The sequence below is a fragment of the Anaeromyxobacter sp. Red801 genome, from assembly GCF_049201065.2.
Lineage (GTDB): Bacteria > Myxococcota > Myxococcia > Myxococcales > Anaeromyxobacteraceae > Anaeromyxobacter.
Map to the genome: position 1 here is coordinate 4,824,613 of NZ_CM181236.1, position 111,550 is coordinate 4,936,162.

The 111,550-nt window shown below is 75.2% G+C and carries 104 protein-coding genes and 5 pseudogenes (2 of these 109 running past the window's edge); 76 read left to right on the forward strand and 33 right to left on the reverse strand.

All coding sequences use genetic code 11. The annotated features are described in order from the left end of the window. The 4 genes in view from ACOQFB_RS22200 to ACOQFB_RS22215 are tightly spaced (at most 4 nt apart) and all read left to right on the forward strand, a layout consistent with a single transcriptional unit that may run on beyond the window. A protein-coding gene (locus ACOQFB_RS22200) for a sensor histidine kinase (protein ID WP_421609546.1) crosses the window boundary here: on the forward strand, positions 1-734 show its 3' portion. The gene continues 4 nt to the left of window position 1, outside the view; only the last 734 of its 738 coding nucleotides appear in the window; its start codon lies beyond the left edge, outside the window; it ends in the stop codon at positions 732-734. Beyond that, positions 731-1,345: a hypothetical protein gene (locus ACOQFB_RS22205; protein WP_421609547.1), complete on the forward strand. Its 615-nt coding sequence runs from the start codon at positions 731-733 to the stop codon at positions 1,343-1,345. The genes ACOQFB_RS22200 and ACOQFB_RS22205 overlap by 4 nt, the downstream gene beginning before the upstream one ends. 4 nt (positions 1,346-1,349) lie before the next feature. Then, a complete protein-coding gene (locus ACOQFB_RS22210) occupies positions 1,350-3,317 on the forward strand; it encodes a hypothetical protein (RefSeq protein ID WP_421609548.1) in 1,968 nt (655 codons plus the stop codon). Next, entirely contained in the window at positions 3,281-5,197 is a 1,917-nt protein-coding gene (locus tag ACOQFB_RS22215) for a hybrid sensor histidine kinase/response regulator (protein WP_082100347.1), read from the forward strand. The genes ACOQFB_RS22210 and ACOQFB_RS22215 overlap by 37 nt, the downstream gene beginning before the upstream one ends. Positions 5,198-5,402: 205 nt before the next feature. On the opposite strand, the gene ACOQFB_RS22220 is transcribed toward ACOQFB_RS22215, so the two are convergent. Beyond that, positions 5,403-5,807: an HPF/RaiA family ribosome-associated protein gene (locus tag ACOQFB_RS22220; RefSeq protein ID WP_421609549.1), complete on the reverse strand. Its 405-nt coding sequence runs from the start codon at positions 5,805-5,807 to the stop codon at positions 5,403-5,405. A gap of 110 nt (positions 5,808-5,917) precedes the next feature. Between ACOQFB_RS22220 and ACOQFB_RS22225 the strand changes: the two genes are divergently transcribed. Further along, a complete protein-coding gene (locus ACOQFB_RS22225) occupies positions 5,918-7,129 on the forward strand; it encodes an alanyl-tRNA editing protein (protein WP_421609550.1) in 1,212 nt (403 codons plus the stop codon). 1 nt (position 7,130) lies between these two features. Here the strand turns inward: ACOQFB_RS22225 and ACOQFB_RS22230 are convergent, their stop codons facing one another. Further along, positions 7,131-7,445 carry a Smr/MutS family protein gene (locus tag ACOQFB_RS22230; protein WP_421609551.1) on the reverse strand — a complete coding sequence of 105 codons (315 nt, stop codon included), beginning with the start codon at positions 7,443-7,445 and terminating at the stop codon, positions 7,131-7,133. A gap of 25 nt (positions 7,446-7,470) precedes the next feature. Between ACOQFB_RS22230 and ACOQFB_RS22235 the strand changes: the two genes are divergently transcribed. Further along, on the forward strand, positions 7,471-8,304 hold the full coding sequence (locus ACOQFB_RS22235) for a phosphatase PAP2 family protein (RefSeq protein ID WP_421609552.1): 834 nt from the start codon (positions 7,471-7,473) through the stop codon (positions 8,302-8,304). Positions 8,305-8,311: 7 nt separating this feature from the next. Here the strand turns inward: ACOQFB_RS22235 and ACOQFB_RS22240 are convergent, their stop codons facing one another. Both ACOQFB_RS22240 and ACOQFB_RS22245 read right to left on the reverse strand, forming a co-directional pair. Then, positions 8,312-10,342, reverse strand: a complete 2,031-nt coding sequence (locus ACOQFB_RS22240) for a hybrid sensor histidine kinase/response regulator (protein ID WP_421609553.1) — start codon at positions 10,340-10,342, stop codon at positions 8,312-8,314. A gap of 145 nt (positions 10,343-10,487) precedes the next feature. Beyond that, positions 10,488-10,847, reverse strand: a complete 360-nt coding sequence (locus ACOQFB_RS22245) for an ArsC/Spx/MgsR family protein (RefSeq protein WP_421609554.1) — start codon at positions 10,845-10,847, stop codon at positions 10,488-10,490. Positions 10,848-10,871: 24 nt separating this feature from the next. Between ACOQFB_RS22245 and ACOQFB_RS22250 the strand changes: the two genes are divergently transcribed. From ACOQFB_RS22250 to ACOQFB_RS22265, 4 genes are all read left to right on the forward strand, one after another. Continuing rightward, entirely contained in the window at positions 10,872-12,731 is a 1,860-nt protein-coding gene (locus tag ACOQFB_RS22250; RefSeq protein WP_421609555.1) for an AAA domain-containing protein, read from the forward strand. A 52-nt stretch (positions 12,732-12,783) separates the two neighbouring features. Beyond that, on the forward strand, positions 12,784-13,587 hold the full coding sequence (locus tag ACOQFB_RS22255; RefSeq protein ID WP_421609556.1) for a ribonuclease H-like domain-containing protein: 804 nt from the start codon (positions 12,784-12,786) through the stop codon (positions 13,585-13,587). Positions 13,588-13,727: 140 nt separating this feature from the next. After that, a complete protein-coding gene (gene purL, locus ACOQFB_RS22260; RefSeq protein ID WP_059439139.1) occupies positions 13,728-16,007 on the forward strand; it encodes a phosphoribosylformylglycinamidine synthase subunit PurL in 2,280 nt (759 codons plus the stop codon). 86 nt (positions 16,008-16,093) lie between these two features. After that, a complete protein-coding gene (locus ACOQFB_RS22265; RefSeq protein ID WP_421609557.1) occupies positions 16,094-17,557 on the forward strand; it encodes a response regulator in 1,464 nt (487 codons plus the stop codon). On the opposite strand, the gene ACOQFB_RS22270 is transcribed toward ACOQFB_RS22265, so the two are convergent. Then, positions 17,551-19,416, reverse strand: coding sequence for a hypothetical protein (locus ACOQFB_RS22270; protein ID WP_421609558.1), 1,866 nt, complete (start codon positions 19,414-19,416; stop codon positions 17,551-17,553). The two genes, ACOQFB_RS22265 and ACOQFB_RS22270, sit on opposite strands and share 7 nt — an antisense overlap. Positions 19,417-19,737: 321 nt before the next feature. Between ACOQFB_RS22270 and ACOQFB_RS22275 the strand changes: the two genes are divergently transcribed. The 4 genes from ACOQFB_RS22275 (at position 19,738) to ACOQFB_RS22290 (ending at position 24,259) form a co-directional block, all read left to right on the forward strand. Continuing rightward, positions 19,738-20,391 carry a hypothetical protein gene (locus ACOQFB_RS22275; RefSeq protein ID WP_421609559.1) on the forward strand — a complete coding sequence of 218 codons (654 nt, stop codon included), beginning with the start codon at positions 19,738-19,740 and terminating at the stop codon, positions 20,389-20,391. Between the two features lie 10 nt (positions 20,392-20,401). Then, the gene (locus tag ACOQFB_RS22280) at positions 20,402-21,955 is read left to right on the forward strand and encodes an outer membrane protein assembly factor BamB family protein (protein ID WP_421609560.1); all 1,554 of its coding nucleotides are present in this window, start codon (positions 20,402-20,404) and stop codon (positions 21,953-21,955) included. Next, positions 21,952-23,712: a PEGA domain-containing protein gene (locus ACOQFB_RS22285; protein ID WP_494492373.1), complete on the forward strand. Its 1,761-nt coding sequence runs from the start codon at positions 21,952-21,954 to the stop codon at positions 23,710-23,712. The genes ACOQFB_RS22280 and ACOQFB_RS22285 overlap by 4 nt, the downstream gene beginning before the upstream one ends. Positions 23,713-23,806: 94 nt before the next feature. Continuing rightward, positions 23,807-24,259 (forward strand): acyl-CoA thioesterase, encoded by a 453-nt coding sequence (locus ACOQFB_RS22290; RefSeq protein ID WP_011423254.1) that lies wholly within the window; start codon positions 23,807-23,809, stop codon positions 24,257-24,259. Between the two features lie 6 nt (positions 24,260-24,265). Here ACOQFB_RS22290 and ACOQFB_RS22295 read toward each other — a convergent pair whose 3' ends face one another. After that, positions 24,266-25,498 (reverse strand): neutral/alkaline non-lysosomal ceramidase N-terminal domain-containing protein, encoded by a 1,233-nt coding sequence (locus ACOQFB_RS22295; RefSeq protein ID WP_421610469.1) that lies wholly within the window; start codon positions 25,496-25,498, stop codon positions 24,266-24,268. Positions 25,499-25,648: 150 nt separating this feature from the next. On the opposite strand from ACOQFB_RS22295, the gene purF reads away from it, so the two are divergent. Next, the gene (gene purF / locus ACOQFB_RS22300) at positions 25,649-27,106 is read left to right on the forward strand and encodes an amidophosphoribosyltransferase (RefSeq protein WP_059438942.1); all 1,458 of its coding nucleotides are present in this window, start codon (positions 25,649-25,651) and stop codon (positions 27,104-27,106) included. Positions 27,107-27,290: 184 nt separating this feature from the next. Here the strand turns inward: purF and ACOQFB_RS22305 are convergent, their stop codons facing one another. Then, positions 27,291-28,091: a PilZ domain-containing protein gene (locus ACOQFB_RS22305; RefSeq protein ID WP_237758141.1), complete on the reverse strand. Its 801-nt coding sequence runs from the start codon at positions 28,089-28,091 to the stop codon at positions 27,291-27,293. Between the two features lie 163 nt (positions 28,092-28,254). On the opposite strand from ACOQFB_RS22305, the gene ACOQFB_RS22310 reads away from it, so the two are divergent. The 3 genes from ACOQFB_RS22310 to ACOQFB_RS22320 all read left to right on the forward strand — a co-directional run bounded on the left by ACOQFB_RS22310 (position 28,255) and on the right by ACOQFB_RS22320 (position 30,376). After that, entirely contained in the window at positions 28,255-29,373 is a 1,119-nt protein-coding gene (locus ACOQFB_RS22310) for a hypothetical protein (protein ID WP_059438944.1), read from the forward strand. Between the two features lie 184 nt (positions 29,374-29,557). Further along, positions 29,558-29,845 carry an HU family DNA-binding protein gene (locus ACOQFB_RS22315; protein ID WP_011423249.1) on the forward strand — a complete coding sequence of 96 codons (288 nt, stop codon included), beginning with the start codon at positions 29,558-29,560 and terminating at the stop codon, positions 29,843-29,845. A gap of 99 nt (positions 29,846-29,944) precedes the next feature. Further along, positions 29,945-30,376 (forward strand): GNAT family N-acetyltransferase, encoded by a 432-nt coding sequence (locus tag ACOQFB_RS22320; protein WP_421610470.1) that lies wholly within the window; start codon positions 29,945-29,947, stop codon positions 30,374-30,376. Positions 30,377-30,530: 154 nt separating this feature from the next. On the opposite strand, the gene ACOQFB_RS22325 is transcribed toward ACOQFB_RS22320, so the two are convergent. After that, positions 30,531-31,277, reverse strand: a complete 747-nt coding sequence (locus tag ACOQFB_RS22325) for a TIGR02266 family protein (RefSeq protein WP_059438946.1) — start codon at positions 31,275-31,277, stop codon at positions 30,531-30,533. A 217-nt stretch (positions 31,278-31,494) separates the two neighbouring features. On the opposite strand from ACOQFB_RS22325, the gene ACOQFB_RS22330 reads away from it, so the two are divergent. The 7 genes from ACOQFB_RS22330 to plsY are packed head-to-tail and all read left to right on the forward strand — an operon-like array spanning position 31,495 to position 36,161. Continuing rightward, complete coding sequence (locus ACOQFB_RS22330; RefSeq protein WP_237758142.1) at positions 31,495-31,890, forward strand: complex I 24 kDa subunit family protein; 396 nt, start codon at positions 31,495-31,497, stop codon at positions 31,888-31,890. Further along, positions 31,887-33,212 carry an NADH-quinone oxidoreductase subunit NuoF gene (gene nuoF / locus ACOQFB_RS22335; RefSeq protein ID WP_059438948.1) on the forward strand — a complete coding sequence of 442 codons (1,326 nt, stop codon included), beginning with the start codon at positions 31,887-31,889 and terminating at the stop codon, positions 33,210-33,212. Before ACOQFB_RS22330 ends, nuoF begins: the two co-directional genes overlap by 4 nt. 3 nt (positions 33,213-33,215) lie before the next feature. After that, on the forward strand, positions 33,216-33,722 hold the full coding sequence (locus ACOQFB_RS22340) for an NADH-quinone oxidoreductase subunit J family protein (protein WP_059438949.1): 507 nt from the start codon (positions 33,216-33,218) through the stop codon (positions 33,720-33,722). Further along, positions 33,722-34,021 (forward strand): NADH-quinone oxidoreductase subunit NuoK, encoded by a 300-nt coding sequence (gene nuoK, locus ACOQFB_RS22345; protein WP_012528283.1) that lies wholly within the window; start codon positions 33,722-33,724, stop codon positions 34,019-34,021. Before ACOQFB_RS22340 ends, nuoK begins: the two co-directional genes overlap by 1 nt. A gap of 48 nt (positions 34,022-34,069) precedes the next feature. Continuing rightward, positions 34,070-35,149, forward strand: a complete 1,080-nt coding sequence (locus ACOQFB_RS22350) for a YIP1 family protein (protein WP_421610471.1) — start codon at positions 34,070-34,072, stop codon at positions 35,147-35,149. An 8-nt stretch (positions 35,150-35,157) separates the two neighbouring features. Next, positions 35,158-35,559, forward strand: a complete 402-nt coding sequence (locus ACOQFB_RS22355) for a DUF2752 domain-containing protein (protein WP_059439305.1) — start codon at positions 35,158-35,160, stop codon at positions 35,557-35,559. Next, entirely contained in the window at positions 35,556-36,161 is a 606-nt protein-coding gene (gene plsY, locus ACOQFB_RS22360; RefSeq protein ID WP_421610472.1) for a glycerol-3-phosphate 1-O-acyltransferase PlsY, read from the forward strand. Before ACOQFB_RS22355 ends, plsY begins: the two co-directional genes overlap by 4 nt. A 391-nt stretch (positions 36,162-36,552) precedes the next feature. On the opposite strand, the gene ACOQFB_RS22365 is transcribed toward plsY, so the two are convergent. Together ACOQFB_RS22365 and ACOQFB_RS22370 are read right to left on the reverse strand one after the other, a co-directional pair. Then, positions 36,553-37,173, reverse strand: a complete 621-nt coding sequence (locus ACOQFB_RS22365) for a YiaD family glycine zipper/OmpA-like lipoprotein (RefSeq protein WP_059439307.1) — start codon at positions 37,171-37,173, stop codon at positions 36,553-36,555. A 247-nt stretch (positions 37,174-37,420) separates the two neighbouring features. After that, the gene (locus ACOQFB_RS22370; protein WP_421610473.1) at positions 37,421-40,216 is read right to left on the reverse strand and encodes a DNA translocase FtsK; all 2,796 of its coding nucleotides are present in this window, start codon (positions 40,214-40,216) and stop codon (positions 37,421-37,423) included. 157 nt (positions 40,217-40,373) lie between these two features. Between ACOQFB_RS22370 and ACOQFB_RS22375 the strand changes: the two are divergent. Further along, positions 40,374-40,433: pseudogene (locus ACOQFB_RS22375) on the forward strand (zinc-ribbon domain-containing protein); the annotation flags it as partial. A 17-nt stretch (positions 40,434-40,450) separates the two neighbouring features. Here the strand turns inward: ACOQFB_RS22375 and ACOQFB_RS22380 are convergent. After that, complete coding sequence (locus tag ACOQFB_RS22380) at positions 40,451-40,726, reverse strand: hypothetical protein (RefSeq protein ID WP_494492374.1); 276 nt, start codon at positions 40,724-40,726, stop codon at positions 40,451-40,453. Between the two features lie 71 nt (positions 40,727-40,797). Here ACOQFB_RS22380 and ACOQFB_RS22385 point away from each other — a divergent pair, with 71 nt between their 5' ends. The 9 genes from ACOQFB_RS22385 (at position 40,798) to ACOQFB_RS22425 (ending at position 47,820) form a co-directional block, all read left to right on the forward strand. Continuing rightward, a complete protein-coding gene (locus ACOQFB_RS22385) occupies positions 40,798-41,508 on the forward strand; it encodes a tetratricopeptide repeat protein (protein WP_494492375.1) in 711 nt (236 codons plus the stop codon). A gap of 2 nt (positions 41,509-41,510) precedes the next feature. Then, positions 41,511-41,846: a TFIIB-type zinc ribbon-containing protein gene (locus tag ACOQFB_RS22390; RefSeq protein WP_059437338.1), complete on the forward strand. Its 336-nt coding sequence runs from the start codon at positions 41,511-41,513 to the stop codon at positions 41,844-41,846. Positions 41,847-41,853: 7 nt separating this feature from the next. Further along, entirely contained in the window at positions 41,854-42,147 is a 294-nt protein-coding gene (gene gatC / locus ACOQFB_RS22395; RefSeq protein ID WP_421610475.1) for an Asp-tRNA(Asn)/Glu-tRNA(Gln) amidotransferase subunit GatC, read from the forward strand. Beyond that, entirely contained in the window at positions 42,144-43,622 is a 1,479-nt protein-coding gene (gatA, locus tag ACOQFB_RS22400) for an Asp-tRNA(Asn)/Glu-tRNA(Gln) amidotransferase subunit GatA (protein ID WP_421610476.1), read from the forward strand. Before gatC ends, gatA begins: the two co-directional genes overlap by 4 nt. A 1-nt stretch (position 43,623) precedes the next feature. Further along, the gene (gene gatB, locus ACOQFB_RS22405) at positions 43,624-45,078 is read left to right on the forward strand and encodes an Asp-tRNA(Asn)/Glu-tRNA(Gln) amidotransferase subunit GatB (RefSeq protein WP_421610477.1); all 1,455 of its coding nucleotides are present in this window, start codon (positions 43,624-43,626) and stop codon (positions 45,076-45,078) included. A gap of 2 nt (positions 45,079-45,080) precedes the next feature. Further along, a complete protein-coding gene (locus ACOQFB_RS22410) occupies positions 45,081-45,296 on the forward strand; it encodes a hypothetical protein (RefSeq protein WP_421610478.1) in 216 nt (71 codons plus the stop codon). Further along, positions 45,293-46,312: an S-methyl-5-thioribose-1-phosphate isomerase gene (gene mtnA, locus ACOQFB_RS22415; protein ID WP_059437343.1), complete on the forward strand. Its 1,020-nt coding sequence runs from the start codon at positions 45,293-45,295 to the stop codon at positions 46,310-46,312. Before ACOQFB_RS22410 ends, mtnA begins: the two co-directional genes overlap by 4 nt. A 64-nt stretch (positions 46,313-46,376) precedes the next feature. Beyond that, complete coding sequence (locus ACOQFB_RS22420) at positions 46,377-47,294, forward strand: potassium transporter (RefSeq protein WP_421610479.1); 918 nt, start codon at positions 46,377-46,379, stop codon at positions 47,292-47,294. 61 nt (positions 47,295-47,355) lie between these two features. Further along, positions 47,356-47,820: a YkvA family protein gene (locus ACOQFB_RS22425; RefSeq protein ID WP_059437345.1), complete on the forward strand. Its 465-nt coding sequence runs from the start codon at positions 47,356-47,358 to the stop codon at positions 47,818-47,820. 80 nt (positions 47,821-47,900) lie between these two features. Here ACOQFB_RS22425 and ACOQFB_RS22430 read toward each other — a convergent pair whose 3' ends face one another. Further along, entirely contained in the window at positions 47,901-48,323 is a 423-nt protein-coding gene (locus tag ACOQFB_RS22430) for a hypothetical protein (protein WP_421610480.1), read from the reverse strand. 221 nt (positions 48,324-48,544) lie between these two features. Between ACOQFB_RS22430 and rplU the strand changes: the two genes are divergently transcribed. From rplU to ACOQFB_RS22450, 4 genes are all read left to right on the forward strand, one after another. Further along, positions 48,545-48,850, forward strand: coding sequence for a 50S ribosomal protein L21 (gene rplU, locus ACOQFB_RS22435; RefSeq protein ID WP_011423228.1), 306 nt, complete (start codon positions 48,545-48,547; stop codon positions 48,848-48,850). 24 nt (positions 48,851-48,874) lie between these two features. Then, entirely contained in the window at positions 48,875-49,132 is a 258-nt protein-coding gene (gene rpmA, locus ACOQFB_RS22440; protein WP_011423227.1) for a 50S ribosomal protein L27, read from the forward strand. Between the two features lie 93 nt (positions 49,133-49,225). Then, a complete protein-coding gene (obgE, locus tag ACOQFB_RS22445) occupies positions 49,226-50,290 on the forward strand; it encodes a GTPase ObgE (protein WP_059437347.1) in 1,065 nt (354 codons plus the stop codon). Continuing rightward, positions 50,287-50,964, forward strand: a complete 678-nt coding sequence (locus ACOQFB_RS22450; protein ID WP_059437348.1) for a TrmH family RNA methyltransferase — start codon at positions 50,287-50,289, stop codon at positions 50,962-50,964. The genes obgE and ACOQFB_RS22450 overlap by 4 nt, the downstream gene beginning before the upstream one ends. Here the strand turns inward: ACOQFB_RS22450 and ACOQFB_RS22455 are convergent. From ACOQFB_RS22455 to wecB, 3 genes are read right to left on the reverse strand one after another with little or no spacing between them, the layout of a single operon-like run. Continuing rightward, a complete protein-coding gene (locus ACOQFB_RS22455) occupies positions 50,961-51,323 on the reverse strand; it encodes a hypothetical protein (RefSeq protein WP_421610481.1) in 363 nt (120 codons plus the stop codon). The two genes, ACOQFB_RS22450 and ACOQFB_RS22455, sit on opposite strands and share 4 nt — an antisense overlap. After that, on the reverse strand, positions 51,320-52,291 hold the full coding sequence (locus tag ACOQFB_RS22460; protein ID WP_059437350.1) for an RluA family pseudouridine synthase: 972 nt from the start codon (positions 52,289-52,291) through the stop codon (positions 51,320-51,322). Before ACOQFB_RS22460 ends, ACOQFB_RS22455 begins: the two co-directional genes overlap by 4 nt. Positions 52,292-52,329: 38 nt before the next feature. Continuing rightward, a complete protein-coding gene (gene wecB / locus ACOQFB_RS22465) occupies positions 52,330-53,427 on the reverse strand; it encodes a non-hydrolyzing UDP-N-acetylglucosamine 2-epimerase (RefSeq protein ID WP_421610482.1) in 1,098 nt (365 codons plus the stop codon). A gap of 172 nt (positions 53,428-53,599) precedes the next feature. On the opposite strand from wecB, the gene kdsB reads away from it, so the two are divergent. The 16 genes and pseudogenes from kdsB to ACOQFB_RS22545 all read left to right on the forward strand — a co-directional run bounded on the left by kdsB (position 53,600) and on the right by ACOQFB_RS22545 (position 70,774). Beyond that, positions 53,600-54,328, forward strand: a complete 729-nt coding sequence (gene kdsB / locus ACOQFB_RS22470; RefSeq protein WP_421610483.1) for a 3-deoxy-manno-octulosonate cytidylyltransferase — start codon at positions 53,600-53,602, stop codon at positions 54,326-54,328. Between the two features lie 14 nt (positions 54,329-54,342). Next, a pseudogene (gene pyrG / locus ACOQFB_RS22475) lies at positions 54,343-56,009 on the forward strand (CTP synthase). Between the two features lie 3 nt (positions 56,010-56,012). Then, positions 56,013-56,843, forward strand: a complete 831-nt coding sequence (gene kdsA / locus ACOQFB_RS22480) for a 3-deoxy-8-phosphooctulonate synthase (protein ID WP_059437354.1) — start codon at positions 56,013-56,015, stop codon at positions 56,841-56,843. Beyond that, positions 56,840-57,334 (forward strand): KdsC family phosphatase, encoded by a 495-nt coding sequence (locus ACOQFB_RS22485; RefSeq protein WP_059437355.1) that lies wholly within the window; start codon positions 56,840-56,842, stop codon positions 57,332-57,334. Before kdsA ends, ACOQFB_RS22485 begins: the two co-directional genes overlap by 4 nt. A gap of 60 nt (positions 57,335-57,394) precedes the next feature. Continuing rightward, positions 57,395-58,372: a lysophospholipid acyltransferase family protein gene (locus ACOQFB_RS22490; protein WP_421610484.1), complete on the forward strand. Its 978-nt coding sequence runs from the start codon at positions 57,395-57,397 to the stop codon at positions 58,370-58,372. A gap of 594 nt (positions 58,373-58,966) precedes the next feature. Further along, positions 58,967-59,494: an LptA/OstA family protein gene (locus tag ACOQFB_RS22495; protein ID WP_421610485.1), complete on the forward strand. Its 528-nt coding sequence runs from the start codon at positions 58,967-58,969 to the stop codon at positions 59,492-59,494. Further along, positions 59,491-60,258 (forward strand): LPS export ABC transporter ATP-binding protein, encoded by a 768-nt coding sequence (gene lptB, locus ACOQFB_RS22500; RefSeq protein ID WP_421610486.1) that lies wholly within the window; start codon positions 59,491-59,493, stop codon positions 60,256-60,258. The genes ACOQFB_RS22495 and lptB overlap by 4 nt, the downstream gene beginning before the upstream one ends. Continuing rightward, positions 60,255-61,760, forward strand: coding sequence for an RNA polymerase factor sigma-54 (rpoN, locus tag ACOQFB_RS22505; RefSeq protein ID WP_059437360.1), 1,506 nt, complete (start codon positions 60,255-60,257; stop codon positions 61,758-61,760). The genes lptB and rpoN overlap by 4 nt, the downstream gene beginning before the upstream one ends. 262 nt (positions 61,761-62,022) lie before the next feature. Continuing rightward, positions 62,023-62,577, forward strand: coding sequence for a ribosome hibernation-promoting factor, HPF/YfiA family (gene hpf, locus ACOQFB_RS22510; protein WP_059437361.1), 555 nt, complete (start codon positions 62,023-62,025; stop codon positions 62,575-62,577). 127 nt (positions 62,578-62,704) lie between these two features. Next, entirely contained in the window at positions 62,705-63,163 is a 459-nt protein-coding gene (locus ACOQFB_RS22515) for a PTS sugar transporter subunit IIA (protein WP_059437362.1), read from the forward strand. Positions 63,164-63,424: 261 nt separating this feature from the next. After that, positions 63,425-63,637, forward strand: coding sequence for a sulfurtransferase TusA family protein (locus ACOQFB_RS22520; protein ID WP_232287372.1), 213 nt, complete (start codon positions 63,425-63,427; stop codon positions 63,635-63,637). Positions 63,638-63,761: 124 nt separating this feature from the next. Further along, positions 63,762-65,660 (forward strand): 4Fe-4S dicluster domain-containing protein, encoded by a 1,899-nt coding sequence (locus ACOQFB_RS22525; RefSeq protein ID WP_421610487.1) that lies wholly within the window; start codon positions 63,762-63,764, stop codon positions 65,658-65,660. A 5-nt stretch (positions 65,661-65,665) separates the two neighbouring features. Next, positions 65,666-67,138, forward strand: coding sequence for a hydrogenase iron-sulfur subunit (locus ACOQFB_RS22530; RefSeq protein ID WP_421610488.1), 1,473 nt, complete (start codon positions 65,666-65,668; stop codon positions 67,136-67,138). After that, positions 67,135-68,628: a Ni/Fe hydrogenase subunit alpha gene (locus ACOQFB_RS22535; RefSeq protein WP_421610489.1), complete on the forward strand. Its 1,494-nt coding sequence runs from the start codon at positions 67,135-67,137 to the stop codon at positions 68,626-68,628. The genes ACOQFB_RS22530 and ACOQFB_RS22535 overlap by 4 nt, the downstream gene beginning before the upstream one ends. Positions 68,629-68,751: 123 nt before the next feature. Continuing rightward, positions 68,752-69,222: a hydrogenase maturation protease gene (locus ACOQFB_RS22540; protein ID WP_421610490.1), complete on the forward strand. Its 471-nt coding sequence runs from the start codon at positions 68,752-68,754 to the stop codon at positions 69,220-69,222. Between the two features lie 10 nt (positions 69,223-69,232). Further along, positions 69,233-70,774: an ATP-dependent DNA ligase gene (locus tag ACOQFB_RS22545; protein ID WP_421610491.1), complete on the forward strand. Its 1,542-nt coding sequence runs from the start codon at positions 69,233-69,235 to the stop codon at positions 70,772-70,774. Between the two features lie 303 nt (positions 70,775-71,077). Here ACOQFB_RS22545 and lepB read toward each other — a convergent pair whose 3' ends face one another. The 8 genes from lepB to ACOQFB_RS22585 form a co-directional block, all read right to left on the reverse strand. Continuing rightward, on the reverse strand, positions 71,078-71,767 hold the full coding sequence (gene lepB / locus ACOQFB_RS22550; protein ID WP_494492376.1) for a signal peptidase I: 690 nt from the start codon (positions 71,765-71,767) through the stop codon (positions 71,078-71,080). Between the two features lie 14 nt (positions 71,768-71,781). Beyond that, the gene (locus tag ACOQFB_RS22555; protein ID WP_059438982.1) at positions 71,782-73,020 is read right to left on the reverse strand and encodes an ABC transporter permease; all 1,239 of its coding nucleotides are present in this window, start codon (positions 73,018-73,020) and stop codon (positions 71,782-71,784) included. Next, complete coding sequence (locus tag ACOQFB_RS22560) at positions 73,017-74,279, reverse strand: ABC transporter permease (RefSeq protein WP_059438983.1); 1,263 nt, start codon at positions 74,277-74,279, stop codon at positions 73,017-73,019. The genes ACOQFB_RS22555 and ACOQFB_RS22560 overlap by 4 nt, the downstream gene beginning before the upstream one ends. After that, complete coding sequence (locus ACOQFB_RS22565) at positions 74,276-75,004, reverse strand: ABC transporter ATP-binding protein (protein ID WP_059438984.1); 729 nt, start codon at positions 75,002-75,004, stop codon at positions 74,276-74,278. Before ACOQFB_RS22565 ends, ACOQFB_RS22560 begins: the two co-directional genes overlap by 4 nt. Before the next feature lie 2 nt (positions 75,005-75,006). Beyond that, positions 75,007-76,383, reverse strand: coding sequence for an efflux RND transporter periplasmic adaptor subunit (locus tag ACOQFB_RS22570; protein WP_421610492.1), 1,377 nt, complete (start codon positions 76,381-76,383; stop codon positions 75,007-75,009). After that, a complete protein-coding gene (locus ACOQFB_RS22575; protein ID WP_421610493.1) occupies positions 76,384-77,727 on the reverse strand; it encodes a TolC family protein in 1,344 nt (447 codons plus the stop codon). A 20-nt stretch (positions 77,728-77,747) separates the two neighbouring features. Further along, positions 77,748-78,479, reverse strand: coding sequence for a YIP1 family protein (locus ACOQFB_RS22580; RefSeq protein ID WP_059438987.1), 732 nt, complete (start codon positions 78,477-78,479; stop codon positions 77,748-77,750). A gap of 209 nt (positions 78,480-78,688) precedes the next feature. After that, positions 78,689-79,192, reverse strand: a complete 504-nt coding sequence (locus tag ACOQFB_RS22585) for a DoxX family protein (protein WP_421610494.1) — start codon at positions 79,190-79,192, stop codon at positions 78,689-78,691. Between the two features lie 121 nt (positions 79,193-79,313). On the opposite strand from ACOQFB_RS22585, the gene ACOQFB_RS22590 reads away from it, so the two are divergent. From ACOQFB_RS22590 to ACOQFB_RS22625, 8 genes are all read left to right on the forward strand, one after another. Then, a complete protein-coding gene (locus tag ACOQFB_RS22590; RefSeq protein WP_421610495.1) occupies positions 79,314-80,441 on the forward strand; it encodes a winged helix DNA-binding domain-containing protein in 1,128 nt (375 codons plus the stop codon). 179 nt (positions 80,442-80,620) lie between these two features. Continuing rightward, positions 80,621-81,928, forward strand: coding sequence for an inositol-3-phosphate synthase (locus ACOQFB_RS22595; RefSeq protein WP_059439467.1), 1,308 nt, complete (start codon positions 80,621-80,623; stop codon positions 81,926-81,928). 6 nt (positions 81,929-81,934) lie between these two features. Further along, the gene (locus tag ACOQFB_RS22600) at positions 81,935-82,714 is read left to right on the forward strand and encodes a CDP-alcohol phosphatidyltransferase family protein (RefSeq protein WP_059439466.1); all 780 of its coding nucleotides are present in this window, start codon (positions 81,935-81,937) and stop codon (positions 82,712-82,714) included. 10 nt (positions 82,715-82,724) lie between these two features. Next, on the forward strand, positions 82,725-83,864 hold the full coding sequence (locus ACOQFB_RS22605; protein WP_421610496.1) for a glycosyltransferase family 4 protein: 1,140 nt from the start codon (positions 82,725-82,727) through the stop codon (positions 83,862-83,864). Positions 83,865-83,882: 18 nt separating this feature from the next. Next, the gene (locus ACOQFB_RS22610; RefSeq protein ID WP_421610497.1) at positions 83,883-84,587 is read left to right on the forward strand and encodes a 1-acyl-sn-glycerol-3-phosphate acyltransferase; all 705 of its coding nucleotides are present in this window, start codon (positions 83,883-83,885) and stop codon (positions 84,585-84,587) included. Beyond that, a complete protein-coding gene (locus tag ACOQFB_RS22615) occupies positions 84,584-85,330 on the forward strand; it encodes a lysophospholipid acyltransferase family protein (protein WP_421610498.1) in 747 nt (248 codons plus the stop codon). Before ACOQFB_RS22610 ends, ACOQFB_RS22615 begins: the two co-directional genes overlap by 4 nt. Further along, positions 85,327-86,022 carry a metallophosphoesterase gene (locus tag ACOQFB_RS22620; RefSeq protein WP_059439268.1) on the forward strand — a complete coding sequence of 232 codons (696 nt, stop codon included), beginning with the start codon at positions 85,327-85,329 and terminating at the stop codon, positions 86,020-86,022. The genes ACOQFB_RS22615 and ACOQFB_RS22620 overlap by 4 nt, the downstream gene beginning before the upstream one ends. A 48-nt stretch (positions 86,023-86,070) precedes the next feature. After that, positions 86,071-88,581, forward strand: a complete 2,511-nt coding sequence (locus ACOQFB_RS22625; RefSeq protein WP_059439267.1) for an efflux RND transporter permease subunit — start codon at positions 86,071-86,073, stop codon at positions 88,579-88,581. A 39-nt stretch (positions 88,582-88,620) separates the two neighbouring features. On the opposite strand, the gene ACOQFB_RS22630 is transcribed toward ACOQFB_RS22625, so the two are convergent. After that, on the reverse strand, positions 88,621-88,995 hold the full coding sequence (locus ACOQFB_RS22630; protein ID WP_059439266.1) for a response regulator: 375 nt from the start codon (positions 88,993-88,995) through the stop codon (positions 88,621-88,623). A 72-nt stretch (positions 88,996-89,067) separates the two neighbouring features. Beyond that, positions 89,068-89,718 carry a DedA family protein gene (locus tag ACOQFB_RS22635; RefSeq protein WP_237758177.1) on the reverse strand — a complete coding sequence of 217 codons (651 nt, stop codon included), beginning with the start codon at positions 89,716-89,718 and terminating at the stop codon, positions 89,068-89,070. 92 nt (positions 89,719-89,810) lie between these two features. On the opposite strand from ACOQFB_RS22635, the gene ACOQFB_RS22640 reads away from it, so the two are divergent. The 12 genes and pseudogenes from ACOQFB_RS22640 (at position 89,811) to ACOQFB_RS22695 (ending at position 101,653) form a co-directional block, all read left to right on the forward strand. Next, on the forward strand, positions 89,811-90,170 hold the full coding sequence (locus tag ACOQFB_RS22640) for an encapsulin-associated ferritin-like protein (RefSeq protein WP_059439270.1): 360 nt from the start codon (positions 89,811-89,813) through the stop codon (positions 90,168-90,170). Further along, positions 90,167-90,984: pseudogene (locus ACOQFB_RS22645) on the forward strand (family 1 encapsulin nanocompartment shell protein). The gene ACOQFB_RS22640 and the pseudogene ACOQFB_RS22645 overlap by 4 nt, the downstream one beginning before the upstream one ends. A gap of 65 nt (positions 90,985-91,049) precedes the next feature. After that, on the forward strand, positions 91,050-92,639 hold the full coding sequence (locus ACOQFB_RS22650) for an alpha-amylase family glycosyl hydrolase (protein WP_421610500.1): 1,590 nt from the start codon (positions 91,050-91,052) through the stop codon (positions 92,637-92,639). A gap of 137 nt (positions 92,640-92,776) precedes the next feature. Then, positions 92,777-93,865 carry an ABC transporter ATP-binding protein gene (locus ACOQFB_RS22655; protein ID WP_059437750.1) on the forward strand — a complete coding sequence of 363 codons (1,089 nt, stop codon included), beginning with the start codon at positions 92,777-92,779 and terminating at the stop codon, positions 93,863-93,865. Between the two features lie 22 nt (positions 93,866-93,887). Continuing rightward, positions 93,888-95,090, forward strand: a complete 1,203-nt coding sequence (locus tag ACOQFB_RS22660) for an extracellular solute-binding protein (RefSeq protein ID WP_421610501.1) — start codon at positions 93,888-93,890, stop codon at positions 95,088-95,090. After that, positions 95,087-96,793 carry an ABC transporter permease subunit gene (locus ACOQFB_RS22665; RefSeq protein WP_494492377.1) on the forward strand — a complete coding sequence of 569 codons (1,707 nt, stop codon included), beginning with the start codon at positions 95,087-95,089 and terminating at the stop codon, positions 96,791-96,793. Before ACOQFB_RS22660 ends, ACOQFB_RS22665 begins: the two co-directional genes overlap by 4 nt. Further along, positions 96,793-97,674, forward strand: a complete 882-nt coding sequence (locus ACOQFB_RS22670; RefSeq protein ID WP_059437753.1) for a sugar ABC transporter permease — start codon at positions 96,793-96,795, stop codon at positions 97,672-97,674. The genes ACOQFB_RS22665 and ACOQFB_RS22670 overlap by 1 nt, the downstream gene beginning before the upstream one ends. A 38-nt stretch (positions 97,675-97,712) precedes the next feature. After that, positions 97,713-98,514 (forward strand): annotated as a pseudogene (locus tag ACOQFB_RS22675) (glucodextranase DOMON-like domain-containing protein). Between the two features lie 88 nt (positions 98,515-98,602). Next, positions 98,603-99,778: a carbohydrate porin gene (locus ACOQFB_RS22680; RefSeq protein ID WP_494492378.1), complete on the forward strand. Its 1,176-nt coding sequence runs from the start codon at positions 98,603-98,605 to the stop codon at positions 99,776-99,778. Then, positions 99,775-99,930 (forward strand): hypothetical protein, encoded by a 156-nt coding sequence (locus tag ACOQFB_RS22685; RefSeq protein ID WP_494492379.1) that lies wholly within the window; start codon positions 99,775-99,777, stop codon positions 99,928-99,930. The genes ACOQFB_RS22680 and ACOQFB_RS22685 overlap by 4 nt, the downstream gene beginning before the upstream one ends. Before the next feature lie 88 nt (positions 99,931-100,018). Next, complete coding sequence (locus ACOQFB_RS22690; RefSeq protein ID WP_059437756.1) at positions 100,019-100,501, forward strand: pullulanase-associated domain-containing protein; 483 nt, start codon at positions 100,019-100,021, stop codon at positions 100,499-100,501. 126 nt (positions 100,502-100,627) lie between these two features. After that, a complete protein-coding gene (locus tag ACOQFB_RS22695; RefSeq protein WP_421610502.1) occupies positions 100,628-101,653 on the forward strand; it encodes a hypothetical protein in 1,026 nt (341 codons plus the stop codon). Between the two features lie 12 nt (positions 101,654-101,665). Here the strand turns inward: ACOQFB_RS22695 and ACOQFB_RS22700 are convergent, their stop codons facing one another. From ACOQFB_RS22700 to ACOQFB_RS22715, 4 genes are all read right to left on the reverse strand, one after another. Then, complete coding sequence (locus ACOQFB_RS22700; protein ID WP_237757929.1) at positions 101,666-101,902, reverse strand: hypothetical protein; 237 nt, start codon at positions 101,900-101,902, stop codon at positions 101,666-101,668. A 57-nt stretch (positions 101,903-101,959) separates the two neighbouring features. Further along, a complete protein-coding gene (locus ACOQFB_RS22705) occupies positions 101,960-103,000 on the reverse strand; it encodes an HNH endonuclease (RefSeq protein WP_421610503.1) in 1,041 nt (346 codons plus the stop codon). Between the two features lie 453 nt (positions 103,001-103,453). After that, positions 103,454-105,076 carry an alpha-amylase family glycosyl hydrolase gene (locus ACOQFB_RS22710; protein WP_421610504.1) on the reverse strand — a complete coding sequence of 541 codons (1,623 nt, stop codon included), beginning with the start codon at positions 105,074-105,076 and terminating at the stop codon, positions 103,454-103,456. Positions 105,077-105,535: 459 nt separating this feature from the next. After that, positions 105,536-105,667, reverse strand: coding sequence for a hypothetical protein (locus ACOQFB_RS22715; RefSeq protein WP_494492380.1), 132 nt, complete (start codon positions 105,665-105,667; stop codon positions 105,536-105,538). Between the two features lie 86 nt (positions 105,668-105,753). On the opposite strand from ACOQFB_RS22715, the gene ACOQFB_RS22720 reads away from it, so the two are divergent. Continuing rightward, positions 105,754-105,912: a hypothetical protein gene (locus tag ACOQFB_RS22720; protein WP_494492381.1), complete on the forward strand. Its 159-nt coding sequence runs from the start codon at positions 105,754-105,756 to the stop codon at positions 105,910-105,912. A 1-nt stretch (position 105,913) separates the two neighbouring features. On the opposite strand, the gene ACOQFB_RS22725 is transcribed toward ACOQFB_RS22720, so the two are convergent. The 4 genes and pseudogenes from ACOQFB_RS22725 to ACOQFB_RS22740 all read right to left on the reverse strand — a co-directional run. Further along, complete coding sequence (locus ACOQFB_RS22725) at positions 105,914-106,702, reverse strand: hypothetical protein (protein ID WP_059437762.1); 789 nt, start codon at positions 106,700-106,702, stop codon at positions 105,914-105,916. A 41-nt stretch (positions 106,703-106,743) separates the two neighbouring features. Further along, on the reverse strand, positions 106,744-107,847 hold the full coding sequence (locus tag ACOQFB_RS22730) for a baeRF3 domain-containing protein (RefSeq protein WP_059437763.1): 1,104 nt from the start codon (positions 107,845-107,847) through the stop codon (positions 106,744-106,746). Positions 107,848-108,184: 337 nt separating this feature from the next. Further along, entirely contained in the window at positions 108,185-109,456 is a 1,272-nt protein-coding gene (locus tag ACOQFB_RS22735; RefSeq protein ID WP_059437764.1) for a saccharopine dehydrogenase family protein, read from the reverse strand. 274 nt (positions 109,457-109,730) lie between these two features. Beyond that, positions 109,731-111,550: pseudogene (locus ACOQFB_RS22740) on the reverse strand (HAMP domain-containing protein) (it continues 3,738 nt past the right edge of the window).

Here is a 111,550-nt window from a genome sequence, read left to right on the forward strand (position 1 = left end):
AGAGGAAGCACGAAGACCCGCCCGGACTGGCGCTGCTCGACGCCGAGCTGCTCGCGCCCGCGCTGCTCCACGAGCTGCGGCAGCCGCTCATGGGCGCCGACGCGGCCGCCACGCTGCTCGAGCGCGCCGCCGGCCCGGGGCTGGCGCAGCAGGAGGCGTGGCGGATCCTGCGCAGCCAGCTGGCGCGCATGGGCGAGGTCGTGAACGGCTACGACGAGCTGTTCCGCGCCGGGGACGGCGAGCCGGTGCGCTTCGCGGTGACGCCGGTGGTGGCGCGCGCGGTGGACCTGCTCGCGCTCCGCGTCCGCCCGCTCGGGCCCCGGTTCGCGTTCACCCCCGCGGCGCACCTGCCCGACGGCTTCGGGGCGCCGGGCGCGCTGGTGCACGCGGCGACGAACCTCATCGCCAACGCGCTCGATGCGGTGGATGGTGTCGCCGCGGGGCGGGTGGAGGTGCGGGTGCTCGAGGCGGCCGGCGACGGGATCGAGGTGCGCGTGTCCGACGCGGGCACGGGCATCCCGGCCGAGATCCGCGCGCACGTCTTCGAGCCGCGCTTCACCACCAAGCCGCCCGGGCACGGCACCGGCCTCGGGCTCCACATCTCGCGCCGGCTGATGAGCCGCTTCGGCGGCGAGGTGACGCTGGTGGACGCCGACGATCCGGCCCGGCTCGCCTGGGCGGTGACCGAGTTCTGCATCTCCATCCCGGCCGCGCCGGCGGAGGCGAGGCCGTGATCCGCGCCGCGCGCCTCGCCGCCTGGGTGGCGCTCGCCGCCGGGGTGGCCGCCGCCATCGCGGGCGCGTTCCTGTCCGCGCGCCGGCACCCGCCGGCGCCGCCGCCGGCGGCCGAGGTCGCCGCGCCGGCGGTGACCCCGGCCGTCCTCACCGTCTCCGCGCCCGCCACGCCGACCGCGTCCGCGCCGGCCGCCGCCGCGCGCCGTCCGCCGCTCCCGGCCCCGGCCCCGGCCGCCCGCGCCGCTGCCCCTGCGCCCGCCGCCGCGCCCGGGCCGGCCGCTCCTCCCGCCGCGGTCTCCGCACCGTCCGCCGCCGCGGTCCCTGCCTCCGCGCCCGCGGCACCCGGGGCCGCCGCGCCGAAGGCGGCGCCCGCGGCCGCCACCGCCGAGGCGTTCCGGGCCAGGGCGCGCCCGTCCGCCGAGGTGGCGCCCGGCGTCCTCGCCCGCGCCGCCGCGCGCCGCGCCCAGGAGCGGCCCGAGCCGGCCCCTGCGCCCGAGTGCCAGCCCGGCGCCGGCCCCGCGCCCGCCGGCCGCTGCCCGCCCGCCAAGGCCGGGGCCGGCACCATCGAGTCCCTCGAGATGGACTGGAATGCATCGCCGACGCCGCCCTAGCCCGATGCGCGCCCTCGCGGTGCTGGCCGTGCTGGCGGCGCTCGCGCCGGCCGGCGGCGCCGCGCTCGACGAGCCGCCGCCCGGCTCGGGCGGCGCGCTGCGCATCGTCGCCGAGCCGCCGCGCCTGCTGCTCGGGCGCGACGGCGCCGCCGAGCTGCGCATCCACGCGCCCGCCGAGGTGGAGGAGCTCTCCATCTCCACCAACGCCGGCCGCGTCGAGGGGCTGCGGCGCCTCGCCGGCGGCGGCTTCGCCGCGCGCTACCGCCCGCCCGCCGAGCGCTACCCGCAGGTCGCGATCGTCGCCGCCACCGGCCGGACCGCGCGCGGGCCGGTGGACGGGTGGGTGGCGCTGCCGCTCTCCGGCCAGGGCGACGCGCGGGTGCGCTCGCAGCCCGGCGAGGAGATCGTGCTGCGCATCGGCGACCGGACCTTCGGGCCCCGGCGCGCCGGGCCGGACGGCCTGGCGGTCATCCCGGTGGTGGTCCCGCCCGGCGTGCGCGAGGCGCACCACGGCTTCCGCCCGGTGGACCTGCACGTCCCGGAGACCTCGCTCGTGCACGCGGTGGCGGACCACGCCGCGGTGCACGCCGACCAGCCCGAGCACGTGCGCGTGCTCGCGTACGTGGTCGCGCCCCACGGGGCGGCGCGCCGCGGCGACGTGCCGGCGTTCGAGGCCTCGCGCGGCAGCGTGAGCGCGGTGGCGCGCGAGCCCGGCGCGTTCGAGGCGATCTGGACGCTGCCGCCGGGCGCGGTGGGCGAGGACCGCCTGGTGGTGCGCCTGCCCGGCTCGCCCGCCTCGCGCGCGGTGATCCGGCTCGACGCCATCGCCGGGCCGCCCGCCACGGTGGCGGTGGCGTTCGACCGCGAGGCGGTGGTGGCGGGCTCGGTCGAGGAGGTGGGCGTCACCGCCCGCGTGCTCGACGCCGCCGGCAACGCGGTGGACGCGCCGGTGGAGCTGGCGGCCGAGGGCGGCACGCTCTCCGCGCCGGCGCCGGCCGGCGTGGGCGCGGTCGCGGCGCGGCTGCGGGTCCGGCCCGGCTTCGGCGGACGCGGCGAGGTGGTCATCACCGCGCGCGCCCCGGCGGCCGGGATCTCCGGGTCGCGCGCGCTGCCGCTGCAGCCCGGCCCGCCCGCCCAGGCGCGCTTCTCGCCCCAGGACGCGGTGCTGCTCGCCGACGGCAGCCACGACGCGGCGCTCCGGGTCACGGTGCTCGATCGCTTCGACAACCCGGTGCGCGCGGCGCCGGCCGTCTCGGCGCGGCGCGGGTCGATCCTGGGCGTGGAGCCGGACGGCGACGGGAGCTGGCGCGTGCGCTACCGCGCGCCGTCCGTCCCGGCGCGGACCGGCGAGACCGTGCTGGCCCAGGTGGGCCAGGCGCGGGCCACCGCGGAGCTCCTGCTGGTCCCGCCCCACGGGCCGGCGCTCCTCCCCACCGCGGGCGTCCTTTGGGACCTGCGCGGGCGCTTCACCGCCATGAGCGCGGGGCTCGCGACGGAGCTGCCGGTCCGGGGCCTGTTGCCCCCCACGTACGTCCTCGCCTGGCGCCTGGAGGCCGGCGCGCTCGGCTACGGCGAGCACCGCGACCTCGCCGTCCCCGGCGGCCGGGGCGACCCGCTGCTGGTGCGGACGGACGCGCCGGCGCGGGGGCTGACGCTCCTCGGCGGCGCCACCGTGCGGCGCGAGCTGCGCCGCGGGCCGGAGCTGTGGGGGAGCCTGGCGGCGGGCGCGCTCTTCGGCCGCGTCGATCCCGATGGTGCCCCCGCCGACTCGGGCACCGCCCCTGCGCTCCGCGCCACCCTGGGCGTGGGCTGGCCGTTCCGCTTCGCGACCCCATTCTTGGAGGCGTCGCTGCTGGCCGCCGGGCGCTCGCCGCTCGGCGCGCTCGCGGCGGCGGGCCTCTCGGCCGGGGTCCGCTTCGATCTCCCGGAGGCAACATGGCGACGATCCTCATCGTCGACGACGAGCCCGTGATCCTCGACGTGTTCCGGCGGTTCCTGGAGGGCGAGGGGCGCACCCTGCTCCTCGCCGGCTCGGCGCGCGAGGCGCTGGCGCGCGCGGCGGAGCCCGGCGACATCGACGTGGCGCTGGTGGACAAGAACCTGGGCGACGGCTCCGGCCTGGACGTGGCCCGGCAGCTCAAGGCGGCCAAGCCCGACGTCGAGGTGATCCTGGTCACCGGCTACGCCTCCCTCGACTCCGCCATCCAGGCGGTGCAGATCGGCGCGTTCGACTACGTGACCAAGCCCGTCTCCGACTACGACGCGCTCAACCTCAAGGTCGAGAACGCGGTCGAGAAGGTGCGGATGAAGCGCTCGCAGCGCGAGCTGGTGGCGCGCCTGGTGGAGAGCGAGGCCTTGCACCGCGGCGTGTTCGAGACCTCCTCCGACGCCATCCTGCTGGTGGACGCGGAGTCGGGCCGGCTGGAGGACGCGAACCCGGCCGCCGAGCGGCTCTACGGCCGCGAGCGCGACGCGCTCCGGGACCTGCGCTTCTCGGACCTGCTCGAGGAGGGCGGGGGCGAGGGCGGCCCGGCCGCGGGCATCCACGCCGCCCCGGGGCGGCACCGGCGCGCCGACGGGACCGCGTTCCCGGTGGAGGTGACGGTGGACGCCCTGCGCCTGCACGACCGCGGGCTGCGCGTGGTGTCGGTGCGCGACATGTCGGAGCGCGAGCGGGCCGAGGCGGAGCGCCGCGAGCTCGAGCAGAACCTGCGCCAGGCGCAGAAGATGGAGGCGGTGGGCCGGCTCGCCGGCGGCGTCGCCCACGACTTCTCCAACGTGCTCGCGGTGGTGCTCGGCTACTCCGAGCTGCTGGTCCGCGACCTCCCCGCCACCGACCCGCGCCTGCGCGAGTGCGCCGACGGGATCATCGAGGCGGCGCACCGCGCCGTGGGCGTGACCCGGCAGCTCCTCACGCTCTCCCGCAAGAAGCTGCTCCGGCCCGAGGTGCTCTCGCTCAACAAGGTGGTGCAGGACCTGGGCAAGCTCCTCGGCCGCGCCATCGGCGAGCGGATCGAGGTCACCACCACGCTGCAGGAGCACCCGTGGCCGGTGCTCGCCGACGCCGACCAGCTCGCGCAGGTGCTGCTCAACCTGGCGGTGAACGCGCGCGACGCCATGCCCGACGGCGGGCCGCTCCACATCGCCACCGCGAACGTGGAGGTCCCGCAGGCGCTGCGCGAGCTGTCGCTGCCGGCCGGCCGCTACGTGACGCTCACCGTCCGCGACGCCGGCGTGGGCATGACCGAGGAGGTGCGGGCGCGCATCTTCGAGCCGTTCTTCACCACCAAGGAGACCGGCACCGGGCTCGGGCTCGCCACGGTCTACGGCATCGTGCGGCAGGCCGGCGGCGCCATCCGGGTGGAGTCGCGCCCGGGCGCGGGCACGTCCTTCACCGTGTACCTGCCGGCCGCCGACGAGGCCGCGGCGCGGGTGGCGGTCGCCGTGCCCATGGCGGCGCCGCGCGGGCTGGGCGAGACGGTGGTGCTGGCCGAGGACGAGGACGCGCTCCGGACCCTGCTCGGGCGCGTGCTCTCCGGCAGCGGCTACCAGGTCATCTCCGGGCGGAACGGCGCCGAGGCGCTGGAGGCGGCGCGCGCGCGCGGCGGCCGGGTGGACGTGCTGCTCACCGACCTCGTCATGCCGCGCATGACCGGCGCCGAGCTGGCCGAGGCGCTCTCGCCGGGGCAGCCGGGGATGAAGGTGCTGTTCATGACCGGCCACACCGACGACGTGCTGGTGCAGGACCGGCTGGTGGACGGCGACGTGGAGCTCATCCAGAAGCCGTTCACCAGCGAGGCCTTGCTCGCGCACCTGCGCCGGCTGCTCGGCCCGCCGCGCGTGGCGGCCTGATCCCTTCGGCTCCGGCCGCTCATCCCGACCCTTCGACTCCGTCCGCTCATCCCGACCCTGCGACTCCGTCCGCTCATCCCGACCCTGCGACTCCGTCCGCTCATCCCGACCCTTCGGCTCCGGCGAGCCTCCGGCTCGCCTACGCTCAGGGTGAGCGCTACATCCCGCTCATCCGGCGCGGAGTCGAGGGACGCGGACCGAGGGACTACAACCCCGCCGGCTCCCCGTCCGGCGTGACGCCGCGGCGGCTCGCGCGCAGGCGGTAGCTGCGGCCCAGGGGCCGGTGCATCGGGTGGCCGCTCCGCGAGCGCATCTTCTCCAGCTCGCGCTTCACCAGGCGCTTCAGCCGCTCCGCGGCGTCGAGCAGGGCGGTGTGCAGGTCGTCCTGCACGCTCTCGACGTGCAGCGTCCGCGACCCGGGCATCCGGAAGGAGAGCCGGCACTCCTGATCCACGCCGCCCCTCCGGCGCCGCGCGTCGCCGAGGTGGACGGACAGCTCCGCCGCGGAGTCGTCCTGGAGCCGGGCGAGCGGGCGGGTCACGTGCTTGCGGAGGAACGCGCCCAGGTCGGGCGGGAGGGTGAGGTGATGGGCGTGGATGACGAGCTTCATGTCCTTCACGATGGGGCGCGCCGCGCGGGAGGGCACGCCGCCCGGCGGGCCGCGGGGATATGCTCGCCCGCCCCGGCGGCCGGCGCGCCGGCGGGGCACCGGGAGCGACCATGACCGAGCGGCTCTACCTCGACGATCCGGACCGGCTCACCTTCGAGGCGCGCGTGGTGGGCGTGCGCACGCTGGCCGGGCGCCCCGCCGTCGTGCTCGACCGGACCGCGTTCTACCCGGAGGGCGGCGGCCAGCCCGCCGACCGCGGGCGGCTGGGCGGCGCCGCGGTGGTGGACGTGCAGGAGGTGGACGGCGAGCTCCTGCACGCGCTCGAGGGCGCGCCGCCGGAGGCGGGCGCCCCGGTGCCGGGCGAGGTGGACGCGGTCCGCCGGCGCGACCACCTCCAGCAGCACCACGGCCAGCACCTGCTCTCGGCCGCGTTCGAGGCCACCGCCGGCGCGCACACCGTCTCGTTCCACCTGGGCGCCGAGACCTGCAGCATCGACCTCGACGCGCCGGCCGCCAGCCTGGGCGAGGAGCGGCTGCGCGCCGCCGAGGCGCGGGCCAACGACCTCGTGTTCCGCGACCTGCCGGTGACCGCGCGCGACTTCGAGCCCGCGGAGCTGGCCGCGCTGCCGCTGCGCAAGGCGCCGGAGAAGGGCGCGCGCATCGTGGTCGTCGGCGACCTCGCCCGCGGCGAGGTGGTGGACGCGTCGCCCTGCGGCGGCACGCACCCGCGCCGCACCGGCGCGGTGGGCGCCGTGGCCGTGCTCGGGGCGCAGAGGTGGGGCGCGGGCACCCGCGTCGAGTTCGTGTGCGGCGCGCGGGCGGTGCGGGCGCTCGCCGAGGCGCGCGGGCGGCTCGCCGCCGCGGCCGCGGCGCTCCGCTGCGCGCCGGCGGAGGTGCCGGCCGCGACCGCGCGGCTCGCCGCCGAGTCGGCGCAGCGCCGCAAGGACCTCGACCGGCTCGCCGCCGCGCTCGCCGAGGGCGAGGCGGACCGGCTCGCGGCGGCGCAGCCCGCCGGCGCGGTGCGCGCGGTGCTGGCGCCGCCCGCGCCGGGCGCGGCCGGCTACCTGCGCGCGGTGGCCTCCGGGCTGGCCGCGCGCGGCCGGGTGGCGTTCCTCGGCGCGGTGGAGGAGGGGCGCGCGTCCCTCGCGTTCGCGCGCCCGCGCGGCGCCGGGCCGGGCCTGCCCGACATGGGCGCGCGGGTCCGCGAGGCCGCGGCGCGGCTCGGCGGCAAGGGCGGCGGCGCGCCGGACCTGGCGCAGGGCAGCGGCCCCGACGCGGCGGCGCTGGAGGAGGCGCTCGCCGCCGCGGCCCGGGGCGCGTGACTCAAGGCGCGTGCAGCGTCACCAGCGTCGCGCCCCAGCCGCCCGCGTCCTCGCCGGCGGCGCGGAACGCCTTCACCCGCGGGTCGCGCGCCAGCAAGGCCTCCACCGCGCGCCGCAGCGCCCCGATGCCCTTGCCGTGCACGATGCGCAGCTCCGTCAGCCCCGCCTCGCGGCAGGCCCCGATCCACTCCGGCACGAGCGTCCCCACCTCGCCGGGCGCGAACGCGTGCAGGTCGAGCGTGCCGTCGATGGGGAGCGGCACCGGCTCCGGGAACGGATCGTCGCGGCCGGACGGGGGATCGGGCGCTCGCGCCATGGCGGACGGATGATACTGTCCGGCGATGCGCCGCGCCTCCCCGCCCGCCGTCGCCGCCCTGCTGGCCGCCGCGCTCCTCGCGGCCCCGGCCCGCGCCGCCGGCCCCCACCCGCTGCGCGGCGACGACCGCACCGACCTCGCGGTGACCGGCGCGGCCGCCGGCGTCTGGCTGCTCGGCGAGGTGCTGAAGCCGGAGCTGGCGCCCTCGGCGTGCCGCTTCTGCAAGGCGAACGCGCTCGACGTCTGGGCGCGCGACCGGCTGGTGCTCTCCGACGCCACGCTCGCCGCGCGCGGCTCGGACGTGATCGCCTTCGCGCTCATGCCGGCGGCGGTCACCGCCCACCAGCTCCTCGCCGCGCGGGGCGCCGGCGACGGCGGGGAGGGCTGGCGCGACCTGCTCTACGTGGCCGAGGCCGCCTCGCTCTCGATGGCGGTGAACCAGGTGGTGAAGCTGGCGGTGGGGCGCCAGCGCCCGTTCGTGCGGTACGGGAACTGGGCCTCGGGGAGCCGCGAGGGCGACCCCGACGACAACCTGTCCTTCTACTCGGGCCACTCGGCGCTGGCGTTCTCGATCGCCTCCGCCGCCGGCACCGTCTCCACGCTGCGCGGCTACTCCAGCGCGCCGTGGGTCTGGGCCGTCGGGATGACGCTCGCCACCGGCGTCGGCTACCTGCGCATGGCCGGCGACAAGCACTGGCTGACCGACGTGCTGGTCGGCGCCGCGGTGGGCGGCGGGGTGGGCGCGGCGGTGCCGCTGCTCCTGCACGGCCGGGAGGATCGCCCGGCGCCGGGCGGCGGCGCGTCGCCCGCGGGCGCGCGGGTGGTGCCGCTGCCGATGGGCCTGATGGTGGTGTGGTGAGGCGCGGCTAGCTGCGCGGGGATCCCGCGGTCACGAGCCGCCGCGCCAGCAGCGCCCGGATCGTCTCGAGCTCGAACGGCTTCTCCACGCACTCCACCGGCTCCTGCTCGAGGAAGGTTCGGGCGGCGGGCGTGAAGGCGCCGCCGGTGAGGAACACGACGCGGCCGGCCAGCTCCGGCGCGCGCTCGCGCAGCGACCGGTACAGCTCCATCCCGGTCATCTCCGGCATGAGCAGGTCCGAGAGGATGAGGTCGAACCGCTCCCCCGCCGCCACCCGCGCCAGCGCGGCGCGCGCGCTCGAGGCGACCGTCACCTCGTGCTCGCCCTGCAGCGTCCGCTGGATGACCGTCCCCACCAGCGGCTCGTCGTCCACCACCAGGATCCGCCCGCGCGCCCGCGCCGCCGGCGCGGCCCCCCGTCCCGGCGCGCCGGCCCCGTCCGGACCCGACGCCGGCAGGACGACGCGGAAGGCGGTGCCGTGGCCGAGCGCGCTCTCCACCTGGATCTCGCCGCCCATCGCCGAGACGATGCTCTGGCAGATCGAGAGCCCGAGCCCGGTGCCCACGCCCGGCGGCTTGGTGGTGAAGAACGGGTCGAAGATGCGGGGCAGGTGCTCCGGCGCGATGCCCGAGCCGGTGTCGGCCACCTCCACCGCCACCCGCTCGCCGGCCAGCGCGCGGGCAGAGACCCGGATCTGGTGCTCGTCGGCGTGGCCCTCAGGGATGGCCTGCGCGGCGTTCACGAGCAGGTTGAGGAACACCTGGCCGAGCCGCGCCTCGCAGCCCTGGACCGGCGGGACGTCGGCCAGCTCGCGGACCAGCCGGGCGCGGTGCCGGATCTCGTTCCAGGCCACGCTCACGCAGGAGTCGAGCAGCGGCGCGAGCGACACCGGGCCGGCGCGCTCCTCGTCCGGCCGCGAGAACGTCTTCAGGTCGCGGACGATGACCCGCATCCGCTCCGCGCCGTCGCGCGCGTCGTGGACGGCGTCGAGCAGCGCGTTCGCGAGGTCCGGCTCGCGCCCGCATCCGCTCCGCGCCGCGGCGAGGCGCGGGGCGAGCAGCGTGAGCTGCTCGTCCACGTAGGACAGGTTCGCGACCACGTAGGCGAGCGGGTTGTTCAGCTCGTGCGCCACGCCGGCGGCGAGCGTGCCCACCGACACCATCCGGTCGGCGAGCGCGAGGCGCGCGTGGAGCTGCTTGCGCTCGCTCACGTCGCGCAGCGCGACGAGGTGCCGGCCCGGCCGGATGTCCGGGATGCCGGTGAACTCGACCGAGCGCCGGAGCCCGCCGGCGTGCACCACCTCGGCCGCGCCGCTCACCCGCTCGCCCCGGAGCACGTCCGCGAGCGCCGGGGTGCCCGGGCGCGGCGGCTCCGCGGCGAGCTCCGCCAGGCTCCGCCCGACGACGCCGGCCCGCCCGCAGCCGAGCAAGGTCATCGCGGCCGCGTTCGCGTCGCGGATCAGCCCCGACGCGTCCACGCACAGCATCGCGTCGAGCGCGGCGTCGAACACCGCCCGCATCTGGCGCTCGCGCTCGAGCACCTCGGCCTCGGCGAGCTCGCGCGCCAGGGCCGCCGCGAGCACGCCGGCGCTCGCCTCGAGGAACCGCAGCTCGTCCGCGTGGAAGATCCGCGGGTGCCGTACGTAGGCGCCGATGACGCCCAGCGGGTGCTCGCGCCCGGGCAGCGCCACCTCCGCCGAGGCCTCGAGGCCGCCGAGATCCAGCAGCGGCCGCCCGCTGCCCGGGCCGCCGGTGACGCGCGCGCCCGCGCCGGGCAGCAGCGCGCCGCCCACCCGCGCGCCCGCGGCGTCGGGCGGCAGCCCCACCGCGGCGCGCACCACCAGCGCGCCGGCCGCCTCGTCCGGCCCCAGGAACGCCGCCGCGTCCGCGCCCAGCGCGTCCCGCGCGATGGCGCAGGCGGCCTGGAGCAACGGCCCGGTCCCCTCGGTGTTCATGGCGAGCTCGGCGAGCGCGGCGACCGCCGCGTCGAGCGGCGCGCGCCCGCGGGACTCGCCCGCGTCCGCGGGGGCGGCACCCATGCCCCGGATCAGCTCGCGAACCTCGCCTCGGCCACTCATCTCGGCAACCTCGCGGGGACGGCTCCCCCGGGTGGCCATATACCCCGAACCCGCGGAACCCGTAAGGGTCCCGGAGTACGGCCGGGTGCGATGCGGCGTGGTGCGGTCAGCCCGGTCCGAGCAGCTCCAGCACGCGCTCGGGCGGCCGGGCCAGCACCGCGCGCGCGCCGGCCACCAGGATCGGGCGCTCCAGCATGCGCGGGTGGGCGGCGAGCGCCTCGACCAGCTCGGCCTCCGGCGTGCGGTCCGACAGGCGCAGCACCTGGTACTCGTCCTCGTCGCGGCGGGCCACCGCACGCGCCGGCAGGCCGAGCGCCCGGAGCAGCGCCGAGACCTCCTCCGCCGACGGGGGCTCCTCCAGCGGCCGCCGCAGGTCCGGCTCCACCCCGCGCTCGCGCAGGAGCGTGAGCGCGCGGCGGCTGGCCGGGCAGCGCGGATCGAACCAGAGGACGTACTCGCCGGACATCGCGGCTGCGACTATACGGGAGGCTTGGATCTCGCGCACCACCTCGACCGCCTCGCCGCGCTGCTCGCCGCCGAGCGCGACGAGGAGCGCGCCCGCTTCGCCGAGGCGAAGGGGCGGCTCTCGCTCGCCGAGCGCGAGGCCCGCGGGCTCGCCATCGCCGACGTGGAGGCGCAGGACGAGGGCGCGCTGGCCGGGCGGGCGCTCGTGACGTTCGGGCGCGGCGGGCGCCCGCTGCCGGGCGGGCGGATCGGCGCGGGGAGCCTGGTGTCGGTGGCGCAGCGCCGGGAGACGCCACCCGACGCACCCCAGGGCGTGGTGGCCCGGCGCACGCGCACCGCGGTGGCGGTGGCGTTCGACGAGCCGCCGCCCGACTGGGTCACCGACGGCCGGGTGGTGCTCGAGCTCGAGCCGTCGCCGGTCACCTGGGAGCGCCTCTCCGGCGGCCTGCGCCGGCTCCGCGACGACCGCGCCGGGAAGCGCTGGCACGCGGTGCTCGCGGGCGAGGCGGCCCGCTTCCTCCGCGCGCCCCGCGGCCCCGCGCTGGACGCGCCGCTCAACCCGGAGCAGCGGGCCGCGCTCGACCTCGCCGACCGCGCCGAGGACCTCGCGCTCGTGCACGGGCCGCCCGGCACCGGCAAGACCACCGTCCTCGTGGAGGTGATCCGCCGCGCCGCCGCCCGCGGCGAGACCGTGCTCGCGGCCGCGCCCTCCAACCTCGCGGTGGACAACCTGGTGGAGCGGCTCGCCGCGGCCGGCCTCGCCTGCGTGCGGGTGGGCCACCCGGCGCGCGTGCTCCCGGGCCTGCTCGAGCACACGCTCGAGGCGCGGGTGGAGGCGCACGAGGCGGCGCGGATCGCGCAGGGCCTCGTGGACCAGGCGCTCGCGCTCCGGCGCGACGCGCGCAAGCGGCGGCAGAAGCGCGGGCCGGGCCGGTTCAGCGCCTCGCGCGAGCAGGAGCGGGAGGCGCGGGCGCTGCTCGCCGAGGCGCGCGGGCTCGAGGCGCGGGCCGAGGCGGAGGTGCTGGAGCGCGCGCAGGTGGTGCTCGCCACGCTCACCTCGCTCGACGCGCCGGCGCTCGCCGGCCGCCGCTTCGCGCTCGCGGTGGTGGACGAGGCCACCCAGGCGGTCGAGCCGGCCGCGTACCTGGCGCTCCTGCGCGCCGACCGCGCGGTGCTGGCCGGCGACCACCTGCAGCTGCCGCCCACCGTGCTCTCCGCCGCGGCCCAGGCCGGCGGCCTGGGGGTGTCGCTGTTCGAGCGGCTGGTGGAGGCGCACGGCGACCGGGCGCGGGTGATGCTCGCCGAGCAGCACCGCATGAACGCCCGCATCATGGCGTTCCCGTCCGAGGCGCTCTACGGCGGCGCGCTCCGCGCCCACCCGGCCGCCGCCGGCCGCGCCGTGGACGACGCGCCGCTCGAGCTGGTGGACACCTCCGGGCGCGGCTTCGAGGAGGAGACGCCGGAGGGCTCCGACTCGAAGCAGAACGCCGGCGAGGCGGAGCTGGCGGCGTCGGAGGTCCGGCGCCTGCTCGCGGCCGGGCTCGCCCCCGACGACGTGGCGGTGATCTCGCCCTACGACGCGCAGGTGCAGCGCCTCCGGCAGCTCCTCGCCGACGAGCTGGAGGCCGGCCTGGAGGTGGACACGGTGGACGGCTTCCAGGGGCGCGAGAAGGAGGCGGTGGTGGTCTCGCTGGTGCGCTCCAACGAGGCGGGCGAGGTGGGCTTCCTCGCCGACGTGCGCCGCATGAACGTGGCGCTCACCCGCGCGCGGGCGAAGCTGGTGGTGGTGGGCGACGGCAGCACCGTGTCGCGCCACCCGTTCTACCGGAGCTTCCTCGAGCACGCCGAGCGCGCCGGCGCGTGGCGGAGCGCCTGGGAGCGGTGAGCCGGGCCGGCTTTGCGCGCGCGGCGGCTCCGCGCGTAAGCTCCGCCTCCGCATGATCCGCAGCACCTTCCGGCTCGCGCCGGGCATCGGCCCCTACCTCGAGGGGAAGCTCTGGAACGCCGGCATCCGGCGCTGGGCCGACCTGCCCGCCGCGCCCGCGGTGGCGCTCTCGCCGCGGATCGACGCGCGCCTGCGCGACGCGGTGGCCCGCGCCGAGGCCGCGCTCGAGGCGGGCGACGCCGACGCGCTCGCGGCCATGATCCCGCGCAACGAGCGCTGGCGGCTCTACCCCGCCTTCGCGGAGGACGCCGCGTTCCTCGACGTCGAGACCGACGGCGAGCGGCTCACCTGCGTGGGCGTGCTGGACGCGTCCGGGCCGCGGCTGTTCCTGGACGGTCGCGACCTCGACGCGTTCCCGGAGGCGGCGCGCGGCTGGAAGGTGCTCGTCACCTACAACGGCCTCGCCTTCGACGAGCCGGTGCTCCGGCGCGCGTTCCCCGGCTGGCGCCCGCCGCGCGCGCACGTGGACCTCTGCCACCTCTGGCGCCGCCTCGGCCACAGGGGCGGCCTGAAGCGGCTCGAGGAGGAGACCGGCGTCGGCCGCCCGGCGCACCTCCACGGCCTCTCCGGCCTGGACGCGGTCCGCCTCTGGCGCGCCTGGCAGGAGCGGGGCGACGCCGACGCGCTCCGGCTGTTCGCCGAGTACAACCTGCACGACGCGGTCAACCTCCGGACGCTCATGGGCCTCGGCTACAACCGGCTGGTGGAGCGGCTGCGGCTCCCCGCCGCCCCGGTGCCGGTCTCCGAGCGCGGCGACGTCCGCTACGACCTGACGAAGCTGCTCCTGGCGCTGTAGGCGGTCCGCCCGGTGACGCGCCCGGGCGGCCAGGACCGGGGCGCCCCGGGCCCGCGGCGCGCGGCCGGCCGCACGCCCGGCGCCCGGCCGGACGACGAGCCTCGATCTCCCGGGCCTCCGCCGCTAGAATCCGCGGCCTCATGACCGAGCAGATCACCCCCGAGATCGTCGCGCAGCACGGCCTCAAGCCGGACGAGTACCAGCGCATCCTCGAGCACCTCGGGCGCGTGCCCACGCTCACCGAGCTGGGCGTGTTCTCGGTCATGTGGAGCGAGCACTGCTCCTACAAGTCGTCGCGCGTCCACCTGAAGACCTTCCCGACCAGCGGCCCGCGGGTGCTGCAGGGGCCGGGCGAGAACGCGGGCGTGGTGGACCTCGGCGACGGGCTCGCCGCCGCGTTCAAGATGGAGAGCCACAACCACCCGAGCTACATCGAGCCGTACCAGGGCGCGGCCACCGGCGTGGGCGGCATCCTCCGCGACGTCTTCACCATGGGCGCCCGCCCCATCGCCTCGCTGAACGCGCTCCGCTTCGGCGACCCGAGCCACCCGAGGACCGCCTACCTGCTGGAGGGCGTGGTGGCCGGCATCGGCGGCTACGGCAACTGCATGGGCGTGCCCACCGTGGGCGGCGAGGTGGCGTTCCACCCCTCGTACAACGGCAACTGCCTGGTGAACGCGTTCACGCTCGGCATCCTCCCCGCCGACAAGATCTTCCGCGGCACCGCCGCCGGCGTCGGCAACCCGGTGATGTACGTGGGGGCGAAGACCGGCCGCGACGGCATCCACGGCGCCACCATGGCGTCGGCCGAGTTCGACGCCTCCACCGAGGAGAAGCGCCCGACGGTGCAGGTCGGCGACCCGTTCATGGAGAAGCTGCTGCTCGAGGCGTGCCTCGAGCTGTTCCAGACCGACGCGGTGGTCGGCATCCAGGACATGGGCGCCGCCGGCCTCACCAGCTCGTCGGTGGAGATGGCCGGCCGCGGCGGGAACGGGCTCGACCTGTTCCTCGACAAGGTGCCGCTCCGCGAGGAGGGGATGACGCCGTACGAGATCCTCCTCTCCGAGTCGCAGGAGCGCATGCTGCTCGTGGCGGCCGAGGGCAAGGAGGAGCTGGTCCGGAGCATCTGCGAGAAGTGGGACCTCGACGTGGCGGTGATCGGGCGCGTGACCGCGAGCGGCCGCTGGCGCGCGCACTGGCGCGGCGAGGTGGTGGCCGACCTGCCGGTGGATCCGCTCACCGAGGGCGCGCCGAAGTACCACCGCCCCATGACCCCGCACCCGGCGCTGCCCGCGCTGCACGCCTTCGACCCGGCCACCCTGCCCGAGCCGGCCGACCTCGGCGCGGCGCTGCTCCGGCTGCTCGCCCGGCCCACCATCGCGTCCAAGGAGTGGGTCTACCGCCAGTACGATCACATGGTCCGGCTGGTCGGCGCGGTGCGGCCCGGCGGCGACGCCGCGGTGGTGCGCCTCGCGGTCTCGCACGACAAGCACGCGCACAAGGGGATCGCGCTCTCGGTGGGCGTGAACGGGCGCTTCTGCTTCCTCGACCCGTACCTCGGCGCCATGCACGCGGTGGCCGAGTGCGCCCGCAACATCGCCTGCGTGGGCGGCGAGCCCATCGCCATCACCGACTGCCTGAACTTCGGCAACCCCGAGAAGCCGGAGATCATGTGGCAGTTCGCCGAGTGCGTGCGCGGCATCGGCGACGCCTGCCGCGCGTTCGGCACCCCGGTCGTCTCCGGCAACGTCTCGCTCTACAACGAGACCGAGGGCCAGGGCATCCTGCCCACGCCCACCGTCGGCATGGTGGGCCTGGTCGAGCCGGTGGAGCGCACCTGCCACTCCACCTTCCGCGACGCCGGCGACGTCATCGCGCTGGTGGGGAGCCTGCAGGGCGAGGTGGGCGGCTCGGAGTACCTGTCGGCGGAGCACGGCGAGGAGGCCGGCCGCCCGCCGGCGCTCGACCTCGCGCGCGAGAAGGCGGTGCAGGAGACCGTCCGCCGCGCCGTCCGGGCCGGCCTGCTCTCCTCGGCGCACGACTGCTCCGAGGGCGGCCTCGCGGTGGCGCTGGCGGAGAGCTGCATGATGCACGAGGTCCCCGCCGACGGCTCGAAGCCGGGCTGGATCGGCTGCGCGGTGCGAATCCCGTTCCCGGTCCGCAAGGACTTCGTGCTGTTCGGCGAGGACGCGAGCCGCATCCTGGTGTCGCTGCCCAAGGAGAACGCCGCCCGGTTCGTGGAGCTCGCGCAGGCGTGCGGCGCGCCGGTCATCCGCCTCGGGGCGGTGGGCGGCGACCGGCTGGAGATCCAGGGCGCGCTCTCGGTGCCGGTCGAGGAGCTGGCGCGCGCGTGGCGCGACGGCATCCCCGCCGTCCTCCGCCGGGACGCCGCGCACGCCGGGGCGGCCGCGCCGGCCTAGCGCACGCCTGCGAGGGGCGCCGGCCGGCGCCCCCATCTCGCGGGCGGCGCACGCCTTCCACCTGGAGTATGGACTGGACGCGCCCAATGGACACCGTCGAGCTCGCCTGCATCTTCGTCCGGGCCGAGGGGGACCGCCTGCTCGCGGCGGAGCGGCTCGTGCTGGCCCTGCCGCACGTGCTCGGCGACGCCCTCGACGGCTGTGACCTCGCGTTCGCCTCGTCCACCCGGTTCCTCGCGGTGGCGGTCGCCGCCCGCGGCGGGGCCGCCTCGGAGGCGGCGCGGGCGCGCCTCGCGTTCTGGACGGCGCGCGCCGGCGGCCGGCTGCTCGCGCCCGCCGACGCGCCGGACGCGGAGCGGGAGCGGCTGCGGGCGCAGGTGGACGCGTGCGACGTCGTCGCCGAGGGCATCCTCCCCGGCGACCTGCTCGACGTGTCGGGACGCTTCTTCGGCGAGGCCGGCGCGCCGGCGGGGCGGCACCGGAGCGCCGCCGCGCACCCGGTGCTGTGCATGGACGTGGGTGGGCCCGGCTGGCAGGGCGTGCAGTGCGATCCCAAGGCGGGGACGCTGTTCGTGGCGGCGCCCATCGCGCCGCCGCCCGGTGACGTGCTCGCCCTCGCGCTCCGGCTGCCCGGGGTGGCGCGGCCGGTGGAGGCGCGCGCGACCGTGATGGACGTCCGCGGCCCCGCGCAGGCGCGGCCCGGCGCGCCGGCCGGCTACACGCTGCGCCTCGACGAGGCCCCGCCGGCGCTGCGCGACGCCCTCGCCCGCAAGGCCGCCGGCGCCAGCGAGGTCGGCGCCGGCACCCGCGCCACCGCCCGCTTCGCGGTGAGCGGCCCGGTCACGGTCGTCGCGCTGCCGCCGCCCGACCCCGCCGCGCAGGCGCGCATCGAGTACGCGACCGCCAGCGAGCTCGCCTCCGACTGGATCGAGAACCTCTCCCAGGGCGGTGCGTTCGTGCGCACCGCCCGGCCCGCCAAGGTGGGCGCGCAGCTCGTGCTCCGCCTCGCCCTGCCGAACGGCGTCGAGCTGTCCACCCCGGCGCGCGTGGTGTTCGCGAGCGCGAGCGGCATGGGCGTGCGGTTCACGCTCGACGCCGAGGCGGACGCGGTCCTCTCCGCGGCGGTGGCGCAGCTCTCCGGCCGGCCCCGCCGCGCGCTGGTGGTGGACGACGACGCGCTGCTCCGCCGGATGCTCGCCGACGCGCTCGGCGGCCGCGGGTTCGAGGTGCTCACCGCCGCCGACGCGACCGAGGGGCTCCGGGTGCTCGCGGAGGAGGTGCTCGCGCTCGACCTCCTCGTCACCGACGTGCGCATGCCCGGCATGGACGGCGCCGAGCTGGTGCGCCGGATCCGCACCGTGGGCGGCGAGGCCGACCTCGCCATCGTGGCGGTGACCGGCCGGCTCGAGGAAGGGCTGGAGCCGCGGCTCGCGGCGGCCGGCGCCGACGCGGTCCTGGACAAGGCGCTCGGCGTCGAGCGCATCGCCCAGGCCGCCGACGCGGTGGTGGAGCGCCGCCGGTCGGCGCCCGGCGGCGCGCCCGCCTACTGACAGCTCCGCACGTAGCTGAAGGTCGCGCTCGGTGTGGTGGGGGAGTCCGCGCCATCGGTCACCGAGAAGGTCTGCGTGCTCGTCGCCTGCGTGGCGGTGCAGGTGGCGACCTCCGGCGCGACGGCCGTGGCCTGCTCGCACGCCCCGCCCTCGCACCGCACGCTCATCGGGGTCACGCCGGCCGAGAACGCCACCTGGACCGGATCGCCGTCCGGGTCCGAGACCTTCGGCGTCACCGCGTAGGTCCGCGCCGGGATCACCAGCGGGTACTGCACGCAGACCGACCCCGACCAGCGGCAGCAGAGCGCGTCGTCGGGGGGACGGTCGCACGTGACCACCTGCGTGACCGTGGAGGAGGTGGCGGTGGGCAGGCCGTTGCCGATCGAGAGCTGCGCCGCGGGCAGCGCGGTGGCGGTCCAGGGATCGGCGATCGAGGGCGCGATCGTGTGCAGGCCGACGAAGGCCGCGAGGTCGGACGGGGTCTGGTACGCGCCGCTGCACTCGCTGATCGCGGCGCCATCGGACAGGAGCGTGAGCCGGTCGCAGGCCGCGTCGCCGGTGCCGCCGGTGGGCCAGATGGGGTCGCCGTCCGGGTCCACCACGCGCCACAGCTCCTGCGTGGCGCGGTAGCGCCGGGCGATGGGGTCGAACGCGTGGAGGATCCCGAGCCCGCTCGACGGCGCCGACACCACCGAGGGCGGGCGGTTGCCCACCGTCACCGGCAGCTCGGCCCGCGCCGGCGCGCCGTTCGCGTCGGCGACCGTCACCACGAGGGTGCGCTCCAGCCCCGCGCCGCCGGCGAGGTAGGGGGCGTCGGCCGGCGAGGCGTAGGGGATGGCCACGCGGAAGGTGAGCGCGGCGCCGAGGTCCTCGCCCTCGAAGACGCCGGCGTCGCCGTCGCCGGCGTGGTGCCAGGTCACGGTGCGCGGCTCGAGCGGATCGCCGTCCGGGTCGGTCACCGAGATCGGGATCCGCCCCTCGGCGACGAGGCGCGGGCCCGAGGCGTCGTACGCGTGCGGCGCCTCGGGGGGCGGCGTGGCGGCGACCGCCGGCGGGCGGTTGCCGACGCTCACCCGCGTGGCCGCGGCGCCGAGCACACCCGCGTCGTCGGACGCCTCGACCCGGAACACCCAGTCGCCCGAGATGGCCGTCCCGTCGGTCTCGATGGACACCGCCGGCGCGATGTCGTCGGGCCCGGGGGTGAAGGTCGCGCGGCGGTCGGCGCCGAGGGGGCGGCCGGCGGGCGGCTCCACCGTCCACTGCCAGCGGACCGGTCCCTGCGCGGCGGCGGCCGAGAGGGTGGCCGACAGCGCCACCGGGCCGTCGGGGGCGCAGCGCAGCGGCTCGCCCTGGCACAGGTGGCCGAGCGCGACGTCCGGGCCGGCGGCGACGGGCGGCGTGCCGGCGTAGGGCGCGACGTCCAGCTCGAGCCGGGCCGGCGCGCTCTCGGCGCCGAGCTGGTCGCGCACCACCAGCTCGATCGCGTAGCGGCCGGCGCACCCGAAGCGCACCCGCGCCAGCGGACCGGTGCCGGCCACCGCCGGCGCTGCGCAGGGCGCGTCCACGGCCGCGATCGTCCACGCGTGCGAGGCGACCGCGTCGCGGGGCGCGTCCGGATCGGCGCTCCCGCCGCCGTCCAGCTCCACCAGCGCGAACGCCTGCGGCCCCGCGGGCGCGGCGATGACCGCGATCGGCGGGGCGTTCGCGACGCAGGCGCCGGCCACGCAGCGCGCCGCCGCGCCGCAGCCGTCGTCCGCCTGGCACGTGCGCGCCGTGGCGCCGCCGCCCGAGCAGCCCGCTCCCGCTGCGATGACGAAGATGATGATCCCGAGCCGCTCCACGAACCCTGCGCTGCGCATCGGCCGTCCTCCTGGAAGGCGAAGTTCACGGATCGTACGGACGCACGATCCGGTTTCAAGCGGCGCGGTCGCACTGCGAGTGTCGTACCAGGGAGCAGATCCACCTTTCGCGAGTGATCCCGCATCCCGGACGCTGGGTCGAGTCCGCGCCTCGGGTGGGCGGTCCGCGGCGCGGACCGTCCGGCGCGCCCGAGCCGGGGTGGGTCACGCGGATCCACACGCGTCGGGGGCGCTGCACGCCGCTTGCAGCGGGCGACGCAGCTGTGCTGATAGTGCGGGCGCACTCAGCGTGACGGCGTGACGGATCGTGCGGAGGTGGCGATGGCGCTTTCGGGCGTGATGGGCATGGTGATCGCGGCGGCGGTCGCCTCGGGCGGAGAGCGCCTGCTGCTGTGCCGGCCGGTGGTGGACGGCGATCCGGCGCTGGCGCGGGCCGAGGCCGTCGGCGAGGCGGCGCGGGCGCGGCCGGGGCGCTGGCTCGACTACGGCGTCGCCTGCGACGGCGCGGCGGAGGGCGCGCGCGCGGCGCGGCGGGCCGGGCTGGCGCACGCGGTGGTGGCGCGCGCCGAGGGCCGCTCCGACGGGAGCCGGTTCGTGCTGGTGCTCACGGACGCCTCCACCGAGGAGGCCCGCGCCCAGCGCCTGGTGGAGGTGCCGCCGGGCAAGGACGCGGTGAGGCCGCTGCGCAGCGCGCTGGACGGGCTGCTCCAGGCGCTGCCGCCCGAGCCGGGGCCGGGCGCGGGGCGGATCGCGGCCTGGAGCCTGGCCGGCGCAGGGGCGGCGTCCCTGATCGCGGGCGTGGCGCTGGCGGTCTCCGCGTCGAGCGCGGCGGACCGGGCCGACGCCGCCGGCGATCCGGCCGCGTACACGCGGGCGCGCGCCGACTGGCGCAGCCGCCGGCGGTGGAGCGCAGCGGCCCTCGGCGCCGGCGGCGCGGCCCTCGCGGCGGGGCTCACCTGGCGATTCGCCTTCTAGGAGGAGCGACATGGACCGGATGCTGGCGCTGGCGGCGGTGCTCGCCGTGGGGTGCAGTGGCGTGAAGGAGGACCGGCAGGGCTGCGCGCGCAGCGCCGACTGCCCGGCGGGCGAGTACTGCGCCTCCACGCCGGACGGCGCGGTCTGCTGGCCCGACGCGCAGCCGCCCGCCGTGAGCGGCGTGGCCGTGGCCTGCGGGCCGCCCTGCCTGCGCGACGGGACGCTGCGCGTGGAGGCGACCGTCGCGGACGACCACGAGGTCGGTGAGGTCGCGGTCGCGCTCGACCTCGATCCGTCGCGCGCGGTCCCGATGGCCCGCGCCGGCGGCCGCTGGGTGGCGCAGGTGCCGCTCGAGGGATACCCGTTCCCCGCGTTCGAGGGCGCCGTGGTCGCGACGGTGACGGCGCGCGACGGGGCGAGGAACGCGAGCATCCCGGTGGACGTGCCGGCGCAGACCGTGACGAGGCTCCGGTGGGCTCAAGCAGCGGAGATCGGGGCCACCGTGGCCCTCAGTCCGCCTGCGGTCGACGACGTCGGGACGGTCGTCTTGGGCGGTAGCAACGGGAAGGTCTACCGATTCGACGCCACTGGGCTGCCTGTAGGCGCAGCTGTGCAATTGGCAGGAGGGGCGGCAGGGACTCCCGCCCTGACGGCGTCGGATATGTGGGTCGGAACACAGGGTGGATCCCTGTACATGATCGATACCAATGGTCAGACGACGTCTGCATCGTGCTCGCCAGGCGAACCGCTAGCGGGTCCACCTACGCTCACCGGTGATTGGGTTGTGGCCGCCTCTCAAGCGGCCCTGCTGTTGGTCGCCAACGCCACAGGGTTCTGCGATCAGACGAGCGTATTCGGTCCCGTTAGCGTGCCCACTGCAGCAGCTGGTGGGTTTGTGATCACCACATCATCGGGAACCCTTCTCAAGTACTCGCTGCCGGCCAACGGCGTGCTGCGCGCGGAGTGGGGAACAGTCGGCACGCCTGTCCCTCCAGTCGTCGGCGACTCTGTATCGGCGCCGATAGCGATCGATGCGGCGGACGCGATCTGGACCGTCGCTCAGAACGGAAACCTGAACCGTACGACGATGGACGCAGCAACCGTCACCCTGGGAACCGTGGCGCTCGGCAGCTCCGGCCCCATCGTCCTCGCCGACGGCAGCGTGGTGATCGGCAGCGGCGCGGGCCTGCTCCAGCGCTTCTCCACGGCCGGCGCCCCGCCGTGGACCGAGAGCGAGGCGCTGAACGGCGTGCCGGCGATCCCGCTCGCGCTCGCCGGCGAGCGGCCGGCGCTGCTCGTGCCGACCTCCACCGGCCGGCTCTACGCCGTGGACGCCGACGACGGGAAGATCGCCTGGAGCGTGAAGCTGTCCGCCACCGGCCAGGCCCTCCAGCCCGCCAACGTCCACGGCGCGCCCGGCGCGGCCACCTCCACCGCGTACGTGGCCGGGGCCGACGGCAAGCTCTACGCGGTCATCGTGGACGGGCAGCTCGATCGCGCCGCGCCGTGGCCCAAGGCGTTCCACGACCCGCGCAACACCGGCAACGCGGGGGCGCTGCCGTGAGGCGCGCGCTCGTCGCGGCCCTGTGCGCACTGGCCGCCACCGGCGCCGGCGCGGTGGAGCGGCTCGGGGTGATGGCGGTGGCCGACCCGCCGGCCGGGCCCGACGCCGAGCTCACCGAGCTCGCGCACCAGCTCCGCGCCGCGTGCCGCGACCGCGTCGGCGGCGTGGAGGAGGTGGCCACCATGCGGCGGCGGCTGCTCGGCCAGGGCTCGGACGCGACGCTCTCCGAGCTGGACCGCGCCTACGGCGGCGCGCTGGCGGTCTACCAGAACGGCGAGTTCGACAGCTCGGTCCGCACGCTGCGCGCCATCGTGGACGACCTGGAGGCGCTGCCCGAGGGGGAGGAGGCGTACTTTCAGTGGAAGCGCGCCATGCTCCGGCTCGCCCACGCCTCGCTCAGCCTGGGGCAGGAGCGCGAGATGGAGCGCGCCTTCCTCGCGCTCGCCCGCACCGACCCTGCGCTGCAGCCGGATCCGGACCAGTACTCGCCCGGCTTCCGCCGCCGCTTCGAGGAGGTGAAGGCGCGGGTGCGCGCGCTGCCCCGGCGGCGCCTGCACGTCGCCTCGGAGGGACGGTCCGGCACGGTCTACGTGAACGGCCGCGCCATGGGCACGACGCCCGTCACGCTGACGCTGCCGGCGGGGAGCTACCGCGTCGGCGGCGGGGCGGGCGCGCTGCGGGTGCCGAGCTTCACCGTGGACCTCGAGCCGGAGGACCGGAGCGTGGTGCTGGACTTCGCGCTGGCGGAGGCGCTGCGCGTGAACGCCGGCCCCGGGCTGGCGCTCGCGCCGGAGGCGCGCGGCTACGGCATCGTGCGCGCCGGCGCCTGGCTCGGCGTCGATCGCCTGCTGACGGTGAGCCGCGCGCAGGAGGGCCAGGCGCAGTTCCTGGTCGGCTCGATCTTCGACGTGCGCCGGGGCGCGCTGCTGCGCGAGGGGAGCGTGCGGCTGGTGGCGGGCGGCCTGCCGTCGGTCCAGGTCGGCGCGCTCGCGTCGTTCCTGCTCACCGGCCAGTCCTCGCGCGACGTGCAGAACCTGACGCAGCAGGGGCCGCGCGAGATCCGGCCGCCGCTGCCGCCGGTCGCCGAGGCGCCGTCCGTGCCGGCCGCCCCGCCGGCCGTCGTGCCCACGCGCGCGGCCGCGCCGACGCCCGCGCCGCCGGTGCCGGCCGCGACGGCGGCCGCGGCCCTCGCCCCGCGCCCGGAGCCGGCGCGGACCACGCCGTCGGCCCCCGCGCCTGCGCCCGCGCCATCGCTGGCGCCGGCGACCGGCTCGTCGCCCCCCGCGGCCGTCGCCGCGGCGCCCACCGTGGCGGCCGCCCCCGCGCCCGCGCCGGTGCGGTCGATCCTCGCCCCCGCCCCCCGCGCGGCGGCGCTGCCTGCGCCGGATCCGGCCGGGCGGGCGCTGCCCGGAGCGTCGCGGGCCGGCGCCGGGCCCGGCTGGATGCGGCCGGCGGCCATCGGCTCGGGCGCGCTCGCGCTGGGCCTCGCGGCGGTCGCGGTGCAGCAGGGGCTCGCCGCCTCCGGCCGCTACGCGGACGCGCGGGACATGCTCGGTCCCGACGGCCAGCTCCTGGCCGGCTCGGATCCGGGCCGCTACCGCGACCTCCGCGGCAGCGGGGACGCCGCCCGGCGCAACGCGTTCGTGTCCGCCGGGTTCGCCGCGGCGTTCGCGGCCACCGCAGGCGTGCTGGGCTGGCTGACATGGGATCGGGACCGCGACGCCGATGCGGGCGGCGGGCTGGCGGTGCGCTTCTGAGGCCGCGAACCCGCCGTCCGTCCCAAGCGGGTCCCCGCGTCGGGCCCGGCGCGGGGGTAAACAATCGGCTACCCACCTCGGAGCCGAGAACCGGATGCGCTACACGAAGATCTTCATCGTCCGCTGGGCCGACTGCGACGCGAACGGCCACATGCGCAACACCGCCTACAGCGAGTACGCCATCGACACGCGCATGAGCTGGCTCGCCGACCAGGGCTGGCCGTTCTCGCGGTTCGAGGAGCTCGGGATCGGCCCGGTGCTCCTGCGCGAGGAGATCGACTACGTCCGCGAGCTGCGCCTGGGCGACTCGGTCGAGGTGGACCTGACCGGCCTCGGGCTCTCCTCGGACGGCGCGCGCTGGAAGCTCGCGCACGAGTTCTGGCGGCCGGGCGGGAAGACCGCGGCCCGGATCGTGCTGAGCGGCGCGTGGATGGGCATGGAGTCGCGCCGGCTGGTGGTGCCGCCGGACGGGCTCACCGAGGCGATGCGGAAGGTCCCGCAGGGCCCGACGTGGGAGGAGCTCGCGCCGCTGAAGCCGCGGGAGTAGGCGGGCTCAGCGGCGGCCGGCCGCCGCCGGGGTGCGTCCGGCGCCCGCGGGCGCGCGCTCCGGCCGCTCGCCGCGCACCGCCGCCGCCGCGGCCGCCACCGCCGGCTCGAGCCGCGCCCCGAGCGACGGCCCGTAGTAGGTCCGCGGCGTCTCCCCGCGCTCCGAGGCCATCATCCGCGGCGTCTCCACGTAGCCGACGTACCCGTTCACGAGCGAGACGATCTGCGCGCCCGGCCCGGCCGCGCGGCGCCAGGCCTCGGCGACCTCGGAGACCGGCTCTCCGGGCACCGCCACCAGCACGAGCCCGCCGAGCCGCAGCGCCTCCACGTCGGCGCGCGCCGGCATGGTGTCCCAGGACGCGTTGCTCGCGGCGCGGCGCAGGAGCGGCGGGACGGCCCCGGGATCCGGCGCGGGCAGCGGCACGTCGGCGGTGGCGAAGGCGATCGCGGGCGCGGGGTCCGGCACCGAGTAGGCGAGCCCGTCCACCGCGCGCGCGAACGCGTCGCCGTAGCGATCGGTGGGGGTGCCCTCCGGGCCCTTCACCGGCGTCGCCGCCTGGTCGCCGAGCGCGCCCTGGAAGAAGAGCCGCACGCCGTGCCCGCCGCCGGCGAGGTAGCGGCCCGGCCAGTCGCCGGAGATGAGCAGGTTGGCGCGGCCGAGCGTGGTCGGGTGCGCGGCGAAGACCGCCACCTCGGAGACCGGCGTGCCGTCCGGCCGGTCGATCCGCACCACGGTGAGGCGGGCCTCGACCGGCCCCACGGTCCGGTTGTAGGCGAGCTCCTCGGCGCGCCCCTCGCCCACCGAGAGCCGCGCCGGGCCGGAGGCCGCCGCGGCGGCGCGGATGGCCTCGGCGATCCCGCCGGCGATGCGATCGCGGAGCACCGGGTCGAACGGGCCGGTGGCGATGTGCTCGCCGAACACGTGATCCCAGTAGCCGCCCGGGCCGGAGTGCGTGTGGGTGGCGCCGACGAGGAGCCCGTCGAGCGGGACGTCGCCCAGCCGCGCGCGCACCGCCACCTCGAGCGCCTCCGGGACGAGCAGGATCTCCGCGGAGGCGAGCGCGAAGCGGCACTCGCCGGCCGAGAGGACGAGCGCGCGGGCGCCCACCGGATCGCGGATCCCCTCGCTCGCGTACCGGAGCCGGGCGAAGCCGCCGATCGGCACGCCGGGCGGCAGCTCGAACGTCGCCGCGGCGGCGCCGGCGGACAGCGGACCCTGGCAGCGGCGCACGGCCGTCACGCGGGGCGCCTCCGCGGGCCGGTCGCCGTGCCACGGGAGGGAGGCGACGGCGAGGATCGCGGCGGGAATTCCCAGGAGGAACGCGGCCGCGAGGAGGAGTCGTCTGGCGGGAGGCATTTTCAAGCGTGGATCGTTATACTCCCGCGCCTCATGGGGTACGACGCCGTCTACGACAAGCTGAAGGACGAGTGCGGCGTCTTCGGGATCTGGGCGGTGGGCCAGTCCGAAGAGGCCGCCAACTTCACCTACCTCGGCCTGCACGCGCTGCAGCACCGCGGGCAGGAATCCGCGGGCATCGTCTCGAGCGACGGCGAGACGCTCCACACCCACCGCGACATGGGCCTCGTCGCGGACATCTTCGACGCGGGCGTCCTCTCCACCCTCAAAGGCGGGGCCGCCATCGGCCACGTCCGCTACTCGACGACCGGCGCCTCCCACCTCAAGAACGCCCAGCCGCTCGCGGTCCAGTACGCCGGCGGCCCGGTGGCGCTCGCGCACAACGGCAACCTGGTGAACGCCGAGGCGCTCCGCGCCGAGCTGGAGGCGCAGGGCTCGATCTTCACCGCCTCCACCGACTCCGAGGTGATCGTCCACCTCATCGCCCGCGCCCGGGCGTCCGGCGCGCCCGGCTCGGCCGAGCAGCTGGTGGGCGCGGTCCGGCAGGCGCTGGGGCGGGTGTCGGGCGCGTACTCGATCCTGTTCCTCACCCCCAAGGTGATGGTGGGCGCGCGGGACCCGATGGGCTTCCGGCCGCTCGTGCTCGGGCGGCTCAAGGGGAGCTGGGTGCTCGCGAGCGAGACCACCGCGCTCGACCTCATCGAGGCCGAGTACGTGCGCGAGGTGGAGCCGGGCGAGCTCGTGATCGTGGACGGGAGCGGGCTGCGCAGCGAGCGGCTCTTCCCGGACGAGCGCCCGCCGGCGCGCCTCGGGCGCTGCGTCTTCGAGCACATCTACTTCGCGCGGCCGGACACGGTGCTGTTCGGCCGGTCGGTGTACGCGGTCCGCCACGGCTTCGGCCGCCAGCTCGCGCGCGAGCACGCGGTCAACGCCGACCTGGTGATCCCGGTCCCGGACTCGGGCGTCCCCGCCGCCATCGGCTACGCCGAGGAGAGCGGCATCCCGTTCGCGATGGGGCTGGTCCGGTCGCACTACGTCGGCCGCACCTTCATCGAGCCGCAGCAGTCCATCCGCCACTTCGGCGTGAAGCTGAAGCTGAACGCGCTGAAGGACGTGCTGAGCGGCAAGCGGGTGGTGGTGGTGGACGACTCGGTGGTGCGCGGCACCACCAGCCGGAAGATCGTGAAGATGCTGCGGTCGGCGGGCGCGCGCGAGGTGCACCTGCGCATCAGCTCGCCGCCCACCGCCTGGCCCTGCTACTACGGCATCGACACGCCGTCGCGGCAGGAGCTGGTCGCGAGCACGCACTCCATCGAGGAGATCGCGACCTACGTCACCGCCGACACGCTCGGCTACCTCTCGCTCGAGGGCATGTACGCGTCCATGGGCGAGGAGCGGACCGGGTTCTGCGACGCCTGCTTCACCGGCGACTACCTGATCCAGTTCCCGAAGCGCACCGCGCCGCCGCCGCTCCGGCTGGTCGGCCAGTAGCACGGCGCCGCCCATTCGCGCGGAGCCCTGCTGCGGCGCACGCTGGCTGCCTGCGCCGGGCAGACTCGTCCCTGCGCTGCTCGACGTGCCTACGGGCACGCCTGCGCTGCTCGGTCCTCGTGTGCCCGGCTCGGCGACGCCATCGTGTGCCTCGCGACGGGCCCCGCGCGAACGGGAGGCGCCATCAGCTCCAGCGCGCCAGCCGCGCCGCCATGGCCGCGATCTCGCGGTCGGCCGGCGCGTGCGCGTGCGCCTCCTCGAAGCGGCGGAGCGCGAGCGCGGTCCGCCCGGCCGCGAGGTGCTCCATGCCCTCCTCGAAGAGCCGCTGCGCCGTCGAGGGCCGGGCCAGCGCCGGCACGCCGGCGGCCGCCTCGGCCGCGGCCAGCGTGGCGCGCCAGCGCTCCGGGCCGGGCGACGCCGCGGCCTCGAGCACCAGGAGCCGCCGCGTCACCAGGCCGAACAGCGCCCCGACGGTCCGCTCCGACGGCGTGCCGCCCAGCGACGCGAGCAGGCCGCCCACCCGGACGCCGGATCCCACCCGCCGCAGCAGCGCCAGCTCGTCCGGCGTGAAGCCCGGCGCCGGCGGCGGCGGCGCGCCCAGGTAGACGCGCGCCTCCAGCGGGAGCCGGTCCGGCGCGCGCCGGGCGGCGGCCGAGACGGCCGGGTCGGCGAGGGCCAGCGCCTGGAACCAGGCGCGGTGCGACGGCGTGCCCTCGAAGGCGAGGCCGAGCCGCCCCGGCGCGCTCGGCCGGGACCACACCACCCGCGCGGCGGTGCGCACCTCGACGCGGAGCGCCGGCAGCGCGAGCGTCACCCGCACCGCGCGCCCCGGCGCGATGCGCCGCCCGGAGATCAGCTGGCACCCGCCGGGCCCGAGGTCGGCGGTCTCGGCCGACCAGCGCCAGAGCCGCTGGCGCACCCGCACCTCGCAGCGCGCGGGGACGCGCGGCGAGGCGCGCGGGTTGTGGATGACGGCGAGGCTCACGGGGTCCGCGGGGGCAGGCGCGCGCAACATGAACGACGAACCCCGCCAGGCCGCAACGGGCATGCGGGGGCCTGTGCTTGGGGCGCGGTGCCCTGGACGCGCGGGCGGGTCGTTCCACCTCGCGGCGACCCCACGCGCCGGGGAGGCGCTGTAGATTCGCGGCATGCGCACGCTGGACGGGCCCCGGGTGGCGGACGGCGAGGTGCTGGTGTACCGGCTGTTCGACGTGGCGGACGCGGTGGACCTCGTGGCCGCCGAGCGCGCCGCGTCCGCGCCGGCGGGCCGCCTGCGGCTGGAGGGCGCCCAGTCCGCCTCCGCGCTCGAGTTCCCGCGGCCGCCGCTGCAGCTCGCGCTCGGCGCGCGCGACCTCCCGCTCGGCGACGGGACGCGGCCGGCCGAGGCGAGCGCGCACGTGTTCGACTACGGCGTGGTCTCGATCCGCTACCGGCTGCCCATCGCGCCCGGCACGAGCCTCGGCGCGCTCGTGCCGCTCGCCGAGGCGCTGTTCGTGGAGCCCTCGCCCGCGCTCGACACGGCGGCGCGCCGCGAGGCGGAGGCGGTGGCGCGCGCGCTCGGCGCCGCGCTGGAGCGCCCGCACGCGTGGGAGGGGCTGGAGAGCTACCAGGTGTTCCTGGTGCGCCGCTTCGAGGAGGGGCCGATCCCGGCCAGCGACCTCCTCTCGGGGGGGCACGTGCCGGAGCTCCTGCTCGGCGAGACCAGCGAGGTGCCGCTCTCCGCGGCGGAGCGGCAGGAGGTCCTGTCCCACCGGTTCTCCTACCTGCAGGACGACCTGGCGGTGGTGCACTGGAACAGCGCCTTCGTCTCCGAGCCTTCGGGGGTGGAGGACATCCCGGACCTGCTCGAGTTCGCGACCGCCCACCTGCTCGAGCTGCGCTACTACGACGCGCTCCTCGACACCGAGCTGCACCGCATCTACGACGAGATCGAGGCGGGCGGCAGCCCGGTCGCGAACGTGTTCACGCGCCGCTACCGCAAGCTCCAGCGGCGCACCGCCGCGCTCCTGCTCGAGCTCTCGGAAATGATCGAAAGGCTGGAAAACGCGGTGAAAATCGTGGGGGACTTCTACCTGGCGCGCCTGTACCAGTCGGCCGTCCGGCGCTTCCGCCTGCCCGCGTGGCAGGAGTCGGTCCTGCGCAAGCAGCGGCTCCTCGCGGAGGTGAACGACCTCATCGGCGACGCCGCCGACACCAGCCGGTCGGAGCTGCTGGAGCTCGCCATCATCCTGCTCATCGTCTTCGAGATCGTGGCCGCCCTCACGTGACTCCGGGTGCTCCCTGCCGCCCGCCTTCCGGGCGGGGGGCGGCGGCCCGGGATCGTCACGATCGGCCCATTTTCCAGGCGATCCGCGCCGCGATGAAGTTGACGTGTGGATCCGGAAGCGATATCTCCGAAGCCATTCGCCGCCTCGAAAACCTTGCGGCGGTGCGAACGGAGGGATCCCCTACATGACGCAGGCTCAGTTCTTCCAGGCGGTGGCCGAGGGCTCGCAGGTCTCGAAGGCGCAGGTGCGCGCGGTGTTCGAGGCGGTCGAGGAGGTGGTGACGAAGCGGCTGAAGGCCGAGGGGAAGATCCCGCTCGGCGGGCTCGGCGCGGTCAAGCTCGTGGACCGCAAGGCCCGCATCGGCCGCAACCCGGCCACGGGCGAGCAGATCAAGATCCCGGCCCGCACCGCCATCAAGCTCACGCCCGCCAAGGCGCTGAAGGACATCTTCAACAAGAAGGCCAAGAAGTAGCCTTCCGGCAGACCGGAGCAACCGCGCCCGCCGGAGCCTTCCGGCGGGCGTTTTCGTTTGGTGAATCGCCTCTCCGTGAAAGAGCCCGAGGAGCCCGCCATGCCGATCTCCGTCGTCCCCGCCGACACCGAGCCGCTGCGCCGGCTCGCCCTCGCGCTCCGCGACGAGGTGTTCGTGGCCGAGCAGGGCGTGCCCATGGAGCTCGAGCACGACGCCGAGGACGCGACCGCGTTCCACGTGGTGGCGCTCGACGCGGGCCGCTGCGTCGGCACCGGCCGGCTGGTGCGGCAGGCGGGCGGGGTGGGGCGCGTGGGCCGCATGGCGGTCGCGCGCGATCGCCGCCGCGACGGCGTGGGCGGGCTCGTGCTCCAGGCGCTCGAGGCGCGGGCGCGGCTCGAGGGGCTCGCCGAGATCGAGCTGCACGCGCAGCGCTACGTGGAGGCGTTCTACCGGCGCCACGGGTACGTGCCCGAGGGCGCGCCGTTCCAGGAGGCCGGGATCGAGCACGTGGTGATGCGCAAGCGGCTGTGACGGTCCCTCGACTCCTCCCTCGACTCCGCGCGGCCCTGCGGACCGTATCCGCTCACCCTGAGCGTCCCTCGACTCCGCGCGGCCTCACGGCCGCGCTACGCTCGGGATGAGCGGGCGGAGTCGAAGGGTGAGCGGGCGGAGTCGAAGTGGCGGCTCAGCCGCGCACGTGCAGCAGCGTGCGGACGGTGCTCATCACGTCCACGAACTGCACCGGCTTCTGCAGGTACACGTCCACGCCCAGGTCGATGGCGCGCGTGCGCGCGTCGGCGGCGCCGGCGCTGATCACCATGATCGGCAGCTCGCCGTACCGCGGGTCGGCGCGGATCCGCTCGATGAGCGCGAAGCCGTCCATCACCGGCATGAACAGGTCGGTGAGCACGAGGTCCACCGCGGGCGGGGCCGCGAGCCGCTCCAGCGCCTGCTGGCCGTTGGTGGCGAACTCGACCGACACATCGAGCGCGTCGCTCCCGCTCCGCAGCCGGCGGAGCGCGTACTCGTACATCTCGACGACGTGCGGGTTGTCCTCGACCACCAGGACCCGGTAGCCGCCCCGGGTCCGGCCGCGCGCGCTCCGCGCCGTCTCGGCGAGCTGCGCGAGCTTCTGCCGATCGGCGGCCCGGTCCGGCGGGATCTGGACCGCCACGCCGGCGGGCCCCGCCTCCCCCGGCGCCCGGCGGCGGACCACCTCGACCTCGACCTCGAAGGGTGCAAGGAGCCCCGGAAAGGAGATCTGCAGGGGAATCCGCGTGCCTGGCTCCAGCTCGCGCTCGGTCCGGATGAAGAGGCCCCCGGCGGAGAGGTTCTCGGTGGCGTCGCGGACGGCGTTGGGAACGCCGGGGTACTCGACCCTAAGGACGAGTGGAACGCGTGGGTCGCGGCGCTGCTCCCGTCCCTCGGTCATGACTTGAGGAGTCGAGTATATCGCTGCGGATCTCCTTGACAATCTTACATGTCCTCACTAGCCTGCCCCGGTTTTCGCCCAGACTTCCCGGACCCTTATGACGAACCCTGCGTCGGTTGGTGCGGTCGAAGAACTGCCCCGTGAGAAGGTCGAGCATTTCGACCGGGAGCTGGCGGGGATCCTGAACCGGTACCCGCCCGATCGGAAGGCTGCCGCGATGATCCCTGCCCTCCGCCTGGGGCAGGAGATCTTCGGCTACCTGTCCCCGGCGGTACAGCGCCTGGCCGCGCAGCGGCTCGGGACGTCGCCGGCGCGCGCCGAAGAGGTCGCGACCTTCTACGTGATGTTCCACACCGAGCCCCCGGGCCGGCACGTGGTCGAGGTCTGCACCAACGTCTCCTGCTGCCTGACCGGCGGCGAGCGCGTCTTCGAGCACCTGAAGAAGAAGCTCGAGCTCGCCAACGGCCAGACCACCCGCGACGGCCGCATCACGCTGCGCGAGGTGGAGTGCCTGGGCTCCTGCGGCACCGCCCCGGCCATGCTGGTGGACGAGGAGATGCACGAGCGGCTCACCATCCAGAAGGTCGACCAGATCGTCGGAGGGCTCAAGTGAGCGAGACGCTCATCCTCTCGAAGCGCTGGGGCAAGCCGGACTCCGCCTCGCTCGCCTCGTACCGGGCCGACGGCGGCTACGGCGCGCTCGACAAGGCCATGGGCGCCGACCCGGCCGCCATCGTGGACGAGGTGAAGAAGTCGAACCTGCGCGGCCGCGGCGGCGCCGGGTTCGCGACCGGCCTCAAGTGGACGTTCCTGCCGAAGGACGTCCGCCCGCGCTACCTCACGGTGAACGCGGACGAGTCCGAGCCGGGCACGTTCAAGGACCGCTACATCATCGAGCACGATCCGCACATGCTGATCGAGGGGATCGCGCTCACCTGCTACGCGCTCGACATCCACCTCGCCTACATCTACATCCGCGGCGAGTTCGCGCGGCAGGCGCGCATCCTCGAGCAGGCCATCCAGGAGGCGCGCGACGCCGGCATCCTCGGCCCGCGCCTGCTCGGCAAGAAGGACTTCCCGCTCGACATCCACGTGCACCGCGGCGCCGGCGCGTACATCTGCGGCGAGGAGTCCGCGCTGCTCGAGTCGCTCGAGGGCAAGAAGGGCTACCCGCGCCTCAAGCCGCCGTTCCCCGCGGTGGTGGGCCTGTGGGGCAAGCCGACCATCATCAACAACGTCGAGACCATCGCGAACGTCCCCTGGATCGTCGCGAACGGCGGCGAGGCGTTCGCCGCGCTCGGCGTGGGCAAGTCGGGCGGCACGCGCCTGTTCGGCGTCTCGGGCCACGTGAACCGGCCGGGCGTCTACGAGAAGCCGGTCCACTACAATCTGAAGAAGCTGATCATGGAGGACGCGGGCGGGATCGTCGGCGGCCGCAAGCTGAAGGCGGTCATCCCCGGCGGCTCCTCCGCGCCGGTGCTCGCCGCGCACGAGATCGACATCTCGCTCGAGTTCGACGCGGTGAAGGCGGCCGGGTCGATGTCCGGCTCCGGCGGCGTGATCGTGTTCGACGAGTCGGTGTGCCTGGTCCGCGCCCTGGCCCGCATCGCGAAGTTCTACGCCGAGGAGAGCTGCGGCCAGTGCACCCCCTGCCGCGAGGGCACCTCGTGGATGGAGGGCATCCTCGAGAAGATCGAGCACGGGCACGCCACCGCCGCCGACGTGGAGAAGCTCGAGCAGGTGGCCGGCAACATCGCCGGCAACACCATCTGCGCGCTGGGCGACGCGGCGGCCATGCCGGTCCAGTCGTTCCTGAAGAAGTTCAAGCCGGAGTTCCTGCGGCACGTCGAGGCGCACCGCTGCCCCATGGGCGAGAGCGGCTGGGGCCTCGACCAGTCCTCGCGTGAAGCCCTCGTCGGGGCGGTGAGGTACTAGGCGATGAGCGTCACGGCAGAGCAGGTCACCTTCTGGGTGTTCGCCATCCCGCTGGTCGCCACCGCGATCGGCGTGATCGTCTCCCGCAGCCCGGTGTACGCCGCGATGAACCTCGTCGCCGCGTTCTTCTTCCTGGCCGGGATCTACGTGCTGCTGGTCGCGCACCTCATCGCGTTCATGCAGATCCTGGTGTACGCGGGCGCGGTCATGGTGCTGTTCCTGTTCGTGATCATGCTGCTCTCGCTCGGCGACGAGCACCTGATCAAGGAACCGCGGCGCGCCATGCAGCTCATCGGCGCGCTCGGCGTGGTGCTGCTCGTGGCGGTGCTCGCGTCGGCCATCGCGCAGGCGCGCACCGGCGAGCTCGCCACGCTCACCGCCGACTTCGGCACCGTGAAGGCGGTCGGCCGGGTGCTCTACACCCAGTTCCTCCTGCCGTTCGAGGTCACCAGCCTCCTGCTGCTCGTGGCGATCGTGGGCGCGGTGGTCGTGGCCAAGGAGCGGATCTAATGCCGGTCGAGTACTACCTCTGGCTCGCCGCGATCCTGTTCGGCATCGGCCTGCTCGGCGTGCTCACGAAGCGCAACGCGCTCATCCTCATGATGAGCGTCGAGCTCATGCTGAACGCGGCCAACCTCACCTTCCTGGCGTTCGCCCGCAGGAGCGGGGACCTCGCCGGGCACGCCATCGCGTTCTTCGTGATCGCGGTGGCGGCGGCCGAGGCGGCGGTCGGCCTGGCGGTGGTCATCGCCATCTACCGGAGCCGCGGCGCCATCAACGTGGACGAGGTCCGGGTCCTCTCCGAGTAGCGCGCTTTCCCGCGGGCGGGCGTGGGCGGACGCGGTAAGCTCCGCGCCATGCTCGCTCGCTGCGCCCGCTGCCAGGCGACGTTCACCACCGACCGGTTCGGCAGGCAGACCTGCCCGCACTGCGGCGCGGAGCTGCTCCTCGCCGATCCCGGCGCGCCGCCGCCGGCGCCTGCCGAGCCCGCTCCGCCCGCCGCGCCGCCCGCGGCCGAGCCCCCTCCGCCGCCCGCCTCCGCGCCCGCCTCGGGCCCGCCGGAGCCGGGCGGTCCGGTGTGGGGCGCCCCGCCGCCCCCGCCGTCCGGCGGCGAGCTGCCGCCGCCCCCTCCGCCCCCGCCCGGCGGCTACGGCGCCCCGCCGCCGGCGTGGGGCCCGCCGCCGTCCCCCGGCGCGCCCGGCGGCTTGGGCCCGCCGCCGCCTCCGCCGCCCACGCCCTCCGGCCCTGAGCTCGCGGCCCCGTTCGCCGAGCGCGCTCAGCGCGGCGTCCTGTCCGCGTACTTCGAGACCTGGAAGCTGGCGGCGATCGAGCCGGCGCGCTTCTTCCGCCAGGTGCGCGTGGACCAGCCCGGCAGCGCGGTGCTGTTCGCGGTGATCTCGTACGCGTTCGGCGTCGCGGTCCAGTCGCTGTTCAACTGGCTCTCCGGCCAGCAGATGGTGGCGATGATGGAGCAGCTCGCCGGCCGCATGCCGCCGGGCCAGGCCGAGATCATCCGCAACTTCGTGCAGCGCGGGACCGGCGCCATCGTGCTCGGGGAGGTGCTGCTCGCGCCGCTGCTCGCGCTGGTGGCGCTCTACGTCGCGGCCGGCGCGATCCACCTCCTGCTGGTCCTGTTCGGCGGCGCCCGGCGCGGGTTCCCCGCCACGCTCACCACGGTGGGCTACACGTTCGGCGTGTTCGCGCTGCTGGCCGTGCCGGGCTGCGGCGGGCTGGTCGCGCCGATCTGGTGGCTGGTGGCGGTGGTGATCGGCCTCTCCGAGGCCCAGCGCTGCGGCACCGGCCGCGCCGCCGCGGCGGTGCTGACGCCGGCCGTGCTCCTGTGCGTCTGCTGCTGCCTCGGGCCGCTCGGCATGCTGCTGGGCGGCGCGCTGGGCGGGCTCTCCGACCTCGGGCACGGCCCGGCCATCGACCTGTGAGGATCGGCGTGATCGGCTGGCGGCGCACCGGGCGGTTCGGGCACGCGGAGGTGTTCGCGCTCGTCGGCGCGCTCACGTTCCTCGTGGCGCGCTTCGTCCCGGTGCTCTCGTTCCACTACACCTGCCCGCTCAAGGGGATGGCCGGGATCCCCTGCGCCACCTGCGGCATGACGCACGCGTTCGTGCACCTCGCCCACGGCGACCTCGCCGCCGCGCTCGGCGCGAGCCCGCTCGGCGCCGCGCTGGCCGGCGGGATCTGGGTGCTGTCCGCGGCCGATCTCGTCCGCGCCGCGGCGGGGTGGCCGCTGCCGGTCCCGTCGCCGCGCGCGGCCCGCGCCGCGGTGGCGATCGGCGTGGTCGCGCTGCTCGCGAACTGGGCGTGGCTGGTGGCCCGCGGAGGCGGCGCGTGAGCCCGGACCTGCTCGGCCTGATCCTGGTCGCGGCCGGCTACCTCGCCGGCTCGATCCCGTTCGGCGTGGTGCTGGGGCGCCTCGTGCTGGGCGTGGACGTGCGCACGGTCGGCTCCGGCAACATCGGCGCGACCAACGTCGCGCGGGCCGGCGGCAAGAAGATGGGCGTGCTGGTGCTGGTCCTCGACGCCGCCAAGGCCATCGTGCCCATCCTCGTGGCGCGCCGCCTCCTGGCGGGCGCGCCGCACGCCGAGGCCTGGGCCACCGCCGTCGCGGTGGCCGCGTTCGTCGGCCACCTGTTCCCGGTGTGGCTCGGCTTCAAGGGCGGCAAGGGCGTCGCCACCGGCCTCGGCATCTTCGCGGTGCTCGCGCCCTGGGCCGCGCTGGCCGGCCTCCTCGGCTACGCCGTCGCCTACGGCCTGACGCGCATCTCGTCGGTGGGCTCGCTCACCGGCACGACGCTCTGCGCCGCCGGCGCGTTCGCGACCTACGGCGCCCGCCACCCGGTGCCCTGGGCCGGCCTCGCCATCGCGCTCCTCATCTTCCTGCGCCACCGCGAGAACATCCGCAGGCTGGTGCGCGGGGAGGAGAAGAAGGTCTAGGCCCTTCGACTCCGGCGGGCCTGCGGGCGGCGTACGCTCAGGGTGACCCTTCGACTCCGGCGGGCCTGCGGCCCGCCCACGCTCAGGGTGAGCGGGTCGGCAGGGGCGGGGCGGGCGCCCTCAGTGCGTGAAGAAGAAGATCCGCACCAGCCCGGCGCAGGCCGCCGCGAGCAGGATCGCCGCGCCGAGCTCACGCCAGCGGGGTTCGTTCGACGAGGTCATCGCGATCAGGGAGGGGCCCCAGCGCAGCTGGGGAGGGGCGGTAGCCCCTCCCCGCGGGGACCTCGCGGGAACCCCGCGCAGCGGGGCCCGCGAGGTCACGGGCCCCGCGCAGCAGGGGTGGGGTCCCCGACGAGCTCTGCTCGGCGGGGCGGGGCGGCACGCCCCGTTCTCAGGTCGCGTTCGGGACGTCGATATGCAGCTCCACCCGGCGGTTCTGCGCGCGGCCGCTCGCCGTGCCGTTGTCCGCCACCGGGCGCACCGGGCCCATGCCGAGCGCGGTGATCTGCTTCTCCTGCACGCCGCGGCCGACGAGCACGCGCTTGACGGCGTCGGCGCGCCGCAGCGACAGCTCCTCGTTCATCGACTTCGAGCCGGTCGAGTCGGTGTAGCCCTCGATGCGGATCCGGTCGTCGCCGTACTTGGCGAGGATGTCGCCCATCTGCTCGAGCTTGCCGATCGCCTCCGGCTTCAGCGCGGAGCTGCCGGAGTCGAACAGGATGTCGCCCTTCATCTCGACCAGCAGACCGTTCTCGGTCCGCTTGGTCTCGGCGATCTTCTCCAGCTCCTTGTGCTGCTTGTCGAGGTAGAGGCCCACCGAGCCGCCGGCCAGCGCGCCGACGCCCGCGCCGATGAGCGCGCCCTTCTTGCCGCCGATGAGGGCGCCCACGCCCGCGCCCGCGAGGCCGCCGGCGCCGGCGCCGATGGCGGTGCGCTTGCCGGCCGTCTGGCAGCCGGCGAACAGCAGGACCGCGGTCACGGCCGCGGTGAGGCGAAGCGAGGTCTTGTTCATGCGGTCCTTCCTTCTCGGATGAAAGTCGTGTCGCGCCGGTCCCGGCGCCTTCGATGCCGTGGGCCCGGACGCGGAGCGCGGACGCGCGCCCCCGGTCCGGGTGTACCGCGGACACGGGGAGCCGGACAACCTCGGCTCCCCGCGCGGGATCGCCACGCCGCAAGGGAACACCGCGAGGCGACCGGGACTTCCCCTCCGGGCAGCGGGAGGGGAACCCGCCGGGGCCGATGTAGGGCGACGTGCGCAGCTAGACGTTCGGGATCGCGCTCGCCTCGCCGGCGGGGCGGATCAGCACCTGGCGCGGCTTCACGCCGTTCGGCGGGCCCACGATGCCCTCGCGCTCCATGCGCTCGATGATCTTGGCGGCCTTGTTGTAGCCGAGCCGCATCTCGCGCTGGAGCTTCGACACCGAGACCTCCTCCATGCGCGACACGAGGTCGATGGCCTGGTCGTACACCGGGTCGTCCTCGTCGGGATCGTAGCCGCCGGGACCGGCGCCCTCGCGCGCCTTCAGGATCGACTCGTCGTAGACCGGCTTGCCCTGCTCCTTGAGGAAGCCGACCACGCGGTGCAGCTCCTCCTCGGAGACGAACGCGCCCTGCACGCGGGTCACCGGCGCGGTGGCGGTGAGCACCAGCATGTCGCCGTCGCCGAGCAGCGTCTCGGCGCCGGGGCCGTTGATGATGGTCTGCGAGTCGTGGCGCGAGGCGAGCCGGAAGGTGATGCGCGCGGGGAAGTTGTTCTTGATCATGCCCGTGACCACGTCGGTGGACGGGCGCTGCGTGGCGACGATGAGGTGGATGCCGGTGGCGCGGGCCTTCTGCGCGAGGCGCGCGAGCGAGATCTCCACCTCGCGCGGCGCGGTCATCATGAGGTCGGCGAGCTCGTCGATGACCACCACGATGTACGGCAGCTTCTGGGGCAGCTTCTTCTCGTCGCGCGCGGCCACCGGATCGGCGGGCGGCGGCGCGGTGGGGTCCTCGAACTCGGGCGAGCCGGCCACCGCCTCGGCGGGCAGCGGGTGCCACGCGCCGCCGGCGGCCTCGTCGGTGGCGGCCCGGGCCGAGGCCTCGTCCTCGGACTCGCCCGCGGCCACGTCCACCACCACGAGCTTGCGCGGCGGCGCGACCTCGTCGCGGTCCTCGAACGTGCGCCCCTCGGCGCGCAGCTTCTCCACCTTGCCGTTGTAGGACTTGAGGTCCTTCGAGCCGGTGTCGGCGAGGATCTGCGTGCGCCGCTCCATCTCGTCCACGGCCCACTGCAGCGCGCGCGCCGCCTTCTGCGGGTCGGTGACCACCGGCAGCAGCAGGTGCGGGATGTCCTCGTAGGTGGACAGCTCCGTCATCTTCGGGTCCACCATGATCATGCGGACCTCCGCCGGCGTCTGGCGGAAGAGCATGGACAGGATCATGGTGTTCAGCCCGACCGACTTGCCGGAGCCGGTGGTGCCGGCGATGAGCAGGTGCGGCATCCGCTGCAGGTCCACGCAGTACGGGATGCCCTCGATGTTCTTGCCCAGGCCGAGCGGCAGGAAGCCGCCCGCGGAGGCGAAGGACTCCGACTCGAGGATGTCGCGCAGCCACACCGTGGCGCGGTCGCGGTTCGGGACCTCGATGCCCACCACGCCCTTGCCCGGGATCGGCGCGATGATGCGGATCCGGGTGGCGCTGAGCGCCATGGTGAGCTCCTTGTCGAGGTTCTCGATCCGCGCGAGCTTCACGCCCGCGACCGGGGAGAACTCGTAGAGCGTCACCACCGGCCCGGGCCGGATGTGCTTGATGGTCCCGTCCACGCCGTGCTGCGCGAGCGTCGCGACGATCAGCTCGGCGGTGCGCGTCAGCCCGGCCGTGTCGAGGTCCTTGGCCTTCTCGTCGTGGACGTCGAGCAGGTCGCTGGCCGGGAGCTGGAACACGTCGCCGGCCTTCTGGAACGCGAAGGCGGGCGCCTCCTTCTTCTTCTCCTTCTTGCGGGCGCGCTCCAGCATCGCCTGCGAGACCACGATCTCCGGCTTCTCGGCGGGCGCCGGGACGGGGAGCGCGGCCGGGTCCTCGACCTCGGCCCGCACCTCGACGGCCTTCTCCGGCTCGCGCGCCTTGCGGCGGCGGCGCGGCGGCTCCTCGGCGGCCGGCTCGCCCTCGCCGGCGCCCTCGGCCTCCTCGCGCGGCTCGGGCGCGGGGGCGAGCCCCTCGACCCACGCCGGATCCTCGAAGGTGTCGCGGCGGAGCTGCTCGAGCGCGAGCGCGCCGGCCACGGCGCGGGCCTCCTCGTGCGCCTCCTCGCCGCTCGCCTCGATCTCGGCGGTCCCGGCGAGCTGCTCGGCGGCGAGCCGGCGCTCGCGCTCGGCGGCCTCCTCGGCGCGCAGCTCGGCCACGGCGACCCGGTGCTCGTCCACCGCGGTGGCGAGCCGGCGCGAGAGGAAGCCGGCGGTGGCGGCGAGCGCGCGCCAGAGCGCGGCGCCCACCGTCTGCACCTTCAGGTCGCACGCGACGATGGCGGCCACCGTGGCGGTGGCGCCCACCAGGATCACGCTGCCCCACAGCGAGAACGCGTGGACGCTGGGGCGCGCGAGCGCGGCCCCGACCGCGCCGCCGGGCGGGAAGGGGAGCGAGACGCTGCCGGCGAGCGCCAGGTGCGAGAGCGTCGCGACCGCCAGCGTGAGCACGGTGTACGCGCCGGCGGACACGAGCGTGATGCGCGGGGGCGCGCCGCGGAACAGGCGCCAGGCCGCGGCGCCGAGGCCGAACGGGAGCACCAGGGCCGAGAGGCCCAGCACGCCGTAGAGCGCGGACGCGGTCCGGTGGCCGACCGGGCCGACCAGGTTCGCGGGCGCGACGCCGTGCGCGATCAGCGCCGCGTCGAGCGAGGAGTAGGTCGCGAGCGAGAGGCCGCTGCCGAGCGCGGCCGCGAGCAGCACCACGGCGCCCACGTCGCGCGCCATGCCGGTGCGCGGCGCGGCGCCGCCCTTCGCGCGCTCGGCGGGCGGGTCGCCGCGCTTTCCCTTTTCCTTCGGGGAGACACGGCGATTGGCTTTGGGCTTGCCCATGGCGACGACGGGACCTCGAGGGTGGAACACGCCGCTCGCGCGGACGAGGGCCTGCCTCCGGGAGGATATCGGGGGGTACCGGGGGGTCAATTTTTCGGCGGGGCGGGGGGCGCTCGCGTAGAATCCTGCGGAAGCGCGGGCTTTTCTCCGGGGATCCATGGACATCCGCTGCGAGCGCTGCAGGGCGGCCTACGTGCTCGACGACGAGCAGGTGACGGCCGCCGGCGTGGCCCTTCAGTGCACCAACTGCGGGTACCTCTTCGAGGTGAGGCGGAAGGTGGTGTTCGTCACCACGCCGCTCCGCCCGGAGCACGCGGTCGGCGCGAGGCCGCTCGCGCCGCCGCCCCGGGCCGCACCGCCCGCCCCGACGGCGCCGCCGGCCGCGCCGGCCCAGCCCGCCGCGCGCCCCGGCCCGACCGCCGCCGCGCCTCCCGCGCCCGCCGTCCCGCGCCCGGCCGTCCCGCCCACCGCGGCCCGCATCGAGCCGCCCCCCGCGTTCGGCGCGGGCACCTTCGATCCCGGGGAGCCGCCCCGCCAGCAGCCTGCGGCGGAGCCGGGCGCCGCAGCTGCTCCTGGCGCTGGTGCTCGCCGGCGCGCTCGGGCTCGGGGCGAAGGTGCTGCTCGACCGGACGCGCGCCCGGCTGGACCTGTTCGGCGGCGACGCCGGCCCGCCGCCGGCGACCGAGGCCGAGCCGCCGCCCGCGCCCGGCCCCCAAGGCGCGGAGCCGGCCCCGCCACCCGCCGCGGCCGAACCCGCGCCCGCCGCGCCGCCCGCGGCCGGCGCTCCCGGCGAGCCCCCGCCCACCGGCGCCGCCGCCCCGGCCTCGCCGGCGACGTCCGCCGCGCCCGCGGAGCCGCCCGCCGCCGCGCCGTCGCCCGACGCGGCGCCGCCCGCGGCCGCACCGGACGCGGCCGCCCCCGCCGCGAAGACGGCCACGGGCGCCGACGCGCTGGCGCAGGCCGGCCGCCTGCGGAGCCGCGGCCAGATCGCGCGGGCGCTCGAGCTCTACCGCGGCGTGCTCGCCACGGATCCCGAGAACGTGGCGGCCCTGACCGGGCAGGGTTTGTGCTATCTCGATCTCGCCCGCTACCCTTCCGCCGAGTCGGCCTTCCAGGCGGCGCTGCGGGTGGAGCCGGAGAATCCGGACGCCACCCTCGGGCTCGCCGAGACCTACCGGTGGCAGGGGAACGACGCGGAAGCCATCAGGTACTACGAGCGGTACCTCGCGCATCATCCCGACGGCGAGGAGGCCGCGGTCGCCCGGAACGCCATCGACGCACTGAGGAGATGACCATGTCCGACAAGGGAACGCCGGGGAAGCCGTCCACCACCGAGGACGAGTACTTCGTCCGGGAGGACGCCGAGAAGAAGCGGAAGCTCGCGCTCCAGCTCAAGAAGGAGACCGAGGAGTCGGAGCGGAAGCGGCTGAAGGACCTCCACTTCATGCACTGCCCGAAGTGCGGCATGCAGATGCAGGAGGTGAAGCTCCGCGGCGTGGACGTGGACGTGTGCTTCTCGTGCAGCGGCATCTTCCTCGACAAGGGCGAGCTCGAGCACCTCGAGAAGCCGGAGTCGCGCGGCGTGATGAGCGCGATCCTGAACTGGTTCAAGCCGGAGTCGAAGGCGTAGGCGAGAGATGGCGCTGTCGCTCGAGGAGGTCCGGCGCATCGCCGAGCTGGCGCGGCTGAGGCTGTCCGAGGAGGAGGAGCGCACCTTCGCCGGGCAGCTCTCGGCCATCCTCGACCACGTCCGCCAGCTCGAGGAGCTCGACGTCACCGCGGTCGAGCCCATGACCCACGCGCTCGCCGCCGGCGAGCTGCCGGCGCTGCGCGAGGACGCGGTGCGCGCGTCCCTCCCGCCGGAGGAGGCGACCGCCGCCGCCCCGGCGCGCGAGGGCACCGCCTTCAAGGTGCCGAGGATCCTCGAATGAGCACGCCGGCGAAGGAGCTCTGCCGCCTCGGGCTGCGCGAGGCGGGGGCGGGCGTCGCCGCGAAGGCGATCTCGTCCTCCGAGCTGGTCGAGGCCTCGCTGGCGCGCATCCAGGCCACCGACGGGAAGCTCGGCGCGTTCCTGGCGGTGAGCGCCGACCGCGCGCGCGCGGCGGCGAAGGCGGCCGACGCCCGCGCCGCGCGCGGCGAGCGCCGCTCGGAGCTGGACGGCGTGCCGGTGGCGGTGAAGGACATCTTCGTCACGAAGGGCGTCCCCACCACCGCGGGCTCGCGCATCCTCGAGGGCTACCTGCCCCCGTACGACGCCACCGTGGTGGAGCGGCTCGAGGCCGCCGGCGCGGTGATCGTGGGCAAGCTCAACATGGACGAGTTCGCCATGGGCTCGTCCAACGAGAACAGCGCGTACAGGCCCTGCCACAACCCCTGGGACCTCTCCCGCACGCCGGGCGGCAGCTCCGGCGGCAGCGCCGCGTCGGTGGCGGCGGGGCAGGTGCACGCCTCGCTCGGCACCGACACCGGCGGCTCGATCCGCGAGCCGGCCGCGTTCTGCGGCGTGGTCGGGGTGAAGCCGACGTACGGCCGCGTCTCGCGCTACGGCGTGGTCGCGTTCGCCTCGTCGCTCGACCAGGTGGGCCCGCTCGCCCGCGAGGTGGGCGACGCCGCGCTGGTCCTGCGCACCATCGCCGGCCACGACCCGCGCGACATGACCTCGTCCACCCGCCCGGTGGACGACTACCTCGGGCCGCTGGAGGAGGGCGCGCGCGGGCTGCGCGTGGGCGTGCCGCGCGAGTGGCTCTCGGGCGGCCTCGACCCCGGCGTCGAGGCCGCGATCCGCGCCGCGCTCGACACCTACCGCCGCCTCGGCGCCACGCTGGTGGACGTCTCCCTGCCGCACTCGAAGTACGGCATCGGCGCCTACTACCTCATCGCGCCGGCGGAGGCCTCCTCCAACCTGGCCCGCTACGACGGCGTGCGCTTCGGCCTGCGCGCCGAGGGCGCGAAGGGGCTGAAGGAGATGTACGCGGAGAGCCGCGAGCGGGGCCTCGGCGCCGAGCCGAAGCGCCGCATCATGCTCGGCACCTACGCGCTCAGCTCCGGGTACTACGACGCGTACTACCTGCGCGCGCAGAAGGTCCGCACGCTCATCCGCCGCGACTTCGACGAGGCGTTCCGCGCCTGCGACGTCATCGCCGGCCCGGTCACCCCGTCGGTCGCGTTCAGGCTGGGCGAGCGCACCGGGGACCCGCTCCAGATGTACCTGGCGGACATCTTCACCATCACCTGCAACCTGGCCGCGCTGCCCGGGCTCTCGGTGCCGTGCGGCCTCGAGGCCGGGAGCGGCCTGCCGGTGGGGCTGCAGCTGGTGGGGCGCCCGTTCGACGAGGCGACCCTGTTCCGCGCGGCGCGCGCGCTCGAGCGCGAGCTCGGGCCGCTGCCCGCGCCCCCGGAGCCCTGAGATGCCCATCTCCGACTTCCAGGTGGTGATCGGGCTCGAGGTCCACGCGCAGCTCCTCACCGCGAGCAAGATCTTCTGCGGCTGCTCCACCGCGTTCGGCGGCGCGCCCAACGCGCACACCTGCCCGGTGTGCCTGGGCCTCCCCGGCGCGCTCCCGGCGCTGAACCGCTCGGTGGTGGAGATGGCGGTGCGGACCGGCCTCGCGCTCGGCTGCGAGATCCGCCCGAAGAGCGTGTTCGCGCGGAAGAACTACTTCTACCCGGACCTCCCGAAGGGCTACCAGATCTCGCAGTACGAGCTGCCCATCTGCGAGGGCGGCGAGGTGACGTTCACGCTCGACGGCCGCGACCACACCGCGCGGCTGGTCCGGATCCACATGGAGGAGGACGCCGGCAAGAACGTGCACGACGTCTCCGCCGACGGCTCCTCCGGCGTGGACCTGAACCGCGCCGGCGTGCCGCTCGTCGAGATCGTCTCGCGCCCCGACCTGCGCTCCGCCGAGGAGGCCGTCGAGTACCTGAAGGCGCTGCGCGCGATCCTGATGGCGCTCGGGGTGAACGACGGGAACATGCAGGAGGGGTCGCTCCGCTGCGACGCGAACGTGTCGGTGATGCGCAAGGGCGCCTCCGAGCTCGGCACGCGCTGCGAGATCAAGAACATGAACTCGTTCCGCTTCCTGAAGCAGGCGATCGAGTTCGAGGCCCGCCGCCAGGTGGAGCTGATCGAGGCGGGCGAGCCGGTGGTGCAGGAGACGCGGCTGTTCGACCCGGACCGCGGCGAGACCCGCTCGATGCGCTCGAAGGAGGAGGCGCACGACTACCGCTACTTCCCGGAGCCGGACCTGCCGCCGGTGATCGTCGAGGCGGCGCTGGTGGAGCGGATCCGCGCCGGGCTGCCGGAGCTGCCGCGCGCCAAGGTCGAGCGCTACCAGCGCAGCCTGGGGCTCTCCGCCCAGGACGCCGGGAACCTGGTGGCGGACGCGGCGGTGTCGGCCTGGTTCGACGCGGCGCTCGCCGCGTACGGCGCCGGCCCGGAGGCGGCGAAGAAGGTCGCGAACTGGGTGATCGGCGAGCTGGCCCGCCTGGCGAACGAGACCGGCGAGGCGCCCGCCGCCTGGAAGCTGACGCCGGCGCGGCTCGCCGCGGTGCTGCGCCTCATCGACGCCGGCACCATCGGCGGACCGGGCGCGAAGCAGGTGGTGGAGGAGGTCTTCCGCACCGGCGCCGAGCCCGACGCGGTGGTGAAGGCGAAGGGGCTGGCGCAGGTCTCCGACGAGGGCGCCATCGAGGCGGCGGTGGACAAGGTGCTCGCCGCGAACCCGGGCGAGGTGGAGAAGTACCGCGGCGGCCGCAAGAACCTCGTCGGCTTCTTCGTCGGGCAGGTCATGAAGGAGATGCGCGGCAAGGGCAACCCGGCGGTGGTGAACGCGCTCCTGCGCAGGAAGCTGGGGGACTGACCGTGGCGCGCTGGGCAGGGTGGGGTGCGGGACCCGCGGGCGCCGGCGCGACCGGCGGCCCGAGCAAGCTGTTCCTCTCGCTGGCGCTGGCGGGCTCGGCGGTGGTGGCCGGGGTGCTGGCGGTGCAGGGGCGCTGGCCGGCGGCGGGCGTGGCCGCCTGCGCGGCCGGGTACTTCGCGCTGCGGCTCTTCGCCGGGCTGGGCAAGGGAGAGCGATGACGGTCCGTGAACCCCTCCGGCCGGTGCTGTACGACGACGGCCGCGACCTGGTGCGCCTGCTCGACCAGAAGGCGCTGCCGGCCGAGGAGCGCTGGCTCGAGCTGTCCACCGCCGACGCGGTCGCGGCGGCCATCAAGGACCTCACCGTCCGCGGGGCGCCGGCCATCGGCGTGGCGGCGGCCTACGGGCTGGCGGTGGAGGCGCGGCGGGGCGCCGGCCCGGAGCGGCTGCGCGCCGCGGCGGACCTGCTCGCCCGCGCCCGGCCCACCGCGGTGAACCTGGCCTGGGCGGTGCGGCGCATGTCGGCGCGGATCGGCGCGCCGGCCGCGGACGTGCTGGCCGAGGCGCACGCCATCCGCGACGAGGACGAGGCGGCCTGCCGCCGCATCGGCGCGCTCGGCGCCCCGCTCGTCCCGCGGAGCGCCCGGGTGCTCACCCACTGCAACGCCGGCGCGCTCGCCACCGCCGGCTACGGTACCGCGCTCGGGGTGGTGCGCGCGGCGGTCGAGTCCGGGAACGCCATCTCGGTGTTCGCCGACGAGACGCGCCCGTTCCTCCAGGGCGCGCGGCTCACCGCCTGGGAGCTGCACCGCGACGGCATCCCGGTGACGGTGCTCACCGACGGCATGGCGGGCTGGCTCATGGCGCGCGGCGAGATCGGCTGCGTCGTGGTGGGCGCCGACCGCATCGCCGCGAACGGCGACGTGGCGAACAAGATCGGCACCTACGCGCTGGCGGTGCTCGCGGCGCACCACCGGTTGCCGTTCTACGTGGCCGCCCCCTGGTCCACGGTGGACCTCGCCACGCCCACCGGCGCGGACATCCCCATCGAGGAGCGGGGCGCCGACGAGGTGGTCGTGCTGGCCGGCCAGCGCATCGCACCGGCCGGGGTCCCGGCGCGGTACCCGGCGTTCGACGTCACCCCGGCGGCGCTCGTCACCGCCATCGTGACGGAGCGCGGCGTGGTGCGCGCGCCGCACGCGGCCGGGCTGGCGGCGCTCGCGACGGCGCGGTAGCGCCGGGGTAGGCGGTCCGGCGCCTAGCCGCGCCGTGCACCCGGCGTCTAGGATCCGCGGCCGCATGGCGGATCTCACCCACACGCGCGTGTTCGGGCAGGCCACCCGCGGCCTGGTCGCGATCGGCCTGCGGCGCCGCCCGCTCGCCGACCTGTACCACCTGCTCGTCACCGGCCCGTGGGCGCGCCTCTGCGCGGTGTACGCGCTCGTCTACTTCGTCACCGCGGCGCTGTTCGAGGCGGCGCACTACGCGCTCGGCGAGGCGGGCCCGGCGGCGCGCGGCTCGGCGATCGCGGCGCTGGTGGCGCTCGCGCGCGGCGCCAGCCGGGACGAGGTGCGGGCGGCGCTCGCGCCGCGGGCGCTCGCGGCCGGGCTGGTGGCCGGCGCCGAGGGGTTCGTGCGCTGGGCGGAGCTCGTGATCGGCGCGGGCATCGTGCTCGCGAAGTTCTCGCTGCTCCGCGCCCGGGTGCTGTTCAGCGAGGTGGCGGTGATCGGCCCGCACCGCGGCGGCGAGGCGCTCCAGTTCCGCATGGCGAACGAGCGCACCAGCCACGTGGTGGACGCGAAGGTGTCGGTGATGCTGGTGCGCGACGAGCTCGACGACGAGGGCGAGCCGGTCCGGCGCGCGCACGACCTGCCGCTCGTCCGCGGCGGCACCGCGCTGTTCTCGCACGCCTGGACGGCGGCCCACCCCATCGGCCCGGCCAGCCCGCTCGCCGGGGCCGACGGCGGGGCGCTCGCCGCCGCCGAGGCGGAGATCATCGTCACCTTCAGCGGCTACGACGAGGCGCTCACCCGCGTCATCTACGCCCGCCACGTCTACCCGGCCGCGCGCATCCGGTGGGGCGCCCGCTTCGCGCCCATCGTGCGGACGCTGCCCGACGGGCGGCGCGCGGTGGACTACCGCCGCTTCCACGAGGTGGTCGAGGCGGAGCCCGCGGCCCGCCCCGAGCGCGCGCGGCGCCGCGCCCGCGAAGGGTGAGCCCCGCCCGACGCGGCCGGGGCGCTCCCCGCGGGCGGCCCCCCGGATTAGGATCCTCGGCATGGCCCCCCGCACCTGCCCCGCCTGCGGCCGCCCGCAGGGCACGAACGGCGACTGCATCTCCTGCCGCGACGCGGCCGCCCGGGAGCTCGCCCGCGATGCGCGCGACGTGACGCCGGAGACGGCCGGCGCGCACGCGGAGTCGGCGCGGCGCTTCCTCGCGCGCCCGCCCTGGTACGCGAAGACCGCGCCGGCCAAGCTGCGCAGCAAGCTGCGCCTGCTCTGGATGGTGATCCGCGACTACGCGAACGGCACCTACCGCAAGGTCCCGTGGAAGGCGGTCGCCGCGCTGGCCGCGGCGGTGGTCTACGTGGTCTCGCCCATCGACCTCGTCCCCGACTTCCTGGTGCCGTTCGGCTTCACCGACGACGTGCTGGCGCTCGCGCTGACCTGGGGGCTCGTGAAGCGGGAGCTGCGCGATTACTGTCAGTGGAAGGGGCTGTCGCCGGCGCACTTCGGGCTCTGATCCCGGCGCCCCCGCGAAAGGACGCGGGCGGCGGGGATCGACCCCGCCGCCCGCCGGTGCCGCACGCTCGGGTGCGGGCGTCAGTGCTTCCCGTGGCCCTTCCCCTTGCCCGGGTGGCCGCCGTGGTCGCCGCCGTGGCCGCCATGGCCGCCGCCCTCGTAGCGGGCGGGCGCGCCGTGGCCCTTGCCCGGGTGGAAGCGCTTGTACTTGCCGGGCGGGACCTGGACCAGCCGGGACGGCACGTAGCGCGGCTGCATGTAGACCCAGCCGCCGCGCGGGCTGCGGGCGCGGTACCAGCCGCCGTCGTGGCGGACCCAGTACCAGTTGTCCACGAAGAAGACCTCCTCCTCGACGTCCGGCACCACCTGGACGCCGGGGGAGACGACGACGAGCTGCGGGAGGACGACCGGAAGGTCCAGGCGGAGCTGCACCGATGCCTGGGCCTCGGCGAGGCAGGGGAGCGCGAACGCGCACGCGAGGGCGATCACATGTCGCTTGTTCATAGGACGCGGAGGATCGGCCGATCGGGCGCACGCCGCAAGGCGGAGGGATGCCCACATCGGCTCCCCCCTCCGGCGGCAGGCCGGGTGCGCCGATCCAACCGCCCGGCATTCCTTGACAGGTGCCGCGGCGCGATCGTATATGACCGCCCTTCCGGAGGGCCGGTTCGTCGCGCTCGCACGCGCGCGGCCGTGTTTTCCTCCCCAGATTCCGAGGAGAAGCGATGTACGCGGTGATTCGGACCGGCGGGAAGCAGTATCGCGTCGCCCAGGGCGACCGGGTGAAGATCGAGAAGCTCGCCGGCGACGTCGGCGGGAAGGTGAACTTCGACGTGCTGCTCGTCGGCGGCGAGGGCGAGGCGAAGGTCGGCAAGCCGACCCTGGCCGGCGTCACCGTCGAGGGCGAGATCGTCGCCCAGGGCAAGCACAAGAAGGTCATCCACTTCCGGAAGAAGAAGGAAGGCTGGACCAAGAAGCGGGGCCACCGTCAGCCCTACACCGAGGTCCTCATCACCACGGTCCGGGCCTAAGGCCCGGGGCGAACGGAGCAGGAAATGGCTCACAAAAAGGGACAGGGCTCTTCGCGCAACGGGCGCGACTCTCCCGGCCAGCGCCGCGGGATCAAGGTCTACGGGTCCGAGAAGGTGGTCGCGGGCAACATCCTCGTCCGCCAGGTCGGCACGCTCGTCCACCCCGGCCAGAACGTCGGCATGGGCAAGGACTTCACGCTGTTCGCGCTCATCGACGGCACCGTGAAGTACAGCCGGACCCGCGGCGACCGCCGCGTGGTGTCGGTGCTCCCCGGGGCGTAAGCTCCCCTCGCCTCCGGCACGGCTCGGGGCGACGGCACTGCGCGCGCCGCGGATCCTCGGGTCCGCGGCGCTTCGCGTTTCTCGAGGTCGCTCGTGAAGTTCGTCGACGAGGTGAAGATCCACGTGAAGGCCGGCGACGGCGGCGACGGTGCCGTCGCGTGGCGGCGCGAGAAGTTCATCCCGCGGGGCGGCCCGGCCGGCGGCGACGGCGGCAACGGCGGCGACGTGGTGCTGGAGGTCGATCCGCAGCTCTCGACCCTGCTCGACTACCGCTACATCCGCGAGCACAAGGCGCGGAACGGCGAGAAGGGCAGCGGCTCGGACATGAACGGCAAGGACGGCGCGGACCTGGTCCTGCGCGTCCCGCCGGGCACGGTGGTGAAGGACGCGGGCACCGGCGAGCAGCTCTGCGACCTGGGCACCGCGGGCGAGCGCGTCGTGATCGCGAAGGGCGGCCGCGGCGGCCTCGGCAACATGAACTTCGCGACGTCCACCAACCAGGCGCCGCGCTACGCCGAGGACGGCACGCCGGGCGAGGAGCGGGACCTCGTCCTCGAGCTGAAGCTGCTCGCCGACGTGGGGATCGTGGGCTACCCGAACGCCGGGAAGTCCACCCTCATCAGCCGCATCTCGCGCGCCCGCCCGAAGATCGCGGACTACCCGTTCACCACGCTCACGCCGAACCTGGGCGTGGTCGGCTGGCGCGAGCGGAGCTTCGTGGTCGCCGACATCCCCGGGCTCATCGAGGGCGCGCACGCCGGCGCCGGCCTGGGGCACCAGTTCCTCCGCCACGTGGAGCGCTGCCGCGTCCTCATCCACCTGGTGGAGGGCGCGAACCCGGAGCCGGGCCGCGCGCCCAAGGCCGACCTCGACGCCATCGACGCCGAGCTCGCCGCCTACTCCGAGGAGCTGGCGCGGAAGCCGCAGCTCGTGGCGGTGACCAAGATCGACATCCCCGAGGCGCGCGCCGCCGGCGTGAAGCTCCAGAAGCTGCTCGGCCGGCGCAAGAAGCCGGTGCCGGTGCACCTCGTCTCGGCGGTCACCGGCGAGGGGCTCGACGCGCTCCTCGACGCGGTCGGGCGCGCGCTGTTCAAGGAGGCGCGGCCGCACCGGGGCGGCGGCGGCAAGAAGCTCGCGAAGCCGAGGGCGCGCGCGTGAAGCTGGGCGACCCCGCGTTCGTGCTCCCGGAGCGCCGGGCCCGCATCGACGCGGTGGTGGCGAACCGCACCCGCACGCTCACGGTGGTGATGGAGGCGTTCTGCGATCCGCAGAACGTGAACGCGGTGCTGCGCACCTGCGAGGCGTTCGGGGTCCAGACGCTGCACGCGGTCGAGGGGCCCATGAAGCCCTACGACCGCAACAAGAAGATCAGCCAGAACGCCGACAAGTGGCTGGACGTGCGGCGCTGGTCCTCCACCACCGAGTGCCTCACGCACCTCCGCTCGGAGGGGTTCGCGATCTACGCCACGCACCTCGGCGACCGCTCCCGGCCCATGGCCGGGCTCTCCTTCGCCGGCAAGGTGGCGCTCGTGTTCGGGAACGAGCAGCGCGGCGTCTCCGAGGAGGCGCTGGCGCTCGCCGACGCCTGCTACGCCATCCCCATGCGCGGCTTCGTCCAGTCGCTGAACGTGTCGGTGGCGGCGGCGATCTCGCTCGCCCACGCGGTGGAGCGGCGCGAGGCCGAGCGCGGCCGGCACGGCGACCTGCCCGAGGACGAGGCGCAGGCGCTGCGGGAGCGCTTCTACCTGCTCGCGGTGAAGCAGCGCAGCCGGATCGCCAAGGCCGAGGCGGTCCGCGACCGGAACGCGCGCCGCGCGCGCACGCGCGGCTAGCCCTGGGCCGGCGGCCCGGGCGGCGCGGCCGGCGCGGCGTCCGGTGGCGCGGGGCGCTTCCGAGCGGTGCGCCACCCCGCGACCAGCCCGACCAGCGCGGCGACGGCGACGACCGCGGGGGCGGCGTGGTCGAGCGCGCGGCGGAACGGGGCGCGCTCGGCGGCCACGAACAGCACCAGCCCGGCGACCCCCATCACCAGCGCGAACGCGAGCGCCCCGCGCGACACCCGGCCCTTCCCCGGCCGGCCCCGCACCGCCGCGAGCCGCAGCGCGGCCGCGACCCCGACCAGCCCGGCCCCGATCGCCATCCACGCGCCGGTGAGCCCGCCCACCAGCCCGGCGAAGTCGTACGCGTTCACGGCGCGCAGCCCTCCCAGAACGCGGCCAGGTCCGGCGGCAGCGGCACCTCCAGCCGGACCGGCGCGCGGGTGACCGGGTGCGGCAGCTCGAGCCGCCAGGCGTGCAGCGCGTGGCGCGGCAGGCGGAGCAGCGCGAGGTCGCCGTCGGTCATCGCGCGCCGGGTGAACCGGTCGAAGATCTCCTCGTCGGGCCCGTAGATCTTGTCGCCCACCATGGGCAGCCCGGCGTGCGCGAGGTGCGCGCGGATCTGGTGCTGGCGCCCGGTGCGCGGGCGGCAGGCGAGCAGCGCCACCGGCGCGCCGTCCGGCGCGCGGCGCCGGCCCAGCACCTCGAACGCGGTCTGCGACGGCAGCCCCTCCGCCGCCACGTGCATCCGCACGCGCACCGCCGACGCGCCGGTGAGCGCGAGCGGCGCGTCCACCGTGAACGCGTCCTCGACCGGCGCGCCCAGCGCGAGCGCGAGGTAGGTCTTGTGCACGCGCGCGTGCGCGAAGTCGCGCTTCAGGACCTTCGTCACCTCGGGCGCGGTCCCGCAGGCGAGCAGGCCGGAGGTCTCGCGGTCGAGCCGGTGCGCCGGATCGACCTTGCGGTCCGGGTAGCGCAGGCGCGCCAGCGAGGTGAACGTGTTCGCGGCGTAGCGCGCGGTGGGGTGGACCGGCAGCCCGGCCGGCTTGTCCACCACCAGCAGCGCGCCGTCGTCGTGCACCACCCCGAACTCCTGGGGCGTGTCCGGCTCGGCCTCGGCGTCCTTGAGGAGCGCGAAGGAGAGGCCGGGCGCGACGCGGGTGGAGGGCTTCAGCCGGCGGCCGTCCTCGGTCTCGAGCCGCTGCGCGATGAGCCGCTGCACCCGCTCGCGCGAGAGCCGGCGGATCTTCTCCTGGAGGTAGCGATCGAGGCGCCACCCCGCGTAGTTCGGCTCGACCGTGAAGCGGACCCGGACCTGCTGCGTCACCGGCGCACCATACACCGGCGGCCGCCGCGACGCCCCCGCCCCGCGCGGCGCCGTCAGGCCCGCGCCAGGAACGCGAGCACCGCGTCCGCGGCCCGCTCCCCCGCCTGCCCGTCCCAGAGCGCCGGGACGCGTCCGCGCCCGGGGGCGCCGTCGAGCGCGCGGCGGGCCTCCGCCACGATGCGGCCGGGGTCGGTGCCCACCACGTGGTTCGTGCCCTCGCTGACGGTGACCGGGCGCTCGGTGTTCTCGCGCAGCGTGAGGCAGGGGACGCCGAGCGCGGTGGACTCCTCCTGCAGGCCGCCGGAGTCGGTGAGCACCAGGCGCGCGGCGCTCGTGAGCGAGAGGAACTCGAGGTAGCCGAGCGGCTCGACCAGCCGGAGCGCGGCGGCAGCGCCGGCGAGCGCGGGGTCGGCGAGGCGGGCGCGGGTGCGCGGGTGGACCGGGAACACCACCGGCAGCGCGCGCGCGACCTCCGCCAGCGCGCCGAGCAGCCGGCCGAGCGCGGCGGGGTCGTCCACGTTGGAGGGCCGGTGCAGCGTGAGGACGGCGTACCCGCCCTCCTCGAGGCCCAGGTCGCGCCAGGCCGAAAGCGCGCGGGCACGCGGCAGGTGCGCGCGGAGCGTGTCGATCATGAGGTTGCCGACCCGGGCCACCCGCGCCGCCGGGACCCCCTCGCGCGCGAGGTTCTCGTCGGCGTCCGGGCTCGGGGTGAGCAGCAGGTCGGCGAGGTGGTCGGTGACCACCCGGTTCAGCTCCTCCGGCATGCTCCGGTCGTGGCTGCGCAGCCCCGCCTCGAGGTGCGCCACCGGGATCCCGAGCTTCGCCGCCACCAGCGCGGCCGCCACCGTCGAGTTCACGTCGCCGGGCACGACCACCAGGTCCGGCCGCGGCGCCGCCTCGAGCAGCGCCCGCTCGAACGCGATCATCACCCGGCCCGTCTGCTCGCCGTGGGTGCCGGAGCCCACCCCCAGGTCGAGGTCCGGGCGGGGCAGCCCGAGCTCGGCGAAGAACACGCCGCTCATCCGCTCGTCGAAGTGCTGGCCGGTGTGGACGAGGCGCTGCGCCGCGCCCCGCCGGGAGAGCGCGGCCATGAGCGGGGCGACCTTCATGAAGTTGGGGCGGGCGCCGACCACGTGGAGCACGAGGGCCATGTCGAAAGCTAGGAGGCCGGCCGTCCCCCGAAAATCACCCGCGAGCCCGCGGGCGCGGCCCCGCGGAGCTCCGCTCCGTGGCGCGGGGCGCGGCCCCGTCCTGAATGATTCTCGGCCGCTCGAAACCTGCCGTTGACTCGGGGGATCCCCCCGCGTACTTTGCAGTCCCGGTTTGAGACACGTCGCAGTCATCATCCCGGCCCGGTACGGCGCCACGCGCTTCCCGGGAAAGCCCCTCGCCGATCTGGCAGGCAAGCCCCTCATCGCCCATGTGGTCGAGCGCGCGAAGCGCGCCCGCGGGGTGGACGTCGTGGCCGTGGCCACCGACGACGACCGGATCGTGCGCGCCGTCCGCGCCGCGGGGGGCGAGGCCATCCTGACCGGACCGGCCGCGACGGGCACGGACCGGGTGGCGGAGGCCGCGCGCAAGCTCGCGCCGCGGCCGGAGATCGTGGTGAACCTGCAGGGCGACGAGCCGCTCATCGAGCCGGAGGCCATCGAGGCGGTCATCGACGCGATGGCCGGCGGCGTCCGGATGGCGACGCTCGCCCGCCCGCTCGCCGAGGGCGAGCTGGAGCGGACCCAGGTCGTCAAGGTGGTGACGCGGGCGAGCGGCGACGCGCTGTACTTCTCGCGCGCGCCCATCCCGCACCGGCGCGCCGGCGGCGAGAGCCCGCTGGCCCGCGCCCACGTGGGCATCTACGCGTTCACCGCCGCGTTCCTGGAGACGTTCACCGCGCTCGCGCCGGGCAGGCTCGAGGGGGAGGAGGCGCTCGAGCAGCTGCGGGCGCTGGAGCACGGGTACGACATCCGCGTGGCCGACACCGGCTACCGGGGTTTCGGGATCGACACGCCCGGCGACCTGGAGCGCGCGCGGGCGCTCCTGGCCGCGGGGGCGTGATCCGGGGAGAGCACATGGTCAAGCGGGGAAAGAAGACGAAGTACCTGTTCGTCACCGGCGGCGTGGTGAGCTCGCTCGGCAAGGGGCTCTCGGCGGCGTCGATCGGCGCGCTGCTCGAGAACCGCGGGCTGGAGGTCCAGCACCTCAAGCTCGACCCGTACATCAACGTGGACCCGGGCACGATGAGCCCGTTCCAGCACGGCGAGGTGTTCGTCACCGACGACGGCGCCGAGACCGACCTCGACCTCGGGCACTACGAGCGCTTCACCAGCGCCAAGATGACCCGGCGGAACAACTACACCACCGGCCGCATCTACCAGAACGTCATCCAGCGCGAGCGCCGGGGCGAGTACCTGGGCAAGACCGTGCAGGTGATCCCGCACATCACCGACGAGATCAAGGCGGTGACCGCGAGGCCGCCGGCGGCGCGGACATCCTCATCGTCGAGGTGGGCGGCACCGTCGGCGACATCGAGTCGCTGCCGTTCCTCGAGGCGATCCGCCAGATGAAGTACGACGTGGGCGAGGAGAACGCCGTCTACGCGCACCTCACGCTCGTGCCGTTCATCGCCGCCGCCGGCGAGCTGAAGACCAAGCCCACCCAGCACAGCGTCAAGGAGCTGCGCGAGATCGGCATCCAGCCCGACCTGCTGCTGTGCCGCTCCGACCGCGAGATCCCGCGCGACATGAAGGACAAGATCGCGCTGTTCTGCAACGTGGACCCGTCGGCGGTGTTCACCGCGCTCGACGTCGCGTCGATCTACGAGGTGCCGCTCTCGCTCCACCGCGAGGGGCTCGACGACAAGCTGGCCGAGCTGTTCAACATCTGGAGCCGCGCCCCGCGCCTCGAGCGCTGGGAGACCATCGTCGACAAGGTGAAGAACCCGCGCCGCGGCGAGGTGCGGATCGGCATCGTCGGCAAGTACGTGGAGCTGCACGAGAGCTACAAGAGCCTCAACGAGGCGCTGGTCCACGGCGGCATCGCCAACGACGCGCGGGTGAAGCTGGCGTTCATCGACTCGACCAAGCTGGAGGAGGGCGACCTCTCCGAGCTGGACAAGGTGGACGCGATCCTGGTGCCGGGCGGGTTCGGCATCCGCGGGACCGAGGGGAAGATCCTCGGCGTGAAGTACGCCCGCGAGCACAAGGTGCCGTTCTTCGGCATCTGCCTCGGCCTGCAGATGGCCGTCATCGAGATGGCGCGCAACGTGCTCGGCCTGGCCGGCGCGAACTCGCTCGAGTTCGACGAGCAGACGCCGCACCCGGTGGTCACGCTGATGGAGGGGCAGAAGGGCGTGACCGACAAGGGCGGGACCATGCGGCTCGGCGCGTACCCCTGCGCGCTGAAGGAGGGCACCAAGGCCCGCGCGCTGTACGGCGCCGACCTGGTGCACGAGCGCCACCGCCACCGCTTCGAGTTCAACAACGACTACCGGGCCCAGTTCGAGGCGGCCGGGATGGTGTTCTCGGGCGTGAACCCGGACCTCGGCCTGGTGGAGATGATCGAGCTGCCCGGCCAGCACTTCGTGGGCTGCCAGTTCCACCCCGAGTTCCGCTCCAAGCCCTTCGCGCCGCACCCGCTGTTCGCGGGGTTCGTGAAGGCCGCCCTCGAGCACCGCGACGCGCAGCAGCGCCAGCCCTCGGCCGAGGTGAAGAAGCTCCCGGTCGGGAAGAACGGATAGCCGATGTCCCAGCCGATCCTGGCCCGCGTGGGCGGGCACCTCGTGGGCGACGGGCAGCCGCTGCTGCTCATCGCCGGCCCCTGCGTCATGGAGGACGAGGCGCACGGCCTCCGCCACGCCCGGCGCGTGAAGGAGCTCGCCGCGAAGCACGGCGTGCCGGTGGTGTTCAAGGCCAGCTTCGACAAGGCCAACCGCTCCTCCGGCAAGAGCTACCGCGGCCCCGGCCTGGAGGCGGGGCTGGCCGCGTTCCAGGCGGTGAAGCGCGAGACCGGGCTGCCCTGCCTCACCGACGTGCACGAGACCTGGCAGGCGGAGCCGGCCGGGCAGGTGGTGGACGTGCTGCAGGTGCCGGCGTTCCTGTGCCGGCAGACCGACCTCGTCATCGCCTGCGCGCGCCACGGCCGCGCCGTGAACGTGAAGAAGGGCCAGTTCCTCGCGCCGCGCGAGATGCGCCACGCCATCGCGAAGTGCCGCGAGGGCGGGAACGAGAACGTGTTCCTGACCGAGCGCGGCGCCACCTTCGGCTACGGCAACCTGGTGGTCGACATGCGCGCCCTGGTGCAGATGCGCGAGCTGGGCGTGCCGGTGTGCATGGACGCGACCCACAGCGTGCAGATGCCGGGCTCGGGCGGCGACACCACCGCCGGCGACCGGCAGTTCGTGGCGCCGCTGGCGCGCGCGGCGGCCGCGGTGGGCATCGACGCCCTGTTCATGGAGATCCACGAGGACCCGGCGGTGGCGAAGTCCGACGGGCCCAACTCGCTCGACTTCCCCACCGCCGACCGCGTGCTCCGCGAGGTGCTGGCGATCCGGCACGCGCTGGGGCAGCCGTGACCGAGGCCGAGCTCCTCGCCCGCGCCGCGCGCGTCCGGCTGCTGTTGCTGGACGTGGACGGCGTGCTCACCGACGGCCGGCTCTACTACGGCCCGGACGGCGAGGCGCTGAAGGTGTTCGACGTGAAGGACGGCCACGGGATCGTGCTCCTGCGCGAGCACGTCGCGCTGGGGGTCGTCTCCGGCCGGCCGGGCAAGGCCTCGGAGGCGCGCCTCCGCGAGCTGCGCTTCCAGCACCTCGTGTTCGGCGAGCGCGACAAGCTGGCCGGCTACGCGCGGCTCGCGCACCTCGGCGTCCCGGACGCCGAGGTGGCGTACATGGGCGACGACGTGAACGACGTGCCGCTGCTCGCGAAGGTGGGCCTCGCCGCCTGCCCCGCCGACGCGCGGCCCGAGGCGAAGGCGGTCGCGCACCTCGTCACCGCCGCCCCCGGCGGCCGCGGCGCGGTCCGCGAGCTGTGCGACCTGCTGCTCCGCGCCCGCGGGCTCTAGCCCGGAGCGCCGCCCGGGGCTGCCGATCTCCCCGGATCCCGTGCTAGCGTGCGCCCCGCCATGGCCGTACCGCTCCGCAAGCGGATCAAGAGGAGCGTCCGCTCCGCGCTGGTCCGCGCCGCCCTCTGGATCCTGGGCCTGCTGCCCCTCGGCCCCGCCCTCGCGCTCGGCGGGCTGGTGGGCCGCGCCGGCTACCACCTCGCCCGCGACACGCGCCGCCTCGCGCTCCGGAGCCTCGCCGTCGCGTTCCCGGAGAAGCCCGAGGCCGAGCGCGAGGCCATCGTCCGCGCGATGTTCGTGCACCTCGGGCGCACCGCGCTCGAGCTCGCCGCCATCCGCAGCTACGACGCGCGGCTCGAGACCTACGTCGAGCTGTCGCCGCCCGGGCTGCTGCAGGAGGTCATCGCGCGCGGCCGCGGCATGGTGTTCGTCACCGGCCACGTGGGGAGCTGGGAGCTCCTCGCCCGCCGCATCGCCCGGGCCGGCATCCCGAACGCCGTCATCGCCAAGGCCGGCGGCGACGCCGCGCTGAACCGGGTGGCCGAGCGCTTCCGCGCCGCCGGCGGGGTCACCACGCTCTGGCGCGAGAACCCCGACACCGGCCGCGCCATCATCCGCACCTTCCGGCAGGGGAAGGCGCTCGGGCTGCTCATCGACCAGGACACGAAGGTCCAGGGCCTGTTCGTCCCGTTCTTCGGCCGGCTCGCGTACACGCCGCGCGCCGCGGCCGACCTCGCGCTCCGCTTCGGCGCGCCGGTGGTGGTCGGCACCATCCGGCGCCGGGGGCCGCGCGCCGGCGACGGCCACCTCCTCGAGTGCGTGGAGATCCCGTTCGCCGCCGACCCGCCCGACCGCGAGGCCGAGGCGGTCCGGCTCACCGCCGCCTGCTCTGCCGCCCTGGAGGCAGCCATCCGGCGGAGCCCGGCCGAGTGGGTGTGGATGCACCAGCGCTGGAAGACGCGCCCCGAAGGCGAGAACCAGGCCGGCGGTCCCCAAGCAAAGGCAATGCCGAAAAGCGCTGAGCTTTCACGCGGCTAGGGCGGCCGGGCATAAAGCAAGGTCTGTGCCCGTCGATCCAGCAAGGAAAGAATGCTATGTTTCAGCGGCTTTGGATGCGGACGGCGGCCGGGCTGGCCGCCGCTCTCGCGCTCGGGCTCGGCACCGGATGCCAGCCCGCCCAGCCCGTGGAGGCGCGTGACGTGGTGCCTGAGCTGATGCTCGAGGGGGTTCGATTCCGCGTGTGGCGGGAGGCGGACCTGCGCGTCGAGGGCGAGGCGCGCACCGCCACGCTGGAGCGCGACTCGACCCAGCTCAAGGCCCGGGACGTCGTGGCGGTCCTCCCGCGCGGTGGGGACCCGGTGCGGATCGCCGCGCCGGAAGGCTCCGGGTTCCTGTCGGCTCACACCTTCGAGGCGCACGGCGGTGTCACGGTGCGTCACCTCGACACCGTGGCCCGGACGCCCAGCGCCCGGTACACGCCGGAGGGCGAGGGCGGGATGGTCCGCGGGGACCAGGCGCTCACGGTGGACGGGCGCGGCTACCGGCTCCAGGGCACCGGGTTCGTGCTCGACGCCGGCACCGGCGAGCTGACGCTGGGCGGGAGCCCGCGGCTGACCGGCGGGGGGAGCCGCGGTGATCGCGCTCCTCGCCGCCGCGCTGCTCGGCGCCGTCCCGGCGCCGGCCCAGGGAAAGCCCGCCGCGAGGGCCGCGGCCCGGGCGGCGCCCGACTACCGGGTGGACGCCGCCGAGGTCCGCTACGCGTTCCAGCGCCGCGAGGTGATCTTCACCGGCAAGCCGGTGACCCTCACCCGCGACGACGCGGTGCTGACCTGCGCGCGCCTCGAGGCGAAGAACGACGAGGCGGGCGTGATCGAGACCGCGGTGTGCCGCGGCGACGTGAAGCTGGTCCGCGGGGAGCGCACCGTGACCTGCCAGACCGCCACCTACGAGCACGCGGCCGCGCGGGTGACCTGCGACGGCGCGGCGGTGCTGCGCGACCGCGGCACCGAGGCGCACGGGAAGCGGCTCGTGTACGAGCTGCGCAACGACGAGGTGAAGCTGGAGGGCGGCGGCGCGCCGGTCCGGATCACCGTGCCGGGCGCCGAGGTGGAGCAGCGGCGGCGCGAGCTGGACGCGCAGCGCAAGGAGCAGGGGAAGTGACCGCGGCCGGCGGCGACGCGCTCCTCAGGGCCGAGGGGCTGGTGAAGTCCTACCGCGGCCGCCGCGTGGTGGACGGCGTGTCCTTCCACGTCGCGCCCGGCGAGGTGGTGGGGCTGCTCGGCCCGAACGGCGCCGGCAAGACCACCTCGTTCAACATGGTGGTGGGGCTGGTGGTGCCGGAGAAGGGGAAGGTGACGCTCGGCGAGCACGACCTCACCCGCCTGCCCATGCACCGGCGCGCGCGGCTCGGGGTCGGGTACCTGCCGCAGGAGGCGTCGATCTTCCGCAAGCTCACCGTCCGGCAGAACTTCGTGGGCGTGCTGGAGGCGCTCGGCGTCGGGCGCGCCGAGCGGAACGAGCGCGCCGCGGCGCTGCTCGCCGAGTACCGCCTGGAGAAGGTGGCGGACTCGCTGGGCGAGCAGCTCTCCGGCGGCGAGCGCCGCCGCGCCGAGGTGGCGCGGAGCCTGCTCTCCAGCCCGCGGTACATCCTGTTCGACGAGCCGTTCGCCGGCGTGGACCCGATCGCGGTGGGCGAGCTGCAGCGCCTCATCGGCGGCCTGCGCGATCGCGGCATCGGCGTCCTCATCACCGACCACAACGTGCGCGAGGCGCTCGGCATCTGCGGGCGCGCGTACATCCTCTCCTCGGGGTCGATCCTCGAGCAGGGCACGCCGGTCGAGATCGCCGCCAGCCCCCGGGCGCGGGCGGTGTACCTCGGCGACAAGTTCAGGCTGGACGACCACCAGCCAGCGGAGCCTCGATGAGCCTCGAGCTGAAGCAGCACCTCAAGATGACCCAGCAGCTGGTGATGACGCCCCAGCTGCAGCAGGCCATCAAGCTCCTGCAGCTCTCGCGCATGGAGCTGGTCGATCTCATCCGCACCGAGATGACCGAGAACCCCATGCTGGAGGGGGCGGACGAGAACGACGAGCAGGCGGTGCCCGACGGCGCCAGCCCCGCCGAGCAGGCCGAGATCGAGGCGAAGCCGGAGCACAAGGAGGCGGAGAAGGCCGAGGAGGTGAAGGGCGAGGAGGGCGCGAACGAGATCGACTGGGACCAGTACCTCGACCAGTACCAGCTCCAGGGCCACACCGCGCCGTCCAACCGCGGCCTCTCCGACGAGGAGCTGCCCGGCTACGAGGCCACGCTCACCAAGAAGACCGACCTCGTCGACCACCTGGTCTGGCAGCTGCGCCTCTCGAACTTCACGCCCGAGGAGGAGCAGGTCGCGATGCTCATCATCGGGAACCTCGACGACGACGGCTACTTCAAGATGCCGGCGGTGGAGGGCGAGGCCGACGAGGCCACCTCGCGCGATCCGCTGGTGCGGGTGGCGTTCGAGTCGGGGCAGGGGATCGAGGTCGCCGAGCGGGTGCTGCGGAAGGTGCAGACGTTCGATCCGCTCGGCGTCGCCGCCCGCAACCTGCGCGAGTGCCTGATGATCCAGGTGGTCGCGCTGAACGCCGACACGCCCGAGATCGTCGCGATCATCGAGCGCCACCTGAAGCACCTCGAGTCGAAGAACTACCAGGCCATCGCCAAGGACCTGAAGGTTCCCATCGAGGAGGTGGTGAAGGCGGTCAAGGTGATCAGCCGCCTCGAGCCGAAGCCGGGCCGCGCCTACTCCGGCGAGGAGGCGCAGTACATCACCCCCGACGTCTACGTCCACAAGATGGGCGACAAGTACGTCACCGTCCTCAACGACGACGGCCTCTCGAAGCTGCGCATCTCCGGCATGTACCGCGCCGCGCTCAAGAACGGCGAGGCGGGCAAGGCCAAGGAGTACATCCAGGAGAAGCTGCGCAGCGCGGTGTGGCTCATCCGCTCCATCCACCAGCGGCAGCGGACCATCTACAAGGTCACCGAGTCGATCGTGAAGTTCCAGCGCGACTTCCTCGACAAGGGGATCGCGCACCTGAAGCCGCTCATCCTGCGCGACGTGGCCGAGGACATCGGGATGCACGAGTCCACCGTCTCGCGCGTCACCACGAACAAGTACGTCCACACGCCGCAGGGCATCTACGAGCTGAAGTTCTTCTTCAACTCGGCCATCCAGAAGACCGGGGGCGACGAGATCGCGAGCGAGGCGGTGAAGAACCACATCCGCCAGATCGTGGCGGCCGAGGACCCGAAGCACCCGCACTCGGACCAGAAGATCGTCGAGCTCTTGAAGGGGCAGAACATCGAGATCGCCCGCCGCACCGTCGCGAAGTACCGCGAGGTGCTGGGGATCCTGCCCAGCTCGAAGCGCAAGAAGTACTTCTAGGCGCCTCCGCGTCCCCGTGTCCGGTGACCGGCGGCGGGGCGGCCCCGCCCGCGGCCGGACGGCCGGTCGCCCGATCGCGGCGGCTCGACGCCCCGTCAGGCCGGATCGCCGTCGAAGACCGGGATCGATCCCGGCGGCGCTGGGCTATTATGACCTCGACATGTTGCCAGCTCCGGCAGCATTCGCGGCCGCGGCACCGACGGGACACAGCACCCGCCGGACCGCGGCCGAAGCATTTGCGGTCCTCCCAAGGAGGCGGTTCATGCAGGTGAACATCACCTTCCGGCATCTGGATCCCACCGAAGCCCTCAAGGCCCACGTCCGCGATCGCGTCGAACGGGTGCAGAAGTACATCGACCGGCCGACCGAGGCGTACGCGGTCCTCCACCTGGAGAACCTGAAGCACCACGCAGAGCTGACCGTGAAGGCGGGGCGCTTCCTGCTGCGCGGCACCGCCAAGACCGGGGACATGTACGCGTCGATCGACGCGGCCGCCGACAAGATCGAGCGGCAGCTGAAGAAGCACAAGGAGAAGCTCCTCAACCACAAGGCCGCCGCCGCGGCCGCGGAGCGCCCGACGCTGGACGTGCGGCACGACGTGCTCGGGATCCTCGAGGACCCCTCGCGCCCGAGCCACAAGGTCATCAAGAGCACCGAGTTCCAGGCGAAGCCCATGTCGCTCGACGAGGCCATCCTCCAGCTCGACCTCCTCGACGCGAACTTCTACGTGTTCCAGAACACGGAGGACCGGAGCATCAACGTGGTGTACCGGCGCGACGACGGGAACGTCGGCCTCATCGAGGCGCGCCCGGCCTGATCGCGGCGGCGGGGCGCGGCGTCCCCGTGGCGCCGCGTCCCGCCCGTCGCGGCTCCGGCGCGACGCCGCCGTCGCCTTGCCTTCTTGCCCACACGTTGCCACCTGTGTTAGCTGACGCCGGTCCGCCATGAAGATCGTCGAGTTCCTCCGGTCCGACGCCGTGATCGCCAGCCTCTCCGGGCAGGCGGCGCCCGCCGTGCTGGCCGAGCTGTGCCGCCCGCTCGCGGCCAGCCAGAAGGTGGACGGGCAGCGGCTCGTCGAGACGCTGCTCGATCGCGAGAAGCTCGGCTCCACCGGCATCGGCGAGGGCGTGGCCATCCCGCACGGCAAGGTCCCGGGCCTGCCGGGCCTCATGGCGAGCTTCGGCCGGTCCGCCGGCGGCGTGGACTTCCGCGCCATCGACGGGAAGCCGACGCACCTGTTCTTCGCCCTGTTCGCCCCCGAGAACTCGGCCGGCACGCACCTCAAGGCGCTCGCCCGGATCAGCCGGATCTTCAAGAACCCGGCGTTCCGCGAGGCGATCATGAAGGCGCCCGGCGCGGCCGAGATCTACCGCCTCATCGAGGCGGAGGACGCCAAGTACTGACGTCCCGCCCGGCGCCCGCCCGGTCGCCTGCCATTCGCCACGCTGCGCCGTAACTCCGCGTCGACACGGGGATTCCCTGCGTCGTCAAGGCGCTCGGGGAGTGCCCCGCCCGGGTTTGACGTGGAGCGGAGCGGCCGGGTATGGTCCCGCCCGGCGAACGCGACCCAGCCCTGCCCGTCCCGATCGCGCCGGTCGCGCCGGCGGAAAGGGGACCGGTCCGGTCGCGTCCGGCCCGGGAGGAAGCGAGCGGTGGGATCCATCATGAAGATCGACTGCAGCGGCATGCGCTGCCCGCAGCCGGTGCTGAAGCTGGCGGTCGAGACCGCCGAGACGCCATCCGGCACGATGGTCGAGATCACCGGCGACTGCCCCACGTTCGAGAAGGACATCCGCACCTTCTGCGAGCGCCGCCGCAAGACCCTGCTCTCGGTCCGCGGCGACGGCGTGAAGACGGTGATCCAGATACAGTACTGAGCGGGATCCGCCCGCCCTTCGACGGGGCTCGGGGCGAGCGGACCCGGAGACCGCTCGCGGTGAGCCTGTCGAACCGCGAGCAGAGCGGGCGGCCGTTGCCGTGGGGCGCGCCGCGGGAACCACGATGGCGTCGCCGAGCCGGATCGGCCTCTACTTCTGCCGCTGCGGCCCGAACCTCGGGCGCGCGGTGCGCCTGCCCGATCTCTCCGCGCCCGGCGCGTTCCCGGCCGCCGCCGACGTGGCGGTCCACGACGTGCTCTGCTCGCCGGAGGGCCAGGCCTGGCTCGCCGGGCGGATCCGCGCGCGCGGGCTGGATCGCGTGGTGCTGGGGGCCTGCTCGCCGCGCGAGCACGAGCACACGTTCCGCGGCGTCCTCGCCGGCGCGGGGCGCTCGCCCTGGCAGCTCCACATGGTGAACCTGCGCGAGCAGGCCGAGTGGCTGGGCGGCGCGCCCGCGGACGTGACCGCCCGCGCCCGGCGGCTCGTGGCCGCGGGCCTGGCGCGGGTGGCGCTGCAGCGGCCGCTGCCGGAGGCCGACGTCGAGGTGAGCGCCGACGCGCTCGTCGTGGGCGGGGGCGCGGCCGGGATCTCGGCGGCGCTGGCGCTCGCGCAGAAGGACCGGAAGGTCGTGCTGGTGGAGCGCGCGCACGCCCTGGGCGGCCTCGCGAACCGGCTCGACGAGGTGTTCCCGGACCTCGCCTGCGCGAGCTGCTTCATGGAGCCGGCGCTCGATCGCGTCCTGCACTCCGACCGCGTCGAGGTGGTGACCGGCGCCGAGGTCCGGCGCGTGCGCGGCTCGGCCGGGCGGTTCACGGTGGAGCTGGCCGTCGCGCCGCGCCACGTGGATCCGGCGGCGTGCCTGGGCTGCGCCGAGGTGTGCGGCGCCGCCTGCCCGGTCGAGGTGGCGGAGCCGTCCGGCGGCGAGCCGGCCCGCAAGGCCATCCACCTGCCGTACCCGGGGTGCCTGCCGCACGCGGCGGTGGTGGACCGCGCCGCGTGCCCGCCCGGCTGCGCGGCCTGCGCCGGGGCCTGTCCGTTCGGCGCGGTGCGCCTCGACGAGGCGCCGCGCCTGCGGGAGGTCGAGGTGGGCGCGATCGTGATCGCGACCGGGCTCGAGCCCGGCGCGGTGGACGGGCCGGAGGGCCTCGTGTCCTCCTACCAGCTCGAGCGGATGCTGCACCCCGACGGCCCCGGCGGCGGCGCCCTGCGCGGCGCGGGCGGGCGGACGCCGGAGGCGGTGCTGCTCGCCACTACCGCGGCGGAGGCGGACGGGGAGCTGGCGCTGCGCGAGGTGCTGAAGCTCGCGCAGCGCGTCCGCGCCCGGCTGCCCTCGGCCCGCGTGGCGGTCGCGGGCGGGCTCGATCGCGCGCCGCAGCTCGCCGGCCTCGCGGCCGCGCTCCGGCGCGACGGGGTCGAGCTGCTCCCGGGCGCGCTCGTCGAGGGCGGCGTCGCCGCGGCGGCGGGCGCGCTCGAGGTCCGCCTCGCCGAGCCCGGCGGCGGCACCACGCGCCGGCGGGCGGACCTCGTCGCGGTGCACGCGCCCTCGCGCGGCTCGAGCGGCGCCGCGGGGCTCGCCGCGCTCCTGCGCCTCGCGCCCGACGGCCGCGGCTTCCTCGGCGACGGCGGCGCGAGCCCGTTCGAGCCCACCGCCACCCGCACCGCCGGCGTCTACGTGGCCGGCGCGGCCGCCGGCCCGCGGAGCATCCGCGAGGCCATCCGCGACGGCGCCGCCGCGGCCGGACAGGTGCTCGCCACGCTGCGGCCGGGGGAGCGCCGGGCGCTGGAGCCGCTCGCGGCCGAGGTGGACGCGGCGCTGTGCGGCGGCTGCGGAATGTGCGTGGCCGCCTGCCCGTTCGGCGCGATGGTGATCGACGGCGCGGACGGGAAGGCGAGGGTGCTGGCGGTGGACTGCCGCGGCTGCGGCACGTGCGCGGCGGCCTGCCCGACCGGCGCGGCCAGCGCCCGGCACTTCACCCGCGCCCAGATCGCCGCGGAGATCTCCGCGCTGCTGGCGGGGAGGTGAGCGGGGTGGCGCACGAGCCGCGCATCGTGGCGTTCCTGTGCAACTGGTGCGCGTACGCCGCCGCGGACCGGGCCGGGCAGCAGCGGCTCGACATGCCGCAGAGCCTGCTCACGGTGCGCGTCATGTGCACCGGGCGGGTGGAGCCGGGCTTCGTGCTCCAGGCGTTCCGCGAGGGCGCCGACGGCGTGCTGGTGGCCGGCTGCCACCCGGGCGAGTGCCACTACCTCGACGGAAACCTGCGGGCCGCCGCCCGCGGCGCGGTGCTGGCGCGGGCGCTCGAGCAGGCGGGGATCGAGCCCGAGCGCTTCCGGATGACCTGGGCCGGCGCGACCGAGGCCGAGCGGCTCGCCGGCGAGGTCCGCGAGATGACCGCCGCGCTCCGTGCGCTCGGGCCGCTCGACTACGCGCGCCGCGCGCTCGACGGCGCCGGCGCCGCGCTCGCCGAGGCAGGGCCCGCGCCGTCTGCGCTGCCGCCGCGCGCGCCCGGGAAGCCGCGCGTCGCCTTCTACTGGAACGCCTCCTGCGGCGGCTGCGAGGAGGCGGTGGTGGACCTGGGCGACGGCTTCGCCGGCCTGCTGGAGCGCGTCGAGGTGGTGCTCTGGCCGGTCGCGACCGACCACAAGCGCGCCGACGTGGAGGCGCTGCCGGACGGCGGGATCGACCTCGCGTTCGTGAACGGCGCGGTGCGCCTCGACGAGCAGGCGGACTGGGCGCGGCTGCTGCGCCGGAAGGCGCGCACGGTGGTCGCGTTCGGCGCCTGCGCGCACCTCGGCGGCGTGGTGGGGCTCGGGAACCTGTCCGAGCCGGAGGCGCTGCTCGCGGCCGCCTACCGCGCGCCGCCCAGCGTCTCGAACCCGGACGCGCCGCTGCCCGGCGGGCCCGTCCGCGCGGGCGCCGGGGCCGACGCGGCGACGCTCTCCTTGCCGGTGCTCCTGCCGCGCACGCTCACGCTCGCGGACGTGGTCCCGGTGGACTACACCGTGCCCGGGTGCCCGCCCTCGCCGGCGGTGGTGCAGGCCGCGCTCGACGCGCTGCTCGGGGACGCGCCGCCGCCGCGCGGCGCGGTGCTCGCGCCGGACGTCTCGCTCTGCGAGGACTGCCCGCGCAAGGGCTCGCGGCCGGAGCGCATCGAGCTCCACGCGCTGCGCCGGCTCGCCACCTCCGCCGTCGATCCCGACCTCTGCTTCCTCGCCCAGGGGCTCGTGTGCATGGGCCCGGCGACGCGCCAGGGCTGCCAGCCCGGGTGCGTGGAGGCCGGGATGCCCTGCCGCGGCTGCTTCGGGCCGCTCGACGGCGTGCGCGACGGCGGCGCGGCCATGCTCTCCGGCTTCGCCTCGCTGCTGGGCGGCGCCGACCCGGCGGCGCTCGGGGCGGCGGTGCCGGATCCGGCGGGCACGTTCTGGCGCTACTCCTACGCGGCGGCGCTCCTGCCGCGGCGGGTGCGGCCGGCCGGGCCGGAAGGCGAGGCGGGCCCGTGACGCGGCGGATCACCATCGACCCCATCACCCGGCTCGAGGGGCACGGGAAGATCGAGATCCTGCTCGACGAGCGGGGCGACGTGGAGAGCGCGTTCCTGCAGGTCCCGGAGCTGCGCGGCTTCGAGCGCTTCTGCGTGGGCCGGCCGGCCGAGGAGATGCCGCAGCTCACCGCGCACGTGTGCGGCGTGTGCCCCGCGGCCCACCACATCGCCGCGGTGCAGGCGCTCGACGCGCTGTACGGGGTCGAGCCGCCGCCCGCGGCGCGGCTCGCGCGCGCGCTCTACTACCAGCTCTTCATCTTCGAGGACCACCTCCTCCACTACTGGTACATGGGCGGCCCGGACTTCTACGCCGGCTCCGACGCGCCCGCGCCCATGCGCAACATCCTGGGCGTGCTCGCGAAGGTGGGCGCCGACCTCGGGAAGCGCATCCTCTCGGCCCGGCGCGAGGCGCGCGAGCTGATGGCGGCGCTGGCCGGGCGCACCGTGCACCCGGTGTTCGCGCTGCCGGGCGGCATCTCGAAGGCGGTGGACGCCGCCACGGTGGAGCGGGCCCGCGCGCTCGCGCCCGGGCTGGTGCGCTTCGCCGAGGACACGCTCGCCTCGTTCCGCGCCGCGGTGCTCGACCACCCGGAGTACTCGGAGGCGCTCGCCAGCGAGGCGTACCGGGTCCGCTGCCACTCGATGGGCATGGTGGACGACGACGGCCGGCTCGCGTTCCTGGACGGGCGGCTGCGGGTGATCGATCCGGCCGGCCGCGAGCTCGCGGCGTTCGCGCCGCGCGACTGGCTCGACCACCTGGCCGAGCGGGTCGAGCCCTGGACCTACGCGAAGCTCACGTACCTCAAGGCGAAGGGCTGGACCGGGTTCACCGAGGGCGACGACACCGGCCTCTACCGCGTCGGCCCGCTGGCGCGGCTCAACGTGGCGCGCGCCATGGCGACGCCGCGCGCCGAGGCGGAGCGGCAGCGGCTGTTCGAGGCGCTGGGCTGGCCGGCCCACCAGACGCTCGCGTTCCACTGGGCGCGGCTGGTCGAGGCGCTCCAGGCGGCGGAGACCGCGCAGCAGCTCGCGGAGGACCCGCGCCTCGGCGATCCGCACGTGCGCGAGGTGCCGGCGCCGCTGCCCGGGCCGCGCGAGGGCGTCGGCGCGGTGGAGGCGCCGCGGGGCACGCTCTTCCACCACTACGCCGCCGACGCGGACGGGATCCTCACCGCCGCGAACCTGGTGGTCGCCTCCCAGCACAACGCCGCGCCGGTGCAGGTCTCGGTGCGCAAGGCGGCGAAGGGGCTCATCCGCGGCGGGAAGGTGGACGCGGCGCTGCTGAACCGCCTCGAGATGGCGTTCCGCGCCTACGATCCCTGCAACGCCTGCGCGTCGCACGCGCTGCCCGGCGAGCTGCCGCTGGTGGTCACGGTGCGCGGCGCCGACGGCGCGGTGCGCGAGGTGATCCGGCGGCGCGTGCCGGAGGACGCGGACGGATGGCGGTGAACGCGCGCCTCGGTCCCGCTCGCGGTTCGACGGGCTCACCGCGAGCGGTGCTTCGGAAGGCCGCTCGCCCCGAGCCTGTCGAGGGGCGGGCGGATGGCGAGCGATTGCTGCCATGAGGCGGTCGTGAACCACGTGTTGATCCTGTGCCTGGGCAACCCGCTCCGCCGCGACGACGCGGTGGCGCTGCACGTGGCCGCGCGGCTCTCGGCGCGCCCGGAGCCGGGCGTCGAGGTCCGGACCAGCGCGCAGGCGGGGCTGTACCTGCTCGACGACATGGAGGGCTTCGACCGCGTGGTGGTGGTGGACGCGGTGCGCACCGGAACGGCGGCGCCCGGCACCGTGCACGCGCTGCCGCTCGAGGCCATCCACGCGCCCGGCGGCCCGTCGCCGCACGCCATCGGCCTCCCCTCCGCGGTGGCTCGGGCCCGCGCCGCCGGCGCGCCGGTGCCGTCGCGGATCCAGCTCGTCGCGGTGGAGGTCGAGATCCTGGACGAGGTGGGCGAGGGGCTCACCCCCGCGGTGGCCGCGGCCGTCCCGGCGGTGGAGGCCGCCGCGCGCGCCGCCGCCCGCGCGCTGGGGGACGCCGCCGGTTAGACGATCCGGCGTGCTGCTCGCCGAGCTCGCCGAGGTCTCCCGCGCGGTCGCCGCCACCCCGGCGCGCCTGGAGAAGATCGCGCGGCTCGCCGAGGCGCTCCGCCGGCTCGCGCCGGAGGAGCGCGCCGTGGGCGCGAGCTGGCTCGCCGGCGACCTGCCCGGCGGGCGCATCGGGATCGGCGCCGCCACCGTGCGGGCGGCGCTCGAGGCCGCGCCGCGGGAGGTCGGCGGGCCGGGGCTCACGGTCGCGGAGGGGGACGCGGCGCTCCGCCGGATCGCGGCCGCGGCCGGCCCCGGGTCGGGCGGGGCGCGGCGCGCGGCGCTCGACGCGCTCCTCGCCCGCGCCGGCGATCCCGAGCGGCGGTTCCTCGCGGCGCTCCTCCTCGGCGAGCTGCGGCAGGGCGCGCTGGAGGGCGTCCTCGCCGACGCGGTGGCGAAGGCGGCGGGGCTCCCCGCGGCCGAGGTCCGGCGCGCGGCCATGCTCGCCGGCACGCTCCCGCCCGTGGCCGAGGCGGCGCTCGCCGAGGGCGCCGCGGGCCTCGCGCGCTTCCGGCTGCGGGTGGGGGAGCCCGTGTCGCCCATGCTGGCGCAGACCGCGGCGGACGTGGAGGAGGCGCTGCGGGCGCTCGGCGGCGAGGCCGCGCTGGAGTGGAAGCTGGACGGCGCGCGGATCCAGGCGCACCGCGACGGCGGCGAGGTGCGGGTGTTCTCGCGCTCGCTGCGCGACGTGACCGCGGCGGTGCCCGAGGTGGTGGCGCTCCTGCGCGCCGCGCCAGAGCCGCTGCTCGTGCTCGACGGCGAGGCCATCGCGCTCCGCGCCGACGGCACGCCCGAGCCGTTCCAGGTCACCATGCGCCGCTTCGGCCGGAAGCTGGACGTGGAGCGGCTCGCGCCCGAGCTGCCCCTGACCGCGTTCTTCTTCGACGCGCTGGTGGCCGGTGGCGCGGAGCTGCTGGCGCGCCCCGAGCGCGAGCGCTGGGCCGCGCTCGAGCGGGCCGTCCCCGCGGACCGCCGCGTGCCCCGCCTCGTCACCCGAGATCCCGCCGAGGCGCGCGCGTTCCTCGAGGACGCCCTCGCCCGCGGCCAGGAGGGCGTGGTGGCGAAGGCGCTCGACGCGCCCTACGAGGCCGGCCGCCGCGGCGCCGCGTGGCTGAAGGTGAAGCGCGCGCACACGCTCGACCTGGTGGTGCTCGCCGCGGAGTGGGGCAGCGGACGGCGCCGCGGCTGGCTGTCCAACCTCCACCTCGGCGCGCGCGACCCCGCCACCGGCGGCTTCGTGATGCTCGGCAAGACGTTCAAGGGCATGACCGACGCGATGCTCGCGTGGCAGACCGAGCGCCTGAAGGCGCTGGCGGAGGGACCGCTCGACGCGTGGCAGGTCCCCGTGCGCCCGGAGCTGGTGGTGGAGGTCGCGTTCGACGGGATCCAGGCCAGCCCCCGCTACCCCGGCGGCCTCGCCCTCCGCTTCGCGCGGGTGAAGCGCTACCGCGAGGACAAGCGCCCCGAGGACGCGGACACGATCGAGACGGTGCGCGGGTTGTACGGAGGGTGAGGGGGCGCTCCCCGTCGTACGAGGCCATGCAGATCGTGGGGGCTGGAAAGGGCTTCGAAGAGGAAGCGGCGTCCGCGGCGTGGCGGACGGGCTTCGAGGGAGCGAGGGCGTCCCGGTCCGGTTCGGCGTGCCGGAACCGTGGGGGCGAGATCGGCTTGCGAGAGGCCCGAGGACGGGCGGTCACGCGGAAGCGCTCCGGCCGCCGCAGCGCCCTCGAAGCCACGCCGGCTCGCCCTCGGGCGAGCTCAGGGCGTGCACCCGCCTCCGGTTCGGGCGCCCGAACTGCCTGCGCAGCCCTCGTGGCTAATGATTCACGAAGTGAAACAGCCGATTCCATCTCGGCCCGCCCGGACCCCAGGACGCGAGCGCGATCCAGGCGCGGCCCTTGATGCGGCCGACGGGGACGGGGCCGAACACGCGGCTGTCGGCGGAGTGGTCGCGGTGGTCGCCGGCGAGCCACACCGTGCCCTCCGGCACCTTCTGCGGCGGCACGTCCCCGCACTCCTGGTACGGGGTGCAGTACGTGTGGTAGCGGTGCGGCCCGAGCTGCTCGACCGCATCCACGCAGGGCTCCTCGCGCCAGCCGGAGCCCTCGGGGCGGTCCCAGTAGCTGCACGAGCCGGCGATCCGCTCGCGGGGCACGGGCTGGCCGTTCAGCACCAGGTGCCCGTCCACGATCTCGACCGTGTCGCCGCCGACCGCCACCACCCGCTTGATGAGGTCGTCGTCGCGCGGGTTCCCCGGGGGCGCGAGCAGCACCACGATGTCGCCGCGCTTCGGGGTCGCCCAGGTGGCCTGCGCGGTCGGCGTGAACGGCAGCCGCGCGCCGTAGGCCCACTTCTCCACGATGACGTAGTCGCCGATCTCCAGCGTCGGCAGCATCGAGCCCGACGGGATGTAGACGGCCTCGTAGAGGAACGTCCGGAAGGCGAGCACCGCGAGGATGGTGAGCGTCCAGCCCCGTACCTCTCTCATCACCTTCGCTCTGTCCACGCGCCGCCGCTCTCCTATTCGATCCGCATCGCCTCCACCGGGTCGAGCTTCGAGGCTCGGGCGGCCGGGTAGATGCCGAACAGCAGCCCGGCCCCGCAGGCGGAGGCGAGGGAGAGTATCACCGCCCAGGCCGGGATGCTCGCGGGAACGTCGAACACGGCCCGGGCCCCCAGGGCCAGGCCGGCGCCGACCAGCACGCCCACCAGACCGCCGAGGCCGGACAGCGTGATCGACTCGAGCAGGAACTGCATCAGGATGCGGCCGCGCCGGGCGCCCAGGGCCATCCGGACGCCGATCTCCCGGGTCCGCTCGGTCACCGAGACGAGCATGATGTTCATGACCCCGATGCCGCCGACCAGCAGCGCCAGCGCGCACACGCCGAACGTGGCCGCGCCCACCATCCGCGCCAGGTTGTCGAACATCTCCGCCGAGGTGTCGTTCGAGAACAGCTCGAAGTCGTTCTCGTCCTGCGGCCCGAGCCCGCGCAGCCGCCGCAGCGCCGCGACCACCTCGTCCATGGCGAGCGGCAGGTCCTCCGCCGAGGTGGCCTGGATGGCGATGTTGTTGTTCCGGTTCCGCCCGAACGCGACCTCGTAGGCGGTCCAGGGCACCACCGCCCAGGAGTCCTTCGACTGGCCGAAGATGCTGCCCTGCTTCACCGAGACGCCGATGATCTCGAACGGCACGCCGCGGATGCGCACCTCGCGGCCGATGGGGTCCATCTTCGGGAACAGCACGTCCACCACGTCGGTCCCCACGAACGTCACCCGGCGCCCGAGCAGCACGTCGGTGGTGCTGATGAACCGGCCCTGGCCGACGGTGACGCCGTTGGCGGGCTCGTAGTCGGGGAGCACGCCGCCGATGGAGATCTCGCGCCGGGTGGCCCGCTCCGGCGTGGAGAGCACCACCGCGCCGCCGTCGCCGGTCGGGTACTCCTCGATCGACACGAACTTCACGTGCGGCAGCGACCGGAGCGCCTCGCCCTGCTCGCGGGTGAGCGGCGGGCGCCGCTCGTACTTGCGCCAGTCGATCGGCCCGAAGTTCATGTGCGGCCACTTCTGGACCTGGAACGCGCCGGCGCCGAGCATGGCGAAGTCGCTCGTCATCTTGAGGCGGAGCCCCTCGGTGAGCGACATCATCGCCACCACCGTGCAGGCGCCGATCACGATGCCGAGCAAGGTCAGCATCGAGCGCAGCACGTTGCCGCGCAGCGTGCCGAAGGCCATCGCCAGCGTGTCGAGGAAGGCGTTCATTCGTACCTCAGCGCCTCGACCGGATCGAGGCGCGCCGCGCGCCAGGCCGGCCACGAGCCGAACAGCAGGCCCACGCCCGCGGAGAAGCCGAGCCCCAGCGCCACCGCCGAGGGCGTCACCGCCGCCGCGAGCGGCGTGAGCAGCGCCACGAGCTGCGCCACCCCGAGGCCGAGCGTGGTGCCCACCGCGCCGCCCAGCGCGGCCACCACCGACGACTCGATCAGGAACTGGAGCAGGATGGTGCGCCGCCGGGCGCCGAGCGCCCGCCGCACCCCGATCTCGCGGGTCCGCTCGGTCACCGACACCAGCATGATGTTCATGATGCCGATGCCGCCCACCACCAGCGTGATGAGCCCCACGCCGATGGCGACGCCGTACAGCGCGCCGGTGAGCTGGCGGTAGATGCGCAGGAACTGCTCCTGCCGGTTGATGGCGAAGTCGTCCTTCTTGTCGGGCGGGACGTGCCGCACCCGGCGCAGCACGCCGACGATCTGGTCCTCGAGCGCGGAGAGGTCCTCCGGCGCGGACGCCACCGCCAGGTTGAGCGAGCGCTTCGAGCCGAGGTCGCGCAGGAACGTGGTGAACGGCATGGTCACGTTGCTGTCCATGTCCATGCCGAGCATCTGCCCGCGCTTCGCCATCACCCCCACCACCGTGAACGGGTGGCCCTCCAGCGTGACCCGCTGGCCGAGGACGCTCTCCGGCGAGGCGCCCGGGAACAGCCGCTCCGCCACCGCGTGGCCCAGCACCGCGACGGCGCGCTCGAGGTCCACGTCGGTGTCGGTGAGGAAGCGCCCCGCCTGCACCGAGCCGGCGCCGGTGTCGAGGTAGCGCGCGTTCGTGCCGATGAGCTGGACCCCGGACAGCTCCTTGTCGAGCCGGGTGACCGTGCCGCGGGTGCCGGCCTGCGGCGCCACCGCCGTGGCGAGCGTCACCTCGCGCTCCACCGCGGCCAGCTCGCGCTTGCCCAGGTCCTTGCGGTTCCGCATCTCCCACCACTCGCCGCGGCCCTGCGCCAGCCAGGCGAACTTGGAGACGTAGAGCGTGTTCGCGCCCAGGTTCGCGATCTGCCCCTCGAACGAGCGGTTCAGCCCCTGGATGATGGCGACGATCGCGATCACCGTCATGACGCCGATGACGATGCCGAGCGTGGTGAGGAAGCTGCGCAGCCGCGCGCCGACGAGCGACCCGAGCGCGATGCGCACCGCCTCCGCGAGCTCCGCGCCGGCGCGGACGAAGGCCCGGGTGACGCGGTTCATGCGTGGACCGCCCGGGCGCCGGACAGCGCCGCCACCTCGGCGCCGGGGCCGTCGCCCACCACCCGGCCGTCGGACAGGCGGATGGCGCGCGGGCAGCGCGCCGCCAGCCGCGGCTCGTGGGTGACGAGGATGATGGTGTGGCCGCGCTGGTGCAGCTCGGAGAAGAGCCGGATGATCTCCTCGCCGGTGGCGGAGTCGAGGTTGCCGGTGGGCTCGTCGGCGAGCAGGATCGACGGCTCGCCCACCAGCGCGCGGGCGATGGCCACGCGCTGCCGCTGGCCGCCGGACAGCTCGTTGGGCCGGTGGGTCATGCGGTTCGCGAGGCCCACCGCGCGCAGCGCCGCCTCGGCGCGGGCGCGGCGCTCGCGCCGCGGCACCCCGCGGTACACGAGCGGCAGCTCCACGTTCTGCACCGCGCTCGCCCGCGGCAGCAGCTGGAACGTCTGGAACACGAACCCGATCTCGCGGTTGCGCAGGTCGGCGAGCTGGTCGTCGGCGAGCCCCTCCACGTCCGAGCCGTTCAGGCGGTAGACGCCGGCGCTGGGCGTGTCCAGGCAGCCGAGCAGGTTCATGAGCGTGGACTTGCCCGAGCCGGACTGGCCCACGATCGCGACCCACTCCCCGCGCTCGATGGTGAACGACACGCCGTCGAGCGCGCGCACGGTCTCGCCGCCCACCACGTAGTGCCGGTGAAGCTCCTCGACGACGATGAGCGGCTCGGCCACGGCTACCCCTTCTTCCCGCCGGCGCCCGGCTTGCCGCCCAGCGGCTCCTCGTTGACGCGCTTGCCGTCGGCGAGCTCGCGCGAGAGGACGCGGTACGGCCCCTCCACCACCTTCTCGCCCTCCTTCAGGCCGGAGGTGATCTCGAGCTCGGTGTCGCTGGCGAGGCCGGTCTCGACCGGGCGGATCTTCGCCACCCCGTCCTCGATCACGAACACCACCTTGCGCAGCGGATCGCGCTTGGCCTTCTTCTGCCCGGCGCCCTGCGCCGCGGCGGGCGGGCCCTCCGGCGCGGGGCCGGCGCCGGTCAGCTCGCGCTCGGGCCGCACGGTCACCGCCTGGATGGGCACCACGATGGCGCTCTCGCGCGTGTCGGTGGCGATGGACGCCTGCGCGCTCATGCCGGGCAGCGCGTTCTGGACCGGGTGGTCGAGCGCGAGCCGCACGAAGAAGGTGGTCACCTCGCCCTCGGTGCCCTGGTTCTTCACGGTGGCGTTGCGCGCCACCTCCACCACCGTGGCCGGGAACTTCTGGTCCGGGAAGGCGTCGATCTCGACCTCGGCGGTGTCGCCCTCCTTCACGTAGACCACCTCGTGCTCGCCCACCTCGATCTTCGCCTCCATCTTGGAGAGCGTGGAGATGATGAGCACCACGTCCTCGGACAGGTCCGAGCCGCGCACGCGCTCGCCCGCGGTCTTCTGGCGCTTGGTGATGACGCCGTCGATGGGCGAGGCGAGCGTGGTGAGCGAGAGCGCGTGGCGCGCCTCGCTGAGCGCCGCCTCGGCCTGGGCGACCCGCTCGACCGCCGCCTGCTGGCGGGCCCGCTCGGCGCCGAGGTTGGAGCGGGCGGTGTCGAGCTCGGCCGCGCTGGCGTTGCCGGTCTTCACCAGCCGCTCCACCCGGGCCAGCTCCTGCTCGAGCTGCGCGACCTTCACCTTCTCCAGCTCGACGTCGGCGGCGGCGCTGGCGCGCGCGGCGGTCTGCTGCGCCACCTGCGCGGTGTAGCGCCGCGAGTCCACCTTGCCGAGCACCTGGCCCTTCTTCACCAGGTCGCCCTCGTGCGCGTCGAGCTCGAGCAGGTCGCCCGAGACGTTCGCGGAGAGCTTCACCTCGGTGGCCGCCTGGAGCTTGCCCGCGGCGGTGACGAGGCGGGTGATGGGCCCGCGCTTCGCGGCCACCGCCTGGATGCCGATGGGCGGCGGCGGCTTGGGGCGGAGCGCCGAGACGGTGATGGCGACCACCGCCGCCACGAACAGGCCGGCGACGATCCGCTTCGTCCAGCTCATGCGCGGCTGCGGCGGGAGGGCGGCCAGCACCGGGCCTTCCGGGGCCGGCGTGGCGTGGTCGGGAGAGGGCATCGGGAGCGGGTTCTGCGTGGCCATCTAGAGCGTTCCTCCCGCGGCGCGCGCCAGGTCGGCGATCGCCACGGCGTGATCGATGCGGGACTCCAGGAGCGAGAGCTCCGCCTGCGTCAGCTTCAGGTTCGCGTCGCGGAGCTCGAGCTGGTTGGCGAGGCCCGCGTCCAGCCGCTCGGTGGCGAGCGCCAGGGACTGCTGCGCGATGGAGAGCGTGTCGGTGGCGAGCGCCACCTGCTGCGCGAGCGCCACCGCCGCCGCCCGCGCGTCGCCGATCTCCTTCGCGACCGCCTGCAGCGTGCGGTCCTCGTCGGCGCGGGCGCGGTCGAGCGAGGCCGAGGCGCGCTGCACGCGGGCGGAGGTGCCGAACCCCTCGAACAGGTTCCACGACAGGACCACCTGCGCGGAGGCGCTGTAGTCGCGCGCGGGATCGCCGTAGACGCCGCCCTGGCCGCCGAGCACGGTGCCCTGGCGCGCGTAGGAGCCCACCGCCGAGACCGTGGGCAGGTAGCCGGCCTGCGCGCCGCCGACCGCGGCGCGGGCCGCGTGCACGGAGGCCGCCTGGGCCAGCACCGCCGGGCGGCGCTCGCGGGCGCGGGCGAGGAGCGCGTCGGCGGGCGGGGGCTCGGCGCCGGGGACGCCGGGCGCGTCGATGGCCGCGGGCGCGACCACCGAGATCGCCTCGGCGTCCACGCGCCCCAGCACCTGCGCCAGCGCGGTGCGCGCCTGCGCCACGCGGATGCGCTGCCCCTCCACCGCGATCCGGTCGTTCTGCAGGTTCACGCGGGCCGAGTAGGTGTCGCTCTTCGGGGCGCGCCCCGCCGTGAACAGCGCCTCGGCGCGGTCCACCAGCTCCTGCGAGCGCGTCACGGTCTTCTGCAGCACCTCCAGGCTCCGCTCCTGCTTCACGAGGTCGTAGAAGCGGCGGGTGACCTCGAAGGACACGGAGAGCGCGGTCTCGTCGTAGCCGCGGTCGCTGGCGCGGGCGCCCCAGCGGGCGCGGTCGAGGTCCTTGAACCGGGCCCAGTCGAAGAGCGGCTGCGAGAGCGAGAGCGAGGCGCTGTAGGCCTCGGAGTCGCTCGCGGCGCCGACCACCGTCACCTGCCCGGTGATGGGGTCGATGAGCGCGCCGGCGCCGGTGGCGCGGCCGATGAAGCTGTGGCCGAAGCCGGCGTCGAGGTCGAGGCGCGGCAGCACCGCCGCGCGGGCCTGGCCGCGGTCGGCGGCGGCGATGCCGCGGTCGGCGCGCGCCATGGAGAGGTCGGCGTTCGCGCGCGCGGCCTGCGCGAGCGCGTCGTCGAGCGTGATGGGCGCCTGGGCGCGCGTCGCGGAGGCGAGGGCGAGGAGGAGCGCGGCGGCGAGGGAGCGCATGCGGGTCTCGGGTCCTTGTGCTAGCGGGGGCCGGGGCCGCCCGCCGACAGCGCGGCGGGGACCACCTCGAAGAGCGCCACGTAGGCGGCGAAGAGCACCAGCGTCACCGCCGCGGCGCGCAGCCGCGAGGTCCCGGCGGCGCGGGCCATGCCGAGCGCCACCAGCGCGAGCGCCCACACGGTGAAGAGGTCGGCGGCGCCGAGCGCGGCGGCGAGCGGCGGCGGCGCCGAGGGGACGAGCGCGGCCAGGCTCGACGGCACCAGGCGCGGCACGTCCGCCGGCGCGAGCGGCGCGTGGACCAGCGCGGCCGGGATGGCGAGCAGCCCGCCCAGCCACACCGGCAGCATGCCGTGCGCGGTCACCGCCAGGGTGGCCTTGAAGTCCGGGCGCGACCCGGCCACGCGGAACCCGACGAACAGGCAGCCCGCGGCGGCCACCGCGAGCAGCGCCGGCAGCGTGGCGGCGCCGGCCCAGCCGGCGATGAGGCCGAGCTTGCGCGCGGTGGTGGCGTTCTCCTCGCGCTGGCTGACGGTGAGCTCGGCGCCGTCCGGGCCGCGGTCGGCCGCCAGGGAAGCGGCCCCGAAGTCGGTGCTCGGGAGCACCGCGGCCGCGGTGGCGAGCGCGGCGGCGGTGGCGAGCGCGAGCGCGAGGCCGGCGCGGCGGCGCGTCGTCACGAGCGAGAACCCGTGCTGCGGCACCGCGAGCGCGCGGAGGAGGATGGAGCCGTCGGTGGAAAGCTCGGATGCGGTCATGTGCGTGCCCGGCCCTACGGGGCAGCGGACCGCGTATTTCACGCTTCGCGCGCTCGCCCGTCGGGAAACAAGGAGACCGAGCGCATAATCCCGTGACATTCGGCCCAGGTCCACCATCGCTCACCCGCGTGGGTGGGCGCTGGCGCGCACCCCGCCGCCCCGGCGCTCGCCGGGGCGGCCACGGCGCCGGGCCGGCGCAGGCCGGGCGGTCAGCCGAGCAGCGCGAGCGCGCGCTCGACGCGCCCCGGGCGCGCCGCGGCGAGCAGGCCGGGCAGGCCGCGCCGGCGCGCGAGCCGCTGCGCCGCGTGGTGCGCCGAGACCTTCCGCGGCCCCTCGGCGAGCAGCGCGAGCGCCATCGCGACGAGCGCGAGGTTGAACTCCACGCCGCCGTTCATGACGCTGAAGCCCTTCGGCGCGTGCACCTTCCGGATGGCGACGGCCTGCGTCACGATCACCGCCAGCGCCGCCGGCGCGGTGGCGATGCCGAGGATCGCCGCCGCGCCCGCGAACGTCTCGGCGAGGCCGGTGGCCAGGGCGAGCGCGCGCCCGGGGCGGAGCCCGAGCCCCTCGAACATGCGGGCCGTCTGCGCCGGGCCCTCGCCGCGCAGCTTGGCCAGCCCGTGGTAGAGCATGGTGCTCCCGAGCGCGAGGCGCGCGGGCAGGTCCGCCACCGCCTCCGCGCGCCGCCGCCAAAGACCGTCCGCCCTCCGCATCGCGTTCCCCTCCCGCGACGACGATCCGCACCGGCGCGCCGGGCCGCAACCGCTCGCGCCCGCGCGCCGCCGGCCGGCCGTGCGCCCGCGCGTCGGAGCGGCGGGTTACACTGTGGGCGGAATGCCCCCGCCGCCGCTCCTCACCCGCCGCGCGCTGAACCGCGCCACGCTCGCCCGCCAGCTCCTCCTCGCGCGCGAGCGGGCCGGGCCGGTGCGCGCGCTGGAGCGGCTCCTCTGCCTGCAGGCGCAGCTCGCCCGGCCCCCGTTCCTCGCGCTCTGGGCGCGCCTCGACGGGTTCGCGCCCGCGGACCTCTCGCGCGCCGCGCTGGCCCGCGAGGTGGTGCGCGCCCCGTTCCTGCGCGGCACGCTCCACCTGCTCTCCGCCCGCGACCTCCTGCGCCTGCGCGCCGCGGTCGCCCCGTCGCTCGAGCCGGCGCTGCGCGCCGCGGCGGGCCGGAAGCTGGAGACCCTCGACCGGCCGGCGCTGGAGCGGGCGGCGCGCGGCTGGCTGGCGGAGGCGCCGCGCACCTTCGACGCGCTGCGCGCGCGCGTGGCGGAGCGCTTCCCGGGCGCCGACCTGCACGCCGCCTCGCTGGCGGTGCGCTACGGCGTGCCGCTCGTGCAGGTGCCGGAGGCGGCCGCGCCCTGGGGGTGGCCGGGCGCGGCGTCGTTCGCGGACGCGGAGGGCTGGCTGGGAAGGGCCTGCGACCCCGCGGCCGCGCCGCAGGCGCTCCTGCGCCGCGCGCTCGCGGCCGTCGGCCCGGCCAGCGCCGCCGACCTCGCCACGTTCACCGGCCTCGGCGCCGTGCGCGAGGCGCTCGAGGGGCTCGGAGCCGGCCTGCGCACCTTTCGCGACGAGGACGGCCGCGAGCTCGTGGACCTCGCCGAGGCGCCGCGGCCGCCCGAGGACGTGGCCGCGCCGGTGCGGTTCCTGGGGGAGTTCGACGCGCTGCTGCTCGCCCACGCCGACCGGCGCCGCTTCATCGACGACGCCCACCGCCCGCTGGTGGTGACGAACAACGGGCTGGTGCGCGCCTGCTTCCTGGTGGACGGGCGCGTGGCCGGGACCTGGCGCACCGAGCGCGGGCGGCGCGGGACGGCGCTGGTGGTGGAGCCGTTCGCGGCCCTCGACGGCGCCGCGCGGCTGGCGCTGGGCGCCGAGGGCGAGGCGCTGCTGCGCTTCATGGAGCCCGGCGCGCGGGTCCACGACGTGCGCTTCGCCCGGCCCAACGCGGCAGGCCGCCGGTGAGCGCGGCTCCCACGGGGTGCGCCTTACCCTTTCGCCCCGGCCCGCCATGAGGTAGAAACCCGGCCACCGGCAGCCCGTTCTGCCGTCAGGCGTTCCTGGGCTGCGTGCAGCCTTCCGGAGCGCGGGGGCAGGAAGAGGAGGCGCCGCGCCCTTCGCGGCCACCGCCCAGAGGTGTGCACATGAAACTCGTTTCCGGTCTGAAGCCCCTGCGCAAGGGGGAAAAGCTGGCGGTGCTCATGCCTGGCATGGGCGCCGTCGCCACCACCGCCATCGCCGGGGTCCACGCCGTCCGCAAGAAGCTGGCGCAGCCGGTGGGTTCGCTCACCCAGCTCGGCCACTTCCTCGACGACGGCCACAACCACGGCCGCCTCATCAAGGACGTGCTGCCGCTCGCGTCGTTCGACGACCTCGTGTTCGGCGGCTGGGACCCCATCCCGGACGACGTGTACGCGGCCGCGTGTCGCGCCCGGGTGCTGGACCGCGACCACCTCGAGCCGCTCAAGGCGGAGCTCGAGGCCATCAAGCCCATGCCGGCGGTGTTCGACACCGAGTGGGTGCGCCGCCTCGACGGCCCGAACGTCAAGAAGGGCTCGCTGCGCGAGAAGGCCGACGCGCTCCAGGCCGACATCCGCGGCTTCATGGAGAAGCACCGCTGCGCCCGCGGCGTGATGGTGTGGACCGGCTCGACCGAGGTCTACGCCGAGATCGGCCCGGCCCACGCCTCGCTGGAGGCGTTCGAGGCCGCGCTCGACCGGAACGACCCCACCATCGCGCCGTCGATGGTCTACGCCTACGCCGCCCTGAAGACCGGGCTGCCGTTCATGAACGGCGCGCCCAACCTGTCGCAGGACACGCCCGCGCTCCGCGAGCTGGCCGAGCGCGAGGGCGTCGTCACCGGCGGCAAGGACTTCAAGACCGGCCAGACGCTGATGAAGACCACCATCGCCCCCATGCTGCACGCGCGGCTGCTCGGGCTCGACGGCTGGTTCTCCACCAACATCCTCGGCAACCGCGACGGCGAGGTGCTCGACGACGCCGCCAGCTTCAAGACCAAGGAGGTCTCGAAGCTCTCGGTGCTCGACTCGATCCTGTCGCCGAAGCAGCACCCCGAGCTCTACGGGGACATCGACCACAAGGTCACGATCCACTACTACCCGCCGCGCGGCGACAACAAGGAAGGCTGGGACGCGATCGACCTCTACGGGTGGCTCGGCTACCCGATGCAGATCAAGGTCAACTTCCAGTGCCGCGACTCGATCCTGGCGGCGCCGCTCGCGATCGACCTCGCCATCCTCGCCGACCTGGCGCAGCGGGCCGGGGAGAAGGGGCCGCAGGAGTGGCTCTCCTTCTTCTTCAAGAGCCCGGTGACCGCGGCCGGCAACGGCGCGGTGCACGACCTCTTCCAGCAGCAGACCAACCTGTTCGCGAAGCTGCGCAGCTACGCGGACGCGGCCGCGCAGGCCGCCAAGCAGGCCGCGGTCGGCTAGCCGGCGATGCCCACCGGCGCGCGACTCGCGATCCTCGCCCACCTGGCCCTCGGCGCGGCCACCGCCCTCGCCTACGCGGTGGTGCGCCCGCCCGAGCCGGCCCGCTTCACCGGCCGGCGCGGCATCATCGGGATCCTGGGCCGGTGGGCCTACTTCGTGAGCGGGCCGCTGCTGCGCGCCGCGAACGCGGCCGGGCTCTCCGCGAACGGCGTGACCGCCATCGGCACCGCGCTGACGGTGGCCGCCGGCGTCGCGGTCGGGGTGGGGGGCTTCGGGTGGGCCTTCCTGCTGCTGGTCTACGGCTCCTGGTGCGACCTGCTCGACGGCGAGCTGGCCCGCCGGACCGGCACGCAGACGCGGGCGGGCGCGTTCCTCGACTCCAACCTCGATCGCGTCTCCGAGATCGCGATGTTCGCCGGCCTGGCCGCGGCGTTCCCGGACCGCTCCGGGATGCTGTGGGCGGTGGGCGCGCTCTCCGCCTCGATGATGGTCTCGTACACCCGGGCCCGCGGTGAGGGCCTGGGCGTCTCCTGCCCGACGTTCGGCCTGGAGCGACCGCACCGGGTGGTGATGCTCATGGCGGCGCTGCTCGCGGCGTCGTTCGTGCCCGGGCCGGCCGTGCTGCCGCTGCTCGAGACCACCTGTGCGCTGGTGGCGCTGGGCGCGGGCGGCACCGCGCTGGGCCGCCTATGGGTGATCCACCAGATGCTCCGCCACGGCGAAGGAGCGGCCGCGGGCGGGGCCCAGCACGGCGCCCCGGGTGCGCCGCCGGCCGGCACGCCCTAGGGATCCGGCCGTGCGCGTCTGCATCGTCACGCCGTACGACCTGTCCCACGAGGGCGGCGTGAACCGGCACGCGCTCGGGCTGGCGCGCGCGCTGGGCGGCCTCGGCGTGGAGGCGCGGGTGCTGGGCCCGGCGAGCGGCGCGGTGCCGGACGGCTGCGACGGGCTCCGCGGCGTGCTGCCGGTGCCCGCGAACGGCTCGGTGGCGCGCATCGGCCTGCTCGTCTCGGAGCGCGCCACCCGCGCCTACCTCGACGCGCACCGGTTCGACGTCGTCCACGTGCACGAGCCCATCGTGCCCGGGCCGGGGCGCCACGCGCTGCGCCACGCGCGCGGGCCGGTGGTCGCGACCTTCCACGCGAACGCCGAGCGCGAGCCGTGGGTGCAGTCGGTGCTGCGCCGCTTCGCCTCCGCGGGCCTGGCCCGCGTGGACTTCGGCATCGCGGTCTCGCGCCAGGCGAAGCGCTTCGCGCGCCCCATCTTCCGCGGCCGCATCGCGGTCATCCCGAACGGCGTGGAGCGGTGGCGCTTCGGGGCGGAGGCCGAGGCCGCGCCGCGCCCGACGCACGCGCCGCCGCGCGTCCTGTTCGTCGGGCGCTTCGGCGAGCCGCGCAAGGGCCTCGCGGTGCTGCTCGACGCGGCGGAGCGCCTGCGCGCCCGCGGCCAGGCGGTGGAGGTCGAGGTGGTGGGCGACGGGCCGGCGGAGCGCTGGGCCGGCCGCGGCGCCCGCGCCGGGGTCCGGTTCCTGGGCCGGGTGAGCGACGACGCGCTGGCCCGCGCCTACCGCGACGCCGACGTGTTCTGCGCGCCGTCGCTGGGCGGCGAGAGCTTCGGGATGGTGCTCGCCGAGGCCATGGCGGCGGGCTGCCCGGTGGTGGCGAGCGACATCCCCGGCTACGCCGAGGCGGCCCGCGGCGCCGCGCTGCTGGTGCGCGCCGGCGATCCGGACGCGCTCGCCGCGGCGCTGTGGCGGGCCGGGCGCGACGACGGGCTGCGGGCGCGGTTGTGGGCCCGCGGGCGCGCGCGCGCCGACGCGCTGTGCTGGTCGCGGGTGGCGGCGCGCGTGCTGCACATCTACCAGGTGGCCGGCGCCGGGAGCCCCGCGCTCGCCGTCCCCCCGCTCGCGCCGGTGGCGCGCGCGGCGCGGGGCTAGCCGCGGCGGGAGCGCGCGATGGCCTTCCCCCGCACCTGGCGCCAGAAGGCGGTCCTCGTCCCGTTCGCGCGCGGGCTGAAGCTCTGGTACCGCCCGCGCGTGCACGGGCTCGAGGCGGTGCCGCGCGACCGGCCCGTCATCTACGTCGCGAAGCACCCGCGCACCTGGCTCTACTTCGAGATCTTCCTGCTCGGGCTGCTCACGTTCTGGGACGCCGACCGGATCCCGTTCCGCCCCATGGAGAAGCGCGGCACCTCGCTGCACCGCATCCCCGGCCTCGCCTGGGTCCGGCGCCACGTCGGCAGCATCGAGGCGACCGAGGAGGCGGCGCTGGCGGCGCTCCGCGGCGGCGAGTCGCTGCTCGTGTTCCCGGGCGGCGCGCGCGAGCTCTACGGCGAGGCGGACGCGCTCGACTGGGCCGGGCGCCGCGGCTACGCGCGCATCGCCGCCGCCGCCGGCGTGCCGGTGGTGCCGGTGGCGATCGCCGGCGCCGACCAGCAGCACCCGCTCCGCCTCCCCTTCGGCAAGGACGGCTCGCTGTGGCTCCCGCCGGTGCCGCTGCCGGTGGCGCTCGACTTCTGGTTCGGCGCGCCCATGCCGCCGCCGCCGCCCGGCGACGCGGCCGCGGTAGCCGCCTTCGCCGACGGCGTCGCGGCCGCCACGCAGGCGCTGCTCGACGAGGCCGTCCGCGCACGGCGCGCACCCCCCTGGAGCCGCACGTGAGCCGCCAAGCCCCCCACGACCCGCCGCCCCCGCTCGATCCCCGCCACCCGGCCTACCGCTGGATCCTCGGCGGCGCGCGCCGGCTCGCCCGCTACCACCGCATGACGGTGGAGGGCGCGGTGCCGAAGGGCCCGTGCATCTACGTCGCGCTGCACGGCGCCGGGTACCTCGTGCTCGACCTGGTGCTCGCCGGCTACTTCCTCGGCTGGAAGGAGTTCCACGAGAGCGGGCGGCTGGAGGACTGGCGCCCGCTGCGGATCGTCGGGGCGGAGTCGCAGATCGAGCGCTTCCTGCCCGGGCTGCCGCGTGCGAAGGAGCACGCCGGCATCATCGGGACCGACGAGGAGGACTGCGTCGCGGTGCTGGAGCGCGGCGAGTCGCTGCTCGTGACGCCCGGCGGCATGCGCGAGGCGCAGCCTTCCCGCGACTTCTACCGGCTGCGCTGGGACGGGCGGCTCGGCTTCGCGCGCATGGCGGTGCGCACCGGCGTGCCCATCGTCCCGGTGGCGGTGGTGGGCGGCGCGGAGGCGTACCCGGGCCTGCGGTGGGGCAAGCTCTCGTTCTGGTCGCCGCTGCCGCTCCCGGCGCGGCTCGAGATGGCCGTCGGCGAGCCGATCCCGGTGGAGCGGCGGCCGGGGTCGGCGCGGGATCCGGCGGTGGTGAAGCCGCTCCAGGAGCTGGCGCGGGCGCGGACGCAGGCGCTCTACGACCGGCTGGTCGCGAAGCGGAGGGCGGGGCGGTGACCCTCTGGCGCATCGCGAGCGACTGGCACCTCGCGCCGGGCAGCCCGGCGGTGCACGGGCGGCTGGCGCGCGCCTTCCTGGCCCGCGCGCGCGCCGACGGCGCCTCGGTGGTGCTGAACGGCGACGCGTTCGACGACCTGTTCACGGGGGGTGGACGGGCCGAGGCGGCGCACCCGCTGGTCGTCGCGGAGCTGGAGGCGCTCGGCCGCGAGGGCCGGCTCCGGCGGACGCGCGGCAACCACGATCCGGACGCGGGCGAGGAGCGGGTGGTGCTGGAGCTTCCCGGGACTGGCCGCGTCCTGGTCGCCCACGGGCACGCCGCCGATCCGGTGAACGCCTCCGCGCTGGGGCGGCTCGGCGACGGAATCTCCCGCCGCTTCGGTCGGTTCGGCGTGGTGCGGGGCGCGGCCTGGTTCGCCGAGGCGGCCGCGCGCGCGGTGGCCGAGGACTGGATGGTGGCGACCTTCCGCCGCCGGTGCCTGGCCGAGGTGGAGCGCGAGGGCTTCGCCCTGGGCGTGTTCGGGCACGTGCACCGGGCCCACCTCGCGCCGGGCGATCGCTACGCCAACGCGGGCTCGCTCCACGGCGAGGCCCTCGAGTACCTGGAGCTCGGCCCCGGCGGGCCGCGGCTCGCCGTGCTGTGCGCCGCCGACCTGCCGGACCCGGGCACGGACCCGGCCGCGAGGCGGTAGATTGAGGAGCCGCGCCCCGGGCGCGGGATGAGGTAGAAGACGCCATCCATGCGCATCATCGAAGCCTTCGTCCGCTTCTCCGAGCGGCGCCGCGTCGCCATCCTCGCCGTCGCCGCCCTGGTGGCCCTGGCCGGCGGGTACGGCACGTTCCGCCTGTACGCCGACCTGCGCCCCGACATGTCGGAGCTGCTCCCCGCCAACAGCCGGAGCGCGCGGGACCTGGAGGCGCTCACGAAGCGCATCGGCGGGTTCGCCGAGCTCTCGGTGGTGCTGGCGGGGAAGGACCCGCTCGCCCTGCAGCTGTTCGCCGACGACCTGAACGACGCGCTCCAGGACGCGCCGCCGGGCCTGCTGCGGTGGGTCGAGTACCGCGTGGACGAGGCGCGCGACTTCTTCAAGCCGCGCCTGCTGCTGTTCCTCTCGCGCGAGGAGCTGGCCACGCTGCGCGACACGCTCGGCGCGCGGGTGGCGTGGGAGCGTGCGCGGCAGGCGGGCAAGGCCGAGGGGCCGGCGCCGGACGTGGAGGGGCTGGTCGACCGGATCGCCGGCGAGCGCAAGGGGCTGCTCGGCAAGTTCCCGAGCGGCTACGTGATGGGCGAGGTGCCCGGCCGCGAGCCGGGCGAGACCATGACCGCGCTCGCCATGGTCATCCGGCTGGACGCGCCGCCCGACGACTACCGCGACGTGGTCGCGCTCGAGCGGGTGGTGAAGGAGACGGTCGCGCGGCTCGATCCCGCGAAGGCCGGCATCGAGGTGGGCTACGGCGGCTACGTGGCCAACAACATCCTCGAGCACGACGCGCTCGCCGAGGACCTGGTGTGGGCCACCATCCTGGTGCTGCTCGCGGTCGCTGCCTCGGTCGTGGTCTACAACCGCACCTGGAAGGCCGTGTTCGCGGTGGGCGCGCCGCTCCTGGTGGGCACCTTCGCGACGTTCGGGCTGGCCGAGATCTTCGTCGGCCACCTCAACTCCAACACCGCCTTCCTCGGGTCCATCGTGGTGGGCAACGGGATCAACGTCGGGCTGATCCTGTTCGCGCGGTACCTCGAGGACCGCCGGCGCGGGCAGGCTCCGGGGCCCGCCATGGTGACCGCGCTCGCGAACACCTGGCTCGCCACCCTCACCGCGGCGCTCGCCGCGGGGGTGTCCTACGCCTCGCTGCTCTCCACCGACTTCCGCGGCTTCAACCAGTTCGGCCTCATCGGCGGGCTGGGCATGGCGTTCTCCTGGCTCTCCGCCTACGCGGTGACCCCGGCGCTGGTGCTCGCGTGGGAGCGCCGCGCGCCCATCCCGCGGCAGGGGCAGCGCCCGGCCCGCCCCATCTTCACCTACGCCATCTCGGCCATCGTGGAGCGCGCGCCCCGCCGCATGGTCACGGTGGCCGTGCTGCTCTCGATCGCCTCGGCCGTGCTGGTGGTCCGCTGGTCGCGGGATCCCATCGAGCACGACTTCCGCCGCCTGCGCGACCAGTCGGCGCTCGCCGAGGGCGGCCCGGGCTGGTGGGACCAGCGGGTGGACGCGCTGCACGGCGACCACCTCTCGCCCACCGCCATCCTGGCCCGCGACGAGGGCGAGGCGCGCGCCATCGCGAAGGCGCTCGACGCGCACATGCGCGCGACGCCCGACACCACCTTCGGGCACGTGCTCTCGATCGCCGCGTTCGTGCCGGAGGGCCAGGAGGCGAAGCTCCCGCTCGTCCGCGAGCTGCGCGCGCTCGCCACCCCGGAGAACCTCTCCTTCCTCTCGCCGGAGAAGCGCCTCGCCATCGAGCAGGTGCTCCCGCCGGCGGACCTGCGCCCGTTCGGCGCGAAGGACCTGCCGGACATGATCCGGCGCCAGCTCACCGAGGTGGACGGGCGCGTGGGCACCCCGGTGCTGGTCTACCCCTCGGGCCGGATGGACGTCTGGAACGGGCTCGACGTGCGCCGCTTCGCGCGCGAGCTGCGCTCGGTGCCGATGCCGCGCGCCGACCTGCCCATGGCCAGCTCCACCCTCGTATTCGCGGACGTGCTCGACGCGATCGAGCGCGACGGCCCGCGCGCCACGGTGCTGTCGCTCCTCGGGGTGGTGGCGCTGGTGATGATCGCGTTCGGGCTCGGGCGCCGCTCGGTGCGCTCGCTCGGGGACGCCCTGGGCGTGCTCGCGGCGCTGGGCGTCGGCGTGCTCTGGTTCATGGGGCTCGCCGGGGCGCTCCAGCTCCGGCTCAACATGCTGAACTTCATCGCGCTGCCCATCACGTTCGGCATCGGCGTGGACTACGCCACCAACATCTTCCAGCGCCGGCGGGTGGACCACGCGGGCTCGGTGGCGGACATCGTCCGGACCACCGGCGGCGCCGTGGCGCTCTGCTCGCTCACCACCATCATCGGCTACTCGTCGCTGCTCATCGCCCGGAACCAGGCGCTCATCTCGTTCGGGCTCCTGGCGGTCCTCGGCGAGGTGGCGTGCCTGGCGGCGGCCCTGCTGGCGCTGCCCGCCGCGATGCGCTGGCGGGAGCGGTCGCGCGCCCGCGCGGCGGCGGCGCAGGCGGCCGGCACCGACGCGCAGCCGCAGCCCTGACCGGCCGGGAGGCCGATCGGCGGCGCGATCAGGGACGGATCAGTCCGCCCCCACCTGCTCGAGCGCCCACTCGAGCTGCTCGCGCGAGAAGGGCTTCTCCAGGAACGCCTCCGCGGCCGGGCGGTCGCGCGAGGCGCGCTCGCCGCTCATGGCGATGATCGGCACCACCGCGAGGCGCGGCGTCCGGCGGATGCGCGCCACCAGGTCGTGGCCGGTCATGCGCGGGGTGTAGAGATCCACCAGCACCGCGGCCGGCCGGGGGCCGCGGGCCAGCAGCTCCCACGCCTCCGCCCCGTCCACCGCGGGAGCCACCTGGTAGCCAACCCGCACGAGCAGCGCACGGATGGCCTCCCGCATGCCGGGGTCGTCCTCGACGAGGACCACCCTGCGAACGACGTTTCCGGTGGCTGCCACGTACCGAAGCTAGACAGCGCGGGCCCGCGGCGCGACCGCCGACCCACCCGGCGGCGCCACGCAGCGTACGCCTCAGCCGGCCGACCCGGAGGGCGGGCTCTCGACGGAACCGGCCGCGGCCGCCGCCGCCCGCCGGCGCGCGCGCCAGGCGAGCACGGCGCCCGCCGCGAGCACCCCGGCCGCCGCCGCCCAGGGCCAGAGCGCCTCGAGGCGCACCTCGCCGGCGAGCCGCGCGTAGCCGGCGCCGAGGGCCCAGCCCAGCCAGAAGTAGATCGTCGCCCAGAGCGCGCCGGCGACCAGCGTGCCGGCCACGAACGTGCCCTGGCGCAGGCGGAGCGCGCCCGCGACCACCGTCATCACGATCCGCAGCCCGGGGATGAGCCGGCCGACGACCACCGCCGCCGCGCCGCGGCGGGTGAGCCACGCCTCGAGGCGCGCCTCCCGCGCCTCGGTGTAGCCGAAGCGCCGCGCCACCCGGAGCAGCAGCGGCCGGCCGGCGTGGCGCGAGACGAGGTAGAGCACCGTCGCGCCGAGCACGGTCGCCGAGGTCACCACTGCCGCGGTGGGCAGGAACGCGGCGCGGTGCGAGTGGGCGAGGAAGCCCATGGCCGCGATGAAGAGGTCGCCGGGGAGGGGCAGCGGGATGCCCGCCTCCTCGGCCAGGATCACCGCGAACAGGCCGCCGTAGTGCCAGCGCTCGAGGAAGGAAGCGGGGCTCTCCACCCACGCTTCCATGCCACGAACCGCGCCGGCGCGGAAGCGACGGTTCGCGCGGGGGCTTGGCGCGCCCGGTGCGCCTGCGCACCCCTTCCGACATGGCGGGTGCATCGCAGGGCTTCCACGAGCGCGAGGACGCGCTCTCGGCGCGGACCAGGGACCTCCACCGGGCGCTCGTCTCCCTGCAGGAGGAGCTGGAGGCGATCGACTGGTACCAGCAGCGGGTGGACGCCGCCTCGGATCCCGAGCTGAAGCGCGTGCTGCAGCACAACCGCGACGAGGAGGTGGAGCACGCCATGATGGTGCTCGAGTGGATCCGTCGCAACGACGTGGTGTTCGCGCGGATGCTGCGGATGCACACCGGGCACGCCGGGCCGATCGTGCGCGAGGAGGAGGCCCGCGAGGCGGCCGGCACGGCGGACGTCGAGGGGCGGGCGGGCCGGGAGGGCGATCGATGAGCTGGCAGGACCGCGACGGCGCGCCCTTCGGGCAGCAGGTGTGGGACCGGATCGACGAGGCGATCGGGGCGGCGGCCGCCGAGGCGCGCGCCGGGCGGCGGCTCCTCAGGGTGGTCGGGCCGCTCGGGTTCGACGCGCGCGCCGGGGTGGCGGAGGACGCGCCGGCCGGCGGCGAGGACGAGCCGGGGGCGGGCGACGAGACGCACGTGCACGTGCCGAGCGTGCGCGCGCTCCCGGTGCTGCACCGGACGTTCCGGCTCGGCGCGCGGGCGGTGGAGGCGCTCGAGCGGCGCGGCGAGCCGCTCACGCTCACCGAGGCGGCCGAGGCGGCGCGCCGGATCGCGCGCGCCGAGGACCGGCTGCTGTTCGAGGGGCACGCGGGCGCGGGGGTGCGCGGGCTGCTCGATCACCCCGGCCTCGTCGAGGTGCCGGCGGGCGACTGGGCCGACCCGGGCCGCGCCGGCGACGCGCTGCTCGCGGCGCTCGCCGCGCTCGACGCGGCGGGGCGGCACGGGCCGTACGCCGCGGCGGTGTCGCCGGCGCGCTTCTACCAGCTCTTCCGCCCGTTCCCGGGCACCGCGCTCACGCCCTACCAGCAGCTCCTCCCCGCGTTCGAGGGGGGATCGCGAAGGCGCCCGGCCTCCGCGACGGCGCGGTGGTGGTGGTCCGCTCCGCCTCCGGCCCGCAGGCCGTGGTCGGCCAGGAGCTCACCGCCGCCTACGATGGGCGCGAGGGCATCTTCCACCTCGTCTCGCTCGCCGAGTCGGTGACGCTGCTGCCCGGCGCGCCGGGGTCGGTGGCGGTGGTGAGATAGCGCGGGAGCGCGCGGCGGACCGCGCCCCGACGGGAAAGCTGACGGCCCGGATCCCCGGGCGGAAGATGCCGCCCATGCCGTCCTCGCCCGCCCTCCGCCGCGCCCGCCTCGCGGCCGCGCTCCTGCCCTGCCTCGCGGCGCTCGCGCTCGCGGCCTGCGCGCCGCGCGCGCCCTCCGGCCCGCCCGCCGGCGCCGCCGCGGCGGCCGCGCTCGCCGAGGCGCCGCCCCGCCCGCTGCCGCCGCGCCCGTGGCAGGACGAGGTCCTCTACTTCGTGCTCGTGGATCGCTTCGCCGACGGCGACCGCGCCAACGATCGGGACGTGGACCTCGCCGGCAAGGGCACGTTCCACGGCGGCGACCTGCGGGGCCTCACCGCGCACCTCGACGAGATCGCCGCGCTGGGCGTGACGGCGATCTGGGTGAACCCGCTGGTGCGCAACATCCCCGGCTACGTGAGCGGCGCCGGGTTCCCGGACTGGGCCTACCACGGCTACTGGATGGACGACCTGTCGCGCCTCGATCCGCGCTTCGGCAGCGAGGCCGACCTGGCCGCGTTCGTGAACGCCTGCCACGCGCGCGGCATCCGCGTGCTGCTCGACGTGGTCTACAACCACGCCGGCTACGACACCGCCTACCTGCGCGACCCGAGGACGCGCCCCTGGCTGCGCAACAACGTGGTGGGCGACTGCGGCGACGACGACCTGACGAGCTGCCTGGCCGGCCTGCCCGACTGGAAGACCGAGCGGCCCGAGGTCCGCGAGTTCCTGCTCGCCGCCCAGCTCGGCTGGGCGAAGCGCTCGGGCGTGGACGGCTTCCGGCTCGACACCGTGAAGCACGTCGAGCCGGACTTCTGGGAGCTCCACCGGCGCCGGGTGCGCGCGGAGCTCGTCCCGGGGTTCTTCCTGCTCGGCGAGCTGTGGGGCGGCGACCGCGAGTCCCTCGACCCGTACTTCGCCGCCGACACGCTCGACGCCGGGCTCGACTTCGGCTTCCAGGGCTCGACCGTCGGCTGGCTGCTCGGCCGGGGCCGCACCGTCGCCTACGAGCGCTACCTCGCGTCGCGCCACAAGGTCCGGGCCGGGCACCTGCTCGCGCACTACCTCTCCTCGCACGACCAGCCCGGTGCGCTGCACCTGCTCGGCGGCGATCGCGCGCTGTTCCGCCTCGCCGCGCTGCTGCAGCTCACCACCGTGGGGATCCCGACGCTCTACTACGGCGAGGAGGTGGCGCGGCCCATCGGCGAGTGGCCGGACAATCGCTCCGACATGCCATGGGGGCAAATGGACGTGCTCCCCGGCGCCGGAAAGCCGCGCGACGAGGCAATGCGCGCGTTCTACCGCCGGGTCGTCGCGCTGCGGCGCGCGCACCCCGCCCTGTCCCGCGGTACCCACGAGCCGCTCGCGACCGACGGTGACGGCCTGGTCTTCCTGAGGCGGGACGGGGACGACGCGGTGCTGGTGGCGGTGAACCGCGGCAAGGCGCCTCTCTCCCTGCGGATTCCGGTCCCGCCCGCCTGGGAGGGGCGGGAGCTGGAGGACGCCCTGGAGGGCGGGGCGATATCGACCGGCCCCGGTGGGATGGCGCTGGAGGTGCCGGGTCGCGGGGCGCGGGTGGTGGTGGCCAAGCCCGCACCCGGCGCGGCGATTCGTCGCTAACCCCGCATAAATGGGGGTTTGCGTACATTGGCCGCATTGCGCGCAGGCCCCATTTGGCTAACCCTCACCCGGAGCGCGGCGGTCTAGACATGGGCGCCATCGGACGGGCCTGGGCCGAGGCGGCCGAGAGGTGGGGCATGGCGGGGGTCGTCCTCAGGAATCTCGCGAAGCGGTTCGGCGAGACGCGTGTCATCGAGGGGCTGGACCTCGAGATCCAGGACGGCGAGTTCATGGTCCTCGTCGGCCCGTCCGGCTGCGGCAAGTCCACCGCGCTCCGGATGATCGCCGGGCTGGAGGAGGTCTCCGGGGGGGAGATCCTCATCGGCGGCCGGGTGGTGAACGACGTCCCGCCCAAGGACCGCGACATCGCGATGGTGTTCCAGAGCTACGCGCTCTACCCGCACATGACCGTGCGGGAGAACCTCGAGTTCGGCCTGCGCATCCGCAAGACGCCGCAGGCCGAGATGGACCGGCTGGTCACCGAGGCGGCGCAGGTGCTCGGCATCGACGCGCTGCTCCACCGCAAGCCCAAGGAGCTGTCCGGCGGGCAGCGCCAGCGCGTCGCGCTGGGCCGTGCCATCGTGCGCAAGCCGTCGGTGTTCCTGTTCGACGAGCCGCTCTCGAACCTCGACGCGAAGCTGCGGGTGCAGATGCGCGCGGAGATCAAGAAGCTCCAGGCGCGCCTGGGCGTCACCACGATCTACGTCACGCACGACCAGGTCGAGGCGATGACCATGGGCAACCGCATCGCGGTGCTCAACGCCGGCAAGCTCCAGCAGGTGGGCGCGCCGCTCGAGCTGTACGAGCGCCCGGCCAACCTGTTCGTGGCCGCCTTCATCGGCAGCCCGCCCATGAACTTCTTCAAGGCGCGGCTGGAGGGCGGCGGCGGGCGCATCGCGGCGGCGGGCTTCTCGCTGCCGGTGCCGGCCGCCCTGCGCGCCGCGACCGCGGCGCGCGACGGGGCCGCGGTGACGGTGGGCATCCGGCCCGAGAACGTGGTCGAGCTGGGCCGGGCGCCGCGCGGGGAGTCGGCGCGCATCCCGGTCACCGTGGACATCGCCGAGCCCCTCGGGGACGAGGTGATCGTGCACGCCCGCGCCGGCGAGGACCCGGTCGTCTTCCGCCAGGCGCCGCACGCCATCCCGGGCATCGGAGACCAGCTCGAGGTGCAGGTCGAGCTGGACCACCTTCACCTGTTCGACGCCGAGACCCAGCGCCGCCTGTGATGGCGGCGCGAGGAGGAGAACCATGCGGAACCGCTCGCTGCTCGCCCTGCTCGCCGCCCTGCTGCTCCCCGGCCTCGCCTCGGCGGCGGAGGTCGTGGTGTGGCACGCCTACCGCGGCGCCGAGAAGTCGGCCTTCGAGAAGGTGGTGGCCGCGTACAACGCGCGCCCGGGCAACCCGAACAAGGTGACCACGCTGGCGGTCCCGTACGACGCGTTCGCCGACAAGATCTCGGCGGCGGTGCCGCGCGGCAAGGGGCCGGACGTCTTCATCTTCGCGCAGGACCGCCTGGGCGGCTGGATCGAGGCGGGCAACACCGTCGAGCCCATCGACTTCTTCCTCGACGACGCGCTGAAGGCGCGCTTCATCCCCTCCACCCTCGAGGCGATGACCTACCGCGGCAGCGTGTGGGGGCTGCCGCTCAACTACAAGTGCATCGCGCTCGTCTACAACAAGAAGCTGGTGAAGGCGCCGCCGAAGAGCAGCGCGGAGCTGGAGGCGCTCGCAAAGAAGCTCACGCAGCGTGGCGCGGGCCGCTTCGGCCTCGCGTACTCCTACGCCGACTACTACTACCACGCGGCCCTCCAGAACGCGTTCGGCGGCCGCGTGTTCGACGCCGGCAAGCCGGTGCTCGACGCGCCCGAGAACGTGAAGGCGGCGGAGCTGCTGCAGGCCTGGATCAAGGCGGGCTTCATGCCCGCCGAGCCGTCCACCGCGCTCATCACCTCCCTGTTCAACGAGGGCAAGGCGGCGATGGTGTTCTCCGGCAACTGGTTCCTCGGCGAGATCGCGCCGGGCATCGACTGGGCCGTCACCACGCTGCCGGCGCTCACCGAGGCGGGCGGCAAGCCCATGCGCCCGTGGACCACGGTGGAGGGCGTCTACGTGGCCGCGCCCTCGAAGAACAAGGACGCCGCCTTCGACTTCGTGAAGTACGCCACCGACCTGGACGCGGCGCGGATCATGGCGCTCGAGGGCCGGCAGAGCCCCGCCAACGCGAAGGTCTACGCGGATCCGAAGGTGGCGGCCGACCCGGTGCTGGCCGCGTTCAAGAAGCAGGTGGACGTGGCGGTGCCCATGCCCAACCTGCCCGAGATGACCATGGTCTGGTCGCCCGCCACGACCGCCATGGGCTCGATCACCCGCGGCGGCGACGCGAAGGGCGCGCTCGCCAAGGCGCAGGCCAAGGTCGCGGCCGACGTCGCGAACCTCCGCAAGAGCAAGTGACGCGCCCCGCCTCCCACTGGCCCCGCGCGCTCGCGGCCCTCGCCGCCGGCCTCGCCGTCGCGGTCGCGCTCTCCTGGGCGTGGCTGCGCGCGGCCTCGGCCGGCGGGTACGAGGAGCGGGCCAGGGCGGAGGCGGTGGGGGCCACGCGGCTCGCGAAGGCGGTGGAGCAGGCCGGCGCCGAGGGCGACGCCGCCCGCGCGGCGCTCTCCGCCTGGCAGGCGGACCAGCCGGCCGGCACGGTGGGGCGCCTGGTGATCGTGTCCGGCGCGCGGCTGGAGGGCTCGACCGACCCGCGCGACGTGGGCGAGCGCGCCGCCCCGCGCCGGCTGCTGCGCGACGAGAAGTGGGCCTACGACCAGGCGCAGCGCCTCCGCGGCATCGTGCTGGAGAACGCGGAGCAGGGCTTCGCGCGCGCCGAGGTGGAGGTGGAGCGGCTGGAGGGCCGCTACGCGCTCGGCGCGCCTGTGCGCAAGGACGGCGCGGTGGTGGGCGCGGTGGAGGTGGACCGGCCCGCGAAGCCCCCGCCGGCCGCGCCCGGGGTGCCCGCCGCGCTCGCCGCGGTGGCGTTGCCGCTGCTCGCGCTCCTGCCGCTGCGGCGCGCCGCGGCCCGCCGCGGGCCGGCCCTGGCGGCGGCGCTCGTGCTCTACGCGGCCGGGGTGGGCGGGTTCGCGGCCTGGGCGCTGCGGCTCGCGGGCGGGGGCGGCGAGGGCGTCCGCGCGCTCGGGCTCTCCGCGGCGGTCGGCCTCGCGCTCGTGCTGTTCGTGGCGCTCGGCGGCGCGGCCCGGGCCCGGGCGGCCCTGGTGCGCCACCGGGTGGCCTACGCCTACGCCATCCCGGCGATGCTCGGGATGCTGGTGCTGGTGTTCTTCCCGTTCCTGTACGGGGTGGTGCTCTCGTTCACCGGGCAGACCCTGTACAACACCAGCGCGCCGCTCACCGAGATCTGGGTGGGCCTGCAGAACTACGTCGAGATCCTGCGGACGTTCGCGTTCCGCATGCCGGACGGCAGCCCGTCCTTCTACTGGACGCTCGCGTTCAACGTGATCTGGACGGTCACGAACGTCTCCATCGGCGTCTCCGTGGGGCTGGTGCTGGCGCTCATCCTCAACACCAAGGGGCTGGCGTTCCGGCCGATCTACCGCGTGCTCCTGATCCTGCCCTGGGCCATGCCGAACTACATCACCGCGCTCATCTGGCGCGGCATGTTCCACCGGCAGTTCGGCGTGGTGAACTACGCGCGGATGCTGTTCGGCCTCGAGCCGCTCTCCTGGTTCGACGAGACGTTCACGTCCTACCTCACCGCGCTCGCCACCAACGGCTGGCTCTCGTTCCCGTTCATGATGGTGGTCTCGCTCGGCGCCCTGCAGTCGATCCCGGCCGATCTCTACGAGGCGGCGCGGGTGGACGGCGCCTCGCGGTGGCAGCAGTTCAAGGCCATCACGCTCCCGTCGCTCAAGCCCGCGCTGGTCCCCGCCGTGATCCTCTCGGTGGTGTGGACCTTCAACATGTTCAACATCATCTTCCTCGTCACGGGCGGCGATCCGAGCGGCACCACCGAGATCCTCATCACCCAGGCGTACAAGTACGCGTTCCAGCAGTACCGCTACGGCTACGCGGCCGCGTACTCGACCGTCATCTTCCTCATCCTGCTCGCCTACGGCGTGTTCCAGAACCGGGTCACGCGCGCCACGGAGGGGATCTGATGGCGTCGCGCCGCGAGGAGCGGATCCCGCACTGGATCCTGCACGCCGTGCTGGTGGTGATGGTGCTCGTCGCCGTGTACCCGCTGCTCTGGGTGATCAGCATCGCGCTCTCCGGCGGGCAGAGCCTGGCGCTCGCCTCGCTCCCGGCGGATCCCGGCAAGCTCGACCTGCTGCGCGCCGTGATCCCCTGGCCCGAGCGCTTCAGCGCGGCGAACTTCACGGCGGTGTTCCGCGACCAGCCGTTCGGGCGCTGGATGCTGAACAGCGTGATCGTGTCGGCCGCGACCACCGTGCTCGGGGTGTTCCTGGCGTCCACCGCCGCGTACGCGTTCTCGCGCTTCCGCTTCCCCGGGCGGCGCGCCGGGATGATGTCATTCCTCGTGTCGCAGATGTTCCCCGGCACGCTGATGCTCATCCCGCTCTACATCATCATCGTGACGTGGCTGGGGCTCGGCTCGACGCGCACCGGGCTGGTGCTCATGTACGCCACCACCGCCATCCCGTTCTGCGTGTGGATGCTGAAGGGCTACTTCGACACCATCCCGCGCGAGCTGGAGGAGGCGGCCATCATCGAGGGCGCCGGCCCCGCGCGCGTGTTCTGGACCGTGGTGGTGCCGCTCGCGAAGCCGGCCATCGCCATCACCGCGCTGTTCTCGTTCATGACCGCGTGGAACGAGTTCATCCTCGCCGCGACGTTCATGGACAAGGAGGAGATGTACACGGCCCCCGTCGGCCTGCGCTTCTTCGTCGGCGGGTTCTCGCAGCAGTGGGGGTACTTCGCGGCCGGCTCGATCATCGTGTCGATCCCGGTCGTGGTGCTGTTCCTGTACCTCCAGAAGTACCTCGTGTCCGGCCTCACCGCCGGCAGCGTGAAGGGCTGAACCACGCCGCGACCCGCGGCACTCGGAGGAGTCGAACCATGATTCACCGTCTCGTCCTGGCAGCGCTCGCCGCCCTCGCGGCCACCACCGCCGCGGCGCAGGAGGTCGTGTTCAAGGACCCGGTCGGCGACGACAACGGGCCCGGCAAGTACGTCTACCCGACCGACCCCGTGTACAAGGCCGGCTCGTTCGACCTCACGCAGCTCAAGGTCACCGAGAAGGGCGACAAGGTCACCTTCGAGATCACGGTCAACTCCGACCTCGAGGATCCGTGGGGGATGCCGGCGCCGGCGAACTTCTCGGTGCAGATGGCGTTCGTCCACATCCAGACCGGCAAGGGCCCGAGCTTCACCAGGGGGCTGCCCGGCACCAACGTCGAGTTCGCCAAGGACTCCGCCTGGAACAAGGTGGTGATCCTCTCGCCGCAGCCGGCCGGCCGCGTGCGCTCCGAGGCGAAGCAGAAGGCGGCCGACCTGCTCGCCGCCATCGTGGTGCCCGACGAGACCGTCGGGAAGGGCCGCACCATCACCGGCACGGTGAGCAAGAAGGACCTGGGAGGGCTCCATCGCGAAGTGGGGCTACCAGGTCCTGATGCAGTCGAACGAGGGCTTCCCGGACAAGACCGACCTGCTCACCCGCAAGGTGAACGAGTACGAGGGCCAGCACCGCTTCGGCGGCGGCACCGACACCGACTGCGATCCGCACGTGATGGACGTGCTCGCGGGCAAGGCGGTGGGCGACAAGTCGGAGATCGCGGCGCAGCACGAGATGCTCGCCTACGAGTGCAACCCGGACGGCACCGTCAAGAAGCCGGCCACGCTGAAGATGGTCCGCAAGTAGCGGGGGAGGGACGGCGAACGAGAGTGGGAGGAGGGCGGGGCCGGCACGGCCCGCTGGAGCAGCACGGGAGCATCACCAGGGAGATCACATGAACGCCAGAAAGACGTTGGTCGGCATCCTCGCGGCGGCGATCGCCTTCACGGCGATCCCGGCGCAGGCGGTCGAGCTTCACGGGTACCTGCGCACCGGCATCGGCGGCAACGAGGACGGCGGCAACCAGGTCTGCTTCCTGACCGCGCCGGTCGGCTACAAGTTCCGCCTCGGCAACGAGTGCGAGACCTACGCCGAGCTCGAGTTCGGCCAGACGCTGTACCGGGATCGCAGCGGCGTGCAGTTCGACTACGTCGGCATGCTGCACTACAAGACCGGCGGCCTCCGCAACGCGGAGCCGCTCAACAACAACAGCGGCGGCAACACCGCCATCAACGAGTTCGCGCTGCGGCAGAACTACATCATCGCGAAGAACCTGCCCTTCATGGGCGGCGCGGCGGTGTGGGTCGGCAACCGGTACTACCGCCGCAACGACCTCCACATCCTCGACTTCTTCTACTGGGACGCCTCGGGCCAGGGCGCCGGCATCGAGGACGTGGACCTGGCCGGCTTCGCCAAGGTCGCCTTCGCGGTGCTGCAGAACAAGGGCGGCTGGGGCCTCGGCTACGACCGCAGCGACAAGACCGCCATCTGGCGCCCCGACCTGCGCATCTACTCGATCCCGTTCTTCTTCGGCGGCAACCTCGAGCTGGGCGCCGAGCTCGCCATCAACAGCGGCAGCCCGCGCGGCGCCGACGTGCAGAAGGTGAGCCCGATGTTCACCCTGCAGCACGTGCAGCCCGGCCTGCTGGGCGGCTTCAACAAGCTGGCCTTCCAGTACGCCACCGGCACCATCGCGCCGATGACCGGCTACCCCGAGCCGCAGAACAGCGACAAGGCGGAGCGCTGGCGCATCGTGGAGCAGATGGTGGTGCAGCCGAACTCGCTGTTCTCCGGCATGCTCGCGTTCGTCTACGAGGACGTCACGCACCAGTACGGCGGCGACGGCCCGTGGAACAGCTTCAAGACCTGGTCGCTGGGCGCGCGCCCGGTCTACCACGTGAACGACTACTTCAAGCTGCAGGCCGAGGTCGGCTACCAGTCCTTCAAGCCGAAGGACCCGCCGAAGGACGACGCGACGCTCTTCACCGCGTCCTTCGCCCCGACCATCTCGCCGGCCCCCCCGGGCCGGGCGGCGCGTTCTTCGTCCGTCCGGAGCTCCGGCTCTTCGTGACGTACGCGAACTGGAACACCGCCGAGGCCGGGTTCCTGCAGAGCTGGAACGCCGTGTACTACTCCGGCCCGAACGGCAACGGCCCGTCGGCCGTGTTCGGCGACAAGAAGCACGGCGTCACGTTCGGCGCCCAGGTCGAGACCTGGTTCTAGCGGCAGCGCATCACCGGCGGGGCCGGGGGGCAGGTTCCCCCGGCCTCACCGGCTTCGCGGATTACAGTGAGTGCAGGAGGGAACCGTCATGAAGCGTATCTTCGAGGTGCTCGCGGCCGGCCTGATCGCCGCCGTGATGGGGTTCGCGGGGCCGGCGGCGGCCGAGGAGAAGGCGGCGGCCGCGGGTGACAACGTCACGCTCCACTACCACCGCGCGGACGGCAGCTACGACGGCTGGGCGCTCCACAGCTGGGAGAGCTTCCAGGCGAAGTCCGAGGCGTCGGACGAGTGGGCGGCGAAGCAGATGTCGGACCGTCCGCTGAAGGGCGTGACCTGGTTCAAGCCCATGCAGCCGAGCGGCAAGGACGACTTCGGCATCTTCTGGACGATCCCGGCGAGCGAGTTCGAGAACGGCCGGGTGAACTACATCATCCACAAGGGCGACAAGAAGGATCAGTGCAACAAGGACATGTTCTGGATGATCAAGGACTCCAAGGAGGCCTGGGTCGTCTCGGGCGACTGCAAGGTCTACCTGTCCAAGGCGGACGCCGAGAAGGCGATGAAGAAGTAGCCGCGGCGGATCGACGCAGGCGCACGGGAGCGGCCGGGGCGACCCGGCCGTTTCTCTTTCCGTGTTCTCACGCAGGGTGTGATGGCGTACGGTGGGCGCCGGGCTTCCCGCGAAAGGCGCCTTCCGATGCGTGCACTCTCCGTCCTCGCCCTCCTCGCCGCCGCCGCCATCGGCCTCTCCGGTTGCAGCACGGGCGACTGCGCGGTCCCCGCCGGCTGTCTCCGGGCCGCGCGCACCGGTGGCTCCTGCGGCTGCGCCGAGTGGGAGGTCGTGGACACGCAGGAGGTGGTCCTGCCGTACGTGGTCACCGACGTCGCCTACCGGCCGTTCGGCGCGAAGAGCTTCTTCGTCACCGGGCACGCCTGGATCCCCCTGCTGGACCGCTACTCCGACACGAGCGAGGGGACGATCGTCCGCGCCGTGATCCGGTCCGCGGACGGCGGCGAGCAGGTGGCGCGCGTGGGCGCCGTGGACCCGGCGACCGGCCTCGAGCGCGTCACGGGCACCGTGCTGCGGACCCACCGCGTCATCACCCTTGGCCTCGAGCCCGAGCCGGTGGACGTCGCGGATCCCGGTAGGGACTCGATCGAGCTGTGGATGAACGCCGTGGTGAGCGTGGACACGGACGCGTCCGGGGCGAGGACCGTGCACTGGTCGCTCGGCTCGGGTCCCGTTCCGGCCATGAGCCACAACTACCAGGGGATCTCGATCCTGGTGCGCACGCTGCAGGAGGGCAGCTCGGGAACGACCTGGCTCGACGCGTACTTCGCCGATCTCGGCGCGGAGGGCCGTGCGGAGATCGTGGCCTTCGATGAGCGCGTCGCCGGGCCGCCGATGTCCGAGCGCTACCTGTGGCTCGATTCCTGGTCCCTGGTCGACCGTGAGCAGTTCGCCGCCCAGTACCGCTGGACCCCGTGCGAGGACCCCGAGGCGTTCGAGGTGCTGGCCGAGACCGCGGTCCCGCTCGCGAACGGCGACACCTTCGTGCTGCAGTACGGCGTGCAGGCCGACGCGACCTGTTCGCCGCAGTCCCCCGGCGTGTACCTCGAGTACTCGCCCGGCTGCTCCGGCGGTTACCAGATGTTCGTGGACCGGCTCTCCGGCAAGCTGATGATGCTCGCGGCGCCCTCCGGCACGTGCACGGGGCGCTAGCGCTCGCCGGCCTCAGCGCCGCCGCGGCGCGAGCAGGAAGAACGGGATCCCCGCCAGCACCAGCACGACCGCCAGCTCGCCCCACCCCACGCGCCGGGTGAGCAGCAGCAGCCCCACCAGCACCGCGGCCGCCACGATCCCGATGCGCCCGCGCTTCCAGGCGCCCGTGCGCAGGAACCACGCCACGCCGACGACGGCGAGCGCGAGCAGGACGACGAGGAACAGCTCGGTGCGGCCCATGCCACCCATGGCGGCGCGCATGACAGCACGCGGGCCCGCGGGTGTCCACCCGGGCGGGCGGGCGCCTCAGGCCGAGCCGCCGCAGCGTCTCCCCGCGTACGCGTCCATCAGCTGGTCACCGAACACCCGCCGCGCCTCCTCGAGGTTGTGGCCCCTGCAGCGGATGCGGAGGTTCTCGACCGTGGAGGCGCCGCCGCAGGCCCGCGGCACGACGTGGTCGAGCTCGAGCTGGTGCGTTGAGCCACACGGCTCGCCGGAGGGGAGGAGGAAGGTGCACCGCCCGCCGTCCCGTCGCCAGACCTCGCGGCGGACGTGGGCCGGGATGCGGTCCGGATCGCGAGAGGGCCGGGCCGCGGCCAGCGGCCGGTCCGAGCGCCCGCTCTTTCGCTTCTCCGCCTTCGCCAGCAGCAGGTCCACCGCCGCCTCGAGGAGCGCGTCGTCCGAGAGGTCCGGACGGAGGTCGCGGAGCCGCTCCAGCTTACGGGCGAAACGCTCACTTACCGTGACGTGGAGCCGCTGAAGCGTCGCCGTGAGCGGCGTGAGCTCCGCGATCCGAGACGGGGGCGCCACAGGGGCCGGTTCAACAGTTGAACCAGATGTCCTCCGCGGGATCACAAGTTCAACAGTTGAACCAGGCGTCACGGCAGGGATGGTCAGTTCAACAGTTGAACCAGCCGGCGGCCGGGGGACCGCCGTGAGCACCGTCCGCACCGGCGGCGCCGGATGCGGCTGCAGCGCCGCGACCACCTCCGCCGCCTCATGGCGGGACAGCCCGTAGAACCTCGGCAGCACCTCCTGCCAGTTCACGGGGTTCACCACCCGCGCCACATCGATGACCGTCGTGAAGCAGAGCCGCCCGTCCCGCAGCGGCTCGACCACGGCCGGGACCGCCTGGATGAGCTCCGCCGCCACCTTGCGGTACTGCGCCGAGCCCTTGGAGAGCCGAAGCTCGCGGTGCAGGTAGTGGAAGAGAGAGGCGTACCCCAGGTCTGCCCACGCGCGCCGCGCGTCGAAGCCGGCGAGCGCGACCAGGAACTCCGCCAGCGCCGAGCGCTCGCGGCGGAGGAGGGTGGCGAGCCGAGCCGAGAGTTCACGCACAGTGTCCATGTGGACACTCTCGCACGCGTTTCCGGGCCCTCGCCCGACGCCCGCATCCGCCGTCAGGGGCGAGAAGAAGCCACGACCCTCGCGAACCCGCCGCCAGGCCCCGCACGCCAACCACGCCCGCCGCCGACGCGCGAGGCGGGTCTTCCAGAGCCACCTGCGCCGCACGGGTCGCCTCAGCGTGAAACGAGGTCAAGCACGAACGGCGTGCCCGTTGGGCTGCAAGCAGTCACTCACCGTGACGGCGGTCCCGGCATCCCGCTCATGGTTCGACGGAGCTCACCATGAGCGGAGAAGCTCTGCGGCGGCGAGCGGAAGTCAGCCCGCCTCCCCCTGCGGCTTCTCGCAAGCCGATTCCGCGTCGCCGGTCCCGGCCAGCGAGGCCCGCCCCGCAAGCCCGCTGCCCGACCTCCAGCCCCTCTTCCAAGCCCGCCGCTCTCGCAGAGCCAGCCCCCCCTACCGCACCCTCCACACCCCGCTCCCGCGCGCCGGCAGCGTCACCCGCCACCCGGCCGCCTCCCGCACCAGCGCCGCGCCCGCGTCCACGAACACCGGCTCGGCAACCGCCCCCGGCGCCTCCAGGTCGCCGAGCTCGAGCGGCCCGGCGCCCATGTTGTGCACCACCAGCACCGTCTCCCCCTCGCCGCGCCGCAGGTACGCGAGCGCGGCGCCGGGGGTGGACAGCGGAGCCGCATCCCCGCGCGAGAGCGCCGCGGAGCCCTTCCGCGCCCGCACCAGCGCCCGGTACCGCGACAGCAGCGACCCGGGGTCGCCCGACTCCGCGGCCACGTTGGCGCTCTCGTGCCCCGGCGCGAGCGGCATCCACGGGTCACCCGTCGTGAAGCCGCCGTGCTCCGACCGGTCCCAGGGCATGGGCGTCCGCTTCCACTCGTCCTCGCGGCCCGGCCCGTTCTGCATCCCCAGCTCCTCGCCGTAGTAGACGAACGGCGCGCCCGGCAGCGTGAGCAGGATGGCCGCCGCGAGCCGCAGCTTCCCGGCGTCGTTCGCGAGCTGCGTCGCCACCCGGAACTGGTCGTGGTTGGTGAGGAACGGCGCGTCCACCGCGCCGGGCGGGTAGGCCGCGGCGATCTCGCGGAGCACGTGCGCGGTGAAGCCGCCGTCGCCCGCGTCCACGCCCTCCACGATCGCCTTCGCGAGCGGGAAGTCGAACAGCAGCTGCAACTCGTCCTTGCCGTCCCCGTAGTACCGGGCGATGTCGTCGGTCTCCGACCAGACCTCGCCCACCAGCACCGCGTCCGGCTTCGCGGCCCGCACCGCCGCGGCGAACTCGCGCAGGAAGACGTGGTTCTCCGGCGAGCCGGACTGGCCCGCGCCCGGCCCGGTCTCGATGAGGTGGCGGATGGCGTCGAGGCGGAACCCGTCCACGCCCTTCGCCAGCCAGTGCGCCGCGATCCGCTTCGCCTCCTCGCGCACCGCCGGGTTCCGGTAGTTCAGGTCCGGCATCCCGCTCCAGAAGATCGCGTAGTACCACTCGCCGCCGCGGCGGTACCAGGTGGTCTGCGACGTGTTCCAGGGCTGCGTCCAGCCCGGATCGTCCTGGCGCCACACGTACCAGTCGCGGCGCGGCGAGGTGCGCGACGACGCCGACTCGCGGAACCAGGGGTGCTGGTCGGAGGTGTGGTTGAGGACGAGGTCGAGGATCACGCGGACGCCGCGCCGGTGCGCCTCGGCGACGAGCCGGTCGAGGTCGGCCTCGGTGCCGTAGTCGGGGTTGACCTTCAGGTAATCGGTGACGTCGTAGCCGTGGTAGCTCGGCGAGGCGAACACGGGCATGAGCCAGATCGCGTCCACGCCCAGGTCGGTGGGGGTGGCCGGGTCGCCGTCGTTCAGGTAGTCGAGCCGGGCGGTGAGGCCGCGGAGGTCGCCCTTCCCGTCGCCGTCGGAGTCCGCGAAGCTGCGCACGAACACCTCGTAGAAGACCGCGCCCTTCCACCAGGGCGCCGCCGGGGCGGCGGCGGCGCGCGCGCCGGCGGCCGGTGGGCCGGCGGGCGCGTGCGCGCAGGCGAGCGCGGCGAGGGCGGCGGCGAGGAGCGCGGCGGGGCGGCGGGGCAGGGTCATGCGGCCTCCGGGGGCGCGCCAGGGCGCCGGAGCCGAGACTCTAGCGCGCCGCGCGGCGATCACCTGCGGTCGAAAAGGGCGCAGGCGCGCCGGCAGGGCGAGGCGCCCCGCGCCCGGGGGAGCGCGGCGGACGCCCCACGCGGCGGCAGGGCGCGGGCGAGGACGGCGCTATCCTCGGCGCCGCAAAGGAGGCCGCATGGGCCCGAAGCTCACGCCGAAGATCATCCTCGAGGGCACCCGCCTCACGCACAAGACCGACCTCGCGTTCGCGCTCAACGAGCACCCGCGCATCGTGGGGCCGCGCAAGTACCGGTACCACTCGCCGCTCGTGTCTGCGGAATGGTGCGCGTTCACCGACGTGCCCTGGGGGCGCGGGCCCATCAACTACGCGCCGGAGGAGGAGGCCCAGGCGATGGAGACGTACGCCACCTGGGCCCGCCTGTTCGAGCTCAACCGCTACTACTCGTGGATCGTGGACCGGTTCCACGTCTCCACCCGCGCGTACCAGCTCCAGGCCGGCCGCCGCGACCCGGACTTCTCCTGGCTCGACCCGCGCCTGCGCGTGCTCGGCTTCCGCCACGTGCTGTGCATGCGCCGGCCGGAGACCTTCGCTGCCGCCCGCGCCGAGCGGCTGAAGATCTCCGGCAAGCCCTCGCAACGACGACCTCGACGCGTTCGTGCGCGAGCAGGACCTGTTCCGCCGCCTGGTGCGCGAGTCGTCGCTGCCCTGGCTCGAGCTGGACGTCACCGACGGCGACGTGGCCGGCGCCGCCGACCGGGTGGCGGACTGGCTGGAGGCCACCGACGGGCTCTCCGCGCCGTGGGGCGTCACCTGACTCAGGCGGCGCGCGGCGGCGGCCGCGGGCCGGAGGACGGCGCCAGCGTGCGCCGGAGCGTGACGGCGCGCTCCAGCGGCCGCGAGGTGACCCCCTCCACCTCCCACGCGCCGCGCGCCCTGCGCAGCCGCAGCACGTTCACCCCGCGCGCGGGCGCCGGCGCGTCCGGCTCGTGCGCCTCGAACGCGCTCACCGCAACCCCGACGTCGCCGAGCAGGTGCAGCGTCCGCTCCACCTCGCGGAGCCACACGTCGCGCCCCTCCAGCCGCGCCAGCGCCACGTAGCGGTCCACCGGCAGGCCCGGGTCGGACGGCCCGCCGCGCCCGGTCTCCACGCGCGCGCCCGGGGCGAACAGCGCGGTGAACCGGCCCCACCGCTTCTCCGAGGGCGCGCCGGAGGCCGCGTCGTAGAACGTGCGCATCAGCCGCTCGATGGCGATGAGGTCGGCCGGCGAGACCCGCCCGGCCGCGCCCGGATCGTCGAGCAGCTCGTGGTCCGGGGCGGTCTCCAGCGCCGTGCGCACCTCGGCCCGGCGCTCGCGGAGGTCGCCCGCGCGGCGGCGCTGGCCGTAGGCCCAGGCGCCCACCACCACGGCCACGGGAAGCGGCGCGGTGGCGAGCGCCTGCGCGAGGGCCGTCGCGCCGGACGTGCCCAGCCGGGCCGCCCCCACCACGCCGGCGAGGGCGAGCGCCACCGCGGCGGCCGCACCCAGCGACGCGCGGGTGACCAGCCTGCGCTCCTCGAGGTCGAGCAGCGCGAGCCTCCGCTCGAGCCGCAGCTCCGTGAACATGTGCACCTCCCGTCCGCTCGGGGTGGGTGGAAACGATCGGCTCAGCTCCAGAACACCGCGGCGATGGGCGAGTCGCTGGGCATGCGGCTCGGGTGCACCTCGACCACGTCGCCGCCGCGCAGCAGCGTGAGGTCGCAGAGCGCGTCGATGACGTCGGCGCCGGCCCGCGCCTCGCGCCCGGGCGCCAGCGCGCAGGCGCCGCTGCGCGGGTCCACCCGGCCCGGCACGTGGGCGCCCTCGCGGTGGAGGAGCAGCCCCACGCGCCCGTCGGCGGCGGCCGCGGCGATCTCGTCCAGGCGATCGCTCGCCTCGCCGCGGAGCGATGCGCTCACGAACTGCGAGGCGGCGAGCTGCTCCACCTCCTCGTGGTGCGCGCGCACCACGTTCCACGCGCGGGCGTGCAGCGCCTCGAGATCGGCCACCTCCTCCTCGATCCCGTCGTCGAGCAGGTGCGGGTAGGCGCTCACCGCGCGGAACGGCGCGTGGTGCTCCGCCACCCCGGCCAGCACGAGCGGCGTGCCGCGGTCGTCGAGGAACGCGCAGAGCGCGTCGTCGAGCGCGCGGAAGCGGCGCCGCAGGCGCGCCTCCCCCTCGCGCCCGGCCCCGGTCACCAGCCGGAGCGGCCGGCCGGCCACGTCGCCCTCGCGCACCTCCCCCGCGAGCGCGGCGCGCAGCGCGCGCGGCGTGCGAGACGGCTCCACCTCGGCGAGCGCCTCGGGCGTGCCCTCCAGCAGCTCGGCCCCGCCGCCGCCGAGGAGCCGCAGCACGAAGAAGCGGCTGCGGTCCGCGTCGCGCAGGAGCGGCTTGGTGTGGAACGCGTCCGCCACGATCGCCAGCGCCGGCACCTCGAACGGCAGCTCGAACGCGAGGTTGACCTCGTGCGAGCGCAGCAGCGCCAGCGCGCGGGCGCGCGGGGGCCAGCCGCGCTCGAGCGCGCGCACCATCGGCTTCAGGAGCGCGTTCACCTCGTCGCGCGGGTGCGACGCCGAGAGGCGCCGCCCCGCCTCCTCGAGCAGCGCGTTCAGGCGGCGGCAGTCCTCCGGCCCGCCCGGCCATTCGGCGTCGAGCGTGAGGTACACGGAGAGGCAAGGGGGCTCCTGCGGCCCGATGAGCCAGTGCAGATCCCGGATGGTGACGCGCTTCATGAGGTCGGCCTCCTCTCTCCGGGCGGCGCGCATGCGCGTGCGCCCCCGGCGCGGGTGGACGCTGGGGTGGTGCGGGGCTGAGGGTGCGGGGATGCGTCCCGGCGGCGCTACGGGCGGCGCGCCAGGACGCGGGAACCAAGACAGGCCGGCGCCGGGGCGCACGCGGCCGCCGCCGGCGGGAGGGCCGGTGACGCCGCGAGGCGGGCGGAGGAGCGCTGGGCGAGGGTTCCGATCACGACGATCCCGTTGTCGGCCACGCGCGCCGGGAAGTCAACCGCACGCGGCGGGGCCGGAGGCCGCAGGCGCGCCGCGGCCGCCGGTCCCACCCCTCGCGCCCTCAGGCGGGGAGCGCCGCCACCTCGGCCGGTGCCGCGCCCACGCGCCGCTCCGCGAGCGTCCGCGGCGGCGCGTGCGGGTCGTGGACCACGAGGGCCCGGCCCAGCAGCGCGTCCACCCGCGCCAGGTGCTCGCGCCAGTCGAGGTCCTCCACGAAGTGGAGCCCGCGGCGCCGCCCGAGCTGCGCCCAGCCCGCCGCCACGCCGGCGGCGACCTGGAGCTGGGTGGCGCCGGTGCCGAGCCGCCCGGCCGCGGCAGCGCCCACGTCGTAGCCGATCCAGAGCTCGCCGAAGCGCAGGCTGCAGAGGAGCACGCCCACGCGGTCGCGGCCGCGGAGCGCGGTGCGGTGCGGCGGGTACATCCGGTGGAGCGGCCAGGCGGCCGGGCGGACGCGCTGCGGTGCGGTGGCGAGCGCCGCGCGGGCGGCGGGCGGCAGCCGGTACACGAACGCCAGCTCCTGCCCGGGCAGGCGCTCCGCCAGCGTGAGCACCTCCTCGTGCGGGACCACGAACCCCTCCACCACCCGGTCCCCGCAGCGGGCGCGGTACCAGGCGTCGCAGGGCCGGTGGCCGAGGCGGACGAGCTCCCCGCGCCGGACCGCGATCGCGTCGTCGAGGAGCAGCTCCTCCAGGCAGTGCAGCGGGCTCCAGGTCATGGGGAACGCCCCCGGGGGCGGCGCGCCCATCGCCTCCACGGTGGTGTCCTCCTCGGTGAACAGCACGGCGTGCAGGCGCAGCTCCTCGGGCGTGGGCGCGACCCCGGCCCGGCGCGCGAACGCCTCGATCCCCGCGAACACGAGCGCGTTCACCACCCCCGGGTTCATGCCGCTGCCCACCAGGAAGCTCCCGCGCCGCAGCGCCGGGCGCGCCGGCGGCATCGCGCGCAGCACGAGCGACTCCCAGGCGCCGGGCGCCTGTCCGGGCCAGTGCTCGAGGCTGGTGTCGAGGTAGCTCGCGCCGGTGGCGTCGCAGGCGCGGATGGCGTCCATCGTGTCGAGCGAGGACAGGTCCACCACCTGGTCCACGCCGTGGTCGCGCACCAGGCGCGCCAGGTCGTCGGCGTTCCGGATCGCGGCGGGCGGGAGCGGCTGCGCGACCGGCGGCAGCGGGCCGGGCGGGAGCGGCCGGGCGTCCACGAGCAGCAGCGCGTCGAGGCGCGCGGCGAGCGCGCGGCCGAGCGGCGTCGAGGCGAGCACGGAGAGCAGGGCGCGCGCGACGCCGCCGGCGGCGCCGACGAGCAGCGCGGTGCCGTGGGGACCGAGGGAACGATTCAAGGAAGCACCTCCTTCCAGGCGAGGGACGGGACGACGGCGCGCGGCCGCGCCGCGGCACGGGGCCGCGCGCGGCCGGGCCGCGGGGACGGAGCTGGGATGGGGGAGCGCGCCGCGAGCCGCCCGCTAGCGCGCGGAGCGGGCCGCGGCGCGATGCGCCGGGCAGGCCGTGTCGGGCGCGCGGCGTGCGCGGTGGAGGATCGGGCGGATCACGGTCCCGCCACTCTACCGATCGTGGCGAGCGAAGCAACCGCCCGGGCCCGCGCGCCCGCCCGGCCTACCGCGCGGCGCCGTTCGCCGCGCCGTTCACCGCGCCGCCCATGCGCGCGTCGGGCTCGCCCAGCCAGCGGCCGATCACGGCGAGCAGCCGCTGAGGGTCCACCGGCTTCGCCACGTAGTCGGTGGCGCCGGCGGCGAGCGCGTCGTCGCGGTCGCCCTTCATGGCCTTGGCGGTGAGCGACACGATGGGGAGCGCGCGGTAGCGCGGCTGCGCGCGGATGGCGCGGATGGCGGAGAGGCCGTCCATCTCCGGCATCATCGTGTCCATCAGCACCAGGTCCACCTGCGGCGAGGCCTCCAGCACCTGCAGCGCCTCGCGCCCGTTCTGCGCGTGGATCACCTTCACGTGCGCGGTCTCGAGCACGCTGTGGATCGCGAACAGGTTGCGCATGTCGTCGTCGGCGAGGAGGACGGTGCGGCCGGAGAAGTCCACGCCGGCCGGCAGCTCCGGGTAGTCCTCGGGCCGCTCCGCCGCGAGCGCCATGGCCGGGTCGTGGCCGGTCTCCGCCCCGGCCCAGCGCGCCGGCAGCACCAGCGTGAACACGCTCCCGCGCCCGGGCGCGCTCTCCACCTCGATCGACCCGCCCAGCAGGCGCGCGATCTCGCGGGAGATGGTGAGCCCGAGGCCGGTGCCGCCGTACTTGCGGCTGGTGGTCCCGTCCGCCTGCTGGAACGCCTCGAAGATCAGCTTCTGCTTGTCGGCCGCGATCCCGATGCCGGTGTCGCGCACCGCGAACGCGAGCGCGCCGCCGGCGGCCGGGCCCACGTCGAGGACGACCTCGCCGCGCTCGGTGAACTTGAACGCGTTCGAGATGAGGTTCTTCAGGATCTGCAGGAGGCGGGTGGGGTCGGTGTGGAGCCGCTCCGGGAGCTCCGGCGCCATGCGCACCTGGAACCCGAGCCCCTTGTGCTCGGCGACGTGGCGGAAGGTCTGCTCCAGGTCGTCGCGCACCGACTCGAGGCGCGTGTCGCGCGGCTCGATGGGCATCTTGCCGGCCTCGATCTTGGAGAGGTCGAGGATCTCGTTGATGAGCCCGAGCAGCTCGTGGCCGGAGGTGTAGACGGTGCTCGCGAACTTCACCTGCTCCACGGTGAGGTTCCCGTCGCGGTTCTCCGCCAGCATCTTGGACAGGATGAGCAGGCTGTTCAGCGGCGTGCGCAGCTCGTGCGACATGTTGGCGAGGAACTCGGACTTGTAGCGCGAGATGAGCTGGAGCTGCTCCGCCTTCTCCTCCAGGCTGCGGCTCGCCAGCTCCACCTCGGAGTTCTTCTGCTCGAGCAGGCGCGCCTTCTCGTTCAGCTCGGCGGCCTGCGCCTCCAGCTCGGCGTTGGAGCGCTTCAGCTCGAGCAGCAGCCCCTCCATGCGCATGCTGGAGGAGATCATGTTGAGGATGACGCCGACCTTCTCCATGAGCTGGTCGAGGAAGGCCAGGTGGTTCGGGCTGAACTCGCGGAAGGAGGCGAGCTCGATGACCGCCTTGATCTCGCCCTCGAACAGCACCGGCAGCACCAGCAGGTTGCGCGGCGGCGCCTCGCCCATGCCGCTGGCGATGTAGAGGAAGCCCTCCGGCACGTCGCTCACGATGATGCGCTTCTTCTCGAAGGCGCACTGGCCGATGAGCGTCTCCTTCATGCGGTAGGTGCTGGAGAGGCTGCGGCGCCCGCCGAAGCCGTAGCTGCCGATGAGGCGCAGCACCGGCTCGTCCGGCACGCCGTCCTCCGGCTGCTCCAGCATGAAGAAGGCGCCGTGCTGCGCGTCCACCAGCGGCGTCAGCTCGGAGATGATGGCCTGCGCCACCGAGACGATGTTCCGCTGGC

Bases quoted from the DNA above. Each gene is read 5' to 3' on its own strand.
- ACOQFB_RS22710 (WP_421610504.1), bottom strand. From the start codon at position 105,076: ATGACCCTGCCCCGCCGCCCCGCCGCGCTCCTCGCCGCCGCCCTCGCC.
- mtnA (WP_059437343.1), top strand. From the start codon at position 45,293: ATGACGGTCCGTGAACCCCTCCGGCCGGTGCTGTACGACGACGGCCGC.
- ACOQFB_RS22265 (WP_421609557.1), top strand. From the start codon at position 16,094: ATGGACACCGTCGAGCTCGCCTGCATCTTCGTCCGGGCCGAGGGGGAC.
- ACOQFB_RS22680 (WP_494492378.1), top strand. From the start codon at position 98,603: ATGAACGCCAGAAAGACGTTGGTCGGCATCCTCGCGGCGGCGATCGCC.
- ACOQFB_RS22670 (WP_059437753.1), top strand. From the start codon at position 96,793: ATGGCGTCGCGCCGCGAGGAGCGGATCCCGCACTGGATCCTGCACGCC.
- ACOQFB_RS22640 (WP_059439270.1), top strand. From the start codon at position 89,811: ATGGCGGGTGCATCGCAGGGCTTCCACGAGCGCGAGGACGCGCTCTCG.
- ACOQFB_RS22585 (WP_421610494.1), bottom strand. From the start codon at position 79,192: ATGCGGAGGGCGGACGGTCTTTGGCGGCGGCGCGCGGAGGCGGTGGCG.
- hpf (WP_059437361.1), top strand. From the start codon at position 62,023: ATGCAGGTGAACATCACCTTCCGGCATCTGGATCCCACCGAAGCCCTC.
- ACOQFB_RS22210 (WP_421609548.1), top strand. From the start codon at position 1,350: ATGCGCGCCCTCGCGGTGCTGGCCGTGCTGGCGGCGCTCGCGCCGGCC.
- ACOQFB_RS22320 (WP_421610470.1), top strand. From the start codon at position 29,945: ATGCCGATCTCCGTCGTCCCCGCCGACACCGAGCCGCTGCGCCGGCTC.
- ACOQFB_RS22290 (WP_011423254.1), top strand. From the start codon at position 23,807: ATGCGCTACACGAAGATCTTCATCGTCCGCTGGGCCGACTGCGACGCG.
- ACOQFB_RS22310 (WP_059438944.1), top strand. From the start codon at position 28,255: ATGCGCACGCTGGACGGGCCCCGGGTGGCGGACGGCGAGGTGCTGGTG.
- ACOQFB_RS22220 (WP_421609549.1), bottom strand. From the start codon at position 5,807: ATGAAGCTCGTCATCCACGCCCATCACCTCACCCTCCCGCCCGACCTG.
- ACOQFB_RS22430 (WP_421610480.1), bottom strand. From the start codon at position 48,323: ATGAACAAGCGACATGTGATCGCCCTCGCGTGCGCGTTCGCGCTCCCC.
- rpmA (WP_011423227.1), top strand. From the start codon at position 48,875: ATGGCTCACAAAAAGGGACAGGGCTCTTCGCGCAACGGGCGCGACTCT.
- ACOQFB_RS22255 (WP_421609556.1), top strand. From the start codon at position 12,784: ATGATCCGCAGCACCTTCCGGCTCGCGCCGGGCATCGGCCCCTACCTC.
- ACOQFB_RS22330 (WP_237758142.1), top strand. From the start codon at position 31,495: ATGATCCCTGCCCTCCGCCTGGGGCAGGAGATCTTCGGCTACCTGTCC.
- gatC (WP_421610475.1), top strand. From the start codon at position 41,854: ATGGCGCTGTCGCTCGAGGAGGTCCGGCGCATCGCCGAGCTGGCGCGG.
- ACOQFB_RS22625 (WP_059439267.1), top strand. From the start codon at position 86,071: ATGCGCATCATCGAAGCCTTCGTCCGCTTCTCCGAGCGGCGCCGCGTC.
- ACOQFB_RS22570 (WP_421610492.1), bottom strand. From the start codon at position 76,383: ATGGCCACGCAGAACCCGCTCCCGATGCCCTCTCCCGACCACGCCACG.
- ACOQFB_RS22340 (WP_059438949.1), top strand. From the start codon at position 33,216: ATGAGCGTCACGGCAGAGCAGGTCACCTTCTGGGTGTTCGCCATCCCG.
- ACOQFB_RS22225 (WP_421609550.1), top strand. From the start codon at position 5,918: ATGACCGAGCGGCTCTACCTCGACGATCCGGACCGGCTCACCTTCGAG.
- ACOQFB_RS22325 (WP_059438946.1), bottom strand. From the start codon at position 31,277: ATGACCGAGGGACGGGAGCAGCGCCGCGACCCACGCGTTCCACTCGTC.
- ACOQFB_RS22215 (WP_082100347.1), top strand. From the start codon at position 3,281: ATGGCGACGATCCTCATCGTCGACGACGAGCCCGTGATCCTCGACGTG.
- ACOQFB_RS22280 (WP_421609560.1), top strand. From the start codon at position 20,402: ATGGACCGGATGCTGGCGCTGGCGGCGGTGCTCGCCGTGGGGTGCAGT.
- ACOQFB_RS22370 (WP_421610473.1), bottom strand. From the start codon at position 40,216: ATGGGCAAGCCCAAAGCCAATCGCCGTGTCTCCCCGAAGGAAAAGGGA.
- ACOQFB_RS22695 (WP_421610502.1), top strand. From the start codon at position 100,628: ATGCGTGCACTCTCCGTCCTCGCCCTCCTCGCCGCCGCCGCCATCGGC.
- ACOQFB_RS22730 (WP_059437763.1), bottom strand. From the start codon at position 107,847: ATGAAGCGCGTCACCATCCGGGATCTGCACTGGCTCATCGGGCCGCAG.
- ACOQFB_RS22350 (WP_421610471.1), top strand. From the start codon at position 34,070: ATGCTCGCTCGCTGCGCCCGCTGCCAGGCGACGTTCACCACCGACCGG.
- ACOQFB_RS22230 (WP_421609551.1), bottom strand. From the start codon at position 7,445: ATGGCGCGAGCGCCCGATCCCCCGTCCGGCCGCGACGATCCGTTCCCG.
- ACOQFB_RS22715 (WP_494492380.1), bottom strand. From the start codon at position 105,667: ATGCACAGCACGTGGCGGAAGCCGAGCACGCGCAGGCGCGGGTCGAGC.
- ACOQFB_RS22270 (WP_421609558.1), bottom strand. From the start codon at position 19,416: ATGCGCAGCGCAGGGTTCGTGGAGCGGCTCGGGATCATCATCTTCGTC.
- wecB (WP_421610482.1), bottom strand. From the start codon at position 53,427: ATGGCCCTCGTGCTCCACGTGGTCGGCGCCCGCCCCAACTTCATGAAG.
- ACOQFB_RS22655 (WP_059437750.1), top strand. From the start codon at position 92,777: ATGGCGGGGGTCGTCCTCAGGAATCTCGCGAAGCGGTTCGGCGAGACG.
- ACOQFB_RS22390 (WP_059437338.1), top strand. From the start codon at position 41,511: ATGTCCGACAAGGGAACGCCGGGGAAGCCGTCCACCACCGAGGACGAG.
- ACOQFB_RS22425 (WP_059437345.1), top strand. From the start codon at position 47,356: ATGGCCCCCCGCACCTGCCCCGCCTGCGGCCGCCCGCAGGGCACGAAC.
- ACOQFB_RS22235 (WP_421609552.1), top strand. From the start codon at position 7,471: ATGCGCCGCGCCTCCCCGCCCGCCGTCGCCGCCCTGCTGGCCGCCGCG.
- ACOQFB_RS22580 (WP_059438987.1), bottom strand. From the start codon at position 78,479: ATGACCGCATCCGAGCTTTCCACCGACGGCTCCATCCTCCTCCGCGCG.
- ACOQFB_RS22490 (WP_421610484.1), top strand. From the start codon at position 57,395: ATGGCCGTACCGCTCCGCAAGCGGATCAAGAGGAGCGTCCGCTCCGCG.
- ACOQFB_RS22575 (WP_421610493.1), bottom strand. From the start codon at position 77,727: ATGCGCTCCCTCGCCGCCGCGCTCCTCCTCGCCCTCGCCTCCGCGACG.
- ACOQFB_RS22595 (WP_059439467.1), top strand. From the start codon at position 80,621: ATGAAACTCGTTTCCGGTCTGAAGCCCCTGCGCAAGGGGGAAAAGCTG.
- gatB (WP_421610477.1), top strand. From the start codon at position 43,624: ATGCCCATCTCCGACTTCCAGGTGGTGATCGGGCTCGAGGTCCACGCG.
- gatA (WP_421610476.1), top strand. From the start codon at position 42,144: ATGAGCACGCCGGCGAAGGAGCTCTGCCGCCTCGGGCTGCGCGAGGCG.
- ACOQFB_RS22555 (WP_059438982.1), bottom strand. From the start codon at position 73,020: ATGAACGCCTTCCTCGACACGCTGGCGATGGCCTTCGGCACGCTGCGC.
- rplU (WP_011423228.1), top strand. From the start codon at position 48,545: ATGTACGCGGTGATTCGGACCGGCGGGAAGCAGTATCGCGTCGCCCAG.
- ACOQFB_RS22275 (WP_421609559.1), top strand. From the start codon at position 19,738: ATGGCGCTTTCGGGCGTGATGGGCATGGTGATCGCGGCGGCGGTCGCC.
- ACOQFB_RS22610 (WP_421610497.1), top strand. From the start codon at position 83,883: ATGGCCTTCCCCCGCACCTGGCGCCAGAAGGCGGTCCTCGTCCCGTTC.
- ACOQFB_RS22240 (WP_421609553.1), bottom strand. From the start codon at position 10,342: ATGGGTGCCGCCCCCGCGGACGCGGGCGAGTCCCGCGGGCGCGCGCCG.
- ACOQFB_RS22315 (WP_011423249.1), top strand. From the start codon at position 29,558: ATGACGCAGGCTCAGTTCTTCCAGGCGGTGGCCGAGGGCTCGCAGGTC.
- ACOQFB_RS22725 (WP_059437762.1), bottom strand. From the start codon at position 106,702: ATGTTCACGGAGCTGCGGCTCGAGCGGAGGCTCGCGCTGCTCGACCTC.
- ACOQFB_RS22590 (WP_421610495.1), top strand. From the start codon at position 79,314: ATGCCCCCGCCGCCGCTCCTCACCCGCCGCGCGCTGAACCGCGCCACG.
- ACOQFB_RS22365 (WP_059439307.1), bottom strand. From the start codon at position 37,173: ATGAACAAGACCTCGCTTCGCCTCACCGCGGCCGTGACCGCGGTCCTG.
- kdsA (WP_059437354.1), top strand. From the start codon at position 56,013: ATGTCCCAGCCGATCCTGGCCCGCGTGGGCGGGCACCTCGTGGGCGAC.
- nuoK (WP_012528283.1), top strand. From the start codon at position 33,722: ATGCCGGTCGAGTACTACCTCTGGCTCGCCGCGATCCTGTTCGGCATC.
- ACOQFB_RS22245 (WP_421609554.1), bottom strand. From the start codon at position 10,847: ATGTCCGGCGAGTACGTCCTCTGGTTCGATCCGCGCTGCCCGGCCAGC.
- ACOQFB_RS22705 (WP_421610503.1), bottom strand. From the start codon at position 103,000: ATGGACACTGTGCGTGAACTCTCGGCTCGGCTCGCCACCCTCCTCCGC.
- ACOQFB_RS22600 (WP_059439466.1), top strand. From the start codon at position 81,935: ATGCCCACCGGCGCGCGACTCGCGATCCTCGCCCACCTGGCCCTCGGC.
- ACOQFB_RS22690 (WP_059437756.1), top strand. From the start codon at position 100,019: ATGAAGCGTATCTTCGAGGTGCTCGCGGCCGGCCTGATCGCCGCCGTG.
- ACOQFB_RS22700 (WP_237757929.1), bottom strand. From the start codon at position 101,902: ATGGGTGGCATGGGCCGCACCGAGCTGTTCCTCGTCGTCCTGCTCGCG.
- purF (WP_059438942.1), top strand. From the start codon at position 25,649: ATGGGGTACGACGCCGTCTACGACAAGCTGAAGGACGAGTGCGGCGTC.
- ACOQFB_RS22525 (WP_421610487.1), top strand. From the start codon at position 63,762: ATGGCGTCGCCGAGCCGGATCGGCCTCTACTTCTGCCGCTGCGGCCCG.
- purL (WP_059439139.1), top strand. From the start codon at position 13,728: ATGACCGAGCAGATCACCCCCGAGATCGTCGCGCAGCACGGCCTCAAG.
- ACOQFB_RS22520 (WP_232287372.1), top strand. From the start codon at position 63,425: ATGAAGATCGACTGCAGCGGCATGCGCTGCCCGCAGCCGGTGCTGAAG.
- ACOQFB_RS22420 (WP_421610479.1), top strand. From the start codon at position 46,377: ATGGCGGATCTCACCCACACGCGCGTGTTCGGGCAGGCCACCCGCGGC.
- ACOQFB_RS22660 (WP_421610501.1), top strand. From the start codon at position 93,888: ATGCGGAACCGCTCGCTGCTCGCCCTGCTCGCCGCCCTGCTGCTCCCC.
- ACOQFB_RS22560 (WP_059438983.1), bottom strand. From the start codon at position 74,279: ATGAACCGCGTCACCCGGGCCTTCGTCCGCGCCGGCGCGGAGCTCGCG.
- ACOQFB_RS22650 (WP_421610500.1), top strand. From the start codon at position 91,050: ATGCCGCCCATGCCGTCCTCGCCCGCCCTCCGCCGCGCCCGCCTCGCG.
- rpoN (WP_059437360.1), top strand. From the start codon at position 60,255: ATGAGCCTCGAGCTGAAGCAGCACCTCAAGATGACCCAGCAGCTGGTG.
- ACOQFB_RS22515 (WP_059437362.1), top strand. From the start codon at position 62,705: ATGAAGATCGTCGAGTTCCTCCGGTCCGACGCCGTGATCGCCAGCCTC.